This is a genomic window from Vagococcus sp. WN89Y, assembly GCF_052220145.1.
Lineage (GTDB): Bacteria > Pseudomonadota > Gammaproteobacteria > Enterobacterales > Enterobacteriaceae > Kosakonia.
Genome location: NZ_JBQPOM010000002.1, coordinates 1 through 112,372, shown reverse-complemented (window position 1 = coordinate 112,372; position 112,372 = coordinate 1). Strand labels below are relative to the sequence as shown.

Here is a 112,372-nt window from a genome sequence, read left to right as displayed (position 1 = left end):
CAACCGGTCCTCGGGCGCAATCGACCTGTGCGGATTGTTATACATGATTTGCGCCATAAGAATAGCTACTCGGTGATGGAATACAGTGATATACGACTGGAAACGCTCCCCGTAACTTTTTTTACACGGAGTTATTTACAGCGGAGCAATAAGTGAAATATATTTTTGCTACGCTTGCTTTATATTTAGTCCACTTCAGCACGAGTGCTAACTGTTTTGTTGCACCGGGCATTACACTTTGGCAGCAGCTTTCATATCGACATAAAGACGCAGCCATCTGGCGCATTGCAGGTAAAAAAACATATACAGACAATAACGCTTATAATGATATGGCTATTAATTTAAGCAATAATTGCACGCTGATTGACTCAAAGCTCGAATTCCTTTTCTCTGCTTACGCATTAATTTATTCTTCCTGGCGAGATACTGGTTCTTTTGAAACTGACCAGAATATATCGCGGACTTTAATAGACAAGTTGTCTCTCGCGTATAATTTCAATGAAAAGTTCAGGTTTGAGGGCGGGAAATTAAAAACCGATCCGGGTGTGTTTTTTCTGAAATCGCCAGCAAAATTGATTAACACAAGCTATAACGGATTTAAGCCTACCCGTCTTTACGATACAGAGATACGTCGGGTGTATGAAGAATCATTTTGGGGAGGCAGTTTATCGACCGGAACAAGTGCTTACGCACTCACTTTTACTGCAGCAGCAAAGTTCGCGAAAATTGAAGAACGCTATCAAACCTCAGGTGACTGGTCAGCCGCCCAGCGGTCAAATGCCAGAGAGCGCTATTTACTGAGCTGGACAGATTATCGTCAGGCGAATCACACACCTTCTGTGCATTTTATGGCCGGGGACTCTCCGGGAGTCGCATTCGCCGATACGTTTGAGGTAATGGACAGGGTAATAGTTAATGCTGAATTTGCCATGCATTGTAAACAGCAGTGGCGCCATTTTTCACCCGCCAGCGCAGAACGGATTCGAGCATATGATTTTAGCCGATGGTTATATAGAGAGCATGATATAAACAGCTTTGAACTGGCTTTGGGTGTGCAGTATACGACAGATAAGTTGAATAGCTTTGGTATGGAGTATTATTTTCAGAGTGAAGGATATAGTGAAGCATCCTGGAAAAAGCAAATCGATTTTATTAAATACCTCAATACCAGTGCCTGGAATAGCGACCTGGCTAATGCCTATGATAATTATAAGTATCTAATGGCTGCTGAAATAAACAATACAATAAATCAAGGTATGCTGCAAAAGAGGCATTATATATATAGCTATGCCAATATTATAGTGAGTGAAAATCTTACGGTTCAGCCATGGCTTATATTAAATATACAGGATAGCAGTGCTATGTTGGGTATTCATACGCAGATACCGTTGAGCCGAATTGATGAGCGGCTCGAAATGTGGAGCGGTATCTATGCCACGCAGGGTCGGAAAAATAGTGAGTTCGCTCTGTTTGGTGAAGCTCTGAATATTTATTTGGGTTTTAAGTATTTTCTATAAGGATGTTGCGTGAATATAAATGGCTCCCAACAACCGGTAGCTTTTCTTTTTGCCGGGCAAGGAAATCCGCTTATTGGTATGGGCGCAGATCTTTGGGATATCAACCCCATGACCCGCCAAATCTGGGATTGTGCCTGTGATATTTCTGGCCGGGATATCCGCCAGTTATGCCTGAAAGGCCCAATGAACCGGCTGATTCACACCACAATACAGCAGCTTGCTGTTACGGCAATCAACGTCACCTTATTTAGCTTGTACCGTGAGCGGTTTGAGAATCTGCGTGTTGCTGCGGCATGCGGTCATAGCGTCGGTGAATACAGCGCACTCTACGCCGCCGGTGCAATATCGCTGGAAGCCTTATTTCGCCTGATCCATTTCCGCGCCAACCTGATGAACGATCTCAGCAGACGGTATCCCGGAAGCATGCTTGTGGTAAATGGGATTGACTACGTGGGCCTACATACGCTCATCGACCATTCTGGTGTTACGCTTGATATCTGTTGTGACAATAGCCACAAACAGCAGTTGGTGGGGGGGACAATGCAGGCGTTAGCGGAGTTTACGCATGTGCTGATCTCTGCAGGGTATTCACCTGCCAAATGTGGGGTGAGTGGGGCGTGGCATACGCGGCTTATGCAAGAAGGGTGTGCTGCGATGCGAGATTTTTTGCGAGGTGTGGATATTTTCACCCCGCAATGTGATGTGCTGATGAATGTTACGGGAGCTGCAGTAAAGGAGGTGCAGTTTATTAAGGAGAATTTAGCTCTGCATCTGACCCATACGGTCAGATGGACCGATTCAATGGAGCATCTTCTTACGGGTAGCTCGCCGGTGCGCTTTCTCGAAATGAGCCATAAACCGTATCTATGCCAGTTATTAAAGGATTACAGCGCTTTTTCCCCACAAAATGCTGTACATAGTCGTACGATATTATCCATGCTAGGAGGGCAGCCGTGATCCCGGAGTATTTAACTTTTATTCGTTACCAGGATAAAAAGTTTCTGGTTTTCATTTATCTTATTAGTTTTATCCTGCTGGGGTTGTACTGGAGTAATACCGGTTACGCGGCGGGTTTACAGGATGTGGGCGTAATTAGCGCTATACTGACTATTTTGCTTTTTAAAGTTATCTATGAATTAAAGGCTTACTGGGCCTATAAATGTGTTGTCGGTACGGTGGATTTGTCTTTTTTTGCCGGAAAGAAAATAAAGCGATATGAGACGGTGATGACACATCCGCTGGTTATTAGTCTGCTTGCGTATGCTGTTTTTTTTGCAGTATATAAAAGTATTTTCTCTCTGCTTTCGCCGCAGGCGGCTCTGAATTCACTTGTTTTGACGGCACCCCTTTTAATATTTATCGTGTTCCGGCTTATGAGAAACAGCTATATCAAACAGGTTGCAACCGCGGTTGTTGAAAAGGTGAAGTATAAGCATCTTTATCGCTACGTGTGTTCAAATGTTGTTCTGAGTCTGGTATTGACATTGCTGATGATTTCACCGTTGAGAGGTGATGAGGATTTCTCATTCGAAGACGGTTTTTTTTCTCCCCGACTGATGATCGCTATGTGGATACTTTGCGCAACTGTGTTGATAATAAATATACTATTTATGCAGTTCCCAAAGCATTATATTTTTCTCGGCAGGTTATTTCTTAACGAAGTAGATTTTTATTTTTCGACTTCAGTTCCTTTTAGCCGTCTGCACGCCAAACCACAATGGTATAAATTGCTGATGATAATGATGATTGAGGCCGGCTGGATCGTTTTAATGAGTGCGTTAATGATGCTGCTGGACTTTAACGTCTGTTTTGAAGCCTGGTTTTTGTGCTGTTTTCTGCCTTGCCTGGGGTTCTACGCATTGTATCTGTACTGGAACTGGCATAATGATTTTATGATGGCGTGTGATATGTATCTTCGGTGGGGCGAGATTAAAAAGCAATCGAATCTCTGGTGATACACACATTCCGCCTGTAATGAATTTTCATCACAAGTGGAATATGTGCAGTGAGTGAATTACAGACTCAAAGCCATTGGTCTGATACCGGGGAGCGAAGAAATATACACCGGTTGGTCTTCAAAAAGTTTATCTCTGATTAATAAGAGATCGCTAATTTTCTTACCACCTAATTTTTTACAGGCTTTATTACGATAAGCATAAACTTTTTTTGGCGGTATGTTCAGTGCATGAGCAATTAAATGAATGCCTTTACCTTTAAGAGATTCCTTTAAAATTATTCTTTCGATATCACTTAGCGAGCTATTACCGGGCGTTATTTTTTTCTTCTTTTTAATAATTCGGCCAATGGCTTTAATAATCTCAGATAAGGAGTCTCTGGATTTTATCACTTCATCAGCATCGTTGATAATGATGTCTCTCGGCGTTCCAAGGATAACTAAAAGTTTGCTTGATTGGTTTAGTGGAGATATTGCTTTTGCATGTGAACTATTGCGGGCGTCAAGGTGAAGAATTACGACATCTTCGAAAGTTAAATCATCAACCGGAATGGCCTCCAATGCATGCGCAAGAATATTCCAGCCTTTCGTGCGTGCTAATGAAATAATTCCGTTTTGAAAATAAATATCGTCACTGATTGTATAAATATTCATTTGTTAACCATGTTATATGGGTCTTTGGATTTGATTGATGAATTGTAATTCGACAGAAGTGCATCCTGTAATTAAATAATCTTAAATGAATTCTTAACAAACTCTGAAGGTGCAAACCTCTGTCCCCGAAGCGGGGCTGGCGACAGGTCAGCCTGCCAGGCAGAAGGCTTTCCGCTACGGCTATTCTTAACAGAGGTAAACAGTAATTAATTATCTCTTTTTCAGGCTGAATGGGAGATAACGTAGCGGCAATAAAGGAACTGCATAGAATATCAATACACTATATACGCATAATGCACAGAGCGACTATACTTCTTAAACGCTTTTCACCGGGGGGGATGCCCACTAACGGGAAAAGATTACTTCGCCGCCTGTTGAATTATTATTATGTGATCGCGCACCTTTTCAGGGTTTTATTGCTGCTTATGCGGTAATCATTGAGCGATAATTTTTAGTTCTTTTTTGCATGAACACTTAGAGGTAATAGCGACTAACAGAATAATGCCGCCAGACCATAACAGACAAGAATCTCTTCTACTGCCGTAAGGGTTTGAATGATGGAGACTTATCTTAAAGCAATGAAAGATGAATGGGTGCATCTGATTGAAAAAACAGATCCTCACATTCGCCTGTTAAGTGCAGAGCTTGCAAAAACGCATGCGCATATGTTGAGTATGGAATTTTACCGTATCGTTTTAACCGATCCGCATGCGGAGGAGTTTCTGTCAAATGATCAAGTAGAACGCCATCTTAAAAGCGCCCTGAGGCGTTGGATAACCGATGTTTTATCCTGCACTATTGATGATATCGATCGGCTTATTGAGGTCCAGCAGCACGTGGCTCAAATCCATGCGCGTATTGGTATTCCGGTTGAGATTGTTGAGATGGGTTTTCGCGTGCTTAAAAAATTACTTTTCCCGATTATCAATAACAGTCCCCAGCAGCCGGGTCAAAAACTGGAGATGTATCACTACTCTATTAATAGTATTGATTTAGCAATGGAGGTCATGTCCAGAGCATTTACCTTCAGCGATAATAGCGCCTCTAAAGAAGATGAAAATTACCGTATTTTTTCCTTACTTGAAAATGCGGAAGAGGAGAAAGAGCGGCAAATTTCTACACTGCTGGCCTGGGAAATGGATATCATATATAAAATTATGCTCGATACAGATCTTGGCAATAGTATTCCCTTAGGTCAGGCTGATTTTGGTCTTTGGTTTAATCACAAAGGCCGCCATTATTTTAGCGGCATTGCTGAGGTGGGACATATTGCTAAACTGATGCTGGAGTTTGATAGTGTTTTTAATGAGATGCGTAATACCCCTAAATCGCTGGCAACTAAACATCAGCGCGTTAAGTTTATTATTCGGGTACGCAATACGCTGGCGCAAATTACGACACTGCTACGCGAGCTATTTGAAGAAGTCTCTCGCCATGAAGTGGGTGTTGATGTTCTGACGAAATTACTTAATCGACGTTTCCTGCCGACGATTTTCAAGCGTGAAATTGCCCATGCCAACCGGGCAGGAACGTCACTGTCGATACTTATTATTGATGTTGATAAATTTAAAGAAATTAACGATACCTGGGGTCACCAAATCGGTGATGAGGTGCTGCGTAAAGTGTCGTATGCGTTTTATGATAATGTCCGCAGCAACGATTATGTTTTTCGCTATGGGGGTGATGAGTTTATTATTGCCCTGACCGAAGCGACGGAAAATGAAACCCTGCGCATCGCCGAACGCGTGCGTAGTCGGGTAGAAAAAACAAATATTAAAGCGCCTGACGGGCAAATTATTCCTATTTCGTTGTCAATCGGCGCCGCAATGTTTAGCGGGCATCCCGATTACGAGCGGTTGATTCAGGTTGCCGACGAAGCGCTTTATATTGCGAAGAAAAATGGCCGAAATCGTGTCGAACTATGGAAACCCGCAACCTGACTAGATGGGAGGGTAAATCGAAAACGCGGCTTTCATCTCTCTGGCTTCCTCGCCGGGGCTGCGCCCAAACAGGCGGCGAAATTCCCGGTTAAATTGTGAAGGGCTTTCATAACCGACGCTAAACGCGGCGCCGGCCGCGGTCTGGTTGTCACGGATCATCAGAAGCCTCGCCTGGTTAAGCCGCACCGATTTTATATACTGCAACGGCGAGCTACCGGTAACGGCCTTAAAGTGTTTATGAAACGCAGGGACGCTCAAGCCGATGTCTCCGGCCAGCGTATGGATATGCAAAGGCTGAGAATAATGGTTATGGATACGCTGCAAAACCCGGGCGATGCTGGCGAATTGACCCTGATTTGCCAGCGCCGCACGCAGCGCGCCGCCGCGCTCTCCCACCAGCACCCGGTAATATAACTCTCGTATAATCTGCGGGCCGATAATTTTCGCCTCCTGCGGTGACATCAGGGCGCGCAGCAGGCGTAACGTCGTATCGGCAAGCAGCGGGTCGAGCGCGGTGGACATTATCCCTTCAGGTGCTGTTGCGGGTTGTACCCACGCGTTATCCATTTCCATCACTAATTCTGATAACACCAGCATATCCAGCCGCACGGATACAGCCAGTAAAGGCTCTTGTGGACTGGCTTGCGTTTCAGTTGAGAAGGGAAGAGGAACCGATAGCACCAGGTAATGTTGTTTATCGTAATGATAGACCCGGTTCGCCAGATAACCGCGCTTATAGCCCTGGCACACAATTACAATGCAGGGTTCATACAGCACCGCAGTACGCCCGATCGGGTGGTCGGATCGCATAAAGCGCACGGTATCCAGCTGCGAGCAAGTGTAACCTTCTTTGGGCGCCAGCTCGTGCAGTAATGATACCATCTCGTTAAACATACCAGCCCCTGTGTTGCATATGATTGAGCAACTACTTTGCCGCTTTATGCGCTAAATGTGAACAACAAAGAGAGGATCAGGCAATCATTAAAGATAAATGAATCTGTTGGCTTCTCCCTGTCTTGCTTAGCATAAACGGGTGATACAACACAGGAGATCACGCGATGAATAACCGTAAAATAATTCTGCTTACCGGAGCCAGTAGCGGTATTGGCGAAGCAACAGCGCGTCGGCTGGTTGCGGATGGCCACCAGTTGATCATCGGCGCGCGGCGCATCGCGCGGCTTGAGGCATTACGCGAAGAGCTTGGCAATATCGACTGCCTGGCCGTCGATGTGACGCGGGCGGAAGATCTACAGAAGATGGCGCATTTTGCTCTGTCTCGCTATGGGCGCATTGATGTACTGATTAATAATGCCGGGGTCATGCCGCTGTCACCGCTGGCTGCGCTAAAAGTCGACGAGTGGCGCCAGACGATTGACGTGAATATTCATGGTGTACTTAATGGTATCGCTGCGGTATTACCGGTTATGCAACAGCAGGCCTCGGGGCAGATAATCAGCGTGGCATCCATCGGCGCGCATACTGTTTTCCCCCGCTCGGCGGTCTATTGCGCCAGTAAATTTGCCGTACGCGCGATTGCGGATGGCCTGCGCCAGGAGAGTGATAACCTGCGCGTGACGGTGGTAAGCCCGGGTGTGGTTGAATCCGAGCTGGCCGATCATATTACCGACGAAAGCGCTAAAGAAGCGATGCAGGCATTTCGCCGCGTTGCGCTGCCAGCGGATGCTATTGCACGGGCCATATCCTGGGCGATTGTGCAACCGGACGGGGTGGATGTCAGCGAAATTATCGTGCGCCCGACACAAAGTCCCTACTAATAAGTGAACAGTAACAAGGCGCCTGGGCGCCTTGTCTGCTATAAACTTCCTGTTCCGCCATCGACCAAAAGCTCAGCACCTACCATATAACTTGAATCATCAGAAGCCAGAAACAGGGCGGCTTTTGCCAGTTCGTCCGGCGTACCCATCCTGCCCAGCGGCACTAATTTTTTTATCTCCTCACGCATGGCACGTTGCTCATCATCGCTGAGACCGAATTTGTTCATCGCTGGCGTTTCTACCGGGCCAGGACTCAGGCCGTTAATGCGCACACCGCGCGAGATAAGCTCAGCCGAGAGCGTTCTGGCAAGAGAAAGTAGCGCGGCCTTACTGGCTGCATATGCGCTGCTGGCTGGCAGGCCAATACGGGCGCTGACAGAACCGCACAAGATAACCGAAGAGGGATTGTTGAGGAGCGGCAACAACGCCTGGATCAGGAAAAAGGGACCTTTAAGATTCGTATCCATTAGCCTGTCCCATGCTTCTTCATGCCACGCTGCAAGTAAATTATGCGTGACATCGCCTGCATTAATAAACAGCACATCCAGCTGTGACCAGCGTTCACCGAGTGTGGCGGCAAGCTGGCGCTGATCGTCGGTGCGCCCGGCATCAGATGCGATAACCCAGGCATTTTTGCCGAGGATCGCTTTTGCCTGCTCTAAGGTGGCCGGGTTACGACCGGTAACGGCAACCTGCGCGCCTTCAGCAATAAACGCTTGCGCAGTCGCCAGACCGATGCCGGTGGTGCCGCCAGTGATCAATGCATGTTTACCTGTTAATCGACCCATTTTTAACTCCTGCAATGTGGCTGGATAAGGCACTATAAAAGCGTTAGTATCTTTTGGATACAAGGTACCAACTGGATACTAAAGAGGCGGAAGGTAAGCTATGGCGCGTTCTCAGGCATTGCCGACAGTAAAAAATTTTCCGCCTGAATCCTGTCCGATGACAGATTTCGTCAACCTGATTTCCGGTAAATGGGCAATTCCTATCCTGTATCGGTTGATTGCGTTGAACACGCCGGTGCGTTTTAGTGAACTGCAGCGCGCCGTGGCACCGATCACGCAAAAAGAGCTAACGCGCCAGTTGCGGCTGTTTGAACAACGTGGGTTAGTCTCGCGCCAGGTTTACCCCGAGGTGCCGCCGCGGGTGGAATATTGCATTACGCCGCTTGGTTTAACGCTTCGCAGCGCCCTGACGCCGCTGGCGGAATGGATGAGCAAACATGGCAATGAATTAAAGCGTTAATTGCGGCGGATCACGCGCAGTACACCCGTTCCCTGCAAGTTGTCGTAAATGTGTCACACTGTTTTATCTAACACGGATGAGAGGAACAGAGTATGAACAAATTCGGCTGGTTAAGTATTCTTATTGCCACAATGGCCACGCCTGCTGCGCTGGCACAAACCGCGCCTAAGGCGTATCAGTTGCAACAAGTATTGATTTTGAGTCGCCATAATTTGCGCGCGCCGCTGGGGGATAACGGCAGTATCCTTCAGCAATCATCGCCGAATCGCTGGCCGCAGTGGGATGTTCCTGGCGGGGAATTAACGACCAAAGGCGGCGTGCTGGAGGTCTATATGGGGCACTACACCCGCGAGTGGCTGACCGCCCAGAAGCTGCTCACGGCAGGTGAGTGCCCGGCCAAAGAGAGTGTTTATGTGCGGGCGAACAGTTTGCAGCGAACCGTTGCGACTGGGCAATTCTTTGTGAACGGCGCCTTTCCAGGATGCGACATTCCTGTCAATCATCAGGAAAAAATGGGCACGATGGACCCGCTCTTTAACCCGGTTATCACCCGCGATTCGGCAGAGTTTTCGCAGCAGGCCATCAAAGCCATGGAGCAAAAAGGGCAGTCTTACTCGCTGACTGAGAGCTATAAACTGCTTGAGCAAATTGTTAATTATCCCGAATCGCCGAACTGCAAAGAGCAGCATCACTGTTCCCTGACCACAGAGAAAAACAGTTACAGCGCCAGCTATCAACATGAGCCGGGTGTCTCCGGGCCGTTAAAAATCGGTAACTCGCTGGTGGATGCATTTACCTTGCAGTACTACCAGGGTTTTCCGCTCGATCAGGTGGCGTGGGGAAAAATCAAAACTGATAAACAGTGGCAACTGCTGTCGAAGCTAAAAAACAGTTATCAGGACACGCTTTTTACTACGCCGGAGGTGGCGCGCAATGTGTCTAAACCGCTGGTGAAATATCTCAACCACGCGCTGGTGGAAGAGGCGGGAAAAGGGCCCAAAATAACCGTACTGGTGGGGCATGATTCCAACATCGCCTCGCTACTGGCGGCGCTGAATTTCAGGCCTTATCAACTGCAAGGGCAGGACGAACGTACACCGATTGGCGGGCAAATTGTTTTCCAGCGCTGGCATGATAACGCGGGCAACCGCTCTTTGATAAAAATCGAGTATGTTTACCAGAGCAAAGAACAGCTCCGTAATACCGAAGAATTAACGCTGAAGTCACCGGCACAGCGTGTGACGCTGGCGCTTGAGGGATGCGCACCGGATGCGGATGGTTTCTGCCCGGCGGATAAATTCAACGCACTGATGAGTGAAGCGGCAAAATAAACCATTCCAACACTATGCCTCCCCCGCAGTGGCGGGGGAGAAGAGGGATCACACGTTTTTCCGCTCGATGGTTTGTTCGCCCCAGAACAACGAATCTTTGTCTGTTTTTTCAAAGGCGCGCGTCAGCACTTCGTCGCTGCCTTCCTCCCAAATTTTTTCCGCCAGCGCTTCGTCGAAATCAGCGACCTCAAAAATCGCCTCGGCGATTTCCGGTGACGTATTGCGTAAACTTGCCCATTCACCAACGTGATGAGCTTTCGATTCTTGAGATGGCATTTGCATCCTCCTGTGAAGATTAGCCGAACAATTTTACTGCCAGACCAGCAACATACTCTCCCTGATAACGGGCTATCGCCAGCTCCTCGGCACTGGGTTGACGCGAACCATCACCTCCGGCAATGGTTGACGCGCCGTATGGGGTTCCGCCGCGAACCTGCGAAACATCAAACAGCTCCTGCGCGCCGTATCCAATGGGAACAATAACCATCCCATGATGAGCAAGGGTAGTCCATGTTGAGGTAATTGTGTGTTCCTGACCGCCGCCGGTGCCGGTTGAGGTGAAGACGCTGGCCAGTTTGCCGTACAGTGCGCCGGATGCCCACAGCCCGCCAGTCTGGTCGAAAAAGGTGCGCATTTGCCCGGACATATTGCCAAAGCGGGTGGGTGTACCCACGATAATGGCGTCGTATTCGGGCAGTTCTTGCGGTGTCGCTACCGGGGCATTTTGCGTTTTACCGCCCGCCTGCAAAAACAGTTCGGGTGGCATAGTTTCAGGGACGCGTTTGATAATAACTTCTGCAGCATCAACCTTTTGTGCGCCTTCGGCCACTGCATGCGCCATCGTTTCGATGTGTCCATACATGGAATAGTAAAGCACCAGCACTTTAGCCATTTCTATCACTCCTCGAAAGTACGTTGATGGACAGCAAATCGCTGCGTTCCTTTTAAGATTATGACGTGTTGGGAAGAGTGCAAACCAGAGCAACATTTCTTTGATAAATAATAAATAACCTCATCAGCATTGTTTCAATTTGACACACTTTAACGATGCGGTTTTTTTGAAGTGATAAGAGTGGCTTAATAGTTCTTACAGGAAAGTATTCACTATTCGGTGCGTTACCTGTTGCAGAATATTACCAGCGGCTGGCTGAATACCCCCGTTCCACTAAGCTTAGTTGCACGCGACGGAGATTTTAGTGCTGTCCTGACGTCGTGAGGTGAAAGAATCCTCTTTTACTGAATGCAGTATGATGACTTATATTTCACTCATCTGGAGGTGAGACATGGCAAATCATCGTGGTGGATCAGGTAACTTCGCCGAGGACCGGGAAAGAGCATCAGCAGCAGGCCGTAAAGGTGGCCAGCAGAGCGGGGGGAACTTCAAAAATGATCCCCAGCGAGCCTCCGAAGCCGGTAAAAAAGGGGGCAAAAACAGCCACGGGAGTCGCAGCAACAGCGAATAATCCCTGGCGGCAGAAAGCCAGACAGACTGCTGCCCACGCCCGCCGCCGGGAGAGACCCGGCGGTTTTTTTTTGCCTGCGCCATTTGATATGCTTACGCAGTGATAAAGGAGAGCATGCATGGCACAGGGTTTGGCAAAGCGCGTCAGCAAAAGGACGCAAGCAGTGAGCGAGAAACGGCAGGCAATTCTGGCCGCCGCACTGGATGTCTTTTCACGACTGGGATTTCATGGCGCAAGACTGGAACAAGTGGCAGAAATGTCCGGCGTGTCAAAAACCAATCTTCTCTACTATTACCCTTCAAAAGAAGTGCTCTATATTGCCGTGCTACGGCAAATCCTGGATGTCTGGCTGGCACCGCTGAAAGCGTTTCGTGAAGACACCACGCCGCTTAAGGCAATCCGCGAATATATCCGCCTTAAGCTTGAAGTCTCGCGCGATCACCCGCAGGCCTCGAAACTGTTCTGCCAGGAGATGCTACAGGGCGCGCCGCTGCTAAAAGCCGAGCTTACCGGAGATTTAAAAGCGCTGGTGGAGGAGAAATCCACCATTATTGCTGGCTGGATCAATAGCGGCAGGCTTGCCGCTGTCGATCCGCACCATTTGATATTTATGATTTGGGCCTCCACGCAGCACTACGCTGATTTTGCCATCCAGGTCGAAACAGTAACCGGCACGACGTTACAGGATGAGGCGTTCTTCCAGCGTACTGTTGATAACGTGCAGCGTATGATTATCGAAGGTATTCGCGTGCGTTAGTGCGCAGGCGGCAGCGGGCAGCTCACATCCCCTTCTTCACACTGCAACAATGAAGCAAGCCAGGCTTCCCGCTCAATGGTTTTATCTGCCAGGCACTGGTTATGCACCATCGGCTGAATGCTGCCACCCTGCACACCAGAAGCGACAAATTCGCAATCGCTGTCACGCAGGTTTACCCAGGTTTGCTGCGCTTTTTTCAGCAGCGTGGCCTGCTCTGGCGTGGCGCGTTTGATGGCGTCCTGCCAGGTTTGATTGAGTTTTTTATCGGCGGCCTGATATTGCCCGGCGGTGCAAACATTCAGCTCGGCTTGCGTGCTGGCGCTATCGCACTCGTCGGCAAGCGCGGCGCCACTGAGTAAAAGCGCGGTCAGCGCCAGTATGCAACGTTTCATCCCTTTCCCTATATTGATTACCCTGAAGTTGCTGTTTTTTTAACATAGCCGTGCGGGGAAGTCATCCGTCAGGGCAGGGCGGCAGGCTGGCTTTGCGAGATGGCTCGACAATTAGCCACAACCAGGAGCGTTAAGTGAAAAAGGCGCCCGCAGGCGCCCTGGGATCCGCCGTGAGTAATTAGCCGATGGTCATCAGGCTGGCGTTACCGCCTGCGGCTGCGGTGTTAACGCTCAGCGAGCGCTCCAGCCACAGGCGTTCCAGCAGGATGTTGCTTTCACCACGGGCGAAGCCTTGTACTGAGACAATCGCTCCGTCGTGCGCGGCAACGTTTTCACACAGGGTGATAAGCTGGTCGGAGTCACCGTGGAAAATCACCGCATCAAACGACTGCGCCATTAACGCTTCGGCTTTGGCGAACTGAATGCGCTGGCTGACGCGCTGCGGCAGTTGCTTCGCCAGTTCGCGATGCAGACTGTCGTCCGGCCACAGTACCTGGCAGCCGCTGGCAAGCGCGGCGGCCAACTGAACCAGCGCGTCCTGTTCGTTATCCGCGATGCACAGCACGCGTTCACGTGGCGCCAGCGTCCAGCTATTGCGCTCACCGGTCGGGCCTTGCAGAACACGCTGCGTGCCGGTTTGCGCCAGCTCGCCAAACTGGCGGCATAACTGCTGCAGTTCCGGGCGGTTCGCTGCCCATTCGCTCAGTGCTTCCAGCGGCTGGATAAGCGTTGATTTCAGCTGCGCATCCAGCGGTTGTACCGCGTCATGGCGGGCGAGCGTTTTCATCACCGCGTTTTCCGGGCGGCTACCCAGCAAGCGGTACAGATAGAGTGGCCCACCGGCCTTCGGCCCGGTTCCCGACACCCCTTCGCCGCCGAACGGCTGTACGCCAACGACAGCGCCGACCATATTACGGTTGACGTAGAGGTTGCCAACATGTGCATTACCGGTGACCTGGGCGATAGTCTCATCGATACGGGTATGGACGCCGAGCGTCAGACCGTAGCCGGAAGCATTAATCTGCTTGAGTAGCGCATCAAGTTGGTTGCGGTTATAACGCACCACATGCAGCACCGGCCCGAAGATCTCCTTTTTCAGCTCATCAAAGCTATCCAGTTCGATAAGCGTTGGCGGAATAAAGGTCCCGGTGCGCCACTCGCGCGCATCTTCGCTGTTCTCGCGCACGGCCTGGAACACGGTACGGCCTTTTGCCCGCATCGCCTGAATATGCTTGTCAATATTCTCTTTGGCCTCAGCATCAATCACCGGACCGATATCGGTGGTCAGGCGTCCCGGGTTGCCCATACGGCACTCTGCCATCGCGCCGCGCAGCATGGTCAGCGTGTGATCGGCAATCTCGTCCTGCAAGCAGAGCACGCGCAGAGCTGAGCAACGCTGGCCAGCGCTGTCGAACGCGGAGGCCAGCACATCTACCACCACCTGCTCGGTGAGCGCGGAGGAGTCCACGATCATCGCATTCATGCCGCCGGTTTCAGCGATAAGCGGCGTCGGGCGGCCTTGCGCATCAAGGCGGTTGGCGATATTGCGCTGCAAAAGTGTTGCCACATCGGTAGAACCGGTAAACATCACGCCGCGCACGCGTGGGTCAGAAGTCAGTTGCGCCCCGACGGTTTCGCCACGCCCTGGCAGCAGTTGCAATACGCCAGCCGGAACACCGGCTTCCAGCAAAATAGCCACACCCTGGGCGGCAATCAGCGGGGTTTGCTCTGCGGGTTTGGCCAGCACGCTGTTGCCTGCGGCCAGCGCGGCAGCGATCTGCCCGGTAAAAATCGCCAGCGGGAAGTTCCACGGGCTGATACAGACCACCGGCCCCAGCGGGCGATGGGTTTCGTTGTCGAAGTCGGCGCTGACCTGGCCTGCGTAGTAACGCAGAAAATCCACGGCTTCCCGCACTTCAGCGATAGCATTGGTGAAGGTTTTCCCGGCTTCACGCACCAGGATGCCCATCAGCGCAGGCATTTGATCTTCCATTAACATCGCCGCACGCTCAAGGATGGCAGCGCGCTCCTGCGGCGGCGTGGCAAACCAGACGGGCGCGTGGCTGAGCGCATTGTCCAGCGCCTGGTTAACCTGCGCTTCGCTGGCTTCAACGACATAACCGACAATATCTTTGGGTTCCGCCGGGTTAGCCACCGGCTGAAGTTCGCCCTCCATCTCAACCTTTTCGAGGGTCGGGCGGGCATACCACTTCTGCGCAGCACTGTTCAGCAGCGAGGAGGAGAGTGAGGCAAGGCGGTGCTCGTTCGCCAGATCCAGCCCGGCAGAGTTGATGCGACCGTCACCATACAGCGCACGCGGCAGCGGGATTTTCGGGTGCGGCAGGCCAATCTGGCCCTCCTGGGCGGCGAGTTTTTCCACCTCAGTGACCGGATCGGCCACTAACGCATCCAGTGGCAGAGTGGTATCTGCAATACGGTTAACAAACGAAGTATTCGCACCGTTTTCCAGCAGGCGGCGAACCAGATAAGCAAGCAGCGTTTCGTGTGTGCCAACCGGCGCATAAATACGGCAAGGACGATTCAGCTTGCCCTCAGCCACTTTGCCGACCACCTGTTCATACAACGGTTCACCCATGCCGTGCAGGCACTGGAACTCGTACTGCCCCGGATAATAGTTCTGCCCGGCCAGTTGGTAAATGGCCGCCAGCGTATGCGCGTTGTGCGTGGCGAATTGCGGATAAATAAGGTTAGGAACCGAGAGCAACTTTTTCGCGCAGGCGAGGTAAGAGACGTCGGTATAGACCTTGCGGGTATAGACCGGATAGCCTTCGAGTCCTTCCATCTGAGCGCGTTTGATTTCGCTGTCCCAGTAGGCGCCTTTCACCAGGCGGATCATCAGGCGACGGCGGCTGCGGGTCGCCAGATCGATAAGGTAATCAATGACAAACGGGCAGCGTTTCTGGTAGGCCTGAATCACAAAACCGATACCGTTCCAGCCAGCAAGTTCTGGTTCAAAGCACAGTTTTTCCAGCAGATCGAGGGAAATTTCCAGACGATCGGCCTCTTCAGCATCAATATTAATACCGATATCATACTGGTGCGCTAACAGCGTCAGGGATTTCAGTCGCGGATAGAGCTCATCCATGACCCGGTCATACTGCGCGCGGCTGTAACGCGGGTGCAGGGCGGAAAGCTTGATAGAGATCCCCGGCCCTTCGTAGATACCGCGCCCGTTTGACGCCTTGCCGATAGCATTGATCGCTTGCTGATACGACACCATATACGCTTGCGCGTCGGCCTCGGTCAGCGCCGCTTCGCCCAGCATATCGTAGGAGTAGCGAAAGCCCTTATCCTCAAGCTTGCGTGCATTTGCCAGAGCTTCGGCAATGGTTTCACCGGTAACAAACTGCTCGCCCATCAGGCGCATCGCCATGTCCACGCCTTTGCGGATCAGCGGCTCGCCACTTTTACCGATGATACGGTTAAGTGAGCGGGAGAGGTTGGCTTCGTTATGCGTAGCCACCAGGCGGCCCGTAAACAGCAGACCCCAGGTCGCGGCGTTCACAAAAAGCGACGGGCTGCGGCCAATATGCGACTGCCAGTTACCGTTACTGATTTTGTCGCGGATCAACGCATCACGGGTGGCTTTGTCCGGAATACGCAACAGCGCTTCGGCAAGGCACATCAGCGCCACACCTTCCTGGGAAGAGAGCGAGAACTCCTGTAGCAGGCTTTGCACCATGCCCGCGCGCCCGGAGGCCGTTTTCTGGTTGCGGAGTTTTTCTGCCAGCTGGTAGGCGAGCGCGTGGGCTTTTTCGGCCACAGGCTGCGGCAGGCGTGCTTGCTCAAGCACCATGGGCACGGCATCGGTTTCAGGCCGACGCCAGGCGCTGGTGATGGCTGCGCGGGAAACGGACTGCGGCAAAATTTGTTCAGCAAATTCGATAAACGGCTGCGGCGTTTCCTCGACGGTGACCACCGGTTCATCATCCTGCGCGGGGGTATCCTGTCCGCTGTCCAGCTCAGATAAAGCAGCGTTGCTTTCAAGCTTTTCCAGATAATTAAAAATGGCCTGTTTAATTAACCAGTGCGGTGTGCGGTCGATAGTGGATGCTGCGGCTTTGATCCTTTCGCGTGTTGCGTCATCAAGCTTGACCCCCATGGTAGTGGTGCCCATGCTTTTGCTCCTGTTTTTACATTGTTTTGCGGTTCGCTGAAATATCTCCCATGTTGCAACTTTGTGCAACCATGTTAAATGTGACCCGCTTTGCAAGGTGAGAAATCGGATAAATGTTAATTACCGGTAACATTAAAAGTTAAGGAGTATTAATAAAGTTATGCCGTGAATATGCGGTGGTTAACATATTTTTAAGGTGCAACCCTTAAAAGTGTGACCGAGTACAACCTATCGCTAAATGATATTAATGTCAGGATGAATTTGATGTAAATGCCGTGTTAAATCGATTGTGAATAAGCGAAGGTTCCGGCAGGATACGTCGCTTTACACAACAAAAACGTACCATCGCCCCGTTCCGGTGATGGATAAAAGCGGCAAAATGAATTTGCCGTCAAAAAAATCCTGGAGACTCATTCATGGCAATAAGCACACCGATGCTGGTCACCTTCCTGGTTTATATCTTTGGCATGATACTCATTGGTTTTTTCGCCTGGCGTTCAACGAAAAACTTTGATGATTATATCCTCGGCGGGCGAAGTCTCGGACCGATGGTGACGGCACTCTCCGCAGGTGCTTCCGATATGAGCGGCTGGTTGCTGATGGGGTTGCCAGGCGCCATTTTTATCTCCGGCATTTCCGAAAGCTGGATTGCAATTGGTTTGACGGCAGGAGCATGGATTAACTGGAAACTGGTGGCGGGGCGACTGCGTGTCCACACCGAGGTGAATAACAACGCGCTGACATTACCGGACTATTTTACCGGCCGTTTTGAAGACAAGAGCCGTCTGCTGCGTATCATTTCCGCCATCGTTATCCTGGTGTTTTTCACGATTTATTGCGCATCCGGTATTGTCGCCGGGGCTCGCCTGTTTGAAAGCACGTTCGGCATGAGTTACGAAACGGCACTGTGGGCGGGCGCGGCGGCGACCATTCTTTACACCTTTATTGGTGGGTTTCTGGCCGTAAGCTGGACGGATACCGTCCAGGCCAGCCTGATGATTTTTGCGCTGATTTTAACCCCGGTAATCGTGATTTTTACCGTGGGTGGCTTCGCCGACTCGCTGGAAGTGATTAAGCAAAAAAGCATCGAAAACGTGGATATGCTAAAAGGCCTGAACTTTGTCGCCATCGTTTCACTGATGGGCTGGGGGCTTGGCTATTTCGGGCAGCCGCATATTCTGGCCCGCTTTATGGCGGCGGATTCACACCATACCATCGTGCATGCGCGTCGTATCAGTATGGCGTGGATGATCCTTTGCCTGGCGGGTGCTTGTGCGGTCGGCTTTTTTGGCATCGCTTACTTCTCGGAGCACGCGTCGCTGGCAGGCGCGGTCAACCAGAACGCCGAGCGTGTGTTTATTGAACTGGCGCAGATCCTCTTTAACCCCTGGATAGCCGGTATTCTGCTTTCGGCAATTCTTGCAGCGGTAATGTCCACCCTGAGCTGCCAGCTGCTGGTGTGCTCCAGCGCGATTACAGAAGACTTCTACAAGGCGTTTTTGCGCAAAGATGCCAGCCAGACTGAGCTGGTCTGGGTGGGGCGCGTGATGGTACTGCTGGTGGCGCTGATTGCTATTGCGCTTGCCGCGAACCCTGAAAACCGCGTACTTGGCCTGGTAAGCTACGCATGGGCAGGTTTTGGCGCGGCCTTTGGCCCGGTTGTGCTGTTCTCCGTAATGTGGTCGCGTATGACCCGTAACGGTGCGCTGGCAGGTATGGTTATCGGTGCTGTAACGGTGATTGTATGGAAACATTACGCCTGGCTGGATCTGTATGAAATCATTCCTGGTTTTGTCTTCGGCTGCATCGGAATTGTGGTATTCAGCCTGTTAGGTAAGGCCCCTTCAGCGACGATGCAGCAGCGCTTTGCTGAAGCTGACGCGCATTATCGCTCTGCACCGCCGTCTCGTTTACAGGAAGGCTAAAAAGCGTGGCGGAGCAGGGATACTGCTCCGCCAGATTACCTGCCTCGTATTCCCGCCATTGCTGCATCCTGTCGTTATCTGTCTTTCTTACGAAAGCGGTATCCGGCGTTTTGTGGTAGTACTAAATTCGCTTTAAAGAATAAAACACGGTGTTGTGTGTCGTTTTTAATCTTTAAGTTAGACAATGATATAGTTGATACTGATTGCTAATTTATATAAATCAATAAAGTACATAGCACTTGAAAAAACCATCGAAAATTTAAATGATTGAAATAAATCTCCCTCCCCATAAACTGAAATTACTTGAGTTGCCCGGTATATTTGTTTCTATTCACTAACAATCATCTTGCTTTGTTTATAATTAACAGAGAATTGCTAACTGTTTTCAGGTTGCCGCATTTACATTGTTTTTTAATGCAGGCGTCTGGCTGGTCAATTACGTTTACCGCGCATTAAAAGAAATGAAATAAGGATTCCAAGGAATAAGGAGATAGCGGTATGGCGAGTTCTGCCTCTCATTTTACGCATAACATCGAAGAGATAAATAAAGGATGCACACCAGGCTTACGGCTGGGTGCACTTAAGCGATTACTTAAAGAGCAATCCGGTATTCGCGTAATGGAAGCCCACAGCCCTTTGTCGGCGCTGCTTGTCGAGCAGGCTGTTTATGAAGATGAAAACACGCATCATCAATTTGATGCATTCTGGTCGAGTTCATTAACCGATTCGGCACTGCGTGGCAAACCCGACACCGAGTTACTTGATTTCGGGCATCGTTTAAATGCCGTTGCTGAGATATTTGATGTGACCACCCGGCCGCTGATTTTCGATGGCGATACCGGTGGCAAAACTGAACATATTGCCCATAAAGTTCGCGCCGCTGAGAATCTTGGAATATCAGCAATGATAATCGAAGATAAAACCGGACTGAAACGCAATTCTTTATTTGGAAATGATGTCAAACAAACCCAGGCAACGCGTGAAGACTTTTGTGAAAAAATTGCGACGGCAAAGAAATCGCAACTTACTGAAGATTTTATGTTAATAGCGAGAATTGAAAGTCTGATCCTGGAAGCAGGAATGCCTGATGCCGTCAATCGCGCGCTACAATATGTTGATGCAGGTGCTGACGGGGTAATGATTCACAGTCGCAGAAATAGCCCTGATGAAATCATCGCTTTCGCGAAAATATTCCGCCAGCATTACCCCAACATTCCCCTTGTCTGTGTGCCAACCAGTTTCAATGATATTACTTTCGATAAGCTGGTGGCCTGCGGATTTAATATCGTGATCTACGCAAATCATATGTTACGGGCGGCGTATCCGGCCATGAAGTCTATTTTACCTGAGATCCTTAAAAACGGCAGAACATTAGAGGTAGAGGATAAATGTATGTCCATTAAGGATATCCTCGATCTTATTGATGGCGCGCCTTGACCCCGCAGCAGATTAAATTCATTAAACCTGACAAGGAGCATTGTTTATGATTGACCCGGATGATTTTCTGGACTTCCTGACCCGCCAGGGCGTGGTATTTTTTAGCGGCGTCCCGGATTCATTATTAAAAGAGTTATGCCAGGCCATTCTGGTAAATCCACAGGTTGCCGGGCACCAGACCGCGTGCAATGAAGGCGCTGCCGTCGGCATTGCCATGGGATATCACCTGGCGACCAATACGCTTCCCGCTATTTATTTACAGAATTCGGGACTGGGTAATGTGGTAAACCCGGTGTGTTCTCTGGCCGCCAACGTGGTTTACGGCATCCCTTTGTTGCTGATTGTCGGGTGGCGCGGCGAAATATTGCCCGATGGCGAGCAGGTTTCTGATGAACCACAGCATCGTCTGCAAGGGCAGGTCACGCTGGCACAGCTGGATGTGATGAATATCCCCTGGTGCATTATTGATGGCGAGAATGAAATACCCTGTCAGCAGATTCGTGGATTATTAGACAAGGCGCGAGCAGAAAAACATCCGGTGGCGCTGGTCATCCGCCGAAAAACCTTTTCCCCGCATCGGCATCCTGCGATACCCGCGCCGACAAACCCGTATCCTTTACGTGAAGGGATCGTGGAAGCTTGTCTGAAACTCTTACCGCAAGCGGTGCCGGTTATCAGTACCACCGGTATGCTCTCGCGCGAACTTTACGAATTACGCGAGAAACGTCATGAAACCCATGAGCGGGATTTTTTGACCGTGGGAGGGATGGGGTTAGCCAGCCAGATAGCCCTGGGCATCTGCTACGGGCAACCGCAGCGAAAGGTTGTTTGCCTGGATGGCGACGGGGCCGCCCTGATGCATATGGGGGGATTGACGAACTGCGCGCAATCCCGCTCGCTGATTCATATCGTTATTAATAATGGGGCCCATGAATCGGTCGGCGGGCAGGCGACGGCGGCGAGCGGTCTCGATCTTGCGCTGATAGCCGCCGCCAGCGGTTATCGGCAGGTTAATGTGGCACTGACGCTTGGGCAGTTTCAGGACGCATTGCGCGCGGCGCTGGCGGGCGATGATAGCCAGTTTATTGAGGTGAAATGTCGGCCAGGCCACCGCAGCGAGCTGGGCCGACCTGCCGCGACGCCGCAAGAAAACCGCCATCAATTTATGTCGTTTCTGGCAACCAGCACTGAACAGAGCACAAGGGCAAGGGAGGAGGGCTACGTATGAAGCACCTCGCACTTGTGGGCACCGGGACGTTAGGAAAAGCGCTCGCCTTACGTTTACTGGCGAGTGGCTACAGCCTGAGCCTGTATAACCGCACCTTTCAGAAAGCACGCGATATTGCGCAGCAACGCAGCGTTGCGGTACGCGCATTCAGTGAATTATTTATTGCACCGTTTCCGGTCATCCTTTTATGCGTGACGGATGCACACTCTATCCGCGCGCTATTTTGTGATGCTGATATTGAACGCAAGGTGGCGCAAACGCACCCGGTTATCCTTAATATCAGTACCGTCGGCCCCCAGGAAAGTGAGCGGCTGGAGGCATATTTCCAGAGCCTGGGCGCATCTTATACCGAGTGTCCGGTGTCGGGCGGGCCTGAAGGGGCAAAAGCGGGGGCGCTTGCCGCATGGGTCGGGAAAATACCCGCAGATTTTAAAGACCGAATTATTCCGGTGATTAACTGCATGGCCGCAAATAGCGTGCAGCTGGATGATAACCGGGCAGCGCAAGCGATGAAAGTTCTCAATAATTATTGTGAAGCGCTGCATCTGGTAATTGCGGCTGAAGCCATTCTTGCAACCCAGAGATTAGGGCTTTCTGCTGAAATGGTGCAGCAGGCTTTATTACTGGGTAGAGGGCGCTCTGTCTATATGGAGGTGATGCTGCAACGCTATTTACACCCCGACAGTAGCGTCTCTGTTCCACTGGATATTCGGTTAAAAGATTTAGCGCTTGCTAATCATCTCTTTCAGACGTGCGGGATTGCCAGTCCATATTTAGATTATACCCGCAATGTTTATCAACAAACGATGAGGCTATCAACATTGCCACAAGATCAGACAGCCTGTTTTACTTGGCTTTCTGAGGTGTTGTACCGGTAATTTCAGGGAGGGGATATGTCTTTAATTAAAAAGAGACAATACTGGATGTCAATATTGGCCCGAAGCCAGGCCACGGAGATAATATCGCGCTGGGCAGCGCTGGATTTTCGCCAGCAATATAAGCTTCTCCGACCCACGCAAATTGGTCTGATACAATTGCAGGGGCGTATGGAGGTGAGCGGTCAGCGCTTTATGCTGGGGGATATGACTGTCACCCGCGCGGCGGTAGAAGTGAGCGATGGCACTGTCGGATACAGTTATATTATTGGTAGAGATAAAACCAAAGCGGAGCTGTGTGCCGTTATTGATGCGCTATTACAAAAAGAAGCGTACTGCGCGCACATCATCGCGGCGGTGATTGAACCGCTTGCCCAACGTTTGCGGGAAACAGGGCAGAAACAGCGGCAGGACGTCGCGCCGAGCAAAGTGAATTTTTATAATTTGGTCAGGGGAGAAGATCAATGACGGCTTCCAGTGTCACCGTCTTTAATTCCCAGTGCAGTTTTCGCAGAATCGTAAAAGCTATCAGTGAGCCGGGGGTATTAGTTACCCTGCCCAAAGTTTCCGGGTTTAATTGTACGACGCTGGCGACCGCCTCAACATTACTTACGCTTGCCAGCAATAAAACACCGCTCTTTATTAGCGAGAGTATCGACAATCCGCTGTTATTAAAAACATTATGCCTGCACACGAATGTGCCGGTGACAAAAGAGATCGGTCAGGCCTATTTTGCGTTATTAAGCGCGCGCGGGTTTAATCATGATTTAATGAGCTTATCCTGCGGCAGCGAAATAGAACCGGAAAAGTCAGCCATTATTATCCTTGAGCTGGAGAGTATGCACGATGGAAAGTGTTTAAAACTCCAGGGGCCGGGAATTAAAACGCACCGTATTATCTCACCACTCCTGCCACGGCGCGTCATTAAATACCTTTGCAAAAGGCCGCACTCCTTCCCGATGGGCCTGGATTTCTTTTTCACCTACGGGAAAAAGTTACTTGCCATTCCCCGAACGACACAAGTGGAGGAGTGCTGATGTACGTAGCCGTAAAAGGCGGCGAAAAAGCGATAGCCGCCGCCCATCAGCTCCAGGCTCGCCTGCGCCGTGGAGACACGCATATTCCTGAGCTGGGTTGCGAACAGATTGAGCAGCAGCTCGGTTTAGCCGTGGACCGGGTGATGACCGAAGGGAATATTTATGACAGGCAACTGGCAGCCCTGGCGATCAAACAAGCCAGCGGCGATTTAGTGGAAGCGATATTTCTGCTGCGCGCCTACCGCTCGACGCTACCGCGCTGGGGAACGTCGCGACCACTCAATACCAACACTATGCGGCCTGAACGCAGAATATCGGCGATTTTTAAAGACTTACCAGGCGGGCAACTGCTTGGGCCGACCTATGATTACACCCATCGCCTGCTGGATTTTTCATTACTTGCCGCAGGCCACTCGCCACCATCACCACAAGAAACGCCACCAGAAACGGCACAAGAGCTAGCACCGGCGCAGGACACCCCACACGCTTTTGCATTTTTAGAAAAGCTTCATCTGGTGCTGCCACAGGCACAAGACGATCCGGAGCCTGCCGATATTACCGTTACACCGCCGCAATACCCGGCGCCGCGAAGTGCGCGTTTACAGCAGTTACTGCGGGCTGACGAAGGGTTTCTGTTATCGCTGGGCTACTCAACGCAGCGGGGCTTTGGGCGCAATCACCCCTTTGTTGCTGAAATCCGAACCGGCTATGTCACCGTGGAATTAGACGCTGAGGAGACCGGTTTTACCCTTGAAATTGGCGACGTGCTGCTCACGGAATGCGAAACGGTGAACGGGTTTATTAAACCTCAGGATACGCCGCCGGGTTTTACGCGTGGTTACGGCATGGCCTTTGGCCGGGCGGAGCGCAAAGCGATTAGCGTGGCGTTAATCGATCGCGCGCTGCGCGCCGGGGAGTATCAGGAAGAGATTAGCGGGCCTGCGCAGGATGAAGAGTTTGTGCTTTCCCATGCGGATAATGTCGAAGCCGCCGGGTTTATCTCGCATCTCAAACTGCCTCACTATGTGGATTTTCAGTCCGAGCTGGAGCTTTTGAAAAAACTTCGCCAGGCCAGTTTCCCGAACGCGGAGGACAAATCATGACGGCGCTTAACCACGAACCACTTTATAACTACGCCTGGCTGGATGAGGTGACGAAAGGCATGATCCGCCGCGCCATCATTAAAGCTATCGCGATTCCAGGTCATCAAATACCGTTTAGCAGCCGGGAGATGCCGATGCCCTATGGGTGGGGAACCGGCGGCATCCAGATAACCGCCAGTATCATTGGCCCGGATGATGTGCTGAAAGTGATAGATCAGGGCTCAGATGACACCACCAATGCTGTCTCAATTCGGGCGTTTTTCCGCACGGTGGCACTGGTGCAAACCACGGAGCGCACGACGGAGGCAACGCTTATCCAGACCCGCCATCGTATCCCGGAAACACCTCTGCATGAGGGGCAAATCATCGTTTTTCAGGTACCTATTCCTGAGCCGCTACGCTTTATCGAGCCGCGTGAAACCGAAACACGCAAGATGCATGCGCTGGAAGAGTACGGCGTGATGCATGTCAAACTCTACGAAGACATTTCCCGCTACGGGCAGGTTGCCACGACCTATGCTTATCCGGTGATAGTGAACCATCGCTATGTGATGGACCCGTCACCCATTCCTAAATTTGATAACCCGAAAATGCATATGATGCCCGCCCTGCAACTGTTTGGCGCTGGCAGAGAGAAACGCATCTATGCTGTGCCGCCGTATACCGCGGTTGAAAGCCTGGCCTTTGACGATCACCCTTTTCGTGTTCAGCAATGGGACGAAACCTGCGCGTTATGTGGTGCCAGCGACAGTTTCCTTGATGAAGTGGTGATGGATGATAACGGCAGCAGGCTGTTTGTCTGCTCCGATACCGATTATTGCCAGCAGCGGCAAGCGCCGCAGGAGGGGGAGCATGTGCCCAATAGCTGAATTTTCTGAACCGCCGCTGCTGGAGGTGCAGGCGCTGTCCCACCTTTATGCGCCCGGCAAGGGGTTTGAAAACGTGTCGTTCAAGCTCTGGCCGGGAGAAGTCCTCGGCATCGTCGGGGAGTCCGGCTCCGGTAAAACCACCTTGCTGAATGCGCTGTCGGCACGGCTGGTGCCGGGGCAAGGCGAGGTTATCTATCGTGACAGGCACCAGCAGCCGCACGCGCTTTATCAGATAAGCGAGCGCCAGCGCAGGATGTTGCTGCGCACCGAGTGGGGGATTGTCTGGCAGCAGCCGCTGTGTGGGTTGCGGCCTTCTGTGTCGGCGGGCGGCAATATCAGCGAGCGGTTAATGGCTCTCGGTGAGAAACACTACGGGAAATTACGCGAACAGGCGGCGAAATGGATGCAAAACGTGGAGTTGCCGCCATCGCGGCTGGATGATTTACCGACAACATTTTCGGGGGGCATGCAGCAACGATTGCAGATAGCCCGCAACCTGGTGACATCACCACGGTTAATGTTCATGGACGAACCAACTGGCGGGCTGGATGTATCGGTACAGGCAACGTTACTCGATCTTCTGCGCACGCTGGTGCGGGATATGCAGCTGGCCGTCATTATCGTCACCCACGATCTTGGCGTTGCGCGCCTTTTATCCCATCGTCTGATGGTGATGCAGCAAGGTGTAGTGGTTGAGCAAGGTCTGACGGACCGGGTGCTTGATGACCCGCACCATCCCTACACGCAACTGCTGGTCTCCTCCATTTTGTAAATCTTTTTACTTCGGGAAATGACAGGATGCACACGCCATTACGCACGGAAAATATCAGCAAAACCTTTATTCTCCACCATCAAAACCGCACCCGTTTACCGGTGTTTCATGATGTGAATTTACGCCTCGAAAGCGGGGAGTGCGTGGCGCTAAATGGCCACTCCGGCAGCGGGAAATCCACGCTCCTGCGCTCGTTATACGGTAACTACCTGCCTGATAGCGGGAAAATATGGGTTCGTCATTGCGGCGAGCCGGTCGATATTGTCTGCGCCGACGCGCGCCACATCCTCGCGTTACGTCGCCATACCCTGGGTTGGGTGAGCCAGTTTTTACATGTTATTCCGCGCGTCAGCACGCTGGACATTGTTATTCAGCCCTTACTGGAGCGTGGCGTAGCGCGCCAGAAGAGTGTAGGCCTGGCGGGCGATTTGCTGACGCGCCTGCATGTGCCCGAACGCCTGTGGTCACTGGCGCCCGCCACATTTTCCGGCGGTGAGCAGCAGCGCATCAACCTGGCACGCGGCCTGATAGCAGACTATCCGGTGTTATTACTTGATGAGCCGACCGCCTCGCTGGATAAGGGCAATCGCAACGTTGTCGTGCAGTTGATTAACGAAGCAAAAGCACGCGGTAGCGCGATTGTCGGCATTTTTCACGACGAAGAAGTGCGGCGGGCGGTTGCCGAACGTCACTACGAGATGACCTGCGAAGCAGGCAGGCAGGGAGCGCAGGATGATCATTAATAATGTACGCATGGTGCTACGCGATGACGTCGTCCACGGATCGCTGGAGATACGCCAGGGCGTTATTCATCACATCAGTGATTCGTTGAGTCGCCATCCCGGCGCGCTGGACGGTGAAGACGCCTTGCTGTTACCGGGGCTGGTGGAGCTGCATACCGATAATCTTGATAAATGTTTTACGCCGCGCCCGGGCGTGGCGTGGCCTGCGATGGCGGCTATGCGCCACCATGACGCTGTCATTATCGCCAGCGGGATCACGACCGTGTTTGATGCGATTGCGGTTGGCGATGTGCGCGATGGCGGCCACCGGCTCAGCACGTTGCGCCATCTTATTGATACGGTGATTGCCAGCCAGCAGGCGCAAGCCAACCGCGCCGATCATTTTATCCATTTACGCTGCGAGTTGCCGCACAAGGATACGCTGGGGTTGTTTGAACAGCTGGCGAATTTCCCGCTGGTGTCGCTGGTGTCGCTAATGGATCATTCACCCGGTCAGCGGCAGTTTGCATCGCGGGAAAAATATTATCAGTACTACAAAGGTAAATATCAGCTTAACGACACGCAAATGACGGCCTTCGAGCAGGAGCAACTGGCGGGTTCGCTGCGCTGGTCGCAACCCAACCGGGCAGCAATTGTGCAGTTGTGTAGAGCAAAGAAACTGACGATGGCAAGCCATGATGATGCGGCGTTCGAGCATGTTGAACAGACCTATCAACAGGGTGGCAGCATTGCGGAGTTTCCGACAACCGAAGCCGCAGCGAAGGCTGCTCAGCAGTTTGGCATGCGCGTGCTGATGGGCGCGCCGAACGTGGTGTGTGGCGGCTCGCATTCGGGTAACGTGGCCGCACATCACCTGGCCGCGCTGGGCTGCCTGGATATCCTCTCTTCTGATTACTACCCGGCAAGTTTGCTTGAATCTGCGTTTATCATGCATGAAGATGAGCGAAATTCCCTGAACCTCGCGCAAGCCGTGGCGCTGGTCAGTCATAATCCCGCCGCAGCGCTGGGGCTGCATGACCGGGGATGCATTGAAGAAGGCCGGCGGGCAGATTTGCTGCTGGTCGAGCGCCATCCTTCCCGGCTTGAACTAAAGCGGGTATGGCGGCGCGGGATTCGGGTTTACTGATATGTCTGGCGCATTGATTTACCTGGTGGGGCCGTCAGGTTCCGGGAAAGATGCCTTGCTCAGCGCGGTACGTAAGGCCTGCCCGCAGGAGGTGCTGGTCGCGCATCGCTATATTACCCGGCCTCCGTCGCCCGGTGAAAATCATATCGCGCTCGCGCCGCCAGAGTTCGCATGGCGCTTACAGCACCATCTTTTTGCCCTGCACTGGCGGGCGCATCACTGTGATTACGCAATAGGTGTGGAAATTGACTGCTGGCTGGCGCAGGGGCTGAAAGTTATCGTTAATGGCTCACGCGCCTATCTGGAGCAGGCCCGGCTGCGTTATACGCACACCTTCGTGCCCGTCTGCCTGACGGTGTCTGCTGCGACGTTGCAACAGCGGCTGGTCGCCAGGGGGCGGGAAAACGCCCAACAAATTGCCGAGCGTATGCAGCGTGCGCAGCAGGTTGAGTGTCGGCTGCCGGATGACTGCATTTTACTGGCTAATGACGGCGCGTTAACCGAAACGCTGGCCGCATTCCAGTCAATTATTAAACAGTAATTCACCGCCTGCGCGGGGTTCCCTCGTGCGGCAAATGATTGCCCGCGCAACATTTTACATCTGCTTATCATTTTTCAGATATTTCACTTGAGTTTCCCTGGTGCGTAATGATAATCACTATCATTGTAATTTACTCTTCTTTGCAACTGTTGACTGTGCATGACATTAGGGGCCTTACATGTTTGTTCCTTTTCTTATTATGTTGCGTGAAGGCCTTGAAGCGGCGCTGATCGTCAGTCTGATAGCCAGTTACCTGAAACGAACCCAACGCGGGCGCTGGATGGGCGCTATGTGGGCGGGCGTTCTTCTTGCCGCCGCGCTCTGTCTGGCGCTGGGCATCGCCATCAATGAAACCACCGGCGAATTCCCGCAAAAAGAGCAGGAGCTGTTCGAAGGCATTATCGCGGTGATTGCGGTGGTTATCCTGAGCTGGATGGTGTTCTGGATGCGTAAAGTGTCGCGTAACGTTAAAGCGCAGCTGGAGCAGGCGGTGGACACTGCGCTGGCGCGCAAGGGGAGTCACGGCTGGGCATTAATCATCATGGTGTTTTTTGCCGTTGCGCGCGAGGGGCTGGAGTCCGTATTTTTCCTCCTTGCCGCGTTCCAGCAAGATGTGGGCATCTGGCCGCCTATTGGCGCTATGCTGGGCCTGGCCAGTGCTGTCGTGCTGGGCTTTCTGCTCTACTGGGGCGGCATTCGCCTGAATCTTGCCGCTTTTTTCAAATGGACCAGCCTGTTTATTTTGTTCGTGGCGGCGGGTCTGGCGGCCGGAGCGATCCGCGCATTTCATGAAGCCGGTCTGTGGAATCACTTCCAGGCTATCGCTTTCGATCTCAGTGATGTGTTAACCACCCATTCATTAACCGGCACGCTACTTGAAGGGATTTTCGGTTATCAGGAAACGCCCAGCGTCAGTGAAGTGTGTGTTTGGCTTCTTTATTTGGTTCCGGCGCTGGTGCTGTTTGCACTACCAGCGCGTCCAGGCTCGTTGCCTTCCCGGGCGGCACCCTGAATCTGCGCATCTTAGTTACAACATACTTATTGAAGGGAAAAGTTATGGCTATTCATTTTCGGCGTAGTGCTATCCAGCTTGGTTTGGCAGGGCTTCTGTCTGGCGCTTTTGCTGCACAGGCGGCTGAGATCCCGCAAGTTAAAGTCACGGTAACAGACAAACAGTGTGATCCGATGAACCTGACGGTACAGGCAGGTAAAACGCAATTTATTATTCTTAACCACAGCCAGAAAGCGCTGGAGTGGGAAATTCTCAAAGGCGTTATGGTCGTGGAAGAGCGTGAGAATATTGCGCCGGGTTTTAGCCAGAAACTGACCGCTAATCTTCAGCCTGGTGAATATGAGATGACCTGCGGCTTGCTCACTAATCCCAAAGGCACGCTGACTGTAAAAGGTAAAGCGACCGCTGACGCGGAAAAAGGCGAGGCGTTATTGAGCCTGGGCGACGCCATCACGGCTTATAAAGAGTATGTTACGCAACAAACGGCCCAGCTGGTTAGCGGCACCCAGGCTTTTACTGATGCGGTGAAAGCGGGCGATGTTGAGAAAGCGAAAGCGCTGTATGCGCCAACGCGCCAGTACTATGAGCGTATTGAGCCGATTGCGGAACTGTTCTCCGATCTGGATGGCAGTATCGATGCTCGTGAAGACGATTATGAGCTGAAAGCCGCAGACCCGAAATTCACCGGCTTCCATCGGCTGGAAAAAGCGTTATTTGGTGATAACAGCACCAAAGGTATGGCGGACTATGCCGGGCAGCTGAACAAGGATGTGCTTGATTTGCAAACGCGAATCAGTGAGCTGGCCTTTCCGCCGTCAAAAGTGGTGGGGGGGGCAGCCGGGTTAATAGAAGAAGTGGCGGCCAGTAAAATCAGCGGCGAAGAAGATCGCTACAGCCATACCGATCTGTGGGATTTCCAGGCGAACGTCGATGGGGCACAAAAGATTGTTGACCTGTTACGCCCGCAGCTACAGCAAAAGCGTGCCGATCTGCTGGCGAAGATCGATGCTAACTTCAAAAAAGTAAACATAATTCTGGCAAAATACCGTCAAAACAACGGCTTTGAAACCTATGACAAACTCACCGATGCGGATCGTAATGCGCTGAAAGGGCCGATTACCACCCTCGCGGAAGATCTGGCGCAGTTGCGCGGCGTGCTCGGCCTGGATTGATATTATGAATAGCACCGATGACAACAGCGTCAGTGAACCTTCCCGGCGTCGTTTATTAAAAGGAATGGGCGCGCTTGGCGGTGCGCTGGTTTTCACCGGCGGTTGCCCGCTTGCCCATGCTGAGAAAACGCAAAGCGCACCGGGTACGCTTTCGCCGGACTCCCGCATGGAAAAACAACCGTTTCTCGGCGAGCATCAGGCCGGGATTTTAACGCCTCAGCAGGCTGCGATAATGCTGGTGGCGTTCGATGTCCTGGCGGTGGATAAGGCAGATCTTGTGCGGCTGTTCCGTTTACTGACACAGCGCATTGCTTTTCTGACCGCCGGTGGGCCTGCTCCGGATACACCAAACCCGCGCCTGCCGCCGAGGGATTCAGGTATTCTTGGGGCGTATATCGCACCGGACAACCTGACGGTTACCGTCTCTGTTGGCGCATCGTTTTTTGATGAGCGTTTTGGCTTAGCGGCGCAGAGGCCGAAAAAGCTGCAAAAAATGCTGCGCTTTGCGAATGATTCCCTTGATGCTGCGCTTTGTCACGGCGACCTGCTGCTGCAAATTTGCGCAAACACACAGGATACGGTGATCCATGCATTGCGCGATATTATCAAGCACACGCCTGATTTGCTCAGCGTGCGCTGGAAGCGCGAAGGGTTTATCTCTGAGCATGCGGCACGCAGCAAAGGCAAAGAGACGCCGGTAAATTTGCTGGGTTTCAAAGATGGTACCGCCAACCCTGACAGCAGTGATAAAGCGCTGATGGATGAGGTTGTCTGGGTTAGCGAAATCCAGCAGGAGCCAGCCTGGGCGGTGGGCGGAAGCTATCAGGCGGTACGCATTATTCAGTTTCGCGTCGAGTTCTGGGATCGTACGCCGCTTAAAGAGCAGCAAACGATTTTTGGCCGTGACAAGCAGACGGGCGCACCGCTCGGTATGAAGCATGAGCATGATGTGCCGGATTATAGCCAGGACCCGGAGGGTGAAGTGATTGCGCTCGACAGTCATATACGGCTGGCCAATCCACGCACGGCGCAAACACAATCCAGCCTGATGATGCGGCGAGGTTACAGTTATTCGCTGGGGGTTACGCCCTCCGGGCAGCTGGATATGGGGCTATTGTTTGTCTGTTATCAGCACGATCTGGAAAAAGGTTTTCTGACGGTGCAAAAACGCCTCAATGGCGAGGCGCTGGAGGAGTATGTGCGTCCTGTGGGCGGCGGTTATTTCTTTGCTTTGCCCGGCGTGAAAGACGCCGATCGCTATCTGGCGCAGTCGCTCCTTGAAGCGTAAAGATCCTATCCTGCCTCGCCGGGGCAGGATATTCTGTTATCTGTAGCATTTTGACATACTTTTTCTGCCATCCAGCCATCACTATTTCCTATTAGAAAGTCGCTGTTATCTTTCTGTAATATTCCCTGGCAATACTCTTTTTTAACCGATAAGAAGTCCTAAAAGTTATCGCTTCGTAAAAATAATGTTGCATTAGTGAAAAGCTCTGATGTAATTATGAGTAAAGCTCGACCCGGCGGTAATGAAGTCAGCAGGAGAACGTGGATGGTTAAAGTCACCAGGGGGCTTACCGTAAAACCTCCCCGCACCACCCGGCACGAAGGCGACACCTTCGGCAACGATTTCTACGCCCCTGAATTTTTCTCCTCTTTTTCCACTCCCCATTTCAACGATGTAGCAGGCGATGATGCCAGTCGCATTGCTGCGTCAATTCGCAAGGCAAGCTATGGCTTACAAGGAAGCCAACCCTCAAACGTTAGTGCGCATAATCGCGTCGGCTCAGACGCGTGTGATGTAAACCAACAACTCAAGGTGCTATCCATGGGAAGACAAAAAGCAGTGATCAAAGCTCGTCGTGAAGCGAAACGCGTGCTGAGACGTGATTCACGCAGCCATAAACAACGTGAAGAAGAGTCGGTCACCTCGCTTGTGCAGATGAGTGGCGTTGAAGCAATTGGCATGGCGCGGGACAGCCGTGATACTTCTCCAATTGCGGCGCGCAATGAAGCTCAGGAGCACTACCTGAATGCTATTGAGAGCAAGCAACTGATTTTCGCAACCGGTGAGGCCGGATGCGGGAAAACGTGGATCAGTGCTGCGAAAGCGGCGGAAGCTCTGATTCATAAGGACGTGGAGAGGATTATTGTCACCCGACCGGTCCTGCAAGCCGATGAAGATCTTGGCTTCTTACCCGGCGATATTTCGGAGAAGTTCGCTCCCTATTTTCGGCCCGTTTATGACGTCCTTTTGAAACGCCTGGGAGCGTCCTTTATGCAATACTGCCTGCGCCCGGAGATAGGTAAGGTAGAAATCGCGCCGTTCGCCTATATGCGTGGACGTACCTTTGAAAATGCGGTCGTCATTCTTGATGAGGCTCAGAATGTTACCGCTGCGCAAATGAAGATGTTTTTGACGCGCCTCGGGGAGAACGTGACCGTTATCGTCAATGGTGATATTACCCAGTGTGATTTACCTGCCGGGGTGAAGTCAGGGCTGAGCGATGCGCTGGCACGTTTTGAGGAAGATGAGATGATTGGCGTGATTCGCTTTAATAAAGACGATTGCGTACGTTCGGCGCTCTGTCAACGAACCCTGAAAGCGTACGACTGATTTTTGTCATCCCATAAACCCGGTCTGCCCCAGGCAGGCCGGTTTTTATTTGTCACCCCCCTGGAATTTGCCTTTCCTTAAATTAAGTACGGCTATTCATTTGCCGATAAGTGTTCTGGCGTGAGCGGGATTGCCGCGAGCGTCGGACATTTATTGTTTTCAGGTAAGGATCAGGACAAATGAAACCTCATTTTACGCTCAGTGCGCTCGTTTTATCGCTGATGTTGGCAGGGTGCAGTAATAAGCCGCTACCACCGACGGAAAAGGTTGTACAGACTCAGGTGATCAAATCCGACAAGGGCGCTTCGCTTAAAATTGATAGCTACGAACAATTAAAAACAGATTTCCACCAGCCCACCGATACATCGCTGCGTTATATTACCCGGGCGGATACCAGCAAAGTGGTCGCATTAAAAACTTTGACCTTTGTCTTGGGAACGCTCAGCGGCGGGGCGCAGGAGAATGGTTTTACCAAGGATCAACTGGCAGGAACCCCGATTACGTCGTTGCCGAATCCTTCCGTGGCTTTTTTCAATGAAGGCATCGGGAAAACGTTGCAACCAGCGCTCGCACTCAAACCCGCCGGAGAGTTGCAACATCCGCTGCAAATTCGCCCCTACGTCTGGATGCTGGTCTATGAAAATTTATCCGGCGGCGAAAACTACGAGCTGCATTACTCCACGACCATTCTTCGCAGCAAAGATAGCGCGAAGGACAAATTCGATTACGCAAGCGTAAGTTGCACACCGGAGCCGGTAAAAGCGCCGCTGGCGCAGTGGGAAGCGAATAATTACCAGAAAGTTACCGAGGTAACACAGCGCTTTATGGCTGCTTGCTTACAGGATTTTGATAAAAAGAAAGAAGAGTTCCTGCAATAAGCGCGGAAGCCACAAATCATTCGCACTCTGTTTATAGCCCGCTATTATCTGCGGGTTTTTTATATCGGTGCGAAAAAGACGCAAGCAGGGACGCCCGCAACCGCGGGGGCTTTTGTTCAGGGGAAAGTGACTCGTTTGCCCGTTGTCGGCCTCCGGTCGGGGGTTCTCCCCCCTGGGTGAGCACTATGCGAAAAAAAAGCCCGCATAGAAATGCGAGTTCTTCTTTAAATGATGGCGGTGAGGGGGGGATTGACTCGCTTTGCTCGCCCTGCGGGCAGATTCCTCGCAGGCTCGTCATCTGTCCAACGGGCTGTAGCCCGTTGTCGAACCCCGGTCGGGGATTTTCACCCCCCTTGGGTGAGCACGATGCGAAAAAAAAGCCCGCATAGAAATGCGAGCTCTTCTTCGAATGATGGCGGTGAGNTGGGTGAGCACGATGCGAAAAAAAAGCCCGCATAGAAATGCGAGCTCTTCTTCGAATGATGGCGGTGAGGGGGGGATTGACTCGCTTTGCTCGCCCTGCGGGCAGATTCCTCGCAGGCTCGTCATCTGTCCAACGGGCTGTAGCCCGTTGTCGAACCCCGGTCGGGGATTCTCACCCCCCCTGGGTGAGCACGATGCGAAAAAAAAGCCCGCATAGAAATGCGAGCTCTTCTTCGAATGATGGCGGTGAGGGGGGGATTCGAACCCCCGATACGTTGCCGTATACACACTTTCCAGGCGTGCTCCTTCAGCCACTCGGACACCTCACCACATTGTATTGTTGCCTGCTACTTGGGGGCAACGGGGCGCTACTATAGGGAGTTGTACTGAAACGGTCAAGCACAATTTCGGCTTTACAGACTGTTCGATTAAGGTATGAGCAATGTCTGTTTTTTGCAGTAACAGAATGCTTCTGACGTGGGCATATTTACGCGCCGGTGGTTGAAGGTTCTGCTCCCCTGGGTGAGCACGATGCGAAAAAAAAGCCCGCATAGAAATGCGAGCTCTTCTTCGAATGATGGCGGTGAGGGGGGGATTCGAACCCCCGATACGTTGCCGTATACACACTTTCCAGGCGTGCTCCTTCAGCCACTCGGACACCTCACCACATTGTTTTCCCATCAGCGACGGGACGGGCGCTAATTTAGGGAAAACGCGTAACGTCGTCAATCTCATTTTTCAATAAATTAGCGTGATTAGACAAACTTCAAGCAACCTGCTTCTTAAACGTTCTGAAATTGTCTTTTTTCTCAGCGCGGCTGTTTATCGATGTCCCGCAGGATAATTTGTTATGCTGTTGAACTGACGAAAAATTTAACGATAAATCCGTAAAGTTATTGGATACAACACAACCTGTTCTGGAGCAGATATGGAAATTATCTTTTATCACCCCTCATTTGATAACGATTACTGGCTGAGCGCGTTAAGCAAATCGCTACCTCAGGCGAAAGTGCGCCGCTGGCAGACGGGTGATAACGCCCCGGCAGATTATGCGCTGGTATGGCAGCCTCCGGTTGAAATGCTCCGGGGCCGCAAATTGAAGGGCGTGTTTGCGCTGGGCGCGGGCGTTGATGCCATACTCGAACAGCTTAAAAACAATCCTGACATGCTGCATGAGTCTGTCCCGCTGTTTCGCCTTGAAGATACAGGGATGGGACAACAGATGCAGGAATATGCCGTAAGCCAGGTGCTGCACTGGTTTCGCCGTTTCGATGATTACCAGGTTCTGAAGCAGCAATCCCGCTGGCAGCCACTGGAAGCACATCACCATCACGATTTTACGATTGGTATCCTGGGGGCTGGCGTTTTGGGGGCAAAAGTTGCTGAAAGCCTGCGTCCCTGGGGTTTCCCGCTACGCTGCTGGAGCCGCAGCCGAAAAACAGTGCCTGGCGTCACCAGTTTCGCTGGCAATAATGAGCTGAGCGAGTTTTTGCAGGGCACACGCGTGCTTATCAACCTGCTGCCCAATACGCCGGAAACCGCAGGCATTATCAATCTTTCGCTACTCAATCAGCTGGCAGATAATAGTTATATTATCAATCTGGCACGCGGTGTTCATGTGGTGGAAAGCGATCTGTTACAGGCCCTGGAGAGCGGTAAATTGCATGCAGCCATGCTCGATGTCTTCAGCCAGGAACCCTTGCCTGCGGATAATCCCCTCTGGGCGCACCCGCGCGTAGTGATGACCCCTCATGTCGCGGCGGTCACGCGCCCGGCAGAAGCGATTGCCTATATTACGCGCACAATCAATCAGCTTGAGCGCGGCGAAGCCGTAAACGGGCAGGTTGACTGCGTGCGCGGCTACTGAATCGCACCCGGCGCGCCGGGTTTTGTCATTAAACCGCAGAACAATAACTGTTATCCTTGTAAAAATAACGACTGGAGTGAGCCATGTATCCCGTTGACCTGCATATGCATACCGTCGCCAGCACCCACGCTTACAGCACATTGCACGATTATATTGCCGAAGCAAAACGCAAAGGGATCCGGCTATTTGCTATTACCGATCATGGGCCGGACATGGCCGATGCGCCGCATTACTGGCACTTTGTTAACATGCGTATCTGGCCGCGTCTGGTCGATGGCGTTGGTATTTTGCGCGGCATTGAGGCCAATATTAAAAACCGTGAGGGTGAAATCGACTGCACCGGGCCGATGCTCGGCTCACTGGATCTTATCATCGCCGGTTTTCACGAGCCGGTCTTCGCCCCGAGCGATAAAGCGACCCATACGCAGGCGATGATTGCCACCATGTCCAGCGGCCATGTTCACATCATCAGCCACCCAGGAAATCCAAAATTTGAGGTCGATATTCCGGCGATCGCGCAGGCTGCGGCGAAATATAACGTGGCGCTGGAAATCAATAACTCTTCCTTTATACACTCTCGCAAAGGCAGTGAGGCGAACTGCCGGGCGATTGCCGCCGCTGTGCGTGATGCCGGAGGGTGGGTGGCACTGGGGTCGGACTCGCACACTGCGTTTACGCTGGGGGATTTTGGCGAGTGCCGCAAGGTGCTGGATGACGTGGGATTCCCTGAAGATCGTATACTTAACGTGTCGCCGCGACGCCTGCTGAACTTCCTTGAAGCGCGCGGTATGGCACCCATTAGCGAATTTGCTGAACTTTAATACTGACTGGAACTGTTGAATGAACGAATTTTCTATCCTGTGCCGTGTACTGGGATCGCTGTTTTACCGCCAGCCGCAAGACCCGCTGTTGGTCCCGCTGTACACGCTTATCCGCGAAGGGAAACTGGCACAAAGCTGGCCGCTGGAGCAGGATGAGTTGCTGGAGCGGTTGCAGAAAAACTGTGATGCTCAGGCACTGACGGCGGATTATAACGCGCTTTTTGTCGGCGAAGAGTGTCGGGTAGCGCCTTACCGTAGCGCATGGGTAGCGGGTGCTAACGAAGCCGAAGTTCGTTCATTCTTGTCATCGCGCGGTATGCCGCTGACGGATGCCCCTGCTGACCATATCGGCACGCTGCTGCTTGCCGCCTCCTGGCTGGAAGACCAGTCTGCCGAGGATGAGAGCGAGGCGCTGGAAACACTTTTTGCAGAGTATCTCTTGCCCTGGTGCGGGACGTTTTTCGGCAAAGTTGAAGCGCATGCCACAACACCTTTCTGGCGTACCCTGGCACCGCTGGCGCGGGACGCAATCGCCGCGATGTGGGACGAGTTACAGGAAGAGAATGAAGAGTGATCTGAGTCACGAAATAAATGCAACTGATGAGAAAATCATTCAAATAATGTGCTGGAAATCTCATAAGAAGGCTGCGCACCTGCTAAGATGCGCGCCATGAACATTCTTCTTTCTCTGGCATTAACGACGGGTATTCTCTCCGGCCTGTGGGGCTGGGTTGCCGTCTCTCTTGGGCTGATTAGCTGGGCGGGGTTCCTCGGATGTACGGCGTATTTTGCCTGTCCGCAGGGAGGGATTAAAGGGCTTGCGATTTCAGCCTGCACGCTAATGAGCGGGGTCGTCTGGGCGCTTGCTATTATGCACGGCACTGCGCTGGCACCACATCTTGAGATAATCGGCTATACCCTTACCGGTGTGGTGGCCTTTTTTATGTGCTTGCAGGCAAAAAACATGCTGCTCTCTTTTGTTCCGGGCACGTTTATTGGCGCCTGCGCCACCTTTGCCGGGCAGGGCGAGTGGCGACTGGTCGTCCCTTCGCTAATGGTCGGCGTGCTGTTTGGTTACGCCATGAAAAACAGCGGGCTTTGGCTTGCATCGCGCACCAAAAAAGCACCGCTGAGGCAACATGAAAAAGCGTGACCTCGCGTCACGCTTTTCGTGTATCAGGACTCTGGCGGCACCGCCAGATCCCGGTATTTTGTCAGCACCGCGTTACTGCGTTCGGCTTTATTTTGTAAATCCCACAATCCACGATCGATACCGTCATTAATCAGTAAAATCACACCCGTTTCGATAGCAGACATCAGGCAGAGCATAACCGGTTCGTTGGAGGTATAGCCCACTTCGCCCTCAAGTAGCCGCTGGTATTCAATAAAGCGAAAGACGCCGGCCTGCACTTCATAAGACAAGATAGTTTTGCTGGTATTCACCGAGGAGAGGATTTCGCCGGTACTGACATTGACAACCCGCAGGTTTACCGCAATCTGATCCAACTGATACTGAGTATCACCGCCGATGCCGAAGTAGCGCGCCCCCACGCCGCCAGATTTAACGTTGCTCTCATAGCCGATAATCGATCCTTCAATCATCACGTTCGCTGCGGTAAGGGATTGCAACGGGAACCGGTTATTGATGGCAACCGTGCCGTTTTCCTGCGCTGCGCGGATTATCTTGCGCTCGTTAAGCAGGTTTTGCAGACCCTGGCGCTCAAGAGGGACAAACCAGCGCGAATCTTTCAGCGCCGTCACCAGCATCGCGGTGGCGCTTTGCGGTACTGCCGTAGAAAAGTTGCTCGCCGGATAGGCTTTAAATTGCCCGGTTTCATCCTGAATATTGTATACCGACACGAAAATCTTTCCGGTTGGCATAGGGAGCTTAGTCAGGTCTCTGTAGCTTTGCGCGCGTGGCATCAATGTTGGGCTGGCTGCTTGTTTTGGCGGTGCAGTAAGGCAACCGCTTAATAATAAAACGGCGAATACCATTAATAAACGCTTCATGATCATTGTCCTTAAAAAGGCAGGTCTTAGAAATCAGTTGAACCAGTTTGTAAACCTGACACTTCGATCGTGGAAGTCCTTCCGGTCTTACGGTCGGTGACATTTAATTGCAGCTGCCCGTCGCGGTTAACGATATCGACGATATAGTCGCTGGTGACCATCCTGCCGGGCTTGCCTGTATTAATATTGGTCAGCAATCCACCTAATATTTGTGACTGGATCGCCTGGGTAAAATTATCCAGCGCCGAGGGTTGTTCTATTCCATAATCTGAATAGCTCGGATCTTTGTAAGAATTTTGCGCCTGCGCACTGTTTAATAAAAAAGCACCATTATTGGGATTGCCGCCAAAATTAGGATTGCGAAACTGGAATGTCATATTTCCAGCCCAGCTTGCAGGAACGGTAAGGGATAACGCGAGCAGGCCATATGCGATGCGCATATTTTCCTCCGGATATTTATCGTGTTTTAGAATTCGTCGCTCGCCATATCACCTATGCTGAGCAGCGCCTGGTTTATTTGCTGGCGTTCAATTGCCTGTTGCGTTTGCGCCACAGCAAATTGCACGTTCTGATCAAAATCACGCTTGATGGGGAAAAGAAATGTTTGATACACCACCATTTGATTTACCGTGATGGTAATCCAGCTTCCCCATCGCGCGCTTGGCCTTTCATTAATGGTCAGATTCCCTGTCCAGCTACTTTCCCATTTATCACTAAATGCACGATAAAAATCGTGTCCCACCGACGATACTGTGTGGTCTGTCAATAATCCCGGTACCTCCACTTCTGCAGCGTGCAGGTAACCGGCGGCAAGCAATATGGCCGCTGCCGAAAAGTACGGTAAATAACGTTTCATTTTCTTAGCGCCTGAGGTTTTCGTTGGCCCAGGAGACTGCCTGCGTACGGTTTTTAACAGATATCTTTTTGAAAAGATTATAAAGATGTGTTTTTACCGTATTTTCACTAATAAACAACGAACGCGCGATTTCAATATTTGATGCGCCGATTCGCAGCTTATTAAGTATCTCTTTTTCCCGGTGCGTTAACAGCGCCGACTCAGCATTGCTATAGCGATAATTACCCGAGTGGGTAATCAGATAACTTGCCAGCTTTTGCGTGAAATAGCATTCGCCACGCAGTACGCCCTGCAAACCATCGATTAGCTGATTTTCATCTTCCGATACGTAAAATACGCCATTAATATGCGGCCAGCACTCAATATCCCGGAATGGATATTCATCCGGAGTATTCATGAGTAACGTTTTCAGGTTGTTGTTTTTGCGCGATAAAATATCCTGCCAATAATGGATGGTTTTTTTATCGGCTTCCATCATGTCGAATAACACGATGCTATGAGTAGGTATTTCTTCAACAGGCCTTTGAATATTGTGAAGTTTTCCTGTTAATGACAGAGAATGCTTTAAATGTTGTAACAGTGCCGTTGCTTGTAGAGATGGTTTGGTAATTAGCATTAATACCGGAATAGTGGAACTTTGGACTTCATTAAACATGATGAAACCCCGCTTATTTTATAATACATCTGCAGCTATCCTTATGTATTAATAAGGATTCCAGAAGTACTGACAGATGCGCGTTGCTATGTGTAGTAATAAGTACTCAGCCCGTCAGGGGAAAGTAATAGAATTTAATGAGCAGTGCTGGTTTTAATCTAGCTATTACTAATCTTAAATCAAGTGTTAAACATGTAACAGGATGTAACTTGAAATATAAAAATGTTTCGCATAATTTTATTTGTCAATGTTTATTGACCTTTCGGTTGTAAAAAGAGGGTTTGCACCATAGTTTAAGAATTTGCATAATAATAGTAACGTATTGTTTTTAGGGTGATAATTTTTAGAGTTGAGAAAAATTATCATTCCTTTGAATTAGGAATAATCACTCGTTTGTATTTTTCCCATTTTTTTAATGGAAAAGTCTTAGATACCAGTGCTTCAGGGAAATCTGTTAACCAGGCTGCACTGTAAGAAAGCGAAACGTAAATTAAGATTCTTTCTATATATGAAAATTTCATGACAATAAAATGTCGTTTGTATATTTGAAAGCTTTTATTGTTATAAAGTCTTTTAATACTTTGGGGTGACTATTTATAGCAAAATCCAACGCGCGGGTGAGATTTTTTTAATTTCACAAAGCGCATACTCATCCTCGTAACGCAAAGTTAACAAACGCACGATGTGGAATATTAATAAGTATTTGACCAGCGCATGGTGACAACATGAAAAACAAATCGTTATTTATGATGTTAATGATGCTGGGTATGCCTGGAATTGCAACCGCAGCAGGTTATGACCTGGCTAATTCCGAATATAATCTTGCGGTTAATGAATTAAGTCTGTCAGCTTATGATAAAGCTGCCATTGTTGGCCAGCAGGGTAGCAATAATAATGCACGGCTTGATCAGTCTGGCTCGAAATTATTAGGTGTGATTTCTCAGAGCGGCGGGCGGAATTCAGCAAGAATTAACCAGTCCGGAAGTTATAACTTTGCTTATATCGATCAGGCCGGGAATTCCAACGATGCCAGTATCACGCAAGGTGCTTACGGAAATACCGCGATGATTATTCAGAAAGGCTCGGGCAACCGGGCGAATATTACGCAATATGGTGCGCAGAAAACAGCAGTTGTAGTGCAAAGACAGTCGCAAATGGCTATTCGCGTTATCCAGCGCTAGTTGTCCGGCGACATTTAAATCAATCCGATGGGGGTTTTATCATGAAACTGTTAAAAATTGCAGTGGCAGCGGCGCTGGTTGTTTCGGCAGGTGCCTGGGCTGGTAGTATCCCGCAATATGGTCACGGCGGCGGTTATGGCGGCCCGAACTCAGAACTGAGCATCTACCAGTACGGTACAGCGAACACCGCAGTCGCACTGCAAACGAACGCACGTGATTCCGAAACTGTTATTAAACAGTACGGTTCAAGCAACTCTGCCGATGTTGGTCAGGGTTCTGACGACAGCTCAATCGATCTGTCGCAAAATGGCTTCAATAACTCAGCAACCATTGACCAGTGGAACAGCCGTGATTCTGAAATTGCGGTTCGCCAGTACGGTGGTGCCAACAACGCGGTGGTTAACCAGACCGCGTCTGGTTCAAGTGTAGCCGTCCACCAGAGTGGCTACGGCAACCAGGCTATTGCCAATCAGTATTAACAGGCAGGCAGGGAAAACAGGGCTTCGGCCCTGTTTTTTCACGGGAATTTCGCGGAGGCACTATGCACGGCTTAATATTGCTGGCGGCGCTGTCCAGTCAGATAACCTTTCACACTTCGCAATATGGCGACATCTACACCATCACCCCGCAAGTTCTGGTCACGCAAGACTGTGTGTGTCAGGTACAGGTCATAACCGAACGCAATGGCACTGCGGGTAGCAGCCAGAGTCGCCAGCGCAATACGGTGGCGCTTACCGCCAACAAACTCACCGAGCTTACACGTTTAAGCATGAACATTTCGCCGCAGGATAACGTCAAAATTGTCGTAACCGTTTCCGATGGGCAGTCACTTAATCTGGCGCAGCAATGGCCTGCCAGTTCAGGGGCACTTCGCTAACAGGCGCGTTATTTGCTGATTTTTCCTCCCCGTCATTTCCTTTCCTGCCAGGATACATTTAAAGTGTGTTACGGGTTTTAAGCCGGAAAGGAGGCGAATATGCAACCACGTATGCAGGTGCTTCAGGGGGATATCACGACGCTTGCGGTCGACGTCATCGTTAACGCGGCAAATTCATCGTTGCTGGGAGGCGGAGGTGTGGACGGTGCTATCCATCGCGCAGCCGGGCCTGCGTTGCTGGAGGCGTGTCAACGGGTTCGCCAGCAGCAGGGGGAGTGCCCGCCAGGCCATGCGGTGATAACCCCGGCGGGAAACCTGCCGGCTAAAGCGGTCATTCATGCGGTCGGGCCGGTCTGGCGCGGTGGCGGCGAGCATGAAGCGCGTTTACTGGAAGATGCTTATCGCAACGCCTTACAACTGGCGCAAGCGAATAGTTACGAGTCCATTGCCTTTCCGGCCATTAGTACTGGGGTGTATGGCTACCCGAAAGCGGCGGCGGCAGAGATTGCTGTAAATACAGTTTCGGATTATCTCACCAGATATAACCAGTTACGGCAGATATACTTTGTCTGTTATGACGACGAAACGACACGACTCTACCAACGCTTACTTACCCAACAAGGCGACGAACCCGCTGAGTGATACCCGGCTGGGGCGCGCTATTGCGCCTGCCTGTGCAGCGCATCCTGGCCTGTGCGGGCTGTACGTGCTGGCCGATAGCCTTGATGCCTTTGTGGCCCGTTACCGGCTCGCCGAGCTGGCGCAGCATACGCTGGATGTGCAGTACTATATCTGGGAAGACGATATGTCTGGCCGGTTGCTGCTGCTGGCGCTGCTGGCCGCCGCCGATCGCGGCGTGCATGTCCGTTTATTGCTCGATGACAACAACACCATCGGTATGGACGGCGTGCTGCGCAAGCTTGATAGCCATCCTAATATTGAAATTCGTCTGTTTAACCCTTTCTCGTTTCGCACGTTGCGTGCGCTGGGCTATTTAACCGATTTCGCCCGGCTTAACCGGCGTATGCACAATAAAAGTTTCACGGTTGATGGCGTGGTGACGTTGATTGGCGGGCGAAACGTCGGCGATGCCTATTTTGGCGCCGGTGAAGAGCCGCTGTTTACCGATCTGGATGTGATGGCCATCGGCCCGGTCGTGGAGGACGTGGCGCAGGATTTTACGCGTTACTGGAACTCGGCACCGGTCTCTCCTTTGCACAGTGTTTTGGATCTTTCCCAGGAAGAGATTGCCGAGGAGATCCGCCTGCCGGATGCCTGGCGCGAGAACACCACAGCCGTGCGCTATATGAATAAACTCGCCTCCACGCAATTTTCCAGCCAGCTGGAGAGCGGTGATTTGCCGCTTATCTGGGCTAAAACGCGCCTTTTAAGCGACGATCCCCGCAAAGGGCAGGGCAAAGCGCGTTACCATACGCTGCTCGGTCAGCGCCTGTTAAATGTGATGGGCAAACCGGAAAAGCAGGTCGATATTATTTCTTCCTATTTCGTGCCGGGGCGTGCCGGTGTCGCGCAGTTATTACAGCTGGCACGCAGAGGCGTGAAGGTCGCTATTCTCACCAATTCGCTGGCGGCCAATGATGTCACCGTCGTGCATGCAGGTTATGCGCGCTGGCGTAAAAAACTGTTGCGCCACGGAATTGCGCTTTATGAACTTAAACCAACCCGCGAAGACGCGCATCCTGTTCATGACCGCGGCCTGACGGGGAATTCCGGCTCCAGCCTGCACGCCAAAACCTTCAGCATTGATGGCAAAAAGGTTTTCATTGGTTCATTTAACTTTGATCCGCGCTCGGCGATGCTGAACACGGAGATGGGTTTTGTCATCGAGAGCGATGCGCTGGCGGAGCATATTCACCACCGTTTTTTGCGCAGCCAGCGCGATATAACCTGGCAGCTGCGGTTGGACAGATTCGGGCGCATTAACTGGATAGAGCAGCAGGACGGCAAAGAGGTGGTGCTGAAAAAGGAGCCGAAAACCCGGCTGTGGCAGCGCTTGCTGGTACGCCTCGTTTACTGGCTACCGGTTGAGTGGCTGCTCTGACCAGCAGCAGCCGTTAATCTTACCTGACCGGCGCTTCAGTTCTGGTTTCTTTATTCTGTGGTTTACCGGAGAAGAGGAACCGCAGCAGCGGAATGCGTAAATGCACTTCGTAGAGCAGCACGGCTATCCCCACCACAAAGATCAGGCCCGCGATAAAACCCAGCAGATTCGAGTCGATATGCGGGGTGATCCACGCACCGTACAGCAGCGTCAGTGGATGGTGAACAAGATAGATAAAAAGCGACGCATTGACGAAATAAGTGACGCGCGCCGACTGGAAATTTAACAGCCGGTGCCCAAATGAAAACACCACGTTGACCATCCATAGCCCCAGCAGCATGGTTATCACGTACTCCGTTTCATACATCCACGCATCGCCGCTGCCGTAACGCTGGTTGAGCAGGTAGGCGGCAAACGTCACCAGCGAGCCGACCATGCACCAGGGCGAAGGGGTAGTAAAAAGGGCCTTCAGGCGAGGATTCACAAATGCGACGGCGCCGAGTAAGAAAAAGGGCGTATAAAACAGCGTTTGCATCACGGCAAAATTAAACAGCGCATCACGCAATATTTCGGGGGCAAAGATAAAAATGACCCGGCGTATTGCGGCGTAAGCAATACCGAGCAGCAGGAAGATGAGGGAAAGTTTGCCCAGTGAAATGTTTCCGGCAATGTGTGCGGCACTGTTTTTAATTTTTTTAAATAGCCCTATACAGATTGTTGTTAAAACAACCAGCACCAGTAAAAACCATAAATGAGAGATTAATTCCCAGCCCAGCGTATTAAATTTGTCATAGGCCGAGAGCGTGTGCCATTCGGCTGTTTTATTTTTCACATACTGCAACATAATAAATTGCGGCAGCGTCAGCAGGGGAATTGCCGTTAGCATCGGGATCCCTACGCGCTCAACGCGCACAACCCACCAGCGTTTCAGGGGATAGCGCAGATAGAGCATGTACGAAAAATACCCTGAAATCACAAAAAAAACCTGCATGCGAAATGCATGAACAGCGTCATTAAAAAGCGTTAAACTCCAGGAAGGAGCGCTGCTGTTAACATGCCATATATGGCTGGAATAAATCAGTGAAATGTGGAAAGGGATCCCCAGCAACATTAACCATGCGCGGATGGAATCCAGAAAATATTCGCGTTTTGCAGGTTGGTTGGTCATATAACTCAGTACATTCTCAGACTTTTCGTCTTATCCGTAAGGCAAATAATGATTACATTCGAAAACAACCCTACACTATGTCCGATCCACTGTCTCCAGGATAAGCGCACAAAAACGATTAAGGGGTTGAGCGGCATTTGCTTATTCGCTGAGCCAGCGCGCTGAACAAAGAGGGGATTCAGTTGTCGGATTGCCTGAGTTTCCATTAAAATAGATCGGATCGATTTAAGCACACAAAGGGGGAAGTGCTTAGTTATTATGAAACCTAAATTACGAATGATGAAATTGCACTGGGTTGGTGCTGCTGTTCTGTTGTCACTTTATACGTCATCGGGTTGGGCTTTTTCTATTGATGATGTCGCAAAACAGGCACAATCTCTGGCCAGCAAAGGCTATGAAGCACCCAAGAGCAACCTGCCCTCTGCGCTGCGTGAGATGAAATACGCGGACTACCAGCAGATCCAGTTTAACCACGACAAAGCCTACTGGAACGCAATCAAGACCCCATTTAAGCTTGAGTTTTACCACCAGGGCATGTACTTCGACACCCCGGTCAAAATCAACGAAGTGACTGCGACCGCCGTCCACAAAATCAAATACAGTCCGGATTACTTCAATTTCGGCGATGTGCCGCACGACAAAGACACCGTAAAAGACCTCGGTTTTGCCGGTTTCAAAGTTCTGTACCCCATAAATTCGAAAGATAAGAACGATGAAATCCTCAGCATGCTCGGCGCGAGCTACTTCCGTGTGATTGGCGCAGGGCAGGTTTATGGCCTCTCCGCGCGCGGTCTGGCGATTGATACCGCGCTGCCGTCCGGTGAAGAATTTCCCCGTTTTCGCGAGTTCTGGATTGAGCGCCCGAAACCGACCGATAAACGCCTGACCATTTATGCGCTGCTGGATTCTCCGCGCGCAACTGGCGCGTACCGTTTTGTGGTGATCCCGGGGCGTGACACGGTGGTTGACGTACAGTCAAAAGTCTATCTGCGCGATAAAGTCGGCAAACTGGGTGTGGCGCCGTTAACCAGTATGTTCCTGTTTGGGCCGTCTCAGCCGTCCCCGGCCACTAACTTCCGCCCGGAGCTTCACGACTCCAACGGTCTGTCGATGCATGCCGGTAACGGCGAGTGGATCTGGCGGCCGCTGAATAATCCAAAACATCTGGCCGTGAGCAGCTACGCGATGGAAAACCCGCAGGGCTTCGGCTTGCTGCAACGCGGTCGCGAGTTCTCCCGCTTTGAAGATCTTGACGATCGTTACGACCAGCGCCCCAGCGCGTGGGTAACGCCGAAAGGGGAGTGGGGTAAAGGTAAAGTCGAGCTGGTTGAAATCCCGACCAACGACGAAACCAACGATAACATCGTCGCTTACTGGACGCCGGATCAGTTGCCGGAGCCGGGTAAGGAGATGAACTTCAAATACACCATCACCTTTAGTCGCGACGAAGACAAGCTGCACGCGCCGGATAACGCATGGGTGACTCAGACGCGTCGTTCAACCGGCGATGTGAAACAGTCGAACCTGATTCGCCAGCCGGATGGCACCATTGCATTCGTCGTGGATTTCACCGGCCAGGAGATGAAAAAACTGGCGAAAGAAACACCCGTGACCGCGCAAGCGAGCATCGGTGATAACGGTGAGATCGTGGAAAATACCGTTCGCTATAACCCGGTAACCCAGGGCTGGCGTTTAACTCTGCGCGTGAAAGTCAAAGATCCGAAGAAAACCACGGATATGCGCGCTGCGCTGGTCAATGCCGAGCAGACCCTGAGTGAAACCTGGAGCTATCAGCTACCTGCCAATGAATAAAACAACTGACTATATCGACGCGCTGCCGCTGACGGATGCGGAAAAGGCCGCGCTGCCGACAGAAAGCATTCGTGCGGTGCACGAGGCGCTGGATAAAGAACACACGGACTGGAAGCGTGAGGATGACACCCCGCTGGGTTCGGTTACTGCTCGCCTGGAAGGCAGCTGGCCGGACTCGCTGGCGCCAGGCCAACTGGTTAACGATGACGAAGGGCGCGCGCAGCTACAGGCGATGCCGAAAGCGAAGCGTTCTTCCATGTTCCCCGATCCCTGGCGTACCAACCCGATTGGGCGCTTCTGGGATCGTCTGCGCGGGCGGGACGTGTCACCGCGCTATCTCGCTCGTCTGACCAAAGAAGAGCAGGCGCATGAGCAGAAGTGGCGTACCGTCGGCACAATACGGCGCTACATCCTGCTGCTGCTGACGCTGGCGCAAACTGTTGTCGCGACCTGGTACATGAAAACAATTTTGCCTTACCAGGGCTGGGCGCTGATCACGCCGACCGATATGGTGGGTCAGGATCTGTGGGTCTCGTTTATGCAGCTGCTGCCGTATGTGCTGCAAACCGGCATCCTTATCTTGTTTGCGATTCTGTTCTGCTGGGTTTCGGCCGGGTTCTGGACGGCGCTAATGGGCTTCCTGCAACTGTTGATTGGGCGGGATAAATACAGTATTTCAGCCTCAACGGTGGGAGACGAACCGCTGAACCCGGCGCACCGCACCGCACTTATCATGCCTATCTGCAACGAAGATGTGGATCGCGTGTTCGCCGGTCTGCGCGCTACCTGGGAGTCGGTGAAAGCCACCGGGCAGCAACAGCACTTTGACGTCTATATCCTGAGCGACAGCTACAACCCGGATATCTGCGTGGCTGAGCAGAAAGCATGGATGGAGCTGATTGCCGAGGTGCAGGGCGAAGGGCAGATTTTCTATCGTCGCCGCCGTCGTCGCGTTAAGCGCAAAAGCGGCAACATCGATGATTTCTGCCGTCGCTGGGGCAGCCAGTACAGCTATATGGTTGTGCTGGACGCTGACTCCGTGATGAGCGGTGAGTGCCTGACCGGTCTGGTGCGCCTGATGGAAGCGAACCCGAATGCCGGGATCATCCAGTCGTCGCCGAAAGCCTCCGGGATGGACACGCTCTATGCACGCTGCCAGCAGTTTGCAACGCGCGTTTACGGGCCGCTCTTTACCGCAGGTCTGCACTTCTGGCAGCTTGGCGAGTCCCACTATTGGGGGCATAACGCCATCATTCGCGTGAAGCCGTTTATCGAGCATTGCGCGCTGGCACCGCTGCCGGGCGAAGGGTCGTTTGCCGGTTCAATTCTCTCGCACGATTTCGTGGAAGCCGCGCTGATGCGCCGCGCAGGCTGGGGAGTGTGGATTGCCTACGATCTGCCGGGTTCTTATGAAGAGCTGCCGCCAAACCTGCTTGATGAGCTGAAGCGCGACCGCCGCTGGTGTCACGGCAACCTGATGAACTTCAGGCTGTTTCTGGTAAAAGGGATGCACCCGGTACACCGGGCGGTGTTCCTCACCGGGGTGATGTCATACCTCTCCGCGCCGCTGTGGTTTATGTTTCTTGCGCTCTCCACCGCTTTGCAGGTGGTGCATGCTCTGACTGAACCGCAATACTTCCTGCAACCGCGCCAGTTGTTTCCGGTGTGGCCGCAGTGGCGTCCGGAGCTGGCGATTGCGCTGTTTGCATCAACAATGGTGCTGCTGTTCCTGCCAAAATTGCTGAGTATCATCCTGGTGTGGTGCAAAGGGCCGAAAGAGTACGGCGGCTTCTTGCGCGTCACGCTTTCGCTGTTACTGGAAGTGCTGTTCTCCGTTCTGCTGGCGCCCGTGCGTATGCTGTTCCACACTGTTTTCGTGGTGAGCGCATTCCTCGGCTGGGAAGTGGTGTGGAATTCGCCGCAGCGTGATGATGACTCGACGCCGTGGGGCGAAGCCTTTATGCGTCACGGTTCACAGTTGTTACTTGGGCTGGTATGGGCTGCAGGCATGGCCTGGCTGGACCTGCGTTTCCTGTTCTGGCTGGCACCGATAGTTTTCTCGCTGATCCTCTCGCCGTTTGTTTCGGTGATTTCCAGTCGGTCAACGGTCGGTCTGCGCACCAAACGCTGGAAACTGTTCCTGATACCGGAAGAGTATTCCCCGCCGAAGGTGCTGGTGGATACCGATAACTATCTGTCGCTTAATCGCTCGCGCTCGCTGGAAGACGGTTTTATGCACGCGGTGTTTAACCCCTCCTTCAACGCGCTGGCTACCGCGATGGCAACCGCACGCCACCGGGCCAGCCATGTGCTGGAGATTGCACGCGATCGCCACGTCGAGCAGGCGCTGAATGAAACGCCTGAGAAACTGAACCGGGAGCGTCGCCTGGTGCTGTTAAGCGATCCGGTGACGTTGTCCCGCCTGCATTATCGGGTCTGGGCGGCGCCTGAGAAATACCTGTCATGGGTTAGCTATTACGAGAAGTTAACGCTTAACCCGCTGGCGTTAAAGGTAAAATAAGCCGACATAAAGGAAAATACCGGCCTGACAGCCGGTATTTTTTTTACCCCTGAGAGGTAATGGTGAAAATCATTTTAGTCGTTGCGATGGCGCTTGCGCTGAGCGGCTGTGGCAGTATCATTAGCCGAACCATTCCCGGGCAGGGCCACGGGAATCAGTACTATCCAGGCGTGAAATGGGACGTTCGCGACTCCGCATGGCGTTATATCACCGTGCTGGATTTACCTTTCTCGCTGGTGTTCGATACGCTACTGCTACCGCTGGATGCTCAGCACGGCCCGTACGAATAATCAGCGCTCATCCCATTCATCAGCGGCAGCCTGGCCTTCTTCAGTATCCAGCGGCGGCTCCAGCTGGAATTCACCTTCATCCCATTCATGCAGGGTATTCTCTTCCTGCCACTCCTGGCTGATTTCGATATCGTCATAATCCCCATCAAAGACGCTCTGCGCGGCTTCGCCGCTTAGCAACGGTAGGCACTCGCCTGGCTCTTCTTCATCAGCGAAAAATTCGGCGCGCCACACGATATCGCCATCCTGAAGTACGTACTTTTGCACATTAAACTGCTGCACGACGGCCTCTTCTTCATCAAGCTCCGGGTTACTGGCAAGGAACTCCTCCCGGGCCGCATCAACTGCTTCAGGCAGTGTTGAGTAATAGTTCAGGTTCGGGTCGGCCATATCATCGTTCTCCAGGTTACAGAAAAGGGATATGCAAACCTATAGTCGTTGCTATTGCGAGCGTCAAATGCGTGGCTGCGTTATCAGTTTTTTCCTCGCTTATTTGCACAAACAGTCAGCAATTTTACTCTTCGATATTCGCTGTCTGCTGACGCTGTGAGAAATTTTTACTTGCCTGGGCAGGTCGTTGCAGGCTGAACCACGAATAGAGTGCGTTAAATAGCACCACCGCAGCGGTCACACAAAACATTGCCCGGAAACCATAGCTGGCCGACACGGCCGCGCCGAGCAGCGGGCCGGTAACATTGCCGATATCGCGAAACGACTGGTTATAGCTAAAGATCCGCCCGGCCACCTGGTTGGTGGAGTTATAGACCAGCAAGGTTTGCACCGCAGGCAGTAGCGCGCCATCGGCCGCGCCCAGCAGAAAACGTAGCACGCCAAGTTGCCATGGCGTTTGCACCATTGACATGGGGATCAGCAGCAGCACTGAGATAACCAGCGCGGCGATAAGAATTTTCTCCGGGCCAATCCTGTCACCCAGTTTGCCAAGACGGGGCGCACTCAGCAGGGCGGCCACGCCAGGCACTGAGGCTATCAGGCCGCTAACAAACGCAATATTACTGATATTCCCTGCCAATTCGCGCACGTAGAGCGTCAGGATGGGGGCAATAGAGCCGGTGGCGACCTGGATAATCATGGTGGTGACAAACAGACTCAGCACCAGTTTCGGGCTTTTCAGCGAGGCAAAGACATCTTTTGCGTGCAACATCTCGCGTTTCGCAACCGGCGAAAAATTCTCCCGGATACACAACAGCGTCAGCAAGAAGCAGATGGCCAGCACGGCGGCGGTGATAAAAAAGACCATCCGCAAACCCAGGCTGTCGGCGAGGAGACCGCCTGCCAGCGGGCCAAGCAGCGCGCCGCTGACGCCGCCGGTTGAGAGCGTGCCGAGCGCCCAGCCGCTTTTATTGCGCGGGATTTGCGTGGCAATGAGCGCATTAGCATTAGGAATAAAGCCGCCGAGCAAGCCGAGCAGGGCGCGTAACGCCAACAGTTGCCAGACGTTTTGCGCAAGTCCCATCAGCGCCATCACGACAGCCATACCGAGCGCGGAGCGAAGCAGCATAAGTTTGCGGCCTTTTCTGTCGGCGAGGCCGCCCCAGAAGGGCGAAGCAATGGCAGAAAAGAGGAAGGTGATACTGAACACCAGGCCTGACCACATGTTAAGCGCGCCGTGGCCGCTCACGCCCAGTTGTTCGACATACAGAGGTAAAAAAGGCATAACCAGGCTAAATGCTGCGCCGGTAAGAAAGCAGCCGAGCCAGGCGATGGTCAGATTGCGTTTCCAGTTCACTGGAGTATCAGAGGGTGACATAACGTTCCACAGAGGCGTTGTTGCAACGCACGGATTAATTTTTAGAAATTGGTAGCATGCTAATTATGCGCCTGGGTGATGATTCCTTCAACGTGTGGCGGCGATTTTGTATGACGAAAAAACAGCCCGGAAATGCGGGCTGTTTATATGATTGAATGCAGTTTATTGATTACTGGGAAGTATTAAATTTCGCCAGATGCGATGGCGTGCAGACGGGCTGTTGTTTCAGCACGAAGGCCTTACGCAGCGCGGAGAAGTTCAGATCATCGTCAAACAAATTACTGCGCATGCCCTCAAGCTCCCGGCGGCGATACTCCGTGACAGATTTACTTTTCAGCATGCTGTTCTTATCGCGCCATTTCTTTTGCAAATAACCGGTGAGTGTCGACGGCGCAATCATTTCTGCCACCATGGCGATCACCTCGCCAAGAAACGAGAAGCGGGACGTCTCAAGCGCCGTATCAATCATACCCAGCGAGGCCGCCTTGCTGGCACTGATTGGCATACAGCGCTCGGTGAGCTCACTCGCCATGGCTGGCCCAACGCGCCAGGGTAACGTCAGCGTCCAGAGTTCGGAACCCGTTAACCCCATGGTTTTGTAATGCGGATTAATCACCACGCCTGCCCGCGCGATAACCATATCTGCGGTGAGCATTAACATTGCACCGCCAGCGCCGGCATTCGCATTCACTGCGCTGATAATCAGTTTGTCCCGGCAACGAAAAATGGATTCAGCCAGATCATCAATCGCATTGATGGATTCCCACCCTTCTGCCGCCGAATCGTTCGCGGCATGAATAGAGTTCAGGTCGATACCGTTAGACCAGAAATCATTGCCACCGGCGAGGATGATGGCATCAAGGTGCGTATCTCTGGCAGCGGCTTCAAACAGATTGCGCAACGTAACGGAATCGTCCGTGCTGAACGCGCCGTTAAGAAAGGGAAAATGCAGCACACCAATACGCCCGCATCGCTCCAGCCAGGGGTGATCCGGGTGGGCAACTCGCTGGTTAGGCAACTGAGCGAGGGTAGGCAACACCGGGCCAAGGACATGCGCGGCAGGAAGTTTGACCTTTGCCAGCGGGTGCGTATCGCAGCGGCGCAAGTGGCCTATCCATAACGCGCCGTCTACCGTTGCCACGCAAACCGCGTTGCCCGAACGGGCAAATATTTCGCCGTTGCGCCCGCGAATTTGCGCCAGCGTGACATCCGCTTTCCAGACATTAAACAGCTTTACCGGAATATCCGCCAGGAAGGCAGAGGCGCCGGGCTTGCTGTCGCTGGCCCAAATTTTACGCAGAAGCGTGCTGGTGACATCACTTTGCCAGTCAATAGTGCGCTCTGCGACGGATAAAGGCGCCCGCTCGCGCCCACGCACATTGATGCTGTCGTAATCCAGCGGTTCGCCCCGCTGCTGACCCCGTTTTAATTTTTCGAGCAGTTCCCATAAGCAGCCGACGGCTGCCTCGGTCACCTGCTGGCGATAGATACGGCTTTTGCCCATTGGTGGCAGGGGAAATTTACGCGTGGCCCAGATATCCCCGGCATCCATCACCGCATTGGCTTGTAACAGGGTGACGCCCCATTCGCTCCACCCTTCGAGAATAGCCCAGTCGAGGGAGCAAGGGCCGCGATCGCCAACGATCCCCGGATGAAGGATAAAGCATAAGAACCGTTGCCATATGTGTTGCGGAATAGCACGCGTTAAAAACGGTGCAATGATGATATCCGGTGGGCAATTTTTAATTTGCAGCATAAGCGCGTCATCACTGGTAAAAATATGAACGACGACCTTATGGCCTGCATCTGCGAGTTCAACAAAAAAGCGTTGAGATAATCCGTTAAAACCACTACAAAGCAGCAGAATATTCATTTACTTTCCATCCTGGAACGCAATATTGTTAATATGATAACTAAGCTATCAGGATTTAATTTAGCTTAAGGCGGGAAATAAGGGAACCCTTTTTACATTCAGGCGATCAATTTAACCGTCTGAAAACCAGGAATTTTATGCGCGATAAATTAAAAATAAGATTATTATAAAAATAACAGGCATAGAAAGTATGGCTAATTTCCCTGCCATCTTTTGACGGATTATAAGATTTAAAATGCGTTGTGAAACGGTTAAGAAAAGCAGCCCGTAAAATTACGGGCTGGGGTGTATTTAATAGCGAGAAGGGACGCCTTCCGGGCGAGTTTTAAAACGGCGATGCAGCCACATATATTGTTCCGGAGCCATCATAATGCAGCGCTCAACCACTTTGTTCATCCATGCAGCGGTTGTTTCTGCATTATCCAGCGGCGGCGAACACTCCGGCTCCAGCATAATCAGTTCATAACCTTTAGCGTCTGGCTTGCGGCGCGGCACAAACGGTACAATGCAAGCTTGCGACATGCGCGCCAGCATCCAGGTACCCGAGGTGGATGCAGCTTGCTCTACGGCAAAGAACGGCGCGAAAACGCTGGCGCGCGGGCCATAGTCATGATCCGGTGCGTACCAGACGACGTCTCCGGCTTTTAGCGCACGGATCATCCCCTTCAGGTCTTTACGATCGATCATGCTCTTGTTCGAACGCATACGCCCCCAGGTTTGCAGCCAGTCTATCACCGGGTTGTCATTCGGGCGATAAACGCCAATGCCCGGTTCATTCATGCCAAACATACGTGCGCCGATTTCCAGCGTCAAAAAATGCACGCCAATCAGCAAAATGCCGCGCCCCTGCGCCTGCACATCGCGAACATGATGAAAATTGGAGACATCCATCCAGCGCTGCATACGACGGTCTGACCAGAACCAGGCCATGCCGGTTTCCATCAGGCCCATGCCGACAGATTCAAAATTTTTATCGAGAAACTGCTGGCGTTCGGCGGTGCTCATGTGCGGAAAACAGAGCTCAAGGTTACGTTCGGCGACCTGAACACGGCGCTTCATAAACCGCTTTGCCAGATGACCTATACCGCAGCCCAGACGATAAATAACGGGGTAAGGGAGCTGAACCACTAACCACAATACGCCAATGCCTAACCAGGTTAACCAATAGCGAGGATGCAGAAGTGAGGCAGAAAACTTGGGTAAACGCGTCATGACTGTCCTGTATAAAGCAACAATTCCCTGTATTCTCGCATTTTTTTTGCTGTTAACCAAAACTAAGGCGCACAGAACGCCTGTTTTGTGGGCAATCGTTGTACATTGATGTTAATAATAAGAAAGAATGTAGCGCAAAATGTGTGGATGTAAATTATCAGTAATTGCTTTATGATGCCGCCGTTTTTTACACTCTTTTGCAGGACACGTACACCATGCCAGTGTTACATAACCGCATCGCCAATGATGAATTGAAAGCCCGCATGCTCGCGGAAACCGAGCCACGAACGACCGTTTCCTTTTATAAATACTTCACCATAGACGATCCGCAGGCTACGCGTGATGCGCTGTATGGAGCATTCACTGCGCTAAGTGTTTTTGGCCGGGTCTATCTGGCGCGTGAAGGAATTAACGCCCAGGTCAGCGTGCCGCAAAGCCGTTTTGCGGCATTTCGCGACATCTTATATGCCTTCGACCCGGCGCTGAATGACTTGCGGCTAAACATTGCCATTGATGATGACGGGAAATCTTTTTGGGTGCTGCGCATGAAAGTCCGCGATCGCATTGTGGCGGACGGTATCGAGGACGACAGCTTTGATGCCAGCGATGTCGGTGACTACCTGAAAGCGGCAGAAGTGAACGCGATGCTCGACGATCCTGAGGCTATCTTTATCGATATGCGTAACCACTACGAGTACGAAGTGGGGCACTTTGATGGTGCGCTGGAGATCCCTGCCGATACGTTTCGCGAGCAGTTGCCGAAAGCGGTAGAGATGATGCAGGCGCATAAAGATAAAAAAATAGTGATGTACTGCACTGGCGGGATCCGCTGTGAAAAAGCCAGCGCCTGGATGAAGCATAACGGCTTTAATAAAGTGTGGCACATTGAGGGCGGAATTATTGAGTATGCCCGCCGTGCGCGCGAACAAGGCTTGCCGGTACGTTTTATTGGTAAGAATTTTGTCTTCGATGAACGTATGGGCGAACGTATTTCCGGGGATGTGATTGCCCATTGCCATCAGTGCGGCGCGCCTTGCGATTCTCACACGAATTGCCTCAACGATGGTTGCCATTTACTGTTTATCCAGTGTCCGGCTTGCGCTGCGAAATTTAACGGCTGCTGTAGCGAAGCGTGTAAAGAAGAGAGCGGGCTGCCGGAAGAAGAGCAGCGTAAACGTCGGGCAGGGCGTGAAAACGGCAACAAAATTTTTAATAAATCTCGTGGACGCCTGAATACCAAACTGGGTATTCCCGACCCGGAATAAATAAACAGGAGAGGGCATTGCGCCCTCTCATTGTTTTACTTCTGCTGCACACCTTCTACCGAAATAACCAACTCAACATCCTGCGATGCCGGGCCAAGATCGGTCGTGATGTTAAAATCCTTCAGCGCGATTTTACCGGTCGCTTCAAAGCCTGCACGCACGCCGCCCCACGGATCTTTACCCTGACCCAGCAGTTTTGCTTTTAAGGTAACGGGTTTGGTCACGCCATTCAGCGTCAGATCACCGGTGACATCCAGCGCATCGCCCTCTTTTTTCACCGCGGTAGAGGCAAAAGTCGCCTGCGGAAATTTCGCCACATTGAGGAAGTCCGCGCTGCGTAAATGTTTATCGCGCTCTGCATGGTTGGTGTCGAGGCTGTTGGTATTAATAGTCACATTCACTTTATCGGCAGCAGGATTCGCTTCATCAAAGGTAAAAGTGCCGTCAAAATCTTTAAATGTGCCGTATACCCAGCTGTAACCAAGATGCTGAATGCGGAAGTTAACGAAGGCGTGTTGACCTTCCTTATCAATTTTATAATCCGCCGCAATGGCAGAACCCGTGGTTAACAGCAGCGAGGCGAGAGCGAGTCCCGGCAGGATTTTCTTCATTTTATACTCCAGAGTCAGATGACGATTTTCCCAGCATACGCGTGAGAGTGGCGTCTTTATCGATGAAATGGTGTTTTAGGGCGGCAAGACCGTGCAGCAGAGAAAGTACAACCACGCTCCACGCCAGCCACAGGTGAATACTCCCGGCCAGGTCTGCCTGTGACCCGGCATCCGCAAGCGTAGCGGGCACCTCAAACAGGCCAAAAACACTCACAGGCCTGCCGTCAGCGGTGGAGATGAGATAGCCGCTGATGATAATACCGAACAACAGTAAATAGAGCGCCAGATGCGCCAGCGCTGCGCCAATACGGGTAAGCCGTGACAAAGTGGCTAGCGGCGCGGGCACCGGGGATAACGCGCGCCAGATAAGGCGTATGACCAGAGCAAGCATCAGCAGAACGCCAATGCTTTTGTGAATTTCAGGCGCCTGATGATACCAGCCATCGTAATAGCTGAGCGTAACCATCCATAACCCTAAAGCAAACATGCCATACACCGTTACTGCTGTCAGCCAGTGCAGGAGCACACTAATAGCGCCATAACGAGATGGAGAATTACGTAATTGCATCTTTTTTAACCGCAGCTAATAAAAGGTTTAATTAAAATGGCGTGAGAAAAATAATATTGCAACTCAAAAAAGGCGAAATGGAATGATAATTTTTGGATATCAATTTTTTTGAATGATTTTAGTTTGTTATATTCAGTGTTTCAGTGCGTAAAGGGGGTGAAAGGAGATTGTCACGCAGCTTGCAGGGGAATTCTTAATAAGAATTCTGTTCAAAATATCTGTGCGTAATTTATATTTTTTTAAAGCATTGTCAGCTTATGTCAATTTATAAGGTCAGAAAAAAACAGATAAATAATATCAAGCAGCGCGAGCAGCAGCCACAGGGCGATATATATCATAAGATGCTCACGCACGTTGTTAATTAAGAAGTGAAATAGCCGACGCATGCCTTCTCCGCCAGAGAGTAAAGCGGCCTTCATCGAAGGCCGTGAATTTTATTTGCTAAAACGCGCTAAAGAGAAGGGCGTAAGATCAAACGCACTGCGCTCGTTACGTGCGAAAGCAGCTGCGATTTCACCCAGTACCGGGGCAAATTTAAAGCCGTGACCGCTGAGGCCAGTAATGATCAGTGTGTCAGGGCGGCCCTCCGGCGAGTCGATGATAAAATCCTCATCCGGTGAATTATCATAGGTGCAGGATGCGCCGTATAAACAGCCGCCAATGCCGGGCAGGAAGTGGCGCAGAAAACCAAAGCACTCGGAGCCATCGCCCGCTTCGGTACCAAATGGCGTACGTTGCTGCGGTTCGCTAATCAGCTGCCCACCGTTATGGTGGCCAATTTTTAGCGCGTCATCTTGTGCCGGGAAGCCATAGTATTGATCGCCGTTGGGCATTTCGCCGGTAAAGGCCGGGAAATTATTTTTTGTGCTAAAACGACCGTCCGCTTGAAACCAGGCGAAGACTTTGCGTACCGCCTGTACAGGCAGGGTAGGGAGCAGCGTTTTGACCCAGGTACCGGCGCTGACCAGCACTTTCTTGCCATCATACGTGCCGTCAGGTGTCTCGATGGTGACGCCCTCGTCATGGTGATACAGCGCCGTAACCGGGCAGTTAAACAGCTGCGCGCAGCCCGCTTCTTTCGCCAGGCGTATCCACGTTTCAATTGCCAGCTCGCTGCGCAGTACGCCGGAATTTTTCTCAAAAAGCCCGATATAGTTATCCGGCACGCGAATTTCGGGCCAGCGCGCCATCAGCGCAGGAGCGTCAAGCTTTTCGACATCCAGGTTCCATTGCGCCGCGCTGTGCGCCACATTTGCCAGAAAAGCGGAGTCCGCAGGGCCGAGGTTAACCACCCCGGTACGCTGGAAAACGGCTTCACCGCTGTCAGCGGCCAGCTCATCCCATAATTGCTGCGCCCGCAGCACCAGCGGGACATATTTTTCACCTTCGCCATAGGCGTGGCAAATCAGGCGGGTGTCACCATGATGACTGCCTTCCTTGTGAGGCGGTAAATGCGCATCAGTCATCAGTACATTTAACCCGGCACGGGTTGCATAATAGCCCGCCGCCGCTCCCACGGAGCCGCTGCCAATTATTATCAGATCATATTTCAAGGTGTTCTCCTGACGAAAGCATTTTTCGCAGGGTAAATAACCTGGCAGCGTTATACAAGGCTGAAAATAAAGAAGGCACCCATAAGGTGCCTGTTGACGATATATTAAGCATTATATTTAATGCCTGCGATACTCGTTTTCCTGGTAATCGCCAGATTCTATCTTGGCAATACCCGCTTCCAGTATGGAGATAAACTGGCGGGCAACATCGGTCGTCAGCCAAAGGGTCTGACCAACTTCAGTCTCTTCCTGAGCGGCTCTGCTTGGGGTCTGGTAGTGCAACCGGAGCATCAGGGCGTCGTAGCTATCCACGGTGCTGATGTCCCATCCGACCAGTGGATGGGTCTGGATGACTTCGTTATTCTTTACCATCATAACCCCCTTGTTGGCGTGTATATTTAATAGACAACGACTTCGAGGTTCAATGCGTGTATTTTTTGAAGCCTTTTCAGTATACCAACAACAGAGAAGAGAGATCGAATAAATATACACTCTGCAACATAATTTTTGCGCAGCGTGACTTTTTCTGAATGAGAAAACGTAATCTTACTCACTAATTTTTACAAGGAAATTGATCTATTATCGCTCCGTGTAAAAAATAAACAAAAAAGCCGGGGCGACCCGGCAATAAGCACAACTTAAGGGAAATCTTAATCGGTGATAAACCAGTCGTCAGCGCTTTCCCAGGTCTCCTGCAAAATTTCGCTAACGCGCTCACGGTCTTCTTTTGCACCGCCTAATACGGATAAATTATTCCCGCTGGCATAGCGAACGGTAATTTTATTATCACTATCAGGATAATGTTGACTCACACGACGGGATAACTCGCCCGCCAGCGCGTCGATAGCGCCTGGCGGTAAAGATGTGGTTCTGGCAATGGTCACTTCAATGCGCATAGCTGCCCCCTGAATAATTTACTGTATGTTTATACAGCTTAATATATATATTTACAACAGGGGGACAATAATTTTTAACGCTTTACGCGCCAGCGCAAGGTTTCACCGGCGAGAAACGGCACCAGAGTATCATCCGGCAGCGCAATGCTTTCAGCCACCGTCTGCTCTTCGCGTATCAGTTCGATAAAATCCTCGTTCACCGGCAGGCCATAGAAGCGCGGGCCATTAAGCGAGCAGAATGCTTCCAGATGGTGCAGGGCATCCATCTCTTCAAACACCTGTGCGTAGCTTCCCAGTGCAGTCGGCGCGTTAAAACAACCGGCGCAGCCGCAGCTGGCCTCTTTACGATGGCGGGCGTGGGGCGCGGAGTCGGTACCGAGAAACACGCGATCGCAGCCGCTGGCCACCAGTTCGCGCAAGGCCTGCTGATGGATGTTGCGCTTAAGGATAGGCAGGCAATAGAGGTGCGGGCGCACGCCACCCACCAGCATATGGTTACGGTTAAACATTAAGTGTTGCGGCGTGATGGTTGCCCCAAGCAGGCTGTTGCCTTCGCGCACATAGTCAGCCGCTTCTTTTGTTGTGATATGTTCAAAAACTACCTTCAGACCAGGCAACCGGTGGCGCAACGGCTCCATCACCGTGTCGATAAAGCGGGCTTCGCGATCGAATATATCAATCTCGGCATGGGTCACTTCACCATGTACCAGCAGCGGCATCCCCAGTTTTTCCATGCATTCAAGCACCGGCATGATCGCATCGATATGGGTTACGCCGTGGCTTGAGTTGGTGGTGGCATTCGCCGGATAAAGTTTCGCGGCGGTGAATACCTGCTCATTGAAGCCGCGCTCGATTTCCTCTGCCCGCAGGCTGTCGGTCAGGTAACAGGTCATCAGCGGGGTGAAATCATGCCCGGCAGGCACGGCGTCCAGAATACGCTGACGATAGGCGCGCGCCGCCTCAACGGTCGTTACCGGAGGCGCAAGGTTCGGCATGACAATGGCGCGGGCATAGGTTTCACTGGTCATCGGCACCACGGTTTTTAGCATATCGCCATCGCGTAGATGGACGTGCCAGTCGTCAGGGCGGCGGATTTTTAAAACCTGGGATTGTGTCATTAAGAAGCTCCGGCTGGGAAGGAATCAGTCACTGTGGCTGGTTTTTGCCGGAGAACAAGCATAAGGGTAAACGTTTTCGTTTGCATCTTTTTCCTGAAAAAAAGGCGCGGTGAAGCGCCTTATCATTCAGTCGGTGAAGGGGATAATAATCTCACCCGGTTTCACTTCGATGCCTTTGGCAAACTTTTTCGCCAGCGCCTCGCCCCGACTGCTGTCTTCTTTCAGCACGTACGCCGGGCGATGGTTAAAGTAATTACGCAGCGACTGGTTCAAATAAGGCATCAGGGTTTGCAGGACGCCCTGCATCTTTTCCGGCGTGACGGTCGCATCGACCACCTCCATCTCTTGCAGGAAAATGGCCCCTTTCTCTTTATCAAACACCGGCAGCGCTTTCAATTTCAGCTTCATCAGCGCTTTCTGGTTGCCGAAAAGTGAGGACAAATCGAGATTCGCATCGCCTGTGAGCGTCACTTTGTTTGGCTCTTCGCGGCCAATCTCAGAAGCAAGATTATTCAGCACGATATGCGCCTCGGCGACGCCAGGCAGCCCGATATCTTTGGAAAAATCATTACGCTTTTGCAACGCCTGATTGATTTCCTGCTCGCTGATGGAATATTGGGTTAACTGGTTACAACCGACCAACACGCCGCTCAACATTAACGCAGCGGCAAAAATCATTTTTTTCATCGTTTCTTAACGGCTCCCTGATAGTCGTTCTCGCAGGTAGCATGCGTTACCAGGCGGCCAAACACCAGCAGAAAATGCCCAATAGCACGGCGAAAGCAGGCGCTTTCGCCGACATTGTTTAAATTGCCATCGATGACAGCAGATTAACCTGCGTTTGTTTCGCCATATTGTCGCGATAATCTGCGACGCGGCTGGGCCAGGTGATGCCAGCCACCAGCGTCAGGTTACGCAGAAGCGGAAAGAGATGGATATCATCATCGGACAACTCACCGTTAACGGCATTGGGCTGGACAATGAGTTTATCCAGCGCGCGCAGATCGTCGCTGATGTTTTTAATCAAGCCATTGGAGTGGGCAAGATGGTCGGCAAAATCGCCGATAGCCGCCTCTTTTTTAGCTGCAAACGAGGCGCGGGCCTGCGGGGTAGAGAATTCATCAAAAGCTGATTTCGCCACGCGCGGGAGCAGCAGCTTATTGACGTAGCCATTCACTTTGCGCAGCCACTCTTCAAGCTGCGGATTTTGTTTGCCGGTCAGCAGCGGTTTCCCGTCAAGCTGGTCGACATAATGCACAATATCCATACTTTCCGCCAGGTAACGGCTGTCATCTTTTTGCAAAATGGGCGCCATTTTTTTACCGATCATACGGGTCGGGGTGGCGTCATCGTCGCTTTGCAATATGTTGAGTTCGACAGGGATGTTTTTGAGGCCGAAAATCATGCGGGCTTTAACACAGAAAGGGCAGTGATCGTAGATATATAGCTTCACGTTTCTCCTCCATACTGGCTTCGGATATCTACCAGTATGGTGGAGAGCGCCGGTGGGCGCAAATCAGGCGCCGGGTTCCAGCACCGGTGGCTGAACGCGTTTCAGGCCAAATTGCCACAACAAGGCAAAGAAGGTGATGAGACCAATCAGCGCCAGCATCACCCAGGGAAGCTCAGGCTGATGCAGGGCTTTGCCCGCGTCAAACAGCCAGCCGCCGCCGGCATAACCCAGCGCGCCGCCGAATGCCAGACCGAGGCGGCTGAACCCCATATAGCTGCCGCGGGCGCGCGCATCACTCAGCTGGGCACTTAACGTTTCCCGCGCGGGTTCGGCGATAATCGAGCCGATATAGAACGTACAAATCAGCGTGAAGAGTTGTTGTAATGAGGCAACCATGCCTATCGGCAGGAGGCTAAACGTCATCACCAGCAGGCCCGCCATCAGGCGGTACTCCAGGCGAAAACGTTTCTCGCTCCAGCGGGCGATAGGGTAAAGCAGCGTCAGTGACAGGCAAGCTTCGATTGCGTACATCCACTTCACGGCAGCCGGAGAACCGGCAATATCGTTAACCATAATCGGTAGCATCAGCATCACCTGCACCGCCAGCATATAGTAGCCGGTGAGCGTCAACACATAGGTGACAAAGCGTTTGTCACGTAACACGCGGCCCAGCCCTTCCCGCACCGGGGTTTTCACGGTTGACAGTTTCCAGGCAGGTAGCAGCCAGGCGTTAAATGCCGCGCAGAGGACAAACATCAGCGCACCCACCGCGCACACCAGGCGGAAGTCATATTGCAGCAGCCAGCTTCCGAGCAGCGCGCCGATAACTGCGCCCGCGCTGTCCTGCATCATCAGCAGCGAAAAGAAGCGACCGCGCTGGTGAGGACGCACCAGTTTTACCACCAGCGCCGAGCGCGGTGGATCGAAGAGCGTGCCGCCAAGCCCTGAGAGCAAACAGGAGAGCCACAAGAGCCAGGGTTCGTGCGCGACACCCATTGCCACAAAGCCCGCGGCGCGCAACAACATGCCGGTGACAATCATCGGCTTGGCGCCCAGGCGATCGGCAATCGCGCCGCCGAAAATACCCAGCCCCTGCTGAATAAACTGCCGCAAGCCGAGCGCAATACCGACCATGAGCGCAGCCCAGCCCAGTTGATCAACAAAACGGATAGAAATAAGCGGAAAAACCACGAAAAAGCCGAGCACTACCAGCATATTATCGACCAGCAGGAAATATTTACCCAGGCTCCTTGCCTGCGATATGCGCGCCATTTCCCCTCCGGGAAATAAAAAGAGGTAACGCATCTATTCTGCGGTGCCGCTGCGTATTTTCCCATATTGTTAGTGACAATATTTTTTTATCAAAAACCGGCTTTGATTCAGATTTTTCATTGAAAAAGCAACTTAATGCAGAAAAATGCCATCTTGCGGTTTTCACGAAATGCTCAGGCGACGGTATAGTAAAAGAGTCGAGAATCGCAAGGAGTGGTCATACATGTTTGGCTATCGCAGTAATGTGCCGAAAGTACGCCTGACAACGGACAGATTAGTGGTGCGCCTTGTACACGAGCGCGATGCCTGGCGTCTGGCGGATTATTACGCTGAGAATCGGCTATTTTTAAAACCCTGGGAGCCCGTGCGTGATGAAAGCCACTGTTATCCATCCGGCTGGCAGGCGCGTCTTGGCATGATCAATGAATTTCATAAACAGGGCTCAGCGTTCTACTTTGCGCTGCTCGATCCTGATGAAAAAGAGATAATCGGCGTGGCGAATTTCTCCAATGTTGTTCGCGGCTCTTTTCATGCCTGTTATCTCGGCTACTCAATTGGTCAGAAATGGCAGGGCAAAGGACTGATGTATGAAGCGCTTGGCGCGGCTATTCGCTATATGCAACGCACGCAACATATGCACCGTATTATGGCGAACTATATGCCGCACAATCAGCGCAGCGGGGATTTGCTGGCGAGGCTGGGTTTCGAGAAAGAGGGCTACGCCAAATCCTATCTACTGATCGACGGGCAATGGCGTGATCATGTATTAACCGCGCTGACTACACAGGAATGGACGTCAGGACGTTGAGGAGTAAGCATGAAGTATCAATTAACTGCCACTGAAGCACGGGTGATTGGCTGCCTGCTGGAAAAACAGGTGACGACGCCGGAACAATATCCGCTGTCGATTAACGGCGTGGTGACGGCGTGTAATCAGAAGACCAACCGCGAGCCGGTGATGAACCTGAGCGAGCGGGAGGTGCAGGAAGTGGTGGATGAGCTGGTGAAGCGCCACTATCTGCGTACCGTCAGCGGCTTTGGCAATCGGGTGACGAAATATGAGCAGCGCTTTTGCAATTCTGAGTTTGGCGATTTAAAACTGAGTCCGGCAGAGGTTGCGCTTATCACCACGCTCTTGTTACGCGGCCCGCAAACGCCAGGCGAGTTGCGCGGGCGCGCTGAGCGGATGCACCGTTTCACGGATATGACCGAGGTGGAAACCACGCTTACGCAGCTGGAAAACCGGGAGGATGGCCCGTTTGTTGTGCGTCTGCCCCGCGAACCCGGCAAGCGTGAAAGCCGTTTTATGCATCTTTTTAGTGGTGATGTGCAAACGCTGGTGAATGTTGTCGAAGCGGTCAGTCCCGCCACGGATACGCTGGAAGCGCGTGTGATGGCGCTCGAAGAAGAGGTCGCAGAGCTAAAACAGCGTCTGGATTCCCTGCTGGCTCACCTGGGAGATTAAGCGTGACAGGATTACGTATTGGCGTGGTTGGATTGGGCGGTATTGCGCAAAAAGCGTGGCTGCCGGTGCTCGGCGCGGCGACGGACTGGACGCTGGCTGGTGCCTGGTCGCCGACGCAGGAGAAGGCGCAGCGCATCTGCAATACCTGGCGCATCCCGTATGCAGCCTCTCTGGAGGCGCTGGCTGCGCAGTGCGACGCGGTGTTTGTCCATACCTCGACCGCCTCTCATTACGCGGTGGTGAGCGCGTTACTTAATCTCGGTGTGCATGTCTGTGTTGATAAGCCGCTGGCGGAAAATCTCCAGGATGCCCAGCGGCTACTGGAGCTGGCGGCGCGTAAAAAACTGATCTTAATGGTCGGGTTTAATCGCCGCTTCGCACCGTTATACCGTGAGCTAAAGCAGCATATGCCGCAGGCATTATCACTGCGAATGGATAAGCATCGCGCCGACAGCGTTGGCCCGCAGGATTTGCGCTTCACCTTGCTTGATGATTATCTGCACGTTGTCGATACCGCGCTGTGGCTGGCGGGTAACGCGGGGCAGCTGAAAAGCGGCACGCTGGTGACCAATGATGAAGGCGCGATGATCTATGCGGAGCATCATTTCGCCCATGAACATCTGCAAATCACCACCAGCATGCATCGACGGGCGGGAAGCCAGCGCGAATGGGTGCAAGCGGTCACCGACGGCGGTCTGTTTGATATCACCGAAATGCGTGAATGGCGTGAAGAGCGCGGGCAGGGTGTCGTTGCCCGCCCGGTGCCCGGCTGGCTGAGCGTGCTGGAACAGCGCGGTTTTGCCGGGTGCGCGCGCCACTTTATTGAATGCGTACAAAATCAGACAGTTCCGCAAACCGCAGGTGAGCAGGCCATTCTCGCGCAACGCGTGGTTGAGAAGCTCTGGCGCGAGGCGATGAGCGAATAATGCCCTGTAACATCTGGCGTTAGCAATTCGCCTTTTTCCCTGTAGACTAAGCGCTTCGCTGTACACCAACGCCTGCATTGCAGGCGTTGTGTCTTATGGATAAACGAATGAACCTGTTAAAATCGCTGGCGGCAGTCAGCTCCATGACGATGTTTTCCCGCGTGCTGGGTTTTGCGCGCGACGCCATTGTGGCGCGAGTATTTGGCGCAGGCATGGCGACGGATGCCTTTTTCGTGGCGTTCAAATTGCCAAACCTGCTGCGGCGTATCTTTGCCGAAGGCGCTTTTTCCCAGGCCTTTGTGCCGATTCTGGCCGAATATAAAAGCAAGCAGGGCGAGGATGCCACGCGCGTGTTTGTCTCTTACGTTTCCGGGCTGCTGACGCTGGCGCTGGCCATTGTCACGGTGCTCGGTATGCTGGCTGCGCCCTGGGTCATCTTTGTCACCGCGCCGGGGTTTGCCGATACGGCAGATAAATTCGCGCTGACCTCGCAACTGCTGCGTATTACCTTTCCTTATATTCTGCTGATTTCGCTGGCCTCGCTGGTCGGTGCCATCCTCAACACCTGGAACCGTTTTTCGGTACCGGCGTTTGCGCCGACGTTTTTAAATATCAGCATGATTGGTTTTGCCCTGTTCGCCGCGCCGTATTTCAACCCGCCGGTGCTGGCGCTGGCGTGGGCGGTGACTGTCGGCGGTGTTTTACAGCTGGTTTATCAGCTCCCGCATCTTAAGAAAATTGGCATGTTGGTGCTGCCACGTATCAATTTGCGCGATGCGGGCGCGATACGGGTGGTCAAACAGATGGGACCCGCTATCCTGGGCGTGTCGGTTAGTCAAATCTCGCTGATTATTAACACGATTTTCGCCTCCTTTCTCGTCTCCGGTTCGGTTTCGTGGATGTATTACGCTGACCGCCTGATGGAGTTCCCTTCCGGGGTGCTGGGCGTGGCGCTGGGGACAATTCTGCTGCCTTCGCTGTCGAAAAGCTTCGCCAGTGGTAATCATGACGAGTATTGCCGCCTGATGGACTGGGGGCTGCGGCTCTGTTTTCTGCTGGCGCTGCCCAGTGCGGTGGCGCTGGGTATTCTGGCAAAACCACTTACGGTCGCGCTGTTCCAGTACGGTAAATTTAGCGCATTTGATGCCATGATGACCCAGCGCGCGCTGGTTGCTTACTCGGTAGGATTGATGGGGCTGATTGTGGTGAAGGTGCTGGCGCCAGGCTTTTACTCGCGCCAGGATATTAAAACGCCGGTGAAAATCGCTATCGTCACGCTTATCCTGACCCAGGTGATGAATCTGGCGTTTATCGGCCCGCTTAAACACGCGGGGCTGGCGTTATCGATTGGTCTGGCGGCGTGCCTGAACGCCGGTCTGCTGTACTGGCAGCTACGTAAAAAGAATATTTTTACGCCGCAGCCTGGCTGGTCGCGCTTTTTGCTGCGTCTGGTGGTTGCCGTACTGGTGATGGCGGCTGCGCTGGTGGGCATACTGCACGTTATGCCGCAGTGGTCGCAAGGGACGATGCCGTATCGTTTACTGCGCCTGATGGCCGTCGTGCTGGTTGGCGTGGTGGCTTATTTCGCCACGCTGGCAGTGCTGGGCTTTAAAGTAAAAGAGTTCACGCGCCGGACGGTGTAACAGCAAAAGCCGCCTTTATCGCAGGCGGCTTCATTTCATCCCGCAGGATGGGCAAAAATCGTATAAACCCCTGCCCGAAGCCTACGGACAATACTTGTTGCTGACCACGCTCACAGGGCAGGGGAGAATAGAATTGCCAGGGGAATCCCTGGCAAAAAAAATCGGGCGCTATCAGATGGAGATTTTTTTGCCGCCGCGCAAGGAGGAGGCTGTCTGGCCATTGGCACCGTACAGGGCCGGTTCCTGGTGAGGCTTCAGAATGTCCAGCACCTGCTGATTACGTGCAATTTGCCCTTCCAGCAGCCAGCCATTGTGCTGGTTCAGCTCGCGCAGATGCTGCGTCTTTTGCGTAATAATCTGCCAGCGATCGGCGATGTCGTCGCTTGCGCTGTGTTGTGCTTTTTGCGCGGCGCGGCGCTGCTGCTCAAGGTAATCCAGGGTGGCGAGCAAGGAGCTTTTTTCCTCCGTAATACGCTGAAGCGCGCTGCCATTGATCTGGCCTACGGAAAGCTGTTTTTGCTCAGCATCCATCACGTCTTTTAAAGCGCTCAGGATAACTGTCATTTGATCAAGAATGTCTGACAGTCGATTCATATCGTTATTTACTCTGTAAGTAACTCTGCGCTTCATCAATCAGGGCATCGGCAATTTTGCCCGTGTCCATTTTCAGCTCGCCATTACGGATAGCGGTTTTTAACTGCTCAACGCGTTCCATATTGATATCGTTAGTGCCCGCCTGCATCAGTCTGGCCTGAGCGCCGCTGAAGGTCACACTGGTGCTATTCGCATCGGTGGTTTTTTCAATACGCGTTTTCGGCGTCTGAGTCTCGTTAGTCTCACGCTGCTGTACAGTGCTAACTGGCTTCAGGGGCGATGTACGATCAATGCTCATAGTATTGTCCTCATTGAGGTTTCCCGGCATTTCGGGCCTGGTAACTTTAGTGGTTGTTAATTTATCGGCAGTTAACGCGAATTCTTTAAAAAGATTATAGGTTAATCAGAATATTCCCATCAGAATCCACTGTACCGCTGACAATCTGCCCTGAAGCCATACGTACGCGGGCGTTTTGCGCCACCGCCGCATTGTTCAGCGCTTGCCCCTCGCCGTTAACACTAAAGCCCTCTCCCGAGGCCACAACCTGTACGCGCTGCCCGGCTTTTACCCGCCACGCCTGGCGCAGCATCGAAAGCTGCACCGGCTGGCCGGGAGCCAGATCGCGCAAACTGACCGCATCCTGCGCCTGGGTGATATCCAGCATGGTTCTCGGTGGCAACTGATCCAGACGACCGCGTTTTAAGGCCACGCTGCCCGGTTGCAGGACGCTACCGCGCGCGACGGATTGCGCTGCCACCACATAGTTCCCCGTCGCCTGCACGTTTACCTGCAAATAACGCTTTGCGCCTGCGCAGTTTGCCAGAACGTTCAAATTACCCCACAGCTTTGCACTACCGATAACGCTTAGCGCCGGTTGCTCACAGGCAGGTAACAGATTCTTTGGGGTGCGTATATTTACCACCACCTCATCACTAAAGCCAGCAAGACGTTGTGCGAAAAGGGACGTCAGTTGTTCCTGCAGATCGGACGCTTGTGTTAGCGGGCTGACTAACAAAAAAATCGCGGCTAAACCGCCATGCAACGCCTTCATCGCAGACTCCTGCTGGTTTGGGAATGAGAGGATTTTAACCGTATGTCAAATCTATCAACGCAAAAAATAGCGACCCATTTTGCCCTTATTCCAGCGATAAGTTTGCAAGAGGAGATTTAAGCTGTTGGCTAAATAATTGTCATCAGTGGGGGAGCCATGCTCGATAAACTTGATGCCGCACTGCGTTTTCAACAAGAAGCGCTGAACCTGAGCGCCCAGCGTCAGGAGATTCTGGCGGCAAACATCGCTAACGCCGACACCCCAGGGTTTCAGGCGCGCGATATCGATTTCGCCAGTGAACTGAAAAAAGTCATGGAGCGCGGTCGTGCTGAAAACAGCGGCGTTTCGTTAGCCCTGACTTCTGCCCGTCATATCCCGGCGCAGGCGATGACGACACCATCAACCGATCTGCTGTATCGCATCCCGGATCAGCCCTCTCTGGATGGCAACACCGTGGATATGGATCGTGAACGTACGCAATTTGCGGATAACAGCCTGAAATACCAGACCGGTCTGACCGTCCTCGGCGGGCAGATAAAAGGCATGATGAGCGTTCTGCAAGGGGGAAATTAATTAGATGGCATTACTGAATATTTTTGATGTCGCAGGCTCCGCGCTGACCGCGCAATCAAAACGCCTGAACGTGGCCGCCAGTAACCTGGCGAACGCCGACAGCGTAACCGGGCCGGATGGACAGCCTTATCGCGCCAAACAGGTCGTTTTTCAGGTGGATGCGGCTCCAGGGCAAGCCACCGGCGGCGTGAAAGTGGCGGATGTGATTGAAAGCCAGGCACCGGACAAACTGGTGTATGAGCCAGGCAACCCGCTGGCTGATGCCAATGGCTACGTCAAAATGCCTAACGTTGATGTGGTCGGTGAGATGGTGAACACCATGTCCGCTTCACGCAGCTATCAGGCAAACGTTGAAGTGCTCAACACCGTTAAGAGCATGATGCTCAAAACGCTCACCCTCGGCCAGTAAAGGAGACGTGACAGCATGTCTATTGCCGTAAACGTTAACGACCCGACAAACAGTGGCGTCGCGTCGAGTTCCAGCACGACATCTTCAACCGGCACCAACAGCGCCGCCGACCTGCAAGGCAGCTTTCTGACCCTGCTGGTAGCACAGCTGAAAAATCAGGACCCGACTAACCCGCTGCAAAACAACGAGCTGACCACACAGCTTGCGCAAATCAGTACCGTTAGCGGGATAGAAAAACTCAATACCACGCTTGGTTCGATTTCCGGGCAGATCGATAACAACCAGTCGCTGCAAGCATCAACGCTTATCGGCCACGGTGTGATGATCCCGGGCCAGACCATTCTGGTGGGTAAAGAAACCTCGACACCGTTTGGCGTGGAGCTGGCGCAGGCTGCCGACAAAGTGACCGCGACCATCACCGATAAAGATGGTGCCGTGGTGCGTACCATTGAGCTGGGCGGCCTGACGGCAGGCGTGCATACCTTTAGCTGGGACGGCAAAGCGGCAGACGGCACGGCGGCGGCGGATGGCTCTTACAAAGTCTCCCTCGCGGCAAGCTCTGGTTCGACGCAGCTGGTGGCTCAGCCGTTACATTTTGCGCTGGTGCAGGGTGTGACCCGCGATAGCAACGGCAACACATTAGATTTGGGTACGTACGGTACCACTACCTTAGACGAAGTACGGCAGATTATTTAAAGCCTTAACACTTATCAGGAGTAAGTCATGGCCTTTTCACAAGCGGTCAGCGGCCTGAATGCTGCGGCCACCAACCTCGATGTCATTGGTAACAACATCGCCAACTCCGCCACTTATGGCTTTAAATCCGGGTCTGCGTCCTTCGCCGATATGTTTGCCGGTTCTAAAGTTGGTCTGGGCGTAAAAGTTGCCGGTATCACTCAGGACTTCAGTGACGGTACTACCACCAACACCGGTCGTGGCCTGGATGTTGCGCTGAGCGGCAACGGGTTCTTCCGTCTGACCGACAGCAACGGTTCTGTTTATTACAGCCGTAACGGCCAGTTTAAACTGGACGAAAGCCGTAACCTGGTGAACATGCAGGGGATGACCGTAACGGGCTACCCGGCAACCGGTACGCCGCCGACTATCCAGACCGGCGCGAACCCGACGGCTATCACCATTCCGAACACCCTGATGGCGGCGAAAACCACCACCTCCGGCACTATGCAGGTCAACCTGAACTCAACAGACGCGACGCCGTCGGTTGCAACGTTTGACCCGACGAACCCGGACTCTTACAACAAAAAGACCTCGATCACCGCTTACGACAGCCAGGGTAACGCCCACGACGTGAACGTCTATTTTGTGAAAGACGCAAATGCCAACACCTGGAACGTCTACACCCAGGACAGCAGCGTTGCCGGTAGCCCGGTTTCTGCCGCGCACACCATGACCTTTGATGCGAACGGTACATTGACCGCAGGCGATACGCTGAGCATCACGACCGGCACCATCAATGGCGCGACCCCGGCAACGTTCGATCTGAGCTTCGCTAACTCCATGCAACAGAACACCGGCACTACCAGCATCGTTGGTATCACCCAGAACGGTTACAAACCGGGCGATCTGGTGAGCTACACCATTAACGATGACGGCACCGTGGTTGGTAACTACTCCAACGAGCAGAAACAGCTGCTGGGGCAGATTGTGCTGGCGAACTTTGCTAACTCCGAAGGCCTGCAATCGGAAGGTGACAACGTCTGGTCTGCAACGAACGCGTCTGGCGTTGCGCTGCTGGGAACTGCCGGTACCGGTAACTTCGGTTCCCTGACCAACGGTGCGCTGGAGTCTTCAAACGTGGATCTGAGTAAAGAGCTGGTCAATATGATCGTCGCGCAGCGTAACTATCAGTCGAACGCGCAGACCATCAAAACCCAGGATCAGATCCTCAACACGCTGGTTAACCTGCGTTAATCATCTGACGGGATGGCTTAATGGATCACGCAATATATACCGCGATGGGCGCCGCCAGCCAGACGCTGAATCAGCAGGCTGTCACCGCCAGCAACCTCGCGAATGCGTCCACGCCGGGTTTTCGTGCGCAGCTTAATGCGCTGCGCGCGGTACCGGTCGAAGGGCTTTCTCTGCCCACGCGCACGCTGGTCGTTGCCTCTACGCCGGGTGCCGATATGACGCCAGGGCAGATGGATTACACTTCGCGCCCGCTCGATGTGGCGTTGCAACAAGATGGCTGGCTGGCTGTGCAAACCGCCGACGGTTCAGAAGGGTATACCCGTAACGGTAACATCCAGGTAAGCCCGACCGGTCAGCTGACTATTCAGGGCCATCCGGTGATTGGTGAAGCAGGCCCGCTGGCCGTGCCGGAAGGTTCCGAGGTCACTATCGCGGCCGACGGGACGATTTCGGCGCTCAATCCGGGCGATGCGGCAAACACCATCGCGCCGATTGGCCGACTGAAGCTGGTCAAAGCGGATGCGCAGGAAGTGGTGCGTGGCGACGACGGTGTTTTCCGTCTCAGTCAGGCAGCGCAGACCGCGCGTGGCCCGGTTTTACAAGCCGATCCGACCATTCGTGTGATGTCAGGTGTGCTGGAAGGCAGTAACGTCAAGCCGGTAGAAGCCATGACCGACATGATTGCCAGCGCGCGCCGTTTCGAGATGCAGATGAAAGTTATTCACAGCGTCGATGAAAATGCGCAACGCGCTAACCAGTTGCTGTCAATGGCCTAATAAACAGGACTACTTATGATCAGTTCATTATGGATCGCGAAAACCGGTCTCGACGCCCAGCAAACCAATATGGATGTCATCGCCAACAACCTGGCGAACGTCAGTACCAATGGTTTTAAGCGTCAGCGTGCGGTATTTGAAGATCTGATGTACCAAACGATTCGCCAGCCTGGCGCGCAGTCTTCCGAACAGACGGTGCTGCCTTCCGGCCTGCAAATCGGTACCGGTGTTCGCCCGGTGGCGACCGAGCGTCTGCACAGCCAGGGTAACCTCTCCCAGACCAACAACAGCAAAGACGTGGCGATTAAAGGGCAGGGCTTTTTTGAAGTGCTGCTGCCGGACGGTACCTCTGCGTATACGCGCGATGGCTCCTTCCAGGTGGATCAAAATGGTCAGCTGGTGACGGCGGGCGGTTTCCAGGTTCAGCCTGCGATAACCATCCCGGCTAACTCCCTGAGCATCACGATTGGCCGCGACGGTGTGGTCAGCGTGACGCAACAAGGTGCCGCCGCGCCGGTGCAGGTTGGTCAGTTAAACCTGACCACCTTTATGAATGACACCGGTCTGGAAAGCATCGGTGAAAACCTCTACACCGAAACCCAGTCTTCGGGGGCGCCAAACGCCACCACGCCTGGACTCAACGGTGCAGGGCTGTTGTATCAGGGGTATGTAGAAACCTCTAACGTAAACGTGGCGGAAGAGCTGGTGAACATGATCCAGGTTCAGCGCGCTTACGAAATTAATAGTAAGGCAGTGTCGACGACCGATCAGATGCTGCAAAAACTGACGCAACTCTAAGGCGTTATCCGGTGCGGCAACCGCCGCGCCGGAACCCTGATTTCGAAGATGAATGCAATGCAAAAATACGCCGCGCGCAGCTACCCGATTATGGCTTTTCTGGCATTCACCCTGACGGGTTGTGCCTGGGTTCCTTCGACACCGTTGGTACAAGGGGCCACCAGCGCCCAGCCGACACCCGGACCCGTGCCTGTAGTAAACGGCTCGATTTATCAGACCGCGCAGCCGATCAACTATGGCTACCAGCCACTGTTTGAAGACCGACGTCCGCGTAACGTGGGCGATACGCTGACCATCGTTTTACAAGAAAACGTCAGCGCAAGTAAAAGCTCCTCGGCGAACGCCAGCCGTGACAGCAAAGCCAGCTTTGGTCTGGACACCACCCCGCGCTACCTTGAAGGCCTGTTCGGCAACGCGCGTGGCGACCTGAGTGCCTCTGGCGGTAATGAGTTCAACGGTAAAGGCGGCGCAAACGCCAGCAATACCTTTAGCGGCACGTTAACCGTGACGGTTGACCAGGTGCTGATCAATGGCAATTTACATGTGGTGGGTGAAAAACAGATAGCCATCAACCAGGGCACTGAATTCATCCGCTTCTCCGGTGTCGTGAACCCACGCACCATCAGCGGTAGCAATACCGTTCCGTCCACCCAGGTGGCGGACGCTCGCATCGAATATGTTGGCAATGGCTACATCAACGAAGCGCAGAATATGGGCTGGCTGCAGCGTTTCTTCCTCAACTTATCGCCGATGTAACCGGGGTAATTATGTTCAGATATTTTGCTGGAATCGTGTTAGTGCTGGCGGCAAGCGTTGCCCAGGCCGACCGTATCCGCGACCTCACCAGCGTACAGGGCGTACGGGAAAACTCACTGATTGGCTACGGCCTGGTCGTTGGTCTTGACGGCACGGGTGACCAGACCACCCAGACACCGTTTACCACCCAGACGCTGAACAACATGCTGTCGCAGATGGGGATCACGGTGCCCACCGGCACCAATATGCAGCTGAAAAACGTGGCGGCGGTGATGGTCACCGCGCAGTTCCCGGCGTTTGCCCGCCAGGGGCAAACCATCGATGTGGTGGTCTCCTCAATGGGTAACGCCAAAAGTCTGCGCGGCGGTACGCTGCTGATGACCCCGCTGAAAGGGGTGGACAGCCAGGTCTACGCGCTGGCGCAGGGGAATATTCTGGTGGGCGGTGCCGGGGCATCAGCTGGCGGCAGCAGCGTGCAGGTGAACCAGCTCAACGGGGGGCGCATCACCAATGGTGCGGTGATTGAGCGTGAGCTGCCTTCGCAATTTGGCGCCGGGAACACCCTCAATCTGCAGCTCAATCAGGAAGATTTCACCATGGCGCAGCAGATTGCCGACACCATCAACCGCAACCGTGGCTATGGTAGCGCAACCGCGCTGGATGCCCGCACCGTGCAGATCCGTGTTTCCAGCGGTAGCAGCAATCAGGTGCGTCTGCTGGCCGATATTCAGAATATGGAAGTTGGTGTGACGCAACAGGACGCGAAAGTCATCATTAACTCCCGCACCGGCTCTGTGGTGATGAACCGCGAAGTGTCGCTCGATAGTTGTGCCGTGGCGCAGGGGAATCTGTCGGTCACCGTTAACCAGCAGGCGAACGTCAGCCAGCCCAATACGCCTTTCGGCGGCGGCCAGACGGTCGTGACGCCGCAGACGCAAATCGATTTGCGCCAGAGTGGCGGCTCGATTCAGAGCGTGCGTTCCAGCGCTAACCTGAACAGCGTGGTGCGCGCACTGAATGCGCTGGGCGCATCGCCGATGGAACTGATGTCTATCCTGCAATCGATGCAGAGCGCGGGTTGCCTGCGTGCGAAACTGGAGATCATTTAATGTTGACGGACAGCCGCCTGATGTCGAGTGCTGCATGGGATGCGCAATCGCTTAATGAACTGAAATCGAAGGCCGGGCAGGACCCGCAGGCAAACCTGCGTCCTGTTGCCCGCCAGGTGGAAGGGATGTTTGTGCAGATGATGCTAAAAAGCATGCGCGAAGCCTTGCCGAAAGACGGCATTTTCAGCAGCGACTCAACCCGGCTGTACACCAGCATGTACGATCAGCAAATCGCGCAACAAATGACCGCCGGGAAAGGTTTAGGCCTGGCGGACATGATGGTCAAACAGATGTCCGGCGAGCAACAGCCTGTGGATCCACAGTCGCAGATGCAGCAGGTGCCGATGAAGTTCCCGCTGGAAACGGTGACCAGTTATCAAAACCAGGCGCTGACGCAACTGGTGCGCAAAGCGATACCGAAAGCGCCAGATAATAACGACGAAGCATTAAGCGGCGACAGCAAAGACTTCCTGGCGCAGCTTTCGCTTCCGGCACGTCTTGCCAGCCAGCAGAGTGGGGTTCCGCACCACCTGATCCTGGCGCAGGCGGCGCTGGAGTCCGGCTGGGGCCAGCGCCAGATCACGCGGGAAAATGGCGAGCCGAGCTTTAACATCTTCGGTGTGAAAGCCTCGGCAGGCTGGAAAGGGCCAACCACCGAAATTACCACCACCGAGTATGAAAACGGCGAGGCGGTGAAAGTCAAAGCGAAGTTCCGTGTCTATAGCTCCTATCTTGAAGCGTTGTCCGATTATGTGGGCATGTTGACGCGCAATAAACGCTACGCGGCGGTAACGAACGCCGCGACGGCGGAGCAGGGCGCACAGGCGCTGCAAAATGCAGGCTATGCGACCGATCCGAACTATGCGCGCAAGCTGACAAGCATGATTCAGCAGCTGAAAGCGATGGGCGAAAAAGTCAGTAAAGCCTACAGCAGCGATATCGAAAATCTGTTCTGAAAGCTCTCAAGTTTCGATCCAGGTTGCCGATAATCTTCAACAGGACTCATGTCTGAGAGTGTATAAAAGGAACCTTCATGTCCAATTTAATCAATAGCGCCATGAGCGGGCTTTCCGCAGCCCAGGCTGCGCTGAATACGGCCAGTAATAACATTTCAAGTTATAACGTGGCTGGCTATACCCGCCAGACTGCGGTGATTTCACAGGCAAAAAGCACGCTTGCCTCCGCTGGCTATATTGGCAACGGTGTGTATGTTTCAAACGTTCAGCGTGAGTACGATGCATTTATTACCAACCAGCTGCGCGCGGCGGAAAACCAGGGCAGCGGGCTGACGACACGCTATGAGCAGATGTCGAAAATCAACAACCTGCTTTCCAGCTCCTCAACCACGCTTTCTACCACGCTGCAGGACTTTTTCTCGTCATTGCAGACGCTGGTCGGTAACGCGGAAGACCCGGCAGCGCGCCAGACGTTAATTGGTAAAGCCGATGGCCTTGTTAACCAGTTCAAAGTGACGGATGCCTATCTGCGCGAGCAGGATAAGCAAGTTAACACCGCTATCAGCTCAACTGTTGAGCAAATCAATAACTACAGCACGCAAATCGCCAAGCTCAACGATCAGATTTCTCGTCTGACGGCGCAGGGCGGTGGCGCTTCGCCCAATGATTTACTCGATCAGCGCGATCTTTTAGTCAGCGACCTGAACAAGCTGGTGGGCATTGAGGTGAGCGTGCAGGACGGTTCGTCCTATAACATCACCATGCCTAATGGCACCACGCTGGTTTCCGGCAGCACTGCGCGCCAGCTGGCCGCCGTGCAGTCCAGCGCCGATCCTGCGCGCACCACCATTGCTTACGTTGATAACGTGGCGGGCAATGTTGAGATCCCGGAAAAATTAGTCACAACCGGTACGCTTGGCGGGCTGTTTGCGTTTCGCACCAACGATCTGGACCAGGCGCGCAACACGCTCAACCAGCTGGCCGTGGCGTTCAGCGATGCGTTCAACCAGCAGCATAAAGAAGGGATTGATGCCAATGGCGACGTCGGCGGCGATTTCTTCAGCGTGGGCGCACCGTACAGCCTGAGCAACAGCAAAAACACCGGTAGCGCGACGCTCTCGCCTGCACTGGTGGCTGGCGAAGGCAGCAAAGTTCAGGCTACAGATTATAACGTGAAGTATGTGGGCGGTGCCTGGCAGGTAACGCGCACGTCAGATAACACCACCGTGGCGGCGAATTTTGACGCAACGGATAACTCGCTGAATTTTGACGGGATGAAAATTACCGTCAGCGGTACGGCGGCTAATAACGACAGCTTTACCGTGAAACCTGTCGCTAATGCGATTGTTAACATGCAGCTGCTGGTTAAAGACGAATCCAAAATCGCACTGGGTATCGACGATGCTGATACCGGCGAGAGCGATAACCGTAACGGCCAGAAACTGCTGGATCTGCAAAACACCAAAACCGTGGGCGGCAACAAAACGTTTAACGATGCCTACGCAGCGCTGGTAGCGGATGTCGGTAACAAAACCAACACCCTGAAAACCAGCAGCACCACCCAGGCGAACGTGGTCTCGCAGTTGAGCGATCAGCAGCAGTCGATTTCTGGCGTCAACCTTGATGAAGAGTACGGCAACCTGCAGCGTTACCAGCAATATTACCTGGCAAATGCCCAGGTGCTGCAAACCGCCAGTACCATCTTTGATGCATTACTGGGCATTCGCTAAGGAAGAAATTAACGATGCGTATTAGTACACAAATGATGTATCAGCAGAATATGCGCGGCGTCACCGATGCTCAGAGTGAATGGCTGAGAAGCGGTGAACAAATGTCTACCGGCAAGCGCGTATTGACGCCATCGGACGATCCGATTGCCGCCGCGCAGGCGGTCGTGCTCTCCCAGGCACAGGCGCAGAACGCGCAATATGCGACGGCGCGCGGCTTCGCAAACCAGCGCGTTTCGCTCGAAGACAGCGTCCTCGGCGCGGTGGCTACCGCCATTACCTCCGCCCAGGAAAAACTGGTCTATGCCAACAACGGCACGCTGAGCGATACCGACAAAGCGACTCTGGCAACCGACTTGCAGGGTATTCGCGACCAAATCATGAACCTGGCAAACAGCACCGACGGTAATGGTCGCTACATTTTTGGCGGCTACAAAACCGATCAACCGCCGTTTGATGCCGCGACCGGCGTTTACAGCGGCGGTGCCAATACCGTGATGCAGCAGGTGGACTCTTCCCGCAGCATGGTGATTGGCCATACAGGGACACAGATTTTTGAAACCCTGACCAGCAACGCTGCGCCGGAACCGGACGGTTCGCCGTCGGAAAATAAACTCTTCGCCATGCTGGACTCCGCCATCGCTGCGCTGAAAGTGCCGACCGAGGGTGATGATGCTGCGCAGGCGACCCAGACGGCAGCCATCCAGAAAAGCAGCCGTGGACTGGCAAATGCGCTGGATACGGTCGGAACCGTGCGTGCTGAAGTGGGCGTGCAGTTAACGGAGTTGCAAGAGCTGGATAATCTCGGTACCGAGCGCGGTCTGGGCCAGACCGAGCAGATGAGTAACCTGGTGGATGTGGATATCACCTCGGCTATCTCTTCTTACGTGATGAAGCAGGCGGCACTGCAGGCTTCCTATAAAGCATTTAGTGATATGCAAGGCATGTCCTTGTTCCAGGTTAATAAGTAACTTTTTCGATTTGGGCATGTCTGGAAACTGGGATATGCTCGCTGTGCTCGCTCCACCACCCCGGAGCGGGCTTTTTTTTGCCCTTTCGCTGCCCAAAAACAAAAAACCGGCGGCACAGGCCACCGGTTGACGTTTCATTTTACTCAGGCTTTTTGCGTGCAGACTGCGCGACGTCTTGTTTCCATCATCCGAATAGCGAGTGCGACAAAACCACTGACCGTCGCCAGCACCACCACGCCTTGCCACCCGGCGATAGCATAAAGCTTACTGCCCAGCGCGGACCCCGCAGCCATACCAATAAAGACGCCGGTAAACAGCAGAGCGTTTAACCTGCCGCGCGCTTCAGGTTCCAGACCATAGACCAGATTCTGGTGCGCCACGAGGCTTGATTGCAGCCCTAAATCAAAACCAATGGCCGACAGAGCGATAAGCGCAAGTTGCCCATGTACAGGCAGGGCCGGTAACAAAAACATCAGGGCAAAAGAGATGGTCACCAGGCCTGCGCCAAGCTGGGTGACTTTAGCTGCGCCAACTTTGTCGGCAAGACCTCCGGCCAGCGGCGCGGCCAGCGCGCCTGCCGCTCCGGCAATGCCGAACGTTCCGGCAACCGCGCTGCCAAGCTGATAGTTATCCAGCAGCATCATCGCAAGGGTTGACCAGAACGCACTGAACGCGACGGATAAGCAACCTTGCGCCATCGCCGCATGACGCAGCGCCGGATAACGTTGCCACAGGTGCGCCATGGATTTCATCAACGCCGGGTAGCTCAGGGTGGATGGGGTCGCGAAACGCGGCAGCACTGACCACATCAGCACTCCAATCAGCGCGATGCTGAGCGCCGCAAGTTGATACATCACCCGCCAGCCGAATGCCGCACCGACAAAACCGCTGACGGTTCGCGAAAGCAGGATGCCCAGCAGCAGCCCGGTCATCACCGTGCCAACCATTTTCCCTTGCTTCCCGGCGGGGGCCAGGATCGCCGCAGCCGGAACAATATCCTGCGCCATCGTGGCAGCCATACCGATAAGCAGGCTGACAATCAGTAACGAAGGCAGGTGGCTGGCGAGGCTACAGGCCAGCAGCAACAGAGCAAGCGCGGCGCTTTTGAATAAAATCAGGCGACGACGATCGTAGCGATCGCCAAGCGGCAGCAGAAATAGAATACCTAACGCATAACCCGCCTGGGTCAGGGTAGGGACTAAGCCCATCCCGCCAATGCTCAGGTGCAAGTCGCTGCCCATCAGCGGCAGCAGCGGCTGCGAATAATAAATAGCGGCAACACTAAACCCTGCGCCGAGCGCGAGGGCGAATATGACCCGACCAACAACATCTGATGAAAGCGAATGACGGTCCATGATTTTTATTCCAGAAGAAAGTGTGACGGCATTGTCACGTAATCGCCGCTGGCGCGGTAGCCAGCGCAGTGGTAAAACGGTTATACGTGAAACGCATAAGTAAAAGAATAATGAATCGACAAGAGCGTATAGACAGAGTTTCTCTGATGCAGACATTCATTCGCATAGTGGAGACCGGATCGCTATCGGCCGCCGCCCGTCAGTTGAGTACCACCCAGGCGACGGTCAGTCGCCGTTTGCAATCGCTGGAATCGCTGCTTGGCTGCAAGCTCCTGCTGCGTACCACGCATGCGATGAAACTGACGGATGATGGCGAGCGTTGCTATCAACATGCAAAACAGCTGGTGGATGGCTGGGCGGCGCTGGAGGATGAATTACGCCAGGCAGAGGATGAACCGGTCGGGATGCTGCGCGTGCGTGCGCCGCATGCATTTGGTCAGGAGCAATTGCTGACACCGCTGACGCAATTTCTGGAACGCTATCCGCAGTTGTCGGTCGAGTGGATGCTGAATGATAAGTCGGTCGATTTTCTCAGCGATAATATTGACTGCGCCATACGCGTTGGCGCAGAGGTTGACCCGGCCACGGTGTCGATGCTGCTGGCAGAGGTGCCGCGCAGCATGGTGGCTTCACCAGAGCTTTTGGCACGCTTTGCGCCCGTTGAAAATCCTCAACAGCTGGCATCGATGCCGTGGGTTGCGCTGAGCACGTTTTATCAGCACGAAATCACGCTGACGCACCAGGCGAGCGGTGAAACGGCGCAGGTGGCGATTGCGCCGCGGCTTTTTACCGACAGTCTTTTTGCAGCGCGAAACAGTGCTATTGCCGGGCTTGGCATCGCAATTATTTCCAGCTGGAGCGTGGAGGAGGATATCCGTGCCGGGCGGCTGATTGTGCTGCTGCCGGACTGGCAGGCGGCGCGACTGCCGGTACATCTGGTTTACCCGTGGTCACGTTACTATCCGGCGCGGCTGCGTAAATTTTTGCAGTTGATGCGCGAAGTGATGCCGCAAATTGGCGGCGTGCAGAAGATATAAAAAAGCCGACCCGAAGGTCGGCTGTTAACGCAAAGCAGTTTATTCAACAGGCTTTGGTTTGGTGGCCGGTGCGGAGGCCGTATGGGTGGCGCTGTGACCGCCTGCGGCACCTTTGCCCTCGAAGGCAAAGTCCGGGCGAACCCAGTCGCTGTGACGCGGCGCTTCCTGCACATAGGCTGGCGCAGGCGCTTTTGTCATCGGCGCCGTGGCCACTTTGCGGCTCACGGTAACCGGCGCTTCAGGCGCGTTGTCCACAGCTGGCGCGGAGACCGGCGGCTGAGCGATAACCTCTGGCTGAGCTTCCACTTCAGGTTCTGCGACCTGAGGTTGGGCGTCAACGAGCGGTTGCGCTTCGGCTTTTGGCTCAGTTTCAACGAGCGGCTGTGCTTCTGCTTTCGGCTCAGCTTCCGTTACCGGCTCTGCCGTGATTACTGGCTCCGCGTCCTGCGTAACCGGCGCTTCGCTGTCCGCTGGTTTGACTTCCTCAGCGACTTCTTCAGCAACGGCACGGTCTTCCTGCGCAATCAGCTGAGGCTGCTCATCGACCGGTGCGGCAATCACTTGCGGATGCGTGGTTTCCACGGCAACCGGCTGCGGCTCGGCAACAGCTTGCGGCTCAACAACCACTGGCTCATCGGCGGTGGCCGGCGCTTGCGGTTCTACTACGTTTTGCTGTTCGCCGGTCAGCAGTTGCGCTTCGGCGATAGCCGGTGCGACATCCTGCGCGACGGGGGTGTCTTGCTGGGTGTTGATTTCCTGTTCTGGCTGCTCGTCCTGCGGGCGGGCGACCGGATAACGAACCCACACTTTACCGGAAGCCATTTCCGGCGAGGCGCTGGCAGCGGCCAGCGGCATCGCGGACTGCAGCGGATAGCGCTCGTCACGGTAACGGCGGCGGCGCTGCCCGCTAACGCGCAGGTGGCGCGGAGAGCGGCGTGAACGGCGCGGCATCGCGTTTTCGCGACCTTCACCATTTTCGTCCTGCTCCTGCACACCCTCAACAACCGCAGGCAGATCCACTTTCGCAAGCTCAGTGCTGGCAACCGGCGCGCTTTCTGCCACTTCGTCTTGCGGCGCATTCGCTTCGCGATTGTCATCAATACGCACTTTCTGGCTTAGCTGGCGCTGTTTGCGGCGCGGCATCACCTGCACACGCTCTTCCTGCTCTGCTTCCTGAGCCGGTTGCTCTTCGCGGTTCAGCTCTTTAACTTCCTGCTGCGCCTGGCGTTTGTCATCGTTACGACGACGGTTGCGCTCGCGGCGGGACGGTTGCTGCTCGTCACGCTGTTTGGTTTTTTCCGACTCTTCTGCGGCTACCGGTTGGCGGGCTTCACGCGTCTCGGCGGTCTGCTGCGGTTTTTCACGGCGATTGCGGCGATTCTCGTCGCGACCTTCACGATTATCACGGCTTTCGCGGCCTTCGTTACCTTCGCTGCGCGGATCGCGGCGCTCATTGCGATCGCGACGGTTGCCCTGACGCGATTTGCGGCGCTCCTGCGGGCGCTCTGGTTTCTCGCTCTTCGCCTCTTCTTTGACTTCGACCGGCGCCGGGGCTTCTTCACCCGCGAACAGACCTTTCAGTGCCGAGAGGAAACGGCCAAAGATGCCCGCTGACGCAGGGGCAGCCGCCTGAACGGATGCGGGTTCTGTGCGGTCGACAGGCGCGGCGGTAGCCGCTTGCGGAGCAGGCGGGACTTCCGGCATCACAAACGTCGCCAGCGCAGGCTGCTCAGGACGTTTACGCTCGGCAAACTCCTCTTCAGACGGCAGCGCCATCGCCTCTTCATGCAGCTTCGGCAGCAGGTAGCTGAGCGTTGGCGTCTCTTCACCTTTGCGCACGCGCAGTACGGAGTAGTGCGGCGTTTCCATCTGATCGTTCGGCACGATAATGCAGCGCACGCCGCCCTGGCGGGCTTCGATAGCGCTAACTGCGGCGCGTTTTTCGTTCAGCAGATAAGAGGCGACCTGCACCGGCACAATCGCATGCACTTCCTGAGTGTTTTCTTTCAGCGCTTCTTCTTCAATCAGACGAAGAATCGACAAAGAGAGGGATTCGTTGTCGCGAATGGTGCCTGTACCGCTACAGCGCGGGCACACATGATGGCTGGATTCACCCAGCGACGGGCTTAAGCGCTGGCGGGACATCTCCAGCAGGCCGAAGCGGGAAATATGGCTAATCTGGATGCGCGCACGGTCCTGGCGCACCGCTTCGCGCAGACGGTTTTCTACCGCACGCTGATGGCGCACCGGCGTCATATCGATAAAGTCGATAACAATCAGGCCGCCGAGGTCGCGCAGGCGTAATTGACGGGCGATTTCATCCGCCGCTTCCAGGTTAGTGTTGAAAGCTGTTTCTTCGATATCGCCGCCGCGCGTGGCGCGAGCAGAGTTGATATCGATAGCGGTCAGCGCTTCCGTGGAGTCGATAACGATAGAACCGCCGGACGGCAAACGCACTTCGCGCTGGAAGGCTGATTCAATCTGCGACTCGATTTGATAGTGGCTAAACAGCGGAATTTCACCGGTGTAGAGCTTAATTTTGCTGCTGAAATCCGGGCGGCCCAGCGCAGAGATATGCTGACGCGCCAGCTCAAGCACTTTCGGGTTATCGATAAGGATTTCGCCGATGTCCTGGCGCAGATAGTCGCGAAACGCGCGCACAATGACGTTGCTTTCCTGATGGATAAGGAACGGGGCAGGGCGGCTTTCAGCGGCTTTCTGGATAGCTTCCCAGTGCTTTAAGCGAAAGCTTAAGTCCCACTGCAGCGCTTCGGCGGACTTGCCAACGCCTGCGGTACGGACAATCAGACCCATGCCATCCGGCAATTCGAGACTGGAGAGGGCTTCCTTTAATTCGGTACGGTCATCGCCCTCGATACGCCGGGAGATACCGCCCGCACGCGGGTTGTTTGGCATCAGCACCAGATAGCTGCCTGCAAGGCTGATAAAGGTTGTCAGCGCCGCGCCTTTGTTGCCGCGCTCTTCTTTATCAATCTGAACAATGACTTCCTGGCCTTCACGCAGCACGTCTTTAATATTAGGACGGCCATGTGCGTTGTAATTGGCAGGGAAATATTCGCGGGCGATCTCTTTAAGGGGGAGGAAGCCGTGACGCTCGGCACCGTAATCGACAAACGCAGCTTCAAGGCTCGGTTCAATGCGGGTGATTTTACCTTTGTAGATGTTTGCTTTTTTCTGTTCGTGGCCCGGACTTTCGATGTCCAGGTCGTACAGGCGCTGCCCATCAACAAGGGCGACACGCAACTCTTCCTGCTGAGTTGCGTTGATTAACATTCTTTTCATCGTAACTTACTCATTATTCTTACATTGACGACTAAGCTGCGGGCATGGTGACGCCTTGCCGGGGAAGAACCGATGGCCTCGTGACTATTCACGCCGCCAACCTCACGGTTATCGGTCGCTTAAGAGGCGCAGTGTGTCGGCTGCCTGTATTTCCTGTGGAAAATACAGCGCAATTATCAGGGGAACAGCCTGGGAAAAACTCTCCAGAGAAGATTCCATCTACCGGTAAGGTCTGCAACCCGCAGCCCGCTAACTGCCTGAACGATCAATACGTCTTACGCCATTGCTGCGTGGATAATCGGACAAGCAAAACTGATAGTTCCGTTCATTTACTTGTTTTAACAAGTTTCAATTCGGAAAACGGCAACATTATTCCTTGCGAACCCTGTTATAGCAAGCTGACTTTTACCAATTATCACCGGGTTACTCACAGTTTTTTCACGACGGAACGGCGATTGCGTTAATAACCACCGAATCAACCATGAAAAACAATGTCCTCCGGATCAATATTCAATATAAGCATAGAAAAATGAGTGGCGCTATTCATCATGGCTATTTAGAATCGCCACCCATGAAAACTGAGACACCATCCGTAAAACTGGTTGCTATTTCTGCTGACGAAGCAGGGCAACGCATCGATAACTTTTTGCGCACCCAGCTCAAAGGCGTGCCGAAAAGCATGATCTACCGTATTTTGCGCAAAGGCGAAGTGCGGGTGAATAAAAAGCGCATTAAACCTGAATACAAACTTGAAGCGGGCGATGAAGTGCGCATTCCGCCGGTGCGGGTCGCGGAAAGAGAAGAAGCAGCGGTTTCGCCGCGTCTGCAAAAAGTGGCGCAGCTGAGCGATGTTATCCTTTATGAAGACGACCATATTCTGGTGCTGAATAAGCCCTCCGGCACTGCCGTACACGGTGGCAGCGGCCTGAGTTTTGGCGTGATTGAAGGGTTGCGCGCGCTGCGCCCGGAAGCCCGGTTCCTGGAGCTGGTGCACCGGCTCGACCGCGATACCTCCGGTGTGCTGCTGGTAGCAAAAAAGCGCTCGGCGCTGCGCTCGCTGCATGAACAGCTGCGCGGGAAAGATATGCAAAAGGATTATCTGGCGTTGGTGCGTGGGCAGTGGCAGTCGCATGTGAAAGTGGTGCAGGCGCCGCTTTTGAAAAACATCCTGCAAAGCGGTGAACGTATCGTGCGGGTGAGCAGTGAAGGCAAGCCGTCGGAAACCCGTTTTAAGGTCGAAGAGCGCTACGCATTCGCCACGCTGATGCGTTGCAGCCCGGTGACCGGTCGCACCCATCAGATTCGCGTGCATACGCAGCACGCTGGCCATCCGATTGCGTTTGACGATCGTTATGGCGACCGCGAGTTTGATAAGCAGCTCGCTGGTACGGGTTTGTCGCGGCTGTTTTTGCACGCGGCGGCGCTGAAATTTACCCATCCGGCCAGCGGCGAAACGCTGCGTATCGAAGCGCCGCTTGATGATGCGCTAAAACGCTGCCTGCAAGCGTTGCGTAACGCAAAATAAAAACGCCCCCATAAAAGGGGGCGCTCGTTACGGCTTTAACCATCTATCCAGCCACGGGAACACCTCATCCTGCTGTTCCTGATAAAACACATGCCCCAGCGTCGGCCACGTTTTGGTCACCAGTTTATCCCCGGCATTTTGCGATGACCAGATGTTGTGCACTTTCGTAAACGCGTCAGTTACCGCCTGAGACGGGAAAAGTTTGTCCTGACCGCCGCTGAATATCAGCATCGGTTTCGGCGCAGCGATGCTGGCGATATCCGGAATATCCAGCAGCGAGGCGATACCCGGATGCAACATATAAAATGCCGACTGGCCGCGCAGGATATTATTCCCCGGTTGCATCAGGCCATTTCTCGTCCCGAACCACGCGATAACGGCCGTTGCCGCCACTTTGTCGCTCAGGGCGGCAAGCTGCCAGGCACGGAAACCGCCCATCGAGAAGCCGAGCACGCCAATGCGCTGTTTATCGACGCTGGCAAGCGTGGCGAGAAAATCTACCGTGCGCATATCTTCATACGCCACTTCACCTGCAAGCGATCGTCCTAAGTTGAAATAGTTACTCGCCAGCGCCTGTTGTTGCTCGTAGACCATCGGGCCTCGCTCGCCCCAGCCCGGGCTGTCGATAGCAATGACCACATAGCCCCGGCTTGCCAGCTCGTCACCGATAAATTTGCCGCTGAAAAATTTATCGGCCCAGTTTTGCGCGATGGCCAGTTGAGCTTCATCGCCCCACGGACGGATAAGTTTTTCTTTGCCGATATCGAATTTCGAACCATGATCGTGCAGCAGCACCACGGCGGGATGCGGGCCGGGCGCTTTGGGGGTCAGCATCAGCGCCGAAATGCGGTTATCGTCGGTGATATTCAGCGCTACTTTTTGCGCCTGATAACTGCCGCGATCTTCTGTCGCAACAGGCTCTGGTGCGAAAGGTTTGTGTGAGTCGGGTGTGAGCAGGGCGCTGCGTAACAACTGGCGGCTGTGGTTTTGCCAGCGGCTAAAATCGCTCTCCTTACCGGAAAGCCAGGAGGCGGGGTAGTGCATTTGCGCCTTCAGGGTTTGCCAGTTTGCGGGGAGATTGCCTTCGACCACGCCCTGAGTTTGCCCGTTCTTCTGAGCATGTGCGCCAGCGGCGAGCAGCAATACTGCCGCCAGCGCCAGAGTAGATGAAATCTTCATTACCTCTCCTGAATTAAAACGGCGTTTTAATAATGAAGAGGACTGTAACGGCTGCTTAAAAAAGAATCTGTGATCGGTAAAGCATTAGCTTAACAACGGGTTATACTGCTCCCGGCGCAGCATCTGGCATAACGCAATCAGCGGCAAGCCCACCAGCGTGTTCGGGTCGCGGCCCTCAAGACGCTCGAAAAGCGCGATACCTAACCCTTCGCTTTTGAAACTGCCTGCGCAGTTTAACGGGTTCTCTTTGCGCAGATAGTCGTCAATTTCCTGCTCGCTCAAGTGGCGAAAATGGACATCGAACGGTTCGCATTCAGTTTGCAAATGCCCGGTGGCGGAATTATAGAGCGCAAGGCCCGTATAGAAGGTGACTATATTTCCCCGCGCTTTCATTAATTGCTGGCGCGCGTTTTCAACCGTATGCGGCTTGCCGGTTATTTCGCCATCCAGCACGCAAACCTGATCGGAGCCGATAATCAGGTGCGCGGGGTATTTTCCGGCCAGCGATTGCGCTTTTTCCTGCGCAAGGCGGGTGACCAGGTGGCGCGGCGCTTCGCCCGCATGGGGTGTTTCATCGGTATCGGGAGCGGCGCATTCAAAGGTGAGACCGAGCTTTTCCAGCAGGGCGCGGCGGTAGGGTGACGTCGAAGCAAGGATAATTGTAGACATATTTTTTTCACCAAATATGGCTTAACCGTGACAGGCAATTTAAACTTGTAGCCCGCAATGTGTGCGAATTATTGGCAAAAGGCAACCCTGGCTGCCTTTTTCTTTGACTATATGACATTACAAAGTTAATATGCGCGCCCTATGCAAAAGGTAAAATTACCCTTGACCCTTGATCCGGTCCGTACCGCTCAAAAGCGCCTTGATTACCAGGGAGTTTATACCCCCGATCAGGTCGAGCGCGTCGCCGAATCTGTGGTCAGTGTAGACAGTGATGTGGAGTGCTCCATGTCGTTCGCTATCGATAACCAGCGTCTTGCGGTATTAACCGGAGATGCAAAGGTCACGGTATCGCTCGAATGTCAGCGCTGCGGGAAACCGTTCACGCATCAGGTTTACACAACGTATTGTTTCAGCCCTGTACGTTCAGACGAACAGGCCGAAGCACTGCCGGAAGCGTATGAGCCGATTGAGGTTAACGAATTCGGTGAAATCGATCTGCTGGCAACGGTCGAGGATGAAATCATTCTCTCCCTGCCAGTTGTTCCGGTGCATGATTCTGAACACTGTGAAGTGTCCGAGGCGGACATGGTCTTTGGGGAACTGCCTGAAGAAGCGCAAAAACCAAATCCATTTGCCGTATTAGCCAGCTTAAAGCGTAAGTAATTGAGGAGTAAGGTCCATGGCCGTACAACAGAATAAACCAACCCGTTCCAAACGTGGCATGCGTCGTTCCCATGACGCGCTGACCGCAGTCACCAGCCTGTCTGTAGACAAAACTTCTGGTGAAACCCACCTGCGTCACCACATGACCGCTGACGGTTACTACCGCGGTCGCAAGGTTATCGCTAAGTAATCACGCGTAAGCGTGATTAGGCTTAGTGAGGCTTTCCCCGCGTAAGCGGGGATTTACCGAACCAGGCTGCGACGATACTTTGACACGTCTAACCCTGGCGTTAGATGTCATGGGGGGCGACTTTGGCCCGTCCGTGACAGTGCCTGCAGCTTTGCAGGCACTGAATTCTAATTCGCAACTCAACCTTCTTTTAGTCGGCGATCCCGACGCAATCACGCCATTACTTGCCAAAGCTGATTTCGGGCAGCGCTCGCGCGTGCTCATCGTTCCTTCACAATCAGTTATTGCCAGTGATGTCCGTGCCGCACAGGCTGTACGTAACAGCCGCGGCAGCTCAATGCGCATTGCGCTGGAGCTGGTGAAAGAAGGGCGCGCTCAGGCCTGCGTGAGCGCCGGGAATACCGGCGCGCTGATGGGGCTTTCGAAAATGCTGCTCAAGCCGCTCGACGGCATTGAGCGTCCGGCGCTGGTGACGGTATTGCCTCATCAACAAAAAGGCAAAACCGTGGTGCTGGATCTCGGCGCGAACGTGGACTGCGACAGCACGATGCTGGCGCAATTTGCGCTGATGGGTGCGGTGATGGCTGAGGAGATCCTCGGCATCGCCCGTCCGCGCGTGGCGTTATTAAATATTGGCGAAGAAGAAAGCAAAGGCCACGATAATATTCGTGACGCTGCCGCTTTATTAAAATCTATACCGTCAATGAACTATATTGGCTATCTGGAAGCGAACGAATTACTCACCGGTAAAACGGATGTACTGGTTTGTGATGGTTTTACGGGAAATGTCACATTAAAAACCATGGAAGGCGTTGTCAGAATGTTTCTTTCTTTGCTCAAATCACAAGGCGAAGGAAAAAAACGGTCGTGGTGGCTGATTTTATTAAAGCGTTGGTTACAAAAGAGCCTGACAAGGCGATTCAGTCACCTCAACCCCGACCAGTATAATGGCGCCTGTCTGTTAGGATTGCGCGGCACGGTGATTAAGAGTCATGGTGCGGCCAATCAGCGAGCTTTTTGCGTCGCGATTGAACAGGCGGTGCAGGCGGTGCAGCGGCAGGTTCCTCAACGGATTGCCGCTCGCCTGGGATCTGTGTATGCACAATCTGTTTCGTCTTCACAGGGTGACGAAAACGAGAGCGTGTGTGCTTTACCTAAGAGTGACTGAGCGTACATGTATACGAAGATTATTGGTACCGGCAGCTATCTGCCCGAGCAGGTTCGCACCAACGCCGATTTAGAAAAAATGGTGGAGACGTCCGACGAGTGGATTGTGACGCGCACGGGTATCCGCGAGCGCCGAATCGCTGCACCAAATGAAAACGTTTCGACTATGGGCTATGAAGCTGCTCAACGCGCGCTTGACATGGCTGGCATCGATAAAGACAAGATTGGCCTGATTATTGTTGCGACCACTTCCGCAACGCACGCCTTTCCCAGCGCCGCCTGCCAGATTCAGCAGATGCTGGATGTTAAAGGCTGCCCGGCATTTGATGTCGGAGCTGCCTGCGCAGGCTTTACCTATGCGCTGAGCATTGCCGATCAATACGTAAAGACCGGTGCGGTAGACTATGCGCTGGTGGTGGGTTCTGATGTGCTGGCCCGTACGCTGGACCCGGAAGATCGCGGTACGATTATTCTGTTTGGTGACGGCGCAGGTGCCGTGGTGCTGGGCGCTTCTGAAGAGCCGGGCATTCTTTCCACCCATCTGCACGCGGATGGTAGCTATGGCGAGTTGCTGACGCTGCCAAACCTTGACCGGGTCAATCCGGACAGCGCGACTTACCTGACGATGGCGGGTAACGAAGTGTTCAAAGTTGCGGTCACTGAGCTTGCGCGTATCGTTGATGAAACGCTGGCGGCCAATAACCTTGAGCGCAGCGAGCTGGACTGGCTGGTGCCGCACCAGGCTAACCTGCGTATTATCAGCGCGACCGCGAAAAAACTCGGTATGCCGATGGACAACGTGGTGGTGACGCTGGATCGCCACGGGAATACCTCTGCGGCGTCGGTTCCCAGTGCGCTTGATGAAGCGGTTCGCGACGGGCGCATTAAACCGGGTCAGCTGGTCCTGCTTGAAGCATTCGGCGGCGGCTTTACCTGGGGCTCCGCGCTGGTTCGTTTCTGAATAAAAGGATAAAAACATGACGCAATTTGCATTTGTTTTTCCGGGGCAAGGTTCCCAGACCGTTGGCATGCTGTCTGATATGGCGGCTGCGTACCCGGTTATTGAAGAGACTTTCTCCCAGGCTTCGGCCGTTCTGGGCTACGATCTGTGGGCGCTGGTGCAACAAGGCCCGGCGGAAGAACTGAATAAAACCTGGCAAACCCAACCGGCGCTGCTCACCGCGTCTGTTGCGTTGTGGCGCGTATGGCAGCAGCAGGGCGGGAAAAACCCGGTGCTGATGGCAGGCCATAGCCTGGGTGAATATTCTGCGCTGGTATGCGCGGGCGTTATTGATTTTGCCGATGCCGTTCGTCTCGTGGAGCTGCGCGGTAAATTTATGCAGGAAGCGGTGCCGGAAGGAACGGGCGCAATGGCGGCAATCATCGGTCTTGATGATGCGTCAATTGCTAAAGCCTGTGAAGAATCCGCCCAGGGTCAGGTGGTTTCTCCGGTAAACTATAACTCGCCAGGCCAGGTGGTGATTGCGGGTCATAAAGATGCGGTCGATCGCGCGGGCGCTGCCTGTAAAGCGGCGGGCGCCAAGCGTGCGCTGCCGCTGCCGGTAAGCGTGCCGTCTCACTGCGCGCTGATGAAGCCTGCCGCCGAAAAACTGGCCGTTGAGCTGAATAAAATTACCTTTAATGCGCCGCAAATCCCGGTGGTGAATAACGTGGATGTGCGGTGCGAAACAACGCCTGAGGCTATCCGCGATGCGCTGGTGCGCCAGCTTTACAGCCCGGTGCAGTGGACCAAAAGCGTTGAATTTATGGCATCACAGGGCGTTGAGCACCTGTATGAAGTGGGTCCGGGTAAAGTCCTCACCGGTCTGACGAAACGTATTGTTGACACCCTGACCGCTTCCGCGCTCAACGAGCCGGCTGCGCTGTCAGAGGCACTTACGCAATAAAAGAGGAAAACCATGAGTTTTGAAGGAAAAGTCGCGCTGGTTACCGGTGCAAGTCGCGGGATTGGCCGCGCTATTGCTGAAACCCTCGTTGCCCGTGGCGCGAAGGTTATCGGTACGGCGACCAGCGAGAGCGGCGCACAGGCAATCAGCGACTATTTAGGCGCGAATGGTAAAGGGCTGCTTCTGAATGTTACTGATGCGGCCTCTATCGAGTCTGTCCTGGAAAACATCCGCGCAGAGTTTGGCGAGGTGGATATTCTGGTTAATAATGCCGGTATTACCCGCGATAATCTGCTAATGCGCATGAAAGACGACGAGTGGAACGACATTCTCGATACTAATCTTTCATCCGTTTTCCGTCTGTCAAAAGCGGTAATGCGCGCTATGATGAAAAAGCGTCATGGGCGTATTATCACTATCGGTTCTGTGGTTGGTACCATGGGAAATGCCGGTCAGACCAACTACGCTGCGGCGAAGGCGGGTCTTATCGGTTTCAGTAAATCGCTGGCGCGCGAAGTTGCGTCCCGCGGTATTACAGTGAACGTTGTTGCTCCGGGCTTTATTGAAACGGACATGACGCGTGCGCTGTCTGAAGATCAGCGTGCGGGTATTCTGGCGCAAGTTCCTGCAGGCCGTCTTGGTGGTGCGCAGGAAATCGCCAATGCGGTTGCATTTTTAGCCTCTGACGAGGCGAGTTACATCACAGGTGAAACTTTGCACGTCAATGGCGGGATGTATATGGTTTAACCACGATGAAAATTATTTGCGTTATTGGGGGCAAAAGCCGCAAAATAGCGTAAAATCGTGGTAAGAACTGCCGGGATTTAGTTGCAAATTTTTCAACATTTTATACACTACGAAAACCATCGCGAAAGCGAGTTTTGATAGGAAATTTAAGAGTATGAGCACTATCGAAGAACGCGTTAAGAAAATTATCGGCGAACAGCTGGGCGTTAAGCAGGAAGAAGTTACCAACAATGCTTCCTTCGTTGAAGACCTGGGCGCTGATTCTCTTGACACCGTTGAGCTGGTAATGGCTCTGGAAGAAGAGTTTGATACTGAGATTCCGGACGAAGAAGCTGAGAAGATCACCACCGTTCAGGCTGCCATTGATTACATCAACGGTCACCAGGCGTAAGTGAACATCTCCAGGCGGTCGTTCGACCGCCTGAGTTTTATCTTTTTTGTCCCACGAACCTCTTTTTTATCCCTCCCTGGAGGACAAACGTGTCTAAGCGTCGTGTAGTTGTGACCGGACTTGGCATGTTGTCTCCTGTCGGCAATACCGTAGAGTCTACCTGGAAAGCTCTCCTTGCCGGTCAGAGTGGCATCAGCCTGATCGACCATTTCGATACTAGCGCCTATGCAACCAAATTTGCTGGCTTAGTAAAGGATTTTAATTGTGAAGACATCATCTCGCGCAAAGAACAGCGCAAGATGGATGATTTCATTCAATATGGAGTTGTGGCTGGCGTACAGGCCATGCAGGATTCTGGCCTCGAAGTCACGGAAGAAAACGCATCCCGTATTGGCGCAGCGATTGGTTCCGGTATCGGTGGCCTTGGCCTGATCGAAGAAAACCACAGCTCCCTTGTTAAGGGCGGGCCGCGTAAGATCAGCCCGTTCTTTGTACCGTCCACAATCGTAAACATGGTAGCCGGTCATCTGACCATCATGTTTGGCTTGCGCGGTCCAAGTATTTCGATTGCCACCGCCTGTACGTCTGGCGTGCATAACATTGGTCATGCTGCGCGCATTATCGCTTATGGCGATGCCGACGCAATGCTGGCCGGTGGGGCAGAAAAAGCCAGCACTCCGCTGGGCGTCGGTGGTTTCGGCGCAGCGCGCGCGCTCTCTACCCGCAACGATAATCCGCAGGCAGCAAGCCGCCCGTGGGATAAAGACCGTGACGGTTTTGTCCTCGGCGACGGCGCCGGTATTATCATGCTGGAAGAGTATGAGCATGCGAAAAAGCGCGGCGCGAAAATCTATGCTGAAATCGTTGGTTTTGGCATGAGCAGCGATGCTTACCATATGACGTCACCGCCGGAAAACGGCGAAGGCGCCGCCCTGGCGATGGTCCACGCACTGCGTGATGCGGGCATTGAACCGGGCCAGATTGGCTACGTTAACGCACACGGTACGTCTACCCCGGCGGGTGACAAAGCCGAAGCGCAGGCCGTGAAATCTGTGTTTGGCGATGCCGCGCGCAGCGTGCTGGTAAGCTCCACTAAATCCATGACCGGTCACCTGTTAGGTGCGGCAGGGGCAGTAGAATCTATCTACTCCATCCTTGCGCTGCGCGATCAGGCTGTTCCGCCAACCATCAACCTGGATAACCCGGATGACGGTTGCGACCTGGACTTCGTTCCGCACGAAGCACGTCAGGTCAGCGGGATGGAGTACACGCTGTGTAACTCCTTCGGTTTCGGTGGCACCAACGGCTCCCTGGTCTTCAGGAAAGTCTGATAATTGCTGCTGTAGGAAAGGCCCGCTTGTCGGGCCTTTTCTGTTCCGTTTATCCACTTGTTCTCTGTCTCCCATCCTGCCAAACTGTTCGGCCATGCATAAGGAGCCCCTATGTTCTTGATTAATGGCACAGAACAGCCCTGGCTTTCGGCCAGCGACCGGGCAATCCAGTTTGGCGACGGCTGCTTTACCACGGCGCGCATTCTTGGCGGGCAAATTCAGTTTATCGATGCACACCTGGAACGGTTGCGTCTTGCCTGCACGCGGCTAATGATCGCCTTCGAAGACTGGGGCGTGCTGGCGCATGAGATGGCAAACCTGGCCCAGGCCAAAGAGACCGGCGTGGTAAAAGTCATTCTGAGCCGGGGCGCGGGCGGGCGAGGCTACAGTGCCGCTTCCTGCACCGAGCCTGTACGCATTCTCGCACTGTCTGATGCACCGGCGCATTATGCGCGCTGGCGGGAACACGGGGTGACGCTGGCGTTAAGCCCGGTGCCGCTGGGACGCAACCCCTGGCTTGCGGGCATTAAGCACCTCAACCGCCTTGAGCAGGTTCTTATTCGTGCCCAGCTTGAGCAAACGCCTGCCGATGAAGCGTTAGTTCTCGACAGTGACGGCTGGGTGACAGAGTGCTGTGCGGCGAATATCTTGTGGCGTCAGGGGCAGAATGTCTTTACGCCACGGCTTGACCAGGCCGGTGTGGATGGCATCATGCGGCAATATTGCCTGCGCCAGCTGGCTGCCTCCAGGTTTACGGTTGCCGAAGTCCAGGCGCGGCCTGATGCGCTGGCCCAGGCCGATGAAGTCGTGATTTGCAACGCGCTGATGCCGCTGGTTCCTGTCCGCCAGTGGGATAAGTACAGCTGGTCAGCGCGCGATTTGTACCATTTTTTAGCCCCTCTGTGTGAGCAGATAACTCAGTCATGAAAAAAATGTTTAAGTTTGTCCTTCTCCTGCTGGTCGCGATGGGTATCGCGGCGGGCGCGGGCATGTGGAAGGTTCGCCAGCTGGCGAACAATAAAATTCTTATCAAAGACGAGACCATTTTCGCCCTTAAGGCCGGAACGGGCCGCCAGGCGTTGGGCGAGCAGCTCTATCGTGAAAAAGTCATCAATCGCCCGCGCGTGTTCCAGTGGCTGCTGCGCCTGGAGCCTGAGCTCTCTCACTTTAAAGCCGGGACGTACCGTTTTACCCCCGGCATGACCGTGCGCGAGATGTTGCAACTGCTGGAAAGCGGCAAAGAGGCGCAGTTCCCGCTGCGTCTGGTGGAAGGGATGCGCCTGAGCGATTACCTGCGCCAGCTCCGCGATGCGCCGTATATTCAGCACACGCTGAAAGACGACGATTACGCCACCGTTGCCAGCGCGCTGGAGTTTGAAAACCCGCAGTGGATTGAGGGCTGGTTCTGGCCGGATACCTGGATGTATACCGCCAACACGACGGATGTGGCGCTGCTCAAACGGGCGCATCAAAAAATGGTGCGCGCGGTGGAGCTTGCCTGGCAAGATCGCGCGCCGGATCTGCCGTATAAAGATAAAAACCAATTGGTGACGATGGCCTCCATCATTGAAAAAGAGACCGCCGTCGCCAGCGAACGCGACCAGGTGGCGTCGGTGTTTATCAACCGGTTGCGGGTAGGTATGCGCCTGCAAACGGATCCGACGGTTATCTACGGGATGGGCGCGCGTTATAATGGTAAGCTGTCGCGCGTGGATCTGGAAACACCGTCCGATTACAACACCTATGTGATTAATGGGTTGCCGCCAGGCCCGATAGCCACGCCCGGCGAAGCCTCGCTGCGCGCAGCGGCGCACCCGGCAAAGACGCCGTATCTCTATTTTGTCGCCGATGGCAAAGGTGGGCACACGTTTAATACTAACCTTATCAGCCATAACCGGTCAGTGCAGCAATACCTGAAAGTACTTAAGGAAAAAAATGGGCAGTAAATACATCGTTATCGAAGGGCTTGAAGGCGCCGGGAAAACCACCGCACGCGACGTGATCGTGGCAACGCTGAAAGAGCTGGGCGTGGGTGAGATGGTGTTTACGCGCGAACCGGGCGGTACGTTACTGGCCGAAAAATTGCGAAGCCTGGTGCTGGATATTCGCTCCGTCGGCGACGAAGTCATTTGCGATAAAGCAGAAGTCCTGATGTTTTACGCCGCCCGCGTACAGCTGGTCGAGACGGTTATTAAACCGGCGCTGGCGCGCGGTTGCTGGGTGGTGGGCGATCGTCACGATCTCTCGACCCAGGCCTACCAGGGCGGTGGCCGTGGTATCGATCAAGCCATGCTGGCGACATTGCGTGATGCGGTACTGGGTGATTTTCGCCCGGATCTGACGCTCTATCTGGATGTAACGCCGGAGGTGGGCCTGAAACGCGCCCGCGCGCGTGGCGAGCTGGACAGAATCGAGCAGGAGTCGCTGGACTTCTTTAACCGTACCCGCGCCCGCTACCTTGAGCTGGCCGCGCAGGATCCCAGTATTCGCACCATCGACTCAACTCAGCCGCTGGAGAAGGTCATCAGCGATATCCGCCAGACTGTCACCGCCTGGGTGCAGGAGCAGGGCGCATGAAATGGTATCCGTGGCTGCGACCGGACTTTGAGCAGCTGGCTGCCAGCTACCAGAGCGGGCACGGCCACCACGCGCTACTTGTTCATGCACTGCCCGGCATGGGGGACGATGCGCTTATCTATGCATTAAGCCGTTTTCTGTTGTGCCAGCAGCCGCAAGGGCATAAGAGCTGCGGCCAGTGCCGGGGTTGCCAGCTGATGCAGGCGGGCACGCATCCTGATTATTACGCGCTGGTACCGGAAAAAGGTAAAAGCACGCTGGGGATCGATGCGGTGCGCGATGTCAGCGAGAAGCTCTACGAGCATGCGCGCCTGGGCGGTGCCAAAGTGGTCTGGATCGAGGATGCCGCCATGCTCAGCGATGCTGCGGCCAATGCGTTACTGAAAACGCTTGAGGAGCCGCCTGCCGGGACGTGGTTCTTTCTTGGCTGCCGCGAGCCATCACGCCTGCTTGCGACACTGCGCAGCCGCTGCCGCCTGCATCACCTTGCGCCGCCGCCGGAAAGCTATGCCAGCACGTGGCTGGCACGAGAAGTGACGGCGTCACAAGAAGCAATATTGACCGCGCTACGCCTGTCGGCAGGTTCGCCAGGTGCGGCGCAGGAACTGTTGCAGGAGGCGCACTGGGCGCAGCGCCAGGCGCTTTGCCAGGCCTTATCGGCAACGCTTGCCAGCGGTGACTGGCTTGCTCTGCTGCCAACGCTGAACCATGATCAGGTTGCCGAGCGTCTGCAATGGCTCGCTTCGCTGTTTCTTGATGCGCTGAAAATTCAGCAAGGCGCGACGCTTATCACGAACGTAGACGCGCTGGCGCTGGTGCAGCAACTTGCCCGCCAGTTGCGCAGCGGTGTGCTGCATGCGCTGCTGAAGGCGGTGTTTACCTGCCGCGAACAGTTGCTGAGTGTCGTTGGTGTGAACCGCGAACTGCTGCTGACCGATCTTTTGTTAACGCTGGAACGCGACCTGCAATCCGGGGCCACGCTTCCTGTATCCCATCTGTAAGAGAGACATTATGTTTTTAGTCGACTCGCACTGCCACCTTGATGGCCTTGATTACCAGTCTTTGCATAAAGACGTTGACGATGTGCTGGCGAAAGCCGCCGCGCGTGATGTGAAATTTTGCCTTGCTGTGGCAACAACCCTGCCGGGCTACCGCTCGATGCGCGAACTGGTGGGCGAGCGTGACAACGTGGTGTTTTCCTGCGGCGTGCATCCGTTAAACCAGGACGAAAGCTGGGAGGTTGAGACGCTGCGCCAGCTGGCGGCAGAAGAGGGCGTAGTGGCGATGGGCGAAACCGGCCTTGATTATTTCTACACGCCGGAAACCAAAGCGCGCCAGCAAGAGTCGTTTCGCAACCATATTCGTATCGGGCGCGAACTGAATAAACCGGTGATTGTTCACACCCGTGACGCCCGCGCCGATACGCTGGCTATTTTGCGCGAAGAGAAGGTTTCTGAGTGCGGCGGGGTGCTGCACTGCTTTACCGAAGATCGGGAAACGGCGGGGAAATTGCTCGACATGGGTTTCTATATCTCTTTTTCCGGGATTGTGACGTTTCGCAACGCAGAGCAACTGCGCGACGCCGCACGTTTTGTGCCGCTGGACAGGTTACTGGTGGAGACGGATTCGCCTTATCTGGCGCCGGTTCCGCATCGGGGGAAAGAGAACCAGCCTGCGATGACGCGCGATGTTGCAGAATATGTTGCCGTGCTGAAGGGAGTTTCAGTCGAGCAACTGGCTGAACAAACCACGCAAAACTTTGCCACGTTGTTCCATATTGCCCCGTCCCGCCTGGCCCTGGCCTGAACATCAGGTTTTTTTAGGGCTCGTAATTAATACGTTTAAACGGTAGAGTTCACCGCCACGGAGAGGGTGGCGGAGGTTGTTTTTTGAGCAAATTTATCTAAAATATTTATAAAGTTTTGATATTTGACGTTAAGTCATACTGAAACGTGATAGCCGTCAAATAACACCGGCACGATTTATTTTACTCTTCGTAATAAATAAAAGGACGCTCAGACGTCCTTCATACGGCGCGGCTCTCCCCCCGCGCCAATACGCGAAAGCGTAATAAGAACTCATACTCAGGAGCACTCTCAATTATGTTTAAGAATGCATTTGCTAACCTGCAGAAGGTCGGTAAATCGTTGATGCTGCCAGTATCTGTACTGCCTATCGCAGGTATCCTGCTGGGCGTCGGTTCTGCAAACTTCAGCTGGCTGCCAGCGGTGGTTTCACATGTTATGGCCGAAGCGGGTGGTTCCGTTTTTGCTAACATGCCTCTGATCTTCGCTATCGGTGTTGCGCTCGGCTTCACCAACAACGATGGCGTTTCAGCGCTGGCTGCAGTTGTGGCATATGGCATCATGGTTAAGACCATGGCTGTTGTTGCGCCGCTGGTCCTGCATTTACCTGCTGAAGAAATCGCGGCCAAACACCTGGCAGATACCGGTGTCCTCGGGGGCATTATCTCCGGTGCGATTGCTGCTTATATGTTTAACCGCTTCTATCGCATTAAGTTGCCTGAATACCTGGGCTTCTTTGCCGGTAAACGCTTTGTGCCTATCATTTCAGGCCTGGCTGCCATTTTCACCGGCGTCGTGCTGTCCTTTATCTGGCCACCAATTGGTACCGCTATCCAGACCTTCTCTCAGTGGGCTGCTTACCAGAACCCGGTTGTGGCGTTCGGTATTTATGGCTTTATCGAGCGTTGCCTGGTGCCGTTTGGTCTGCACCATATCTGGAACGTTCCTTTCCAGATGCAGATTGGCGAATACACCAACGCGGCGGGTCAGGTGTTCCACGGCGATATCCCGCGTTATATGGCGGGCGACCCGACCGCGGGTATGCTCTCCGGCGGCTTCCTGTTCAAAATGTACGGTCTGCCGGCTGCGGCCATTGCTATCTGGCACTCAGCTAAACCGGAAAACCGCGCCAAAGTGGGCGGTATTATGATCTCCGCTGCGCTGACGTCGTTCCTGACCGGGATAACTGAGCCTATCGAGTTCTCCTTCATGTTCGTGGCGCCGATTCTGTATATCATTCACGCGATCCTCGCGGGTCTGGCATTCCCAATCTGCATCCTGCTGGGCATGCGTGATGGCACCTCGTTCTCACACGGTTTGATTGACTTTATCGTGCTGAGCGGTAACAGCAGCAAGCTGTGGCTGTTCCCGATTGTCGGTATTGGCTACGCTATCGTTTACTACGTGATATTCCGCGTGCTTATCAAAGCGCTAAACCTGAAAACGCCGGGTCGGGAAGATTCGAGCGAGGAGAGCAAAGCGGGCGCATCCAGCGAAATGGCGCCAGCACTGGTTGCGGCGTTCGGTGGTAAAGAGAACATCACGAACCTGGATGCGTGCATCACGCGTTTACGTGTTAGCGTTGCGGACGTGACGAAGGTGGATCAGGCTGGTCTGAAACAGCTTGGCGCAGCGGGTGTGGTGGTTGCAGGCTCCGGTGTACAGGCGATTTTCGGTACCAAGTCCGATAACCTGAAAACCGAGATGGATGAATACATCCGCAGCAACTAATACATCGTCAGGGGAGACTGAGGGAGCCGAATGGCTCCCTTTTTAATGGCTGGAATCTGTCAGAAACTGTAGCTGGCGCTGACAGAGAAGTTAAGCGGCTCGCCATAAACCCAGGTGCGGCTGTCGATATTGGTATCGTACTTTTTATCGAACAAGTTATTGACGTTACCCTGTACTGAAAGCTGTTTTGTGACCTGATAGCGCGCAAACAGATCAACCAGCGCTAAGCTGCCCTGTTCGGAGCGGAAATTGCCATCAGCGGTGCTGACATTTGCCCAGACACGGTTCTGCCACTTCACGCCGCCGCCCACGGTCAGATCCTGCAGCATTGGCAAACGGTAGCTGGTGAAGACTTTCATCGAGGTGCGCGGCAGGTTTGGGTTCACCGGGTTGCCGTCCTGGTCCTCAGCCAGATAACGGGTTGCACCGAAGGTCATCTGCCAGTTGTCGGTCAGCGCACCGTTCACTTCCAGCTCCACACCTTTACTGACTGCGCCGTCTACCGCTTTGTAAGCACTTTCGCTACCGGTACCCTGCACTACGCCGCCGGTTGCCTGGCCGAGGTTATCCTGCTCGATACGGAAAACCGCCAGCGAGGTGGTCAGGCGGCTGTTCATCCAGTCCGATTTCAGGCCCAGCTCATAGTTTTTACCGGTGATTGGCGAGAGGTATTGACCGCTCTCATCACGCAGCGCCTGCGGGTTGAAGATGGAGGTATAGCTGGCATAAGTAGACCAGGTATCATTGATGTCATACACCAGCCCGGCATAAGGCGTGATGTTGTTCTTCTCCATCTCCTGGGTCAGCGTCTCCAGCTTATATTTGGTATAGCGCGCGCCAAGGATCAGGTGCAGCGGGTCGGCGAGTGAAATACGGGTCGCCAAATATGCAGACTGCTGGCGGATAGTATCGTCCTGCGCCAGACTCAGCGGGTTCCAGTTCGTTTCCGGGAAGTTATTATGGTAGTCGTAAAGGCTGCCTAACTCATCCGGGTACACATTTGCCCATGAGCTAAAGTAGCGGTTGTTTTGCTTGCTCAGGTTGCCGCCAACCATCAGTTCATGCTGGCGACCAAACAGATCGTAAGAACCGTTGGCATAGACATCCAGCGCATCCACTTTGCGTTTGCCGGTGTTATAACCGGTGCCGCCAATATAGGTGTAAGGCGCGCCGTAAGGGCTGACCATAAATCCGCTGGCTTTATCAATGGTGCCATCCAGATACATGGACTTGCTGTCGAGTTCCATCTCGGTGTGCGTACCGTTGACGGTCAACAGCCAGTCGCTGCCGAGGTTTTGTTTGAGCGTGGCGAAGGTACGTTTGGAGATTTTATTGTTATAAGCCCAGTCCGGCGCCGTGCTGTCGCTACGATTCGGGTTCGTTTTGCTGCCATCGGTATACCAGCGCGGGAGACCGCCCCAGGTCGGGCTGTCGACGTCAATTTCCTGATAGTCATAACCGACTGAGAAAGAGGTCGCCTCGGTGAGATCCACATCCAGCACGCCGTAAAAGAACTTTTTCTCCTGGCTGTAGCGATCGAGCCAGCTGTCATTGTGCTGATAGCCCGCTACCATACGCCCGCGAATGTTGCCGTTCTCGGTTAGCGGGGCCGAGACATCGGCGACATAGCGCTGCTTGTTCCAGCTACCGTACTCTGCGGTGACGCTGGATTTAAATTCCCGGCTGTCGGCATGTTTACGCACCATATTCACTGAAGCCGACGGGTTGCCCGCGCCGGTCATCAGGCCGGTTGCGCCGCGAACCACTTCCACACGCTCAAACAATGCGGTATCAGACAGCGCATCGCCCATATTCCAGCGTGATTCAAAAATCGTCGGGATGCCGTCAATCATGTAGTTATCGATTAAAAAGCCGCGGGAATAGAAGGTGCTTCTGTCTGAATCCGCCACGCTTTCAAATACGCCGGTGGTATTTTTCAGCACATCTCCCAGGGTTTCCAGCTGTTGGTCCTTCATCCGCTGCTGCGTGGTAATACTGACCGACTGAGGAATATCGCGCTGCACCAGCGTCATTTTAGTTCCCGCTGCGGTGGTTTTCGCGTTGTAGTCCTGCTCTTCGCTGTATGCAGTCGTTGCGTTTGAACCTTCAACGATAACGGTATCCTCCGGGTTTGGAGACGCGGCAACGCTGGCAGCAGGGGCGAGCGCGAAAGCAATACTGACAGCAAGCAGAGACGGTGCCGCGACGCGCGGACGCACCTGATCGGTGAAAGACATAATAAACCCTTAATGGTGTGTTAGAAGATGTGCCGGGTCGCGATGCGTTGCCGCGCCTGGCGGTTTTTTTTAATTTGGTAAGTAATAATTGCGCATGAAAATGCAAATGCGAAATATACGCATTCACAGAATCGATGTAAACAGATGTGACATTTATTACTGAAATGGCATTTCAGCGCAGCGGGAAGCGCCGGTTGGTTATTACAGCGGCGACTCGTTCTGAAAGGCGAAAGAAAAAGAGCGTTATGGTTGAAAGAACTGGAGAAACTCGATCATACTCTATGGCAAGTAATTGACGACAGCTGCGGGGGCAACTCGCGCTTCTATAAGGAAAACGTCATGGCCGAAGAAACCATTTTTAGTAAAATTATCCGCCGCGAGATCCCCTCGGACATCATCTATCAGGACGAGCTGGTCACCGCCTTTCGCGACATCTCCCCGCAGGCACCGACGCATGTGCTGATTGTTCCCAACATCCTTATTCCTACCGTTAATGATGTTACCGAAGCTCATGAGCAGGCGCTGGGGCGTATGCTGACCGTGGCGGCGAAAATCGCCAAAGATGAAGGGATTGCGCAGGATGGGTACCGTCTTATCATGAACTGTAACCGTCACGGCGGGCAGGAGGTCTACCATATCCATATGCACCTGCTTGGCGGGCGACCGTTGGGGCCGATGCTGACGCACAAGGGCGTGTAACATGCTAAGAGGACGTGTCGCGCTGGGGCTTGCGGCGCTACTGCTCGCCGGATGCCGTTCGCAGCCGGAAATCCCGGTGGCCAGCGATCAAACGCTGGTGATGGAGTCCAGCATCCTCGCGGCGGGCATCAGCGCCCAGCCGCCCACCTTTAACGCGCGCGATCTGCAATCTTCCGCGTCCTCGCGCCTTTTTAATGAAAGGCAGAAGCCTGTAACCGTGCATTATCGTTTTTACTGGTATGACGCCAGAGGTCTGGAGATGCACCCTCTGGAGCAACCGCGCAGCGTGACAATTCCGGCGAATTCAGCCGTCACGCTGTATGGCAGCCCCGGGGCATTGGGGGCGCACAGCGTCAGACTGTATCTCTACCTGTAAGGGGTGACACTTGATTAGAACTATTGGACGCTATGCTTTATTGACAACGCTTGCCCTGGTCCTTTCAGGGTGTATTACGCAAAATGAACAACAGCCCGCGCCGGTTGACCAGGTGGGCGGTACGCAACCTGCGCAGCCGCAGCAACCTCTGCCGACGGTACCGTCTGTTCCTGAGATACCGGAGCAACCTGGGCCGGTTGTGCATCAGGATGAAAACGGTCAACCGGTGCCGCGCGAGCGCCATTTCGACTGGAACGGTGCGGTGCAGCCCATGGTCAGTAAAATGCTGCAGGCTAACGGCGTGACCGCAGGCAGTATTTTGCTGGTGGATAACGTGAATAACCGGACGAACGGCTCAATTAATACCAGCGAGGCGACGGACGTAGTGCGTAACGCGCTGGCAAATAACGGCACCTTTACGCTGGTGACGGCGCAGCAACTGTCGATGGCGAAGCAGCAACTGGGGCTTTCTGCGCAGGACAGCCTCGGCAGTCGCAGCAAAGCCATCGGTATCGCCCGCAATGTCGGGGCGCAATATGTGCTCTACTCAAATGCGACCGGCAGCGTCAGCTCACCGACGTTGCAAATGCAACTGATGCTGGTGCAAACGGGCGAGATTATCTGGTCAGGTAAAGGCTCCGTTGCGCAACAATAAACAGAGGCGTGACGAGGTACTGTCACGCTACTTCCCGACCTTTTCTCCCGTCGCCAGCCAGAACACCGGGCTAAGCGGTGGGAGTTGTCTTATCAGCGACGGGCGGCAAACGCTGGTGCTGCGCCAGCGTCATCCGGGTATCTCTTCGTCATTCTTGCGCCAGTACCGCGTGCTTCAGCATTTACCCGCAACGATTGCGCCGAAGCCGCGGCTTTGGGCGGGTGAGTGGATGGCCGTCGAGTATGTTCCCGGAAAGACACACAGTCAGTTGCCCGACAGCGGGTCGCTGGCAACCCTGCTGCACGCGTTGCATCGCGAAGCCTGTTTTGGCTGGCGCATTTCGCTGCTGCCGCTGCTTGTCAGTTACTGGCAGCAGTGCGATCCTGCCCGCCGCACGCCCGGGTGGCTACGCTGGTTAAAAAAGCTCCGCCAGCGTGGCGAACCGCACCCTTTGCGGCTCGCACCTTTGCATATGGATGTCCATCCTAGCAATCTGGTGCACACACCGCAGGGGCTGAGACTGATTGACTGGGAATATGCCGGAGACGGTGATGTCGCCCTCGAACTGGCCGCCGTGTGGATGGATGACGCTGCGCGGCGGGCGCTGGTAGCGGCGTATGCCCGCGAGGCCGCGCTGGATGCCGCGCAACTCTGGCGGCATGTGCAGCGCTGGCGTCCCTGGGTATTACTGCTGATGGCGGGCTGGTATGAGTGCCGCTGGCAGCAGACGAACGATCAACAATTTATTACGCTGGCCAATGAGATATGGCGCCAGCTTAACGAGCAAGGAAAAGAGAGATGAGTGTGGGTCCGGTCATGTTGGATGTGGAAGGGTACGAACTGGATGCAGAGGAGCGCGATATTCTGGCGCATCCGTCGGTCGGCGGCCTGATCCTCTTTACGCGTAATTACCACGATCCGCAGCAGTTGCGCGAACTGGTGCGCCAGATCCGCAGCGCATCACGTCAGCGCCTGGTGGTGGCGGTGGACCAGGAGGGCGGGCGCGTGCAGCGTTTTCGCGACGGTTTCACGCGGCTGCCAGCCGCACAGTCCTTTGCCGCGTTGCACGGTCTGGAAGAGGGCGGTCGCCTGGCCGAGGACGCGGGCTGGCTGATGGCCAGCGAAATGATCGCCATGGATATTGATATCAGCTTTGCGCCGGTACTGGATGTTGGCCATATTAGCGCCGCCATTGGCGAGCGCTCTTACCACGCACAGCCGCAAAAAGCGCTGGCGATGGCGACGCGTTTTATCGACGGTATGCACAGCGCCGGTATGAAAACGACCGGTAAACACTTTCCCGGGCACGGTGCGGTCACGGCGGATTCGCATAAAGAGACGCCTCACGACGATCGCCCGCAGGCGGAGATCCGCGAAAAAGATATGTCGGTGTTTCGCGCGTTGATTGAGCAGAACAAGCTCGATGCTATCATGCCTGCGCATGTGATTTATCGCGACGCCGATCCGCTGCCCGCCAGCGGGTCGCCGTACTGGCTGAAAACCGTGCTGCGCGGCGAGCTGGGGTTCGACGGGGTTATCTTCTCCGATGATTTGTCGATGGAGGGCGCTGCCGTTATGGGAAGTTATGCCGAGCGCGCGCAGGCATCGCTGGACGCGGGTTGCGATATGATCCTCGTCTGCAATAATCGTAAAGGCGCAGTGAGTGTGTTAGATAACCTGTCGCCGATCAATGCTGAGCGTGTTACACAATTGTATCATAAAGGTTCCTTTTCTCGTCAGGAGTTGATGAGCTCCCCGTGCTGGAAGGCTGTCAGCCAGGCGCTGGAGCAGCTGCACGAGCGCTGGCAGGAGCAGAAAGCCGCTCATTAACTCTGCGCACGCGATGATCGAAGTGGTGAGGGTACCATGATTATTTATTTACACGGTTTTGACTCAAACAGTCCCGGCAACCATGAAAAAGTGTTGCAGTTACAGTTTATCGATCCGGATGTGCGCCTGATTAGCTACAGTACTTTGCATCCGAAGCATGATATGCAACATCTGCTGAAAGAAGTGGATAAAATGCTGCAACTCAATGTTGATGAGCGCCCGCTCATTTGCGGCGTCGGTCTGGGTGGATACTGGGCTGAGCGCATCGGCTTTTTGTGCGATGTCCGTCAGGTTATCCTTAACCCGAACCTGTTTCCGTATGAGAACATGGAGGGCAAGATCGATCGCCCTGAAGAGTACGAGGATATCGCGACCAAATGCGTGGCTAACTTCCGCGAGAAAAACCGCGATCGCTGCCTGGTGATTTTGTCCCGTAACGATGAGGCGCTTGATAACCAGCGCACGTCGGATATGTTGCATCACTTTTATGAAATCGTCTGGGACGAAGAGCAATCGCATAAGTTCAAGAATATTTCCCCCCATTTGCAGCGCATCAAGGCGTTTAAAACGCTCGGATGACCCCCGTTCCGGCAGCCCGCTGCTGCCGGAATTTTCCTCTTTTTATCCCCTTTTATCCCCTTTTATCCCCGCTGCAACTACACTTGTTCAACTTTTAATCATCAAAACTTGATGTATATCAATTTTGGTATGACCAATGATCCGTTCATGCTATTCTCGGTATCAATGACAAAAATCATGCGCGTAAGCCTTTGTTAATTAAAGGCTATTTTTATAACCTTTAGTTAACAATTGGTTAATATTTTAAGGGGGTCACGTTGACTACACCATTAAGAAAAATTGTGATTGTAGGCGGTGGCGCTGGCGGTCTGGAGCTGGCAACTCAGCTGGGAAAAAAGCTGGGCCGCGGTAAAAAAGCCAAAATTACGCTGGTGGATCGCAATCACAGTCATCTCTGGAAACCGCTGCTGCACGAAGTGGCGACGGGTTCTCTGGATGAGGGCGTTGATGCGCTCAGTTACCTGGCCCATGCGCGTAATCACCACTTCCAGTTCCAGCTTGGTTCCGTGGTGGACATTAACCGTGAAAACAAAACGATTACCCTGGCGGAGCTGCGCGATGACAAAGGCGAGCTGCTGGTGCCGGAGCGTAAGCTGGCGTATGACACGCTGGTGATGGCGCTGGGCAGTACCTCGAACGACTTCAACACGCCAGGGGTAAAAGAGCACTGCATCTTCCTTGATAACCCGCATCAGGCGCGCCGTTTCCATCAGGAAATGCTTAACCTGTTCCTGAAATATTCCGCTAACCTTGGCGTAAACGGCAAAGTGAATATCGCTATCGTGGGCGGCGGGGCGACCGGGGTGGAGCTGTCTGCCGAGTTGCATAACGCGGTGAAACAGCTGCACAGCTATGGCTACAAAGGGCTGAGCAACGACGCGCTCAATGTGACGCTGGTGGAGGCCGGAGAGCGCATTCTGCCTGCGCTGCCGCCGCGTATCTCTGCTGCGGCGCATGCTGAGCTGAGCAAGATGGGCGTGCGCGTACTGACCCAGACGATGGTGACCAGCGCGGACGAGGGCGGTCTGCACACCAAAGAGGGCGAGTACATCAAAGCCGACCTGATGGTGTGGGCGGCTGGGATCAAAGCGCCGGACTTTATGAAAGAGATTGGCGGTCTGGAAACGAACCGCATCAATCAGCTGGTGGTGGAGCAGACGCTGCAAACCACCCGTGATCCGGATATTTACGCAATCGGCGACTGCGCATCTTGCGCGCGCCCGGAAGGGGGCTTCGTGCCGCCGCGCGCGCAGGCGGCCCATCAGATGGCAAGCCTTGCGCTGCACAATATTCTGGCGCAGATCAAAGGCAAACCACTCAAAGCGTATGTCTACAAAGATCACGGTTCGCTGGTTTCGCTCTCTAATTACTCGACGGTGGGTAGCCTGATGGGCAACCTGATGCGCGGCTCGATGATGATTGAAGGGCGTATCGCCCGTTTCGTTTATATCTCCCTGTACCGTATGCATCAGATTGCGCTGCACGGCTATTTCAAAACCGGTCTGATGATGCTGGTGGGCAGCATCAACCGGGTGATCCGCCCGCGGCTTAAACTGCACTGATCCCTTTCTGCTCCCCTGTGAAAATTTCGGGGGAGCAGAATATCCTGCTGCGAGAGCCGCAAAGGCGCTCAGACAACTCTGAATAAGTCATTTCTGTTTCAATTATCCGTTTTTTTCCTCTCTTTCCGATTGGCTTTCATGCTGCGCGCATTGCAGAATTGTTATCAATAGCAAACCAGGGAGAGAATCCTGTGAATAAATCAATGTTAGCGGGTATCGGAATTGGCGTGGCCGCTGCGCTGGGCGTTGCAGCGGTGGCCAGTTTGAGTGCATTTAATCGTGGCCCCCAGTACGCGCAGGTCGTATCCGCCACGCCAATCAAAGAGACGGTGAAAACGCCGCGTCAGGAGTGCCGGAATGTAACGGTGACGCACCGTCGCCCGGTGCAGGATGAACACCGTCTTACTGGTTCTGTCCTCGGGGCGGTTGCCGGTGGCGTGCTTGGCCATCAGTTTGGCGGCGGGCGCGGTAAAGATGTGGCGACCGTGGTGGGTGCGTTAGGCGGTGGTTACGCGGGTAACCAAATCCAGGGCGGTATGCAGGAAAGAGATACCTACACCACAACGCAGCAGCGTTGCAGCACGGTTTACGATAAATCAGAAAAAATGCTGGGCTATGATGTTACCTATAAGATAGGCGATCAGCAGGGGAAAATCCGTATGGATAAAGACCCCGGAACGCAGATCCCGCTGGACAGTAACGGCCAGCTTATCCTGAATAACAAAGCGTAAAAAAAGCACTACTCTGCATGTTGACTCCTCATCGCTCAGGCTGAGGAGTCTTTTTTGTGTATTAAAAAAGCCTTGCGTCTGTGCAAGGCTTTTTACGTGTCAAATGAGACTGTGTTGGCGAACCACCAGCACCCCGGTGATAAGGATTGAAATAAATGCGAACAATACCGAGCCACCACACAATACCCACAGACCAAATAACAATGTAATTACTATTAGCACTTTGATGAATGGTAATAGCAAAATCATTTTATTTTTCCTTCTGCATGCGATTAGTCAGTAAAAGCCCTTCTTCAAATAAGACATCAAAGAGAACAGGTAAGTAAAAGTGGTCGTGCCGCTTATTGTTATGTATTACGTTGATCAATTGTTAGCTAATCAATAATCACAATTAATCATAGCAAAGCGGGGGAATAATCCTATAGTTTTTACCTATCGTTATTTCGCACAGAAGAGAGCCGGGCGGTTAACTGCCCGGCAGGAGCGTCAGGCTGCTATCAGCGAGGGCCACAAGCGTAGCGTCGTGTGGGTTATCTGCATCAGTTTGTCGTAGCTCGCCCCTTCACGGGCGCTTATCGACATCCCTTGCAGAATACAGCTAATAAACTGTGCCAGCACTTGTGGGTTCGCGTCAGGCGGGATTTCCCCGCCAAGCTGGCGCTGGCGCAGAAAGTGCAGCAGCGTCTCTTCCTGCTTCGCATGGCGCGACTTGATAGTACTGGCAATCGCGTGCGAAGAGGCCGCCAGTGTCGCCGAGGTATTAATCATAAAACACCCGGCGGGCGTATCGGTGCTGGTAAAGCAGGTTGCGATGGCGCTGAAATAGTCGCGCAAAGCCTGTTCCACCGGCTTTTCTTCACAGTGCAATAATGCTTCCTGTTGACTGGCGAAGCGCGCGATGTACCGGTCTAATACCGCGCGAAACAGCCCTTCTTTGTTGGTGAACTCCGCATACAGCGTCGGTGCTTTGGCGCCGGTTGCTTCCACGAGATCAGATAATGATGTGGCTTCGTAACCATGCTGCCAGAACAGCGTCATGGCTTTGTCGAGTGCTGCTTCCCTGTCGAACACCTTGGGTCGGCCACGGCTTTTTTTACTGCAATTGCTAACATCATTGCTCATAGTGCCGCTTACTTGTGTTGTTTTGTTGAACAACCATTATAAAAATAATCCCCTGAGATGACCAGACGCAAATCGCACAAATAATTAAATCCTATATCAATGAATTTTAAGCATTTAATAAATTAATTAACGTCCGTTACTAAAATGTATTGACGTGTGACTGTGATCACACTTATTATTTATCTATCGATCGTTAATTAAATAATCAACGACACCATTCATCTGCATACAGGTAACGACTATGAAAAACGTAAAAGCCCTTATCGCCGCCGTCGCGCTCAGCTCGCTCTCCTTCGCAAGTGTCGCCGCAGTAGAAGTTCAGACTGCTCCTGCAGACCAGCAACGCATGACCTCTATTGGCGTCACCGCTGGCCCGAACCTGGCCTCTGTTGAAACTGAACTGGCGCAGAAAGCTGAGCAGATGGGCGCGAAATCTTTCCGCATCACTTCCGTTTCGGGTCCGGGCAACCTGCACGGTACCGCAGTATTGTATAAATAAGGCCAAACCCTCATTGACCCTTATGCCACTGCAATAAAAAAGGCTCCACACTGTGGTAATACCGTTCACTTAAGCGGAGCGGTACTGCGTTTCACCGGATAACGGGTTTTTGACATCTTAACCGCCCTCGGCCTTGATGGTCGGGGGCGTTTTGTTATAAACACTGCTTCCAGATTTCCCCG

Annotated in this window: 115 protein-coding genes, 2 tRNA genes and 1 other RNA gene (1 of these 118 cut by a window edge); 80 read left to right on the top strand and 38 right to left on the bottom strand. The window is 53.5% G+C overall.

Features of this window, described 5'->3' with window-relative positions; genetic code table 11:
• The 4 genes in view from ACTU3N_RS00700 to ACTU3N_RS00685 are tightly spaced (at most 9 nt apart) and all read left to right on the top strand, a layout consistent with a single transcriptional unit that may run on beyond the window.
• Window positions 1–156, top strand: the end of a protein-coding gene (locus ACTU3N_RS00700; RefSeq protein WP_443084241.1) for an outer membrane lipoprotein-sorting protein. Its footprint begins 624 nt before the window's first position; the window shows 156 of its 780 coding nt (coding positions 625–780); its start codon lies off the left edge, out of view; the stop codon is at window positions 154–156.
• A complete protein-coding gene (locus ACTU3N_RS00695) occupies window positions 153–1,517 on the top strand; it encodes a hypothetical protein (protein ID WP_443084240.1) in 1,365 nt (454 codons plus the stop codon). The genes ACTU3N_RS00700 and ACTU3N_RS00695 overlap by 4 nt, the downstream gene beginning before the upstream one ends.
• A 9-nt stretch (window positions 1,518–1,526) precedes the next feature.
• Window positions 1,527–2,474 (top strand): ACP S-malonyltransferase, encoded by a 948-nt coding sequence (locus ACTU3N_RS00690; protein WP_443084239.1) that lies wholly within the window; start codon window positions 1,527–1,529, stop codon window positions 2,472–2,474.
• Entirely contained in the window at window positions 2,471–3,472 is a 1,002-nt protein-coding gene (locus ACTU3N_RS00685) for a hypothetical protein (RefSeq protein ID WP_443084238.1), read from the top strand. Before ACTU3N_RS00690 ends, ACTU3N_RS00685 begins: the two co-directional genes overlap by 4 nt.
• A 59-nt stretch (window positions 3,473–3,531) precedes the next feature.
• Here ACTU3N_RS00685 and ACTU3N_RS00680 read toward each other — a convergent pair whose 3' ends face one another.
• Complete coding sequence (locus ACTU3N_RS00680) at window positions 3,532–4,125, bottom strand: helix-turn-helix transcriptional regulator (protein ID WP_443084237.1); 594 nt, start codon at window positions 4,123–4,125, stop codon at window positions 3,532–3,534.
• Window positions 4,126–4,679: 554 nt separating this feature from the next.
• On the opposite strand from ACTU3N_RS00680, the gene ACTU3N_RS00675 reads away from it, so the two are divergent.
• Window positions 4,680–6,065: a diguanylate cyclase gene (locus ACTU3N_RS00675; RefSeq protein ID WP_443084236.1), complete on the top strand. Its 1,386-nt coding sequence runs from the start codon at window positions 4,680–4,682 to the stop codon at window positions 6,063–6,065.
• Here ACTU3N_RS00675 and ACTU3N_RS00670 read toward each other — a convergent pair whose 3' ends face one another.
• A complete protein-coding gene (locus ACTU3N_RS00670; RefSeq protein ID WP_443084235.1) occupies window positions 6,066–6,959 on the bottom strand; it encodes an AraC family transcriptional regulator in 894 nt (297 codons plus the stop codon).
• 164 nt (window positions 6,960–7,123) lie between these two features.
• Between ACTU3N_RS00670 and ACTU3N_RS00665 the strand changes: the two genes are divergently transcribed.
• A complete protein-coding gene (locus ACTU3N_RS00665; RefSeq protein WP_443084234.1) occupies window positions 7,124–7,840 on the top strand; it encodes an SDR family oxidoreductase in 717 nt (238 codons plus the stop codon).
• 38 nt (window positions 7,841–7,878) lie between these two features.
• Here the strand turns inward: ACTU3N_RS00665 and ACTU3N_RS00660 are convergent, their stop codons facing one another.
• Window positions 7,879–8,628, bottom strand: coding sequence for an SDR family oxidoreductase (locus tag ACTU3N_RS00660; RefSeq protein ID WP_443084233.1), 750 nt, complete (start codon window positions 8,626–8,628; stop codon window positions 7,879–7,881).
• Window positions 8,629–8,728: 100 nt separating this feature from the next.
• Between ACTU3N_RS00660 and ACTU3N_RS00655 the strand changes: the two genes are divergently transcribed.
• Together ACTU3N_RS00655 and agp are read left to right on the top strand one after the other, a co-directional pair.
• A complete protein-coding gene (locus tag ACTU3N_RS00655; protein ID WP_443084232.1) occupies window positions 8,729–9,088 on the top strand; it encodes a winged helix-turn-helix transcriptional regulator in 360 nt (119 codons plus the stop codon).
• 92 nt (window positions 9,089–9,180) lie between these two features.
• Window positions 9,181–10,419 carry a bifunctional glucose-1-phosphatase/inositol phosphatase gene (gene agp / locus ACTU3N_RS00650; RefSeq protein WP_443084231.1) on the top strand — a complete coding sequence of 413 codons (1,239 nt, stop codon included), beginning with the start codon at window positions 9,181–9,183 and terminating at the stop codon, window positions 10,417–10,419.
• A 48-nt stretch (window positions 10,420–10,467) separates the two neighbouring features.
• Here the strand turns inward: agp and ACTU3N_RS00645 are convergent, their stop codons facing one another.
• A complete protein-coding gene (locus ACTU3N_RS00645) occupies window positions 10,468–10,695 on the bottom strand; it encodes a YccJ family protein (protein ID WP_443084230.1) in 228 nt (75 codons plus the stop codon).
• A 19-nt stretch (window positions 10,696–10,714) separates the two neighbouring features.
• The gene (wrbA, locus tag ACTU3N_RS00640; RefSeq protein WP_443084229.1) at window positions 10,715–11,311 is read right to left on the bottom strand and encodes an NAD(P)H:quinone oxidoreductase; all 597 of its coding nucleotides are present in this window, start codon (window positions 11,309–11,311) and stop codon (window positions 10,715–10,717) included.
• 391 nt (window positions 11,312–11,702) lie between these two features.
• On the opposite strand from wrbA, the gene ACTU3N_RS00635 reads away from it, so the two are divergent.
• Window positions 11,703–11,882 (top strand): general stress protein, encoded by a 180-nt coding sequence (locus ACTU3N_RS00635; protein ID WP_443084228.1) that lies wholly within the window; start codon window positions 11,703–11,705, stop codon window positions 11,880–11,882.
• A gap of 118 nt (window positions 11,883–12,000) precedes the next feature.
• Window positions 12,001–12,639, top strand: coding sequence for an HTH-type transcriptional regulator RutR (rutR, locus tag ACTU3N_RS00630; protein WP_443084227.1), 639 nt, complete (start codon window positions 12,001–12,003; stop codon window positions 12,637–12,639).
• On the opposite strand, the gene ACTU3N_RS00625 is transcribed toward rutR, so the two are convergent.
• Together ACTU3N_RS00625 and putA are read right to left on the bottom strand one after the other, a co-directional pair.
• On the bottom strand, window positions 12,636–13,031 hold the full coding sequence (locus ACTU3N_RS00625; RefSeq protein ID WP_443084226.1) for a lysozyme inhibitor LprI family protein: 396 nt from the start codon (window positions 13,029–13,031) through the stop codon (window positions 12,636–12,638). The genes rutR and ACTU3N_RS00625 overlap by 4 nt on opposite strands.
• 178 nt (window positions 13,032–13,209) lie before the next feature.
• On the bottom strand, window positions 13,210–17,169 hold the full coding sequence (gene putA, locus ACTU3N_RS00620) for a trifunctional transcriptional regulator/proline dehydrogenase/L-glutamate gamma-semialdehyde dehydrogenase (RefSeq protein ID WP_443084225.1): 3,960 nt from the start codon (window positions 17,167–17,169) through the stop codon (window positions 13,210–13,212).
• A 416-nt stretch (window positions 17,170–17,585) separates the two neighbouring features.
• Between putA and putP the strand changes: the two genes are divergently transcribed.
• The 17 genes from putP (at window position 17,586) to ACTU3N_RS00535 (ending at window position 34,504) form a co-directional block, all read left to right on the top strand.
• Complete coding sequence (gene putP, locus ACTU3N_RS00615; protein WP_443084224.1) at window positions 17,586–19,094, top strand: sodium/proline symporter PutP; 1,509 nt, start codon at window positions 17,586–17,588, stop codon at window positions 19,092–19,094.
• Between the two features lie 498 nt (window positions 19,095–19,592).
• A complete protein-coding gene (gene aepX, locus ACTU3N_RS00610) occupies window positions 19,593–20,531 on the top strand; it encodes a phosphoenolpyruvate mutase (protein WP_443084223.1) in 939 nt (312 codons plus the stop codon).
• A gap of 46 nt (window positions 20,532–20,577) precedes the next feature.
• Window positions 20,578–21,759 carry a phosphonopyruvate decarboxylase gene (aepY, locus tag ACTU3N_RS00605; RefSeq protein WP_443084222.1) on the top strand — a complete coding sequence of 394 codons (1,182 nt, stop codon included), beginning with the start codon at window positions 20,578–20,580 and terminating at the stop codon, window positions 21,757–21,759.
• The gene (locus ACTU3N_RS00600; protein ID WP_443084221.1) at window positions 21,756–22,637 is read left to right on the top strand and encodes an NAD(P)-dependent oxidoreductase; all 882 of its coding nucleotides are present in this window, start codon (window positions 21,756–21,758) and stop codon (window positions 22,635–22,637) included. The genes aepY and ACTU3N_RS00600 overlap by 4 nt, the downstream gene beginning before the upstream one ends.
• Before the next feature lie 15 nt (window positions 22,638–22,652).
• Window positions 22,653–23,102 (top strand): phosphonate C-P lyase system protein PhnG, encoded by a 450-nt coding sequence (gene phnG / locus ACTU3N_RS00595; protein ID WP_443084220.1) that lies wholly within the window; start codon window positions 22,653–22,655, stop codon window positions 23,100–23,102.
• Complete coding sequence (phnH, locus tag ACTU3N_RS00590) at window positions 23,099–23,671, top strand: phosphonate C-P lyase system protein PhnH (RefSeq protein ID WP_443084219.1); 573 nt, start codon at window positions 23,099–23,101, stop codon at window positions 23,669–23,671. Before phnG ends, phnH begins: the two co-directional genes overlap by 4 nt.
• Window positions 23,671–24,774 (top strand): carbon-phosphorus lyase complex subunit PhnI, encoded by a 1,104-nt coding sequence (locus ACTU3N_RS00585; RefSeq protein ID WP_443084218.1) that lies wholly within the window; start codon window positions 23,671–23,673, stop codon window positions 24,772–24,774. The genes phnH and ACTU3N_RS00585 overlap by 1 nt, the downstream gene beginning before the upstream one ends.
• Window positions 24,771–25,643 carry an alpha-D-ribose 1-methylphosphonate 5-phosphate C-P-lyase PhnJ gene (locus tag ACTU3N_RS00580; protein ID WP_443084217.1) on the top strand — a complete coding sequence of 291 codons (873 nt, stop codon included), beginning with the start codon at window positions 24,771–24,773 and terminating at the stop codon, window positions 25,641–25,643. The genes ACTU3N_RS00585 and ACTU3N_RS00580 overlap by 4 nt, the downstream gene beginning before the upstream one ends.
• Window positions 25,627–26,415, top strand: a complete 789-nt coding sequence (phnK, locus tag ACTU3N_RS00575; RefSeq protein ID WP_443084216.1) for a phosphonate C-P lyase system protein PhnK — start codon at window positions 25,627–25,629, stop codon at window positions 26,413–26,415. The genes ACTU3N_RS00580 and phnK overlap by 17 nt, the downstream gene beginning before the upstream one ends.
• 26 nt (window positions 26,416–26,441) lie before the next feature.
• Window positions 26,442–27,158, top strand: coding sequence for a phosphonate C-P lyase system protein PhnL (gene phnL, locus ACTU3N_RS00570; protein ID WP_443084215.1), 717 nt, complete (start codon window positions 26,442–26,444; stop codon window positions 27,156–27,158).
• Window positions 27,148–28,284 (top strand): alpha-D-ribose 1-methylphosphonate 5-triphosphate diphosphatase, encoded by a 1,137-nt coding sequence (phnM, locus tag ACTU3N_RS00565; RefSeq protein ID WP_443084214.1) that lies wholly within the window; start codon window positions 27,148–27,150, stop codon window positions 28,282–28,284. Before phnL ends, phnM begins: the two co-directional genes overlap by 11 nt.
• A 1-nt stretch (window position 28,285) precedes the next feature.
• On the top strand, window positions 28,286–28,825 hold the full coding sequence (phnN, locus tag ACTU3N_RS00560; protein ID WP_443084213.1) for a ribose 1,5-bisphosphokinase: 540 nt from the start codon (window positions 28,286–28,288) through the stop codon (window positions 28,823–28,825).
• Window positions 28,826–29,003: 178 nt separating this feature from the next.
• Entirely contained in the window at window positions 29,004–29,837 is an 834-nt protein-coding gene (efeU, locus tag ACTU3N_RS00555; protein ID WP_443084212.1) for an iron uptake transporter permease EfeU, read from the top strand.
• Between the two features lie 44 nt (window positions 29,838–29,881).
• A complete protein-coding gene (gene efeO / locus ACTU3N_RS00550; protein ID WP_443084211.1) occupies window positions 29,882–31,009 on the top strand; it encodes an iron uptake system protein EfeO in 1,128 nt (375 codons plus the stop codon).
• Window positions 31,010–31,013: 4 nt separating this feature from the next.
• On the top strand, window positions 31,014–32,297 hold the full coding sequence (efeB, locus tag ACTU3N_RS00545; protein ID WP_443084210.1) for an iron uptake transporter deferrochelatase/peroxidase subunit: 1,284 nt from the start codon (window positions 31,014–31,016) through the stop codon (window positions 32,295–32,297).
• 264 nt (window positions 32,298–32,561) lie between these two features.
• A complete protein-coding gene (gene phoH / locus ACTU3N_RS00540) occupies window positions 32,562–33,626 on the top strand; it encodes a phosphate starvation-inducible protein PhoH (protein WP_443084209.1) in 1,065 nt (354 codons plus the stop codon).
• A gap of 179 nt (window positions 33,627–33,805) precedes the next feature.
• A complete protein-coding gene (locus ACTU3N_RS00535) occupies window positions 33,806–34,504 on the top strand; it encodes a hypothetical protein (protein ID WP_443084208.1) in 699 nt (232 codons plus the stop codon).
• Window positions 34,505–34,987: 483 nt separating this feature from the next.
• Here the strand turns inward: ACTU3N_RS00535 and ACTU3N_RS00530 are convergent.
• From ACTU3N_RS00530 to ACTU3N_RS00520, 3 genes are all read right to left on the bottom strand, one after another.
• Window positions 34,988–35,123: non-coding RNA, RtT sRNA (locus ACTU3N_RS00530), on the bottom strand.
• Window positions 35,124–35,168: 45 nt separating this feature from the next.
• A tRNA-Ser gene (locus tag ACTU3N_RS00525) sits at window positions 35,169–35,256 on the bottom strand.
• 249 nt (window positions 35,257–35,505) lie between these two features.
• Window positions 35,506–35,593, bottom strand: a tRNA-Ser gene (locus ACTU3N_RS00520).
• A 262-nt stretch (window positions 35,594–35,855) separates the two neighbouring features.
• On the opposite strand from ACTU3N_RS00520, the gene ghrA reads away from it, so the two are divergent.
• The 4 genes from ghrA to ACTU3N_RS00500 all read left to right on the top strand — a co-directional run bounded on the left by ghrA (window position 35,856) and on the right by ACTU3N_RS00500 (window position 38,768).
• On the top strand, window positions 35,856–36,794 hold the full coding sequence (gene ghrA, locus ACTU3N_RS00515) for a glyoxylate/hydroxypyruvate reductase GhrA (RefSeq protein ID WP_443084207.1): 939 nt from the start codon (window positions 35,856–35,858) through the stop codon (window positions 36,792–36,794).
• A gap of 83 nt (window positions 36,795–36,877) precedes the next feature.
• Window positions 36,878–37,615: a phosphatase gene (locus tag ACTU3N_RS00510; protein ID WP_443084206.1), complete on the top strand. Its 738-nt coding sequence runs from the start codon at window positions 36,878–36,880 to the stop codon at window positions 37,613–37,615.
• Window positions 37,616–37,634: 19 nt separating this feature from the next.
• Window positions 37,635–38,189: a TorD/DmsD family molecular chaperone gene (locus ACTU3N_RS00505; protein ID WP_443084205.1), complete on the top strand. Its 555-nt coding sequence runs from the start codon at window positions 37,635–37,637 to the stop codon at window positions 38,187–38,189.
• A 96-nt stretch (window positions 38,190–38,285) separates the two neighbouring features.
• Window positions 38,286–38,768 carry a DUF1097 domain-containing protein gene (locus ACTU3N_RS00500; RefSeq protein ID WP_443084204.1) on the top strand — a complete coding sequence of 161 codons (483 nt, stop codon included), beginning with the start codon at window positions 38,286–38,288 and terminating at the stop codon, window positions 38,766–38,768.
• A 23-nt stretch (window positions 38,769–38,791) separates the two neighbouring features.
• Here ACTU3N_RS00500 and csgG read toward each other — a convergent pair whose 3' ends face one another.
• From csgG to csgD, 4 genes are read right to left on the bottom strand one after another with little or no spacing between them, the layout of a single operon-like run.
• Entirely contained in the window at window positions 38,792–39,625 is an 834-nt protein-coding gene (csgG, locus tag ACTU3N_RS00495; protein WP_443084203.1) for a curli production assembly/transport protein CsgG, read from the bottom strand.
• A 26-nt stretch (window positions 39,626–39,651) separates the two neighbouring features.
• The gene (gene csgF, locus ACTU3N_RS00490; RefSeq protein ID WP_443084202.1) at window positions 39,652–40,065 is read right to left on the bottom strand and encodes a curli production assembly/transport protein CsgF; all 414 of its coding nucleotides are present in this window, start codon (window positions 40,063–40,065) and stop codon (window positions 39,652–39,654) included.
• Between the two features lie 26 nt (window positions 40,066–40,091).
• On the bottom strand, window positions 40,092–40,481 hold the full coding sequence (gene csgE, locus ACTU3N_RS00485; RefSeq protein ID WP_443084201.1) for a curli production assembly/transport protein CsgE: 390 nt from the start codon (window positions 40,479–40,481) through the stop codon (window positions 40,092–40,094).
• A 4-nt stretch (window positions 40,482–40,485) separates the two neighbouring features.
• Window positions 40,486–41,136 carry a biofilm master transcriptional regulator CsgD gene (gene csgD, locus ACTU3N_RS00480; RefSeq protein WP_443084200.1) on the bottom strand — a complete coding sequence of 217 codons (651 nt, stop codon included), beginning with the start codon at window positions 41,134–41,136 and terminating at the stop codon, window positions 40,486–40,488.
• A 725-nt stretch (window positions 41,137–41,861) separates the two neighbouring features.
• On the opposite strand from csgD, the gene csgB reads away from it, so the two are divergent.
• The 5 genes from csgB to ACTU3N_RS00455 all read left to right on the top strand — a co-directional run bounded on the left by csgB (window position 41,862) and on the right by ACTU3N_RS00455 (window position 45,256).
• Window positions 41,862–42,317 (top strand): curli minor subunit CsgB, encoded by a 456-nt coding sequence (gene csgB / locus ACTU3N_RS00475; RefSeq protein ID WP_443084199.1) that lies wholly within the window; start codon window positions 41,862–41,864, stop codon window positions 42,315–42,317.
• A gap of 41 nt (window positions 42,318–42,358) precedes the next feature.
• Window positions 42,359–42,796: a curli major subunit CsgA gene (gene csgA, locus ACTU3N_RS00470; protein WP_443084198.1), complete on the top strand. Its 438-nt coding sequence runs from the start codon at window positions 42,359–42,361 to the stop codon at window positions 42,794–42,796.
• A 62-nt stretch (window positions 42,797–42,858) separates the two neighbouring features.
• Window positions 42,859–43,194 (top strand): curli assembly chaperone CsgC, encoded by a 336-nt coding sequence (csgC, locus tag ACTU3N_RS00465; protein WP_443084197.1) that lies wholly within the window; start codon window positions 42,859–42,861, stop codon window positions 43,192–43,194.
• Window positions 43,195–43,293: 99 nt separating this feature from the next.
• Window positions 43,294–43,836, top strand: coding sequence for an O-acetyl-ADP-ribose deacetylase (gene ymdB, locus ACTU3N_RS00460; RefSeq protein WP_443084196.1), 543 nt, complete (start codon window positions 43,294–43,296; stop codon window positions 43,834–43,836).
• Window positions 43,769–45,256: a phospholipase D family protein gene (locus ACTU3N_RS00455; RefSeq protein ID WP_443084195.1), complete on the top strand. Its 1,488-nt coding sequence runs from the start codon at window positions 43,769–43,771 to the stop codon at window positions 45,254–45,256. The genes ymdB and ACTU3N_RS00455 overlap by 68 nt, the downstream gene beginning before the upstream one ends.
• A gap of 19 nt (window positions 45,257–45,275) precedes the next feature.
• Here ACTU3N_RS00455 and mdoC read toward each other — a convergent pair whose 3' ends face one another.
• The gene (gene mdoC / locus ACTU3N_RS00450) at window positions 45,276–46,424 is read right to left on the bottom strand and encodes a glucans biosynthesis protein MdoC (protein ID WP_443084194.1); all 1,149 of its coding nucleotides are present in this window, start codon (window positions 46,422–46,424) and stop codon (window positions 45,276–45,278) included.
• 276 nt (window positions 46,425–46,700) lie between these two features.
• Here mdoC and mdoG point away from each other — a divergent pair, with 276 nt between their 5' ends.
• Genes mdoG through ACTU3N_RS00435 form a run of 3 tightly spaced genes read left to right on the top strand, consistent with a single transcriptional unit; the run spans window position 46,701 to window position 51,047 of the window.
• Window positions 46,701–48,236, top strand: coding sequence for a glucans biosynthesis protein MdoG (mdoG, locus tag ACTU3N_RS00445; protein WP_443084273.1), 1,536 nt, complete (start codon window positions 46,701–46,703; stop codon window positions 48,234–48,236).
• Window positions 48,229–50,757, top strand: a complete 2,529-nt coding sequence (gene mdoH / locus ACTU3N_RS00440) for a glucans biosynthesis glucosyltransferase MdoH (protein WP_443084193.1) — start codon at window positions 48,229–48,231, stop codon at window positions 50,755–50,757. Before mdoG ends, mdoH begins: the two co-directional genes overlap by 8 nt.
• 59 nt (window positions 50,758–50,816) lie before the next feature.
• The gene (locus ACTU3N_RS00435) at window positions 50,817–51,047 is read left to right on the top strand and encodes a YceK/YidQ family lipoprotein (RefSeq protein ID WP_443084192.1); all 231 of its coding nucleotides are present in this window, start codon (window positions 50,817–50,819) and stop codon (window positions 51,045–51,047) included.
• Here the strand turns inward: ACTU3N_RS00435 and ACTU3N_RS00430 are convergent, their stop codons facing one another.
• The 4 genes from ACTU3N_RS00430 to ACTU3N_RS00415 all read right to left on the bottom strand — a co-directional run bounded on the left by ACTU3N_RS00430 (window position 51,048) and on the right by ACTU3N_RS00415 (window position 55,900).
• Window positions 51,048–51,437, bottom strand: coding sequence for a MysB family protein (locus ACTU3N_RS00430; RefSeq protein ID WP_443084191.1), 390 nt, complete (start codon window positions 51,435–51,437; stop codon window positions 51,048–51,050).
• Window positions 51,438–51,561: 124 nt separating this feature from the next.
• The gene (mdtG, locus tag ACTU3N_RS00425; protein WP_443084190.1) at window positions 51,562–52,815 is read right to left on the bottom strand and encodes a multidrug efflux MFS transporter MdtG; all 1,254 of its coding nucleotides are present in this window, start codon (window positions 52,813–52,815) and stop codon (window positions 51,562–51,564) included.
• 169 nt (window positions 52,816–52,984) lie between these two features.
• Entirely contained in the window at window positions 52,985–54,688 is a 1,704-nt protein-coding gene (locus ACTU3N_RS00420) for an enoyl-CoA hydratase-related protein (protein WP_443084189.1), read from the bottom strand.
• A 291-nt stretch (window positions 54,689–54,979) separates the two neighbouring features.
• Window positions 54,980–55,900, bottom strand: coding sequence for a Kdo(2)-lipid IV(A) acyltransferase (locus ACTU3N_RS00415; protein WP_443084188.1), 921 nt, complete (start codon window positions 55,898–55,900; stop codon window positions 54,980–54,982).
• 215 nt (window positions 55,901–56,115) lie between these two features.
• On the opposite strand from ACTU3N_RS00415, the gene trhO reads away from it, so the two are divergent.
• Window positions 56,116–57,165: an oxygen-dependent tRNA uridine(34) hydroxylase TrhO gene (gene trhO / locus ACTU3N_RS00410; RefSeq protein ID WP_443084187.1), complete on the top strand. Its 1,050-nt coding sequence runs from the start codon at window positions 56,116–56,118 to the stop codon at window positions 57,163–57,165.
• A 35-nt stretch (window positions 57,166–57,200) separates the two neighbouring features.
• Here the strand turns inward: trhO and ACTU3N_RS00405 are convergent, their stop codons facing one another.
• The 10 genes from ACTU3N_RS00405 to mdtH all read right to left on the bottom strand — a co-directional run bounded on the left by ACTU3N_RS00405 (window position 57,201) and on the right by mdtH (window position 64,636).
• Window positions 57,201–57,776 carry a YceI family protein gene (locus ACTU3N_RS00405; protein ID WP_443084186.1) on the bottom strand — a complete coding sequence of 192 codons (576 nt, stop codon included), beginning with the start codon at window positions 57,774–57,776 and terminating at the stop codon, window positions 57,201–57,203.
• 1 nt (window position 57,777) lies between these two features.
• Window positions 57,778–58,344 carry a cytochrome b gene (locus tag ACTU3N_RS00400; protein WP_443084185.1) on the bottom strand — a complete coding sequence of 189 codons (567 nt, stop codon included), beginning with the start codon at window positions 58,342–58,344 and terminating at the stop codon, window positions 57,778–57,780.
• Between the two features lie 260 nt (window positions 58,345–58,604).
• A complete protein-coding gene (locus ACTU3N_RS00395) occupies window positions 58,605–58,730 on the bottom strand; it encodes a DUF2770 family protein (RefSeq protein ID WP_443084184.1) in 126 nt (41 codons plus the stop codon).
• A gap of 48 nt (window positions 58,731–58,778) precedes the next feature.
• Entirely contained in the window at window positions 58,779–59,897 is a 1,119-nt protein-coding gene (gene solA / locus ACTU3N_RS00390; RefSeq protein ID WP_443084183.1) for an N-methyl-L-tryptophan oxidase, read from the bottom strand.
• A 117-nt stretch (window positions 59,898–60,014) separates the two neighbouring features.
• Entirely contained in the window at window positions 60,015–60,272 is a 258-nt protein-coding gene (gene bssS / locus ACTU3N_RS00385; RefSeq protein WP_443084182.1) for a biofilm formation regulator BssS, read from the bottom strand.
• Between the two features lie 275 nt (window positions 60,273–60,547).
• The gene (gene dinI / locus ACTU3N_RS00380) at window positions 60,548–60,793 is read right to left on the bottom strand and encodes a DNA damage-inducible protein I (RefSeq protein ID WP_443084181.1); all 246 of its coding nucleotides are present in this window, start codon (window positions 60,791–60,793) and stop codon (window positions 60,548–60,550) included.
• 74 nt (window positions 60,794–60,867) lie between these two features.
• Entirely contained in the window at window positions 60,868–61,911 is a 1,044-nt protein-coding gene (gene pyrC, locus ACTU3N_RS00375; RefSeq protein WP_443084180.1) for a dihydroorotase, read from the bottom strand.
• 126 nt (window positions 61,912–62,037) lie between these two features.
• On the bottom strand, window positions 62,038–62,598 hold the full coding sequence (locus ACTU3N_RS00370; protein ID WP_443084179.1) for a lipoprotein: 561 nt from the start codon (window positions 62,596–62,598) through the stop codon (window positions 62,038–62,040).
• 118 nt (window positions 62,599–62,716) lie between these two features.
• Complete coding sequence (gene grxB, locus ACTU3N_RS00365; protein ID WP_443084178.1) at window positions 62,717–63,364, bottom strand: glutaredoxin 2; 648 nt, start codon at window positions 63,362–63,364, stop codon at window positions 62,717–62,719.
• A gap of 63 nt (window positions 63,365–63,427) precedes the next feature.
• Window positions 63,428–64,636, bottom strand: coding sequence for a multidrug efflux MFS transporter MdtH (mdtH, locus tag ACTU3N_RS00360; RefSeq protein ID WP_443084177.1), 1,209 nt, complete (start codon window positions 64,634–64,636; stop codon window positions 63,428–63,430).
• A 223-nt stretch (window positions 64,637–64,859) separates the two neighbouring features.
• On the opposite strand from mdtH, the gene rimJ reads away from it, so the two are divergent.
• From rimJ to murJ, 4 genes are all read left to right on the top strand, one after another.
• Window positions 64,860–65,444 carry a ribosomal protein S5-alanine N-acetyltransferase gene (gene rimJ, locus ACTU3N_RS00355; protein WP_443084176.1) on the top strand — a complete coding sequence of 195 codons (585 nt, stop codon included), beginning with the start codon at window positions 64,860–64,862 and terminating at the stop codon, window positions 65,442–65,444.
• Between the two features lie 9 nt (window positions 65,445–65,453).
• Window positions 65,454–66,101, top strand: a complete 648-nt coding sequence (locus ACTU3N_RS00350; protein ID WP_443084175.1) for a YceH family protein — start codon at window positions 65,454–65,456, stop codon at window positions 66,099–66,101.
• A 2-nt stretch (window positions 66,102–66,103) separates the two neighbouring features.
• Window positions 66,104–67,027, top strand: a complete 924-nt coding sequence (locus tag ACTU3N_RS00345) for a Gfo/Idh/MocA family protein (RefSeq protein ID WP_443084174.1) — start codon at window positions 66,104–66,106, stop codon at window positions 67,025–67,027.
• 107 nt (window positions 67,028–67,134) lie between these two features.
• Window positions 67,135–68,670 carry a murein biosynthesis integral membrane protein MurJ gene (murJ, locus tag ACTU3N_RS00340; RefSeq protein ID WP_443084173.1) on the top strand — a complete coding sequence of 512 codons (1,536 nt, stop codon included), beginning with the start codon at window positions 67,135–67,137 and terminating at the stop codon, window positions 68,668–68,670.
• A 171-nt stretch (window positions 68,671–68,841) separates the two neighbouring features.
• Here the strand turns inward: murJ and flgN are convergent, their stop codons facing one another.
• The 3 genes from flgN to flgA form a co-directional block, all read right to left on the bottom strand.
• Window positions 68,842–69,264: a flagella biosynthesis chaperone FlgN gene (gene flgN / locus ACTU3N_RS00335; RefSeq protein WP_443084172.1), complete on the bottom strand. Its 423-nt coding sequence runs from the start codon at window positions 69,262–69,264 to the stop codon at window positions 68,842–68,844.
• Between the two features lie 4 nt (window positions 69,265–69,268).
• Window positions 69,269–69,562, bottom strand: coding sequence for a flagellar biosynthesis anti-sigma factor FlgM (gene flgM / locus ACTU3N_RS00330; RefSeq protein ID WP_443084171.1), 294 nt, complete (start codon window positions 69,560–69,562; stop codon window positions 69,269–69,271).
• 94 nt (window positions 69,563–69,656) lie between these two features.
• The gene (gene flgA, locus ACTU3N_RS00325; protein ID WP_443084170.1) at window positions 69,657–70,316 is read right to left on the bottom strand and encodes a flagellar basal body P-ring formation chaperone FlgA; all 660 of its coding nucleotides are present in this window, start codon (window positions 70,314–70,316) and stop codon (window positions 69,657–69,659) included.
• 156 nt (window positions 70,317–70,472) lie between these two features.
• Between flgA and flgB the strand changes: the two genes are divergently transcribed.
• The 11 genes from flgB to flgL all read left to right on the top strand — a co-directional run bounded on the left by flgB (window position 70,473) and on the right by flgL (window position 80,323).
• Window positions 70,473–70,889, top strand: a complete 417-nt coding sequence (gene flgB, locus ACTU3N_RS00320; RefSeq protein ID WP_443084169.1) for a flagellar basal body rod protein FlgB — start codon at window positions 70,473–70,475, stop codon at window positions 70,887–70,889.
• 4 nt (window positions 70,890–70,893) lie between these two features.
• Window positions 70,894–71,298, top strand: a complete 405-nt coding sequence (gene flgC / locus ACTU3N_RS00315) for a flagellar basal body rod protein FlgC (RefSeq protein WP_443084168.1) — start codon at window positions 70,894–70,896, stop codon at window positions 71,296–71,298.
• Window positions 71,299–71,313: 15 nt separating this feature from the next.
• Window positions 71,314–71,994, top strand: coding sequence for a flagellar hook assembly protein FlgD (gene flgD, locus ACTU3N_RS00310; protein ID WP_443084167.1), 681 nt, complete (start codon window positions 71,314–71,316; stop codon window positions 71,992–71,994).
• Window positions 71,995–72,021: 27 nt separating this feature from the next.
• Window positions 72,022–73,230, top strand: a complete 1,209-nt coding sequence (flgE, locus tag ACTU3N_RS00305) for a flagellar hook protein FlgE (protein ID WP_443084166.1) — start codon at window positions 72,022–72,024, stop codon at window positions 73,228–73,230.
• A 20-nt stretch (window positions 73,231–73,250) separates the two neighbouring features.
• Window positions 73,251–74,006, top strand: a complete 756-nt coding sequence (locus ACTU3N_RS00300) for a flagellar basal body rod protein FlgF (protein WP_443084165.1) — start codon at window positions 73,251–73,253, stop codon at window positions 74,004–74,006.
• 15 nt (window positions 74,007–74,021) lie between these two features.
• Window positions 74,022–74,804: a flagellar basal-body rod protein FlgG gene (gene flgG / locus ACTU3N_RS00295; protein ID WP_443084164.1), complete on the top strand. Its 783-nt coding sequence runs from the start codon at window positions 74,022–74,024 to the stop codon at window positions 74,802–74,804.
• 48 nt (window positions 74,805–74,852) lie between these two features.
• Window positions 74,853–75,560 carry a flagellar basal body L-ring protein FlgH gene (locus tag ACTU3N_RS00290; protein WP_443084163.1) on the top strand — a complete coding sequence of 236 codons (708 nt, stop codon included), beginning with the start codon at window positions 74,853–74,855 and terminating at the stop codon, window positions 75,558–75,560.
• 11 nt (window positions 75,561–75,571) lie between these two features.
• The gene (locus ACTU3N_RS00285) at window positions 75,572–76,669 is read left to right on the top strand and encodes a flagellar basal body P-ring protein FlgI (protein WP_443084162.1); all 1,098 of its coding nucleotides are present in this window, start codon (window positions 75,572–75,574) and stop codon (window positions 76,667–76,669) included.
• Window positions 76,669–77,625, top strand: a complete 957-nt coding sequence (gene flgJ, locus ACTU3N_RS00280; RefSeq protein ID WP_443084161.1) for a flagellar assembly peptidoglycan hydrolase FlgJ — start codon at window positions 76,669–76,671, stop codon at window positions 77,623–77,625. The genes ACTU3N_RS00285 and flgJ overlap by 1 nt, the downstream gene beginning before the upstream one ends.
• A gap of 77 nt (window positions 77,626–77,702) precedes the next feature.
• Window positions 77,703–79,355 (top strand): flagellar hook-associated protein FlgK, encoded by a 1,653-nt coding sequence (gene flgK / locus ACTU3N_RS00275; RefSeq protein ID WP_443084160.1) that lies wholly within the window; start codon window positions 77,703–77,705, stop codon window positions 79,353–79,355.
• Between the two features lie 14 nt (window positions 79,356–79,369).
• Window positions 79,370–80,323 carry a flagellar hook-associated protein FlgL gene (gene flgL, locus ACTU3N_RS00270; protein ID WP_443084159.1) on the top strand — a complete coding sequence of 318 codons (954 nt, stop codon included), beginning with the start codon at window positions 79,370–79,372 and terminating at the stop codon, window positions 80,321–80,323.
• 143 nt (window positions 80,324–80,466) lie between these two features.
• Here flgL and ACTU3N_RS00265 read toward each other — a convergent pair whose 3' ends face one another.
• Window positions 80,467–81,678, bottom strand: coding sequence for an MFS transporter (locus tag ACTU3N_RS00265; protein WP_443084158.1), 1,212 nt, complete (start codon window positions 81,676–81,678; stop codon window positions 80,467–80,469).
• A 146-nt stretch (window positions 81,679–81,824) separates the two neighbouring features.
• Between ACTU3N_RS00265 and ACTU3N_RS00260 the strand changes: the two genes are divergently transcribed.
• Window positions 81,825–82,715: a LysR family transcriptional regulator gene (locus ACTU3N_RS00260; protein WP_443084157.1), complete on the top strand. Its 891-nt coding sequence runs from the start codon at window positions 81,825–81,827 to the stop codon at window positions 82,713–82,715.
• 39 nt (window positions 82,716–82,754) lie between these two features.
• On the opposite strand, the gene rne is transcribed toward ACTU3N_RS00260, so the two are convergent.
• Window positions 82,755–86,018 carry a ribonuclease E gene (rne, locus tag ACTU3N_RS00255; RefSeq protein ID WP_443084156.1) on the bottom strand — a complete coding sequence of 1,088 codons (3,264 nt, stop codon included), beginning with the start codon at window positions 86,016–86,018 and terminating at the stop codon, window positions 82,755–82,757.
• Window positions 86,019–86,589: 571 nt separating this feature from the next.
• Between rne and rluC the strand changes: the two genes are divergently transcribed.
• Entirely contained in the window at window positions 86,590–87,543 is a 954-nt protein-coding gene (gene rluC / locus ACTU3N_RS00250) for a 23S rRNA pseudouridine(955/2504/2580) synthase RluC (protein WP_443084155.1), read from the top strand.
• A gap of 27 nt (window positions 87,544–87,570) precedes the next feature.
• On the opposite strand, the gene ACTU3N_RS00245 is transcribed toward rluC, so the two are convergent.
• Together ACTU3N_RS00245 and ACTU3N_RS00240 are read right to left on the bottom strand one after the other, a co-directional pair.
• Window positions 87,571–88,722: a dienelactone hydrolase family protein gene (locus tag ACTU3N_RS00245; RefSeq protein WP_443084154.1), complete on the bottom strand. Its 1,152-nt coding sequence runs from the start codon at window positions 88,720–88,722 to the stop codon at window positions 87,571–87,573.
• A gap of 84 nt (window positions 88,723–88,806) precedes the next feature.
• Window positions 88,807–89,391, bottom strand: a complete 585-nt coding sequence (locus ACTU3N_RS00240; protein WP_443084153.1) for a Maf family protein — start codon at window positions 89,389–89,391, stop codon at window positions 88,807–88,809.
• A 141-nt stretch (window positions 89,392–89,532) separates the two neighbouring features.
• Between ACTU3N_RS00240 and yceD the strand changes: the two genes are divergently transcribed.
• From yceD to ptsG, 14 genes are all read left to right on the top strand, one after another.
• The gene (gene yceD, locus ACTU3N_RS00235) at window positions 89,533–90,054 is read left to right on the top strand and encodes a 23S rRNA accumulation protein YceD (protein ID WP_443084152.1); all 522 of its coding nucleotides are present in this window, start codon (window positions 89,533–89,535) and stop codon (window positions 90,052–90,054) included.
• Window positions 90,055–90,070: 16 nt separating this feature from the next.
• The gene (gene rpmF, locus ACTU3N_RS00230) at window positions 90,071–90,244 is read left to right on the top strand and encodes a 50S ribosomal protein L32 (protein WP_443084151.1); all 174 of its coding nucleotides are present in this window, start codon (window positions 90,071–90,073) and stop codon (window positions 90,242–90,244) included.
• A 79-nt stretch (window positions 90,245–90,323) separates the two neighbouring features.
• Window positions 90,324–91,412, top strand: a complete 1,089-nt coding sequence (gene plsX / locus ACTU3N_RS00225; RefSeq protein WP_443084150.1) for a phosphate acyltransferase PlsX — start codon at window positions 90,324–90,326, stop codon at window positions 91,410–91,412.
• Between the two features lie 6 nt (window positions 91,413–91,418).
• Entirely contained in the window at window positions 91,419–92,372 is a 954-nt protein-coding gene (locus tag ACTU3N_RS00220) for a beta-ketoacyl-ACP synthase III (RefSeq protein ID WP_443084149.1), read from the top strand.
• A 16-nt stretch (window positions 92,373–92,388) separates the two neighbouring features.
• Window positions 92,389–93,318: an ACP S-malonyltransferase gene (fabD, locus tag ACTU3N_RS00215; protein ID WP_443084148.1), complete on the top strand. Its 930-nt coding sequence runs from the start codon at window positions 92,389–92,391 to the stop codon at window positions 93,316–93,318.
• Window positions 93,319–93,330: 12 nt separating this feature from the next.
• Window positions 93,331–94,065 carry a 3-oxoacyl-ACP reductase FabG gene (fabG, locus tag ACTU3N_RS00210; RefSeq protein ID WP_443084147.1) on the top strand — a complete coding sequence of 245 codons (735 nt, stop codon included), beginning with the start codon at window positions 93,331–93,333 and terminating at the stop codon, window positions 94,063–94,065.
• Between the two features lie 154 nt (window positions 94,066–94,219).
• Window positions 94,220–94,456: an acyl carrier protein gene (gene acpP, locus ACTU3N_RS00205; protein WP_000103754.1), complete on the top strand. Its 237-nt coding sequence runs from the start codon at window positions 94,220–94,222 to the stop codon at window positions 94,454–94,456.
• Window positions 94,457–94,545: 89 nt separating this feature from the next.
• Entirely contained in the window at window positions 94,546–95,787 is a 1,242-nt protein-coding gene (fabF, locus tag ACTU3N_RS00200) for a beta-ketoacyl-ACP synthase II (RefSeq protein WP_443084146.1), read from the top strand.
• Between the two features lie 111 nt (window positions 95,788–95,898).
• Window positions 95,899–96,714, top strand: a complete 816-nt coding sequence (pabC, locus tag ACTU3N_RS00195) for an aminodeoxychorismate lyase (RefSeq protein WP_443084145.1) — start codon at window positions 95,899–95,901, stop codon at window positions 96,712–96,714.
• Between the two features lie 5 nt (window positions 96,715–96,719).
• A complete protein-coding gene (yceG, locus tag ACTU3N_RS00190; protein ID WP_443084144.1) occupies window positions 96,720–97,733 on the top strand; it encodes a cell division protein YceG in 1,014 nt (337 codons plus the stop codon).
• Window positions 97,723–98,364 (top strand): dTMP kinase, encoded by a 642-nt coding sequence (tmk, locus tag ACTU3N_RS00185; protein ID WP_443084143.1) that lies wholly within the window; start codon window positions 97,723–97,725, stop codon window positions 98,362–98,364. The genes yceG and tmk overlap by 11 nt, the downstream gene beginning before the upstream one ends.
• Window positions 98,361–99,365 carry a DNA polymerase III subunit delta' gene (holB, locus tag ACTU3N_RS00180; protein WP_443084142.1) on the top strand — a complete coding sequence of 335 codons (1,005 nt, stop codon included), beginning with the start codon at window positions 98,361–98,363 and terminating at the stop codon, window positions 99,363–99,365. The genes tmk and holB overlap by 4 nt, the downstream gene beginning before the upstream one ends.
• 10 nt (window positions 99,366–99,375) lie before the next feature.
• On the top strand, window positions 99,376–100,170 hold the full coding sequence (locus tag ACTU3N_RS00175) for a metal-dependent hydrolase (protein ID WP_443084141.1): 795 nt from the start codon (window positions 99,376–99,378) through the stop codon (window positions 100,168–100,170).
• 296 nt (window positions 100,171–100,466) lie between these two features.
• Window positions 100,467–101,900, top strand: coding sequence for a PTS glucose transporter subunit IIBC (ptsG, locus tag ACTU3N_RS00170; RefSeq protein ID WP_443084140.1), 1,434 nt, complete (start codon window positions 100,467–100,469; stop codon window positions 101,898–101,900).
• A 59-nt stretch (window positions 101,901–101,959) separates the two neighbouring features.
• On the opposite strand, the gene fhuE is transcribed toward ptsG, so the two are convergent.
• Window positions 101,960–104,137 carry a ferric-rhodotorulic acid/ferric-coprogen receptor FhuE gene (gene fhuE / locus ACTU3N_RS00165; RefSeq protein WP_443084139.1) on the bottom strand — a complete coding sequence of 726 codons (2,178 nt, stop codon included), beginning with the start codon at window positions 104,135–104,137 and terminating at the stop codon, window positions 101,960–101,962.
• Window positions 104,138–104,476: 339 nt separating this feature from the next.
• Here fhuE and hinT point away from each other — a divergent pair, with 339 nt between their 5' ends.
• The 8 genes from hinT to ACTU3N_RS00125 all read left to right on the top strand — a co-directional run bounded on the left by hinT (window position 104,477) and on the right by ACTU3N_RS00125 (window position 110,569).
• A complete protein-coding gene (gene hinT / locus ACTU3N_RS00160; RefSeq protein WP_443084138.1) occupies window positions 104,477–104,836 on the top strand; it encodes a purine nucleoside phosphoramidase in 360 nt (119 codons plus the stop codon).
• A gap of 1 nt (window position 104,837) precedes the next feature.
• Window positions 104,838–105,212, top strand: coding sequence for a YcfL family protein (locus ACTU3N_RS00155; RefSeq protein WP_443084137.1), 375 nt, complete (start codon window positions 104,838–104,840; stop codon window positions 105,210–105,212).
• Between the two features lie 10 nt (window positions 105,213–105,222).
• The gene (gene lpoB / locus ACTU3N_RS00150; RefSeq protein ID WP_443084136.1) at window positions 105,223–105,867 is read left to right on the top strand and encodes a penicillin-binding protein activator LpoB; all 645 of its coding nucleotides are present in this window, start codon (window positions 105,223–105,225) and stop codon (window positions 105,865–105,867) included.
• Complete coding sequence (gene thiK, locus ACTU3N_RS00145; RefSeq protein ID WP_443084135.1) at window positions 105,854–106,669, top strand: thiamine kinase; 816 nt, start codon at window positions 105,854–105,856, stop codon at window positions 106,667–106,669. The genes lpoB and thiK overlap by 14 nt, the downstream gene beginning before the upstream one ends.
• Complete coding sequence (gene nagZ / locus ACTU3N_RS00140; protein WP_443084134.1) at window positions 106,666–107,697, top strand: beta-N-acetylhexosaminidase; 1,032 nt, start codon at window positions 106,666–106,668, stop codon at window positions 107,695–107,697. Before thiK ends, nagZ begins: the two co-directional genes overlap by 4 nt.
• Before the next feature lie 36 nt (window positions 107,698–107,733).
• Window positions 107,734–108,276, top strand: a complete 543-nt coding sequence (gene ycfP, locus ACTU3N_RS00135) for an alpha/beta hydrolase YcfP (protein ID WP_443084133.1) — start codon at window positions 107,734–107,736, stop codon at window positions 108,274–108,276.
• A gap of 257 nt (window positions 108,277–108,533) precedes the next feature.
• Window positions 108,534–109,838, top strand: a complete 1,305-nt coding sequence (locus ACTU3N_RS00130) for an NAD(P)/FAD-dependent oxidoreductase (protein ID WP_443084132.1) — start codon at window positions 108,534–108,536, stop codon at window positions 109,836–109,838.
• A gap of 191 nt (window positions 109,839–110,029) precedes the next feature.
• A complete protein-coding gene (locus tag ACTU3N_RS00125; RefSeq protein ID WP_443084131.1) occupies window positions 110,030–110,569 on the top strand; it encodes a glycine zipper 2TM domain-containing protein in 540 nt (179 codons plus the stop codon).
• A gap of 486 nt (window positions 110,570–111,055) precedes the next feature.
• On the opposite strand, the gene ACTU3N_RS00120 is transcribed toward ACTU3N_RS00125, so the two are convergent.
• The gene (locus tag ACTU3N_RS00120; RefSeq protein ID WP_443084130.1) at window positions 111,056–111,691 is read right to left on the bottom strand and encodes a TetR/AcrR family transcriptional regulator; all 636 of its coding nucleotides are present in this window, start codon (window positions 111,689–111,691) and stop codon (window positions 111,056–111,058) included.
• 241 nt (window positions 111,692–111,932) lie between these two features.
• On the opposite strand from ACTU3N_RS00120, the gene bhsA reads away from it, so the two are divergent.
• Complete coding sequence (gene bhsA / locus ACTU3N_RS00115; protein WP_443084129.1) at window positions 111,933–112,190, top strand: multiple stress resistance protein BhsA; 258 nt, start codon at window positions 111,933–111,935, stop codon at window positions 112,188–112,190.
• Window positions 112,191–112,372 lie beyond the last annotated feature (182 nt).

What these genes read in the sequence shown, in the direction of transcription:
- ACTU3N_RS00665 (WP_443084234.1), top strand. Translation starts at nt 7,124, where the DNA reads ATGAATAACCGTAAAATAATTCTGCTTACCGGAGCCAGTAGCGGTATT.
- ACTU3N_RS00435 (WP_443084192.1), top strand. Translation starts at nt 50,817, where the DNA reads ATGGTGAAAATCATTTTAGTCGTTGCGATGGCGCTTGCGCTGAGCGGC.
- flgB (WP_443084169.1), top strand. Translation starts at nt 70,473, where the DNA reads ATGCTCGATAAACTTGATGCCGCACTGCGTTTTCAACAAGAAGCGCTG.
- csgD (WP_443084200.1), bottom strand. Translation starts at nt 41,136, where the DNA reads ATGTTTAATGAAGTCCAAAGTTCCACTATTCCGGTATTAATGCTAATT.
- flgG (WP_443084164.1), top strand. Translation starts at nt 74,022, where the DNA reads ATGATCAGTTCATTATGGATCGCGAAAACCGGTCTCGACGCCCAGCAA.
- mdtH (WP_443084177.1), bottom strand. Translation starts at nt 64,636, where the DNA reads ATGGCGCGCATATCGCAGGCAAGGAGCCTGGGTAAATATTTCCTGCTG.
- ycfP (WP_443084133.1), top strand. Translation starts at nt 107,734, where the DNA reads ATGATTATTTATTTACACGGTTTTGACTCAAACAGTCCCGGCAACCAT.
- flgL (WP_443084159.1), top strand. Translation starts at nt 79,370, where the DNA reads ATGCGTATTAGTACACAAATGATGTATCAGCAGAATATGCGCGGCGTC.
- ACTU3N_RS00655 (WP_443084232.1), top strand. Translation starts at nt 8,729, where the DNA reads ATGGCGCGTTCTCAGGCATTGCCGACAGTAAAAAATTTTCCGCCTGAA.
- ACTU3N_RS00635 (WP_443084228.1), top strand. Translation starts at nt 11,703, where the DNA reads ATGGCAAATCATCGTGGTGGATCAGGTAACTTCGCCGAGGACCGGGAA.
- pabC (WP_443084145.1), top strand. Translation starts at nt 95,899, where the DNA reads ATGTTCTTGATTAATGGCACAGAACAGCCCTGGCTTTCGGCCAGCGAC.
- rpmF (WP_443084151.1), top strand. Translation starts at nt 90,071, where the DNA reads ATGGCCGTACAACAGAATAAACCAACCCGTTCCAAACGTGGCATGCGT.
- phnH (WP_443084219.1), top strand. Translation starts at nt 23,099, where the DNA reads ATGACGGCTTCCAGTGTCACCGTCTTTAATTCCCAGTGCAGTTTTCGC.
- flgD (WP_443084167.1), top strand. Translation starts at nt 71,314, where the DNA reads ATGTCTATTGCCGTAAACGTTAACGACCCGACAAACAGTGGCGTCGCG.
- ACTU3N_RS00395 (WP_443084184.1), bottom strand. Translation starts at nt 58,730, where the DNA reads ATGCGTCGGCTATTTCACTTCTTAATTAACAACGTGCGTGAGCATCTT.
- pyrC (WP_443084180.1), bottom strand. Translation starts at nt 61,911, where the DNA reads ATGACACAATCCCAGGTTTTAAAAATCCGCCGCCCTGACGACTGGCAC.
- ACTU3N_RS00510 (WP_443084206.1), top strand. Translation starts at nt 36,878, where the DNA reads ATGTATCCCGTTGACCTGCATATGCATACCGTCGCCAGCACCCACGCT.
- ACTU3N_RS00405 (WP_443084186.1), bottom strand. Translation starts at nt 57,776, where the DNA reads ATGAAGAAAATCCTGCCGGGACTCGCTCTCGCCTCGCTGCTGTTAACC.
- mdoH (WP_443084193.1), top strand. Translation starts at nt 48,229, where the DNA reads ATGAATAAAACAACTGACTATATCGACGCGCTGCCGCTGACGGATGCG.
- ACTU3N_RS00505 (WP_443084205.1), top strand. Translation starts at nt 37,635, where the DNA reads ATGAACGAATTTTCTATCCTGTGCCGTGTACTGGGATCGCTGTTTTAC.
- csgA (WP_443084198.1), top strand. Translation starts at nt 42,359, where the DNA reads ATGAAACTGTTAAAAATTGCAGTGGCAGCGGCGCTGGTTGTTTCGGCA.
- rimJ (WP_443084176.1), top strand. Translation starts at nt 64,860, where the DNA reads ATGTTTGGCTATCGCAGTAATGTGCCGAAAGTACGCCTGACAACGGAC.
- wrbA (WP_443084229.1), bottom strand. Translation starts at nt 11,311, where the DNA reads ATGGCTAAAGTGCTGGTGCTTTACTATTCCATGTATGGACACATCGAA.
- acpP (WP_000103754.1), top strand. Translation starts at nt 94,220, where the DNA reads ATGAGCACTATCGAAGAACGCGTTAAGAAAATTATCGGCGAACAGCTG.
- putA (WP_443084225.1), bottom strand. Translation starts at nt 17,169, where the DNA reads ATGGGCACCACTACCATGGGGGTCAAGCTTGATGACGCAACACGCGAA.
- agp (WP_443084231.1), top strand. Translation starts at nt 9,181, where the DNA reads ATGAACAAATTCGGCTGGTTAAGTATTCTTATTGCCACAATGGCCACG.
- yceD (WP_443084152.1), top strand. Translation starts at nt 89,533, where the DNA reads ATGCAAAAGGTAAAATTACCCTTGACCCTTGATCCGGTCCGTACCGCT.
- ACTU3N_RS00290 (WP_443084163.1), top strand. Translation starts at nt 74,853, where the DNA reads ATGAATGCAATGCAAAAATACGCCGCGCGCAGCTACCCGATTATGGCT.
- ACTU3N_RS00120 (WP_443084130.1), bottom strand. Translation starts at nt 111,691, where the DNA reads ATGAGCAATGATGTTAGCAATTGCAGTAAAAAAAGCCGTGGCCGACCC.
- mdoG (WP_443084273.1), top strand. Translation starts at nt 46,701, where the DNA reads ATGATGAAATTGCACTGGGTTGGTGCTGCTGTTCTGTTGTCACTTTAT.
- phnM (WP_443084214.1), top strand. Translation starts at nt 27,148, where the DNA reads ATGATCATTAATAATGTACGCATGGTGCTACGCGATGACGTCGTCCAC.
- yceG (WP_443084144.1), top strand. Translation starts at nt 96,720, where the DNA reads ATGTTTAAGTTTGTCCTTCTCCTGCTGGTCGCGATGGGTATCGCGGCG.
- fabD (WP_443084148.1), top strand. Translation starts at nt 92,389, where the DNA reads ATGACGCAATTTGCATTTGTTTTTCCGGGGCAAGGTTCCCAGACCGTT.
- phnK (WP_443084216.1), top strand. Translation starts at nt 25,627, where the DNA reads ATGTGCCCAATAGCTGAATTTTCTGAACCGCCGCTGCTGGAGGTGCAG.
- ACTU3N_RS00300 (WP_443084165.1), top strand. Translation starts at nt 73,251, where the DNA reads ATGGATCACGCAATATATACCGCGATGGGCGCCGCCAGCCAGACGCTG.
- ACTU3N_RS00415 (WP_443084188.1), bottom strand. Translation starts at nt 55,900, where the DNA reads ATGACGCGTTTACCCAAGTTTTCTGCCTCACTTCTGCATCCTCGCTAT.
- phnL (WP_443084215.1), top strand. Translation starts at nt 26,442, where the DNA reads ATGCACACGCCATTACGCACGGAAAATATCAGCAAAACCTTTATTCTC.
- ACTU3N_RS00675 (WP_443084236.1), top strand. Translation starts at nt 4,680, where the DNA reads ATGATGGAGACTTATCTTAAAGCAATGAAAGATGAATGGGTGCATCTG.
- ACTU3N_RS00220 (WP_443084149.1), top strand. Translation starts at nt 91,419, where the DNA reads ATGTATACGAAGATTATTGGTACCGGCAGCTATCTGCCCGAGCAGGTT.
- rluC (WP_443084155.1), top strand. Translation starts at nt 86,590, where the DNA reads ATGAAAACTGAGACACCATCCGTAAAACTGGTTGCTATTTCTGCTGAC.
- efeU (WP_443084212.1), top strand. Translation starts at nt 29,004, where the DNA reads ATGTTTGTTCCTTTTCTTATTATGTTGCGTGAAGGCCTTGAAGCGGCG.
- ACTU3N_RS00350 (WP_443084175.1), top strand. Translation starts at nt 65,454, where the DNA reads ATGAAGTATCAATTAACTGCCACTGAAGCACGGGTGATTGGCTGCCTG.
- aepX (WP_443084223.1), top strand. Translation starts at nt 19,593, where the DNA reads ATGGCGAGTTCTGCCTCTCATTTTACGCATAACATCGAAGAGATAAAT.
- ACTU3N_RS00455 (WP_443084195.1), top strand. Translation starts at nt 43,769, where the DNA reads ATGACGACGAAACGACACGACTCTACCAACGCTTACTTACCCAACAAG.
- fhuE (WP_443084139.1), bottom strand. Translation starts at nt 104,137, where the DNA reads ATGTCTTTCACCGATCAGGTGCGTCCGCGCGTCGCGGCACCGTCTCTG.
- ACTU3N_RS00430 (WP_443084191.1), bottom strand. Translation starts at nt 51,437, where the DNA reads ATGGCCGACCCGAACCTGAACTATTACTCAACACTGCCTGAAGCAGTT.
- csgG (WP_443084203.1), bottom strand. Translation starts at nt 39,625, where the DNA reads ATGAAGCGTTTATTAATGGTATTCGCCGTTTTATTATTAAGCGGTTGC.
- ACTU3N_RS00585 (WP_443084218.1), top strand. Translation starts at nt 23,671, where the DNA reads ATGTACGTAGCCGTAAAAGGCGGCGAAAAAGCGATAGCCGCCGCCCAT.
- murJ (WP_443084173.1), top strand. Translation starts at nt 67,135, where the DNA reads ATGAACCTGTTAAAATCGCTGGCGGCAGTCAGCTCCATGACGATGTTT.
- ymdB (WP_443084196.1), top strand. Translation starts at nt 43,294, where the DNA reads ATGCAACCACGTATGCAGGTGCTTCAGGGGGATATCACGACGCTTGCG.
- ACTU3N_RS00400 (WP_443084185.1), bottom strand. Translation starts at nt 58,344, where the DNA reads ATGCAATTACGTAATTCTCCATCTCGTTATGGCGCTATTAGTGTGCTC.
- phnG (WP_443084220.1), top strand. Translation starts at nt 22,653, where the DNA reads ATGTCTTTAATTAAAAAGAGACAATACTGGATGTCAATATTGGCCCGA.
- ACTU3N_RS00265 (WP_443084158.1), bottom strand. Translation starts at nt 81,678, where the DNA reads ATGGACCGTCATTCGCTTTCATCAGATGTTGTTGGTCGGGTCATATTC.
- nagZ (WP_443084134.1), top strand. Translation starts at nt 106,666, where the DNA reads ATGAGTGTGGGTCCGGTCATGTTGGATGTGGAAGGGTACGAACTGGAT.
- flgC (WP_443084168.1), top strand. Translation starts at nt 70,894, where the DNA reads ATGGCATTACTGAATATTTTTGATGTCGCAGGCTCCGCGCTGACCGCG.
- ACTU3N_RS00420 (WP_443084189.1), bottom strand. Translation starts at nt 54,688, where the DNA reads ATGAATATTCTGCTGCTTTGTAGTGGTTTTAACGGATTATCTCAACGC.
- ACTU3N_RS00600 (WP_443084221.1), top strand. Translation starts at nt 21,756, where the DNA reads ATGAAGCACCTCGCACTTGTGGGCACCGGGACGTTAGGAAAAGCGCTC.
- ghrA (WP_443084207.1), top strand. Translation starts at nt 35,856, where the DNA reads ATGGAAATTATCTTTTATCACCCCTCATTTGATAACGATTACTGGCTG.
- ACTU3N_RS00645 (WP_443084230.1), bottom strand. Translation starts at nt 10,695, where the DNA reads ATGCCATCTCAAGAATCGAAAGCTCATCACGTTGGTGAATGGGCAAGT.
- mdoC (WP_443084194.1), bottom strand. Translation starts at nt 46,424, where the DNA reads ATGACCAACCAACCTGCAAAACGCGAATATTTTCTGGATTCCATCCGC.
- ACTU3N_RS00370 (WP_443084179.1), bottom strand. Translation starts at nt 62,598, where the DNA reads ATGAAAAAAATGATTTTTGCCGCTGCGTTAATGTTGAGCGGCGTGTTG.
- holB (WP_443084142.1), top strand. Translation starts at nt 98,361, where the DNA reads ATGAAATGGTATCCGTGGCTGCGACCGGACTTTGAGCAGCTGGCTGCC.
- efeO (WP_443084211.1), top strand. Translation starts at nt 29,882, where the DNA reads ATGGCTATTCATTTTCGGCGTAGTGCTATCCAGCTTGGTTTGGCAGGG.
- flgE (WP_443084166.1), top strand. Translation starts at nt 72,022, where the DNA reads ATGGCCTTTTCACAAGCGGTCAGCGGCCTGAATGCTGCGGCCACCAAC.
- ACTU3N_RS00500 (WP_443084204.1), top strand. Translation starts at nt 38,286, where the DNA reads ATGAACATTCTTCTTTCTCTGGCATTAACGACGGGTATTCTCTCCGGC.
- ACTU3N_RS00240 (WP_443084153.1), bottom strand. Translation starts at nt 89,391, where the DNA reads ATGTCTACAATTATCCTTGCTTCGACGTCACCCTACCGCCGCGCCCTG.
- fabG (WP_443084147.1), top strand. Translation starts at nt 93,331, where the DNA reads ATGAGTTTTGAAGGAAAAGTCGCGCTGGTTACCGGTGCAAGTCGCGGG.
- phnN (WP_443084213.1), top strand. Translation starts at nt 28,286, where the DNA reads ATGTCTGGCGCATTGATTTACCTGGTGGGGCCGTCAGGTTCCGGGAAA.
- ACTU3N_RS00670 (WP_443084235.1), bottom strand. Translation starts at nt 6,959, where the DNA reads ATGTTTAACGAGATGGTATCATTACTGCACGAGCTGGCGCCCAAAGAA.
- rne (WP_443084156.1), bottom strand. Translation starts at nt 86,018, where the DNA reads ATGAAAAGAATGTTAATCAACGCAACTCAGCAGGAAGAGTTGCGTGTC.
- flgA (WP_443084170.1), bottom strand. Translation starts at nt 70,316, where the DNA reads ATGAAGGCGTTGCATGGCGGTTTAGCCGCGATTTTTTTGTTAGTCAGC.
- csgE (WP_443084201.1), bottom strand. Translation starts at nt 40,481, where the DNA reads ATGAAACGTTATTTACCGTACTTTTCGGCAGCGGCCATATTGCTTGCC.
- rutR (WP_443084227.1), top strand. Translation starts at nt 12,001, where the DNA reads ATGGCACAGGGTTTGGCAAAGCGCGTCAGCAAAAGGACGCAAGCAGTG.
- bssS (WP_443084182.1), bottom strand. Translation starts at nt 60,272, where the DNA reads ATGATGGTAAAGAATAACGAAGTCATCCAGACCCATCCACTGGTCGGA.
- csgF (WP_443084202.1), bottom strand. Translation starts at nt 40,065, where the DNA reads ATGCGCATCGCATATGGCCTGCTCGCGTTATCCCTTACCGTTCCTGCA.
- efeB (WP_443084210.1), top strand. Translation starts at nt 31,014, where the DNA reads ATGAATAGCACCGATGACAACAGCGTCAGTGAACCTTCCCGGCGTCGT.
- ACTU3N_RS00285 (WP_443084162.1), top strand. Translation starts at nt 75,572, where the DNA reads ATGTTCAGATATTTTGCTGGAATCGTGTTAGTGCTGGCGGCAAGCGTT.
- ACTU3N_RS00260 (WP_443084157.1), top strand. Translation starts at nt 81,825, where the DNA reads ATGCAGACATTCATTCGCATAGTGGAGACCGGATCGCTATCGGCCGCC.
- ptsG (WP_443084140.1), top strand. Translation starts at nt 100,467, where the DNA reads ATGTTTAAGAATGCATTTGCTAACCTGCAGAAGGTCGGTAAATCGTTG.
- flgN (WP_443084172.1), bottom strand. Translation starts at nt 69,264, where the DNA reads ATGAATCGACTGTCAGACATTCTTGATCAAATGACAGTTATCCTGAGC.
- aepY (WP_443084222.1), top strand. Translation starts at nt 20,578, where the DNA reads ATGATTGACCCGGATGATTTTCTGGACTTCCTGACCCGCCAGGGCGTG.
- hinT (WP_443084138.1), top strand. Translation starts at nt 104,477, where the DNA reads ATGGCCGAAGAAACCATTTTTAGTAAAATTATCCGCCGCGAGATCCCC.
- csgB (WP_443084199.1), top strand. Translation starts at nt 41,862, where the DNA reads ATGAAAAACAAATCGTTATTTATGATGTTAATGATGCTGGGTATGCCT.
- phoH (WP_443084209.1), top strand. Translation starts at nt 32,562, where the DNA reads ATGGTTAAAGTCACCAGGGGGCTTACCGTAAAACCTCCCCGCACCACC.
- ACTU3N_RS00625 (WP_443084226.1), bottom strand. Translation starts at nt 13,031, where the DNA reads ATGAAACGTTGCATACTGGCGCTGACCGCGCTTTTACTCAGTGGCGCC.
- ACTU3N_RS00175 (WP_443084141.1), top strand. Translation starts at nt 99,376, where the DNA reads ATGTTTTTAGTCGACTCGCACTGCCACCTTGATGGCCTTGATTACCAG.
- flgM (WP_443084171.1), bottom strand. Translation starts at nt 69,562, where the DNA reads ATGAGCATTGATCGTACATCGCCCCTGAAGCCAGTTAGCACTGTACAG.
- bhsA (WP_443084129.1), top strand. Translation starts at nt 111,933, where the DNA reads ATGAAAAACGTAAAAGCCCTTATCGCCGCCGTCGCGCTCAGCTCGCTC.
- trhO (WP_443084187.1), top strand. Translation starts at nt 56,116, where the DNA reads ATGCCAGTGTTACATAACCGCATCGCCAATGATGAATTGAAAGCCCGC.
- ACTU3N_RS00535 (WP_443084208.1), top strand. Translation starts at nt 33,806, where the DNA reads ATGAAACCTCATTTTACGCTCAGTGCGCTCGTTTTATCGCTGATGTTG.
- dinI (WP_443084181.1), bottom strand. Translation starts at nt 60,793, where the DNA reads ATGCGCATTGAAGTGACCATTGCCAGAACCACATCTTTACCGCCAGGC.
- putP (WP_443084224.1), top strand. Translation starts at nt 17,586, where the DNA reads ATGGCAATAAGCACACCGATGCTGGTCACCTTCCTGGTTTATATCTTT.
- flgJ (WP_443084161.1), top strand. Translation starts at nt 76,669, where the DNA reads ATGTTGACGGACAGCCGCCTGATGTCGAGTGCTGCATGGGATGCGCAA.
- ACTU3N_RS00660 (WP_443084233.1), bottom strand. Translation starts at nt 8,628, where the DNA reads ATGGGTCGATTAACAGGTAAACATGCATTGATCACTGGCGGCACCACC.
- mdtG (WP_443084190.1), bottom strand. Translation starts at nt 52,815, where the DNA reads ATGTCACCCTCTGATACTCCAGTGAACTGGAAACGCAATCTGACCATC.
- csgC (WP_443084197.1), top strand. Translation starts at nt 42,859, where the DNA reads ATGCACGGCTTAATATTGCTGGCGGCGCTGTCCAGTCAGATAACCTTT.
- tmk (WP_443084143.1), top strand. Translation starts at nt 97,723, where the DNA reads ATGGGCAGTAAATACATCGTTATCGAAGGGCTTGAAGGCGCCGGGAAA.
- ACTU3N_RS00245 (WP_443084154.1), bottom strand. Translation starts at nt 88,722, where the DNA reads ATGAAGATTTCATCTACTCTGGCGCTGGCGGCAGTATTGCTGCTCGCC.
- flgK (WP_443084160.1), top strand. Translation starts at nt 77,703, where the DNA reads ATGTCCAATTTAATCAATAGCGCCATGAGCGGGCTTTCCGCAGCCCAG.
- ACTU3N_RS00680 (WP_443084237.1), bottom strand. Translation starts at nt 4,125, where the DNA reads ATGAATATTTATACAATCAGTGACGATATTTATTTTCAAAACGGAATT.
- ACTU3N_RS00580 (WP_443084217.1), top strand. Translation starts at nt 24,771, where the DNA reads ATGACGGCGCTTAACCACGAACCACTTTATAACTACGCCTGGCTGGAT.
- ACTU3N_RS00155 (WP_443084137.1), top strand. Translation starts at nt 104,838, where the DNA reads ATGCTAAGAGGACGTGTCGCGCTGGGGCTTGCGGCGCTACTGCTCGCC.